The 115,343-nt window shown below is 49.2% G+C and carries 99 protein-coding genes, 3 tRNA genes and 1 pseudogene (2 of these 103 cut by a window edge); 42 read left to right on the top strand and 61 right to left on the bottom strand.

All coding sequences use genetic code 11. From position 1 onward, the window contains the following. Positions 1-441, top strand: the 3' portion of a protein-coding gene (locus BZG23_RS04405; protein ID WP_077606234.1) for a DeoR/GlpR family DNA-binding transcription regulator. The gene continues 363 nt to the left of window position 1, outside the view; 441 of the gene's 804 nt are visible here — the last part of the coding sequence; its start codon lies off the left edge, out of view; its stop codon occupies positions 439-441. A 47-nt stretch (positions 442-488) separates the two neighbouring features. Here BZG23_RS04405 and BZG23_RS04400 read toward each other — a convergent pair whose 3' ends face one another. The 5 genes from BZG23_RS04400 to BZG23_RS04385 all read right to left on the bottom strand — a co-directional run bounded on the left by BZG23_RS04400 (position 489) and on the right by BZG23_RS04385 (position 5,788). Further along, entirely contained in the window at positions 489-1,763 is a 1,275-nt protein-coding gene (locus BZG23_RS04400) for an ABC transporter substrate-binding protein (protein ID WP_231637378.1), read from the bottom strand. Beyond that, entirely contained in the window at positions 1,763-3,211 is a 1,449-nt protein-coding gene (locus tag BZG23_RS04395; protein WP_077606233.1) for an ATP-binding protein, read from the bottom strand. Before BZG23_RS04395 ends, BZG23_RS04400 begins: the two co-directional genes overlap by 1 nt. After that, complete coding sequence (locus BZG23_RS04390) at positions 3,201-3,920, bottom strand: response regulator (RefSeq protein ID WP_046073289.1); 720 nt, start codon at positions 3,918-3,920, stop codon at positions 3,201-3,203. Before BZG23_RS04390 ends, BZG23_RS04395 begins: the two co-directional genes overlap by 11 nt. Positions 3,921-4,202: 282 nt before the next feature. After that, positions 4,203-4,304 carry a MetS family NSS transporter small subunit gene (locus tag BZG23_RS16455; protein ID WP_100297978.1) on the bottom strand — a complete coding sequence of 34 codons (102 nt, stop codon included), beginning with the start codon at positions 4,302-4,304 and terminating at the stop codon, positions 4,203-4,205. Next, the gene (locus BZG23_RS04385; RefSeq protein WP_077606232.1) at positions 4,301-5,788 is read right to left on the bottom strand and encodes a sodium-dependent transporter; all 1,488 of its coding nucleotides are present in this window, start codon (positions 5,786-5,788) and stop codon (positions 4,301-4,303) included. The genes BZG23_RS16455 and BZG23_RS04385 overlap by 4 nt, the downstream gene beginning before the upstream one ends. A gap of 753 nt (positions 5,789-6,541) precedes the next feature. Between BZG23_RS04385 and BZG23_RS04380 the strand changes: the two genes are divergently transcribed. The 5 genes from BZG23_RS04380 (at position 6,542) to emrD (ending at position 11,110) form a co-directional block, all read left to right on the top strand. After that, positions 6,542-7,816 carry a patatin-like phospholipase family protein gene (locus BZG23_RS04380; protein WP_241832522.1) on the top strand — a complete coding sequence of 425 codons (1,275 nt, stop codon included), beginning with the start codon at positions 6,542-6,544 and terminating at the stop codon, positions 7,814-7,816. A gap of 5 nt (positions 7,817-7,821) precedes the next feature. Beyond that, the gene (locus BZG23_RS04375) at positions 7,822-8,379 is read left to right on the top strand and encodes a sugar O-acetyltransferase (RefSeq protein WP_046073287.1); all 558 of its coding nucleotides are present in this window, start codon (positions 7,822-7,824) and stop codon (positions 8,377-8,379) included. 157 nt (positions 8,380-8,536) lie between these two features. Then, entirely contained in the window at positions 8,537-9,142 is a 606-nt protein-coding gene (locus BZG23_RS04370) for a GTP cyclohydrolase II (protein ID WP_046073286.1), read from the top strand. Positions 9,143-9,248: 106 nt separating this feature from the next. After that, entirely contained in the window at positions 9,249-9,710 is a 462-nt protein-coding gene (locus BZG23_RS04365; protein WP_077606231.1) for a methyltransferase family protein, read from the top strand. Positions 9,711-9,901: 191 nt separating this feature from the next. Then, the gene (gene emrD, locus BZG23_RS04360; RefSeq protein ID WP_077606230.1) at positions 9,902-11,110 is read left to right on the top strand and encodes a multidrug efflux MFS transporter EmrD; all 1,209 of its coding nucleotides are present in this window, start codon (positions 9,902-9,904) and stop codon (positions 11,108-11,110) included. 89 nt (positions 11,111-11,199) lie between these two features. Here emrD and BZG23_RS04355 read toward each other — a convergent pair whose 3' ends face one another. Next, entirely contained in the window at positions 11,200-11,535 is a 336-nt protein-coding gene (locus BZG23_RS04355) for a DUF440 family protein (RefSeq protein WP_046073283.1), read from the bottom strand. A gap of 206 nt (positions 11,536-11,741) precedes the next feature. Here BZG23_RS04355 and BZG23_RS04350 point away from each other — a divergent pair, with 206 nt between their 5' ends. The 3 genes from BZG23_RS04350 (at position 11,742) to BZG23_RS04340 (ending at position 15,121) form a co-directional block, all read left to right on the top strand. Continuing rightward, the gene (locus BZG23_RS04350) at positions 11,742-12,578 is read left to right on the top strand and encodes a hypothetical protein (RefSeq protein ID WP_131825336.1); all 837 of its coding nucleotides are present in this window, start codon (positions 11,742-11,744) and stop codon (positions 12,576-12,578) included. Between the two features lie 345 nt (positions 12,579-12,923). Further along, positions 12,924-14,294: a YjiH family protein gene (locus BZG23_RS04345; RefSeq protein ID WP_227486463.1), complete on the top strand. Its 1,371-nt coding sequence runs from the start codon at positions 12,924-12,926 to the stop codon at positions 14,292-14,294. Positions 14,295-14,479: 185 nt separating this feature from the next. Then, positions 14,480-15,121, top strand: a complete 642-nt coding sequence (locus BZG23_RS04340; RefSeq protein WP_077577835.1) for an esterase/lipase family protein — start codon at positions 14,480-14,482, stop codon at positions 15,119-15,121. 18 nt (positions 15,122-15,139) lie between these two features. Here BZG23_RS04340 and BZG23_RS04335 read toward each other — a convergent pair whose 3' ends face one another. Beyond that, positions 15,140-16,417, bottom strand: coding sequence for a DASH family cryptochrome (locus tag BZG23_RS04335; RefSeq protein ID WP_077606229.1), 1,278 nt, complete (start codon positions 16,415-16,417; stop codon positions 15,140-15,142). Positions 16,418-16,574: 157 nt separating this feature from the next. After that, positions 16,575-16,907, bottom strand: a complete 333-nt coding sequence (locus BZG23_RS04330) for a DUF3392 domain-containing protein (protein WP_046073279.1) — start codon at positions 16,905-16,907, stop codon at positions 16,575-16,577. A gap of 100 nt (positions 16,908-17,007) precedes the next feature. Here BZG23_RS04330 and BZG23_RS04325 point away from each other — a divergent pair, with 100 nt between their 5' ends. Further along, positions 17,008-17,949 carry a Gfo/Idh/MocA family protein gene (locus BZG23_RS04325; protein ID WP_077606228.1) on the top strand — a complete coding sequence of 314 codons (942 nt, stop codon included), beginning with the start codon at positions 17,008-17,010 and terminating at the stop codon, positions 17,947-17,949. A gap of 26 nt (positions 17,950-17,975) precedes the next feature. Here BZG23_RS04325 and BZG23_RS04320 read toward each other — a convergent pair whose 3' ends face one another. After that, positions 17,976-19,316 (bottom strand): ABC1 kinase family protein, encoded by a 1,341-nt coding sequence (locus BZG23_RS04320; RefSeq protein ID WP_198532109.1) that lies wholly within the window; start codon positions 19,314-19,316, stop codon positions 17,976-17,978. A 274-nt stretch (positions 19,317-19,590) separates the two neighbouring features. On the opposite strand from BZG23_RS04320, the gene BZG23_RS04315 reads away from it, so the two are divergent. From BZG23_RS04315 to BZG23_RS04295, 6 genes are all read left to right on the top strand, one after another. Further along, a complete protein-coding gene (locus tag BZG23_RS04315) occupies positions 19,591-21,255 on the top strand; it encodes a methyl-accepting chemotaxis protein (protein WP_197075719.1) in 1,665 nt (554 codons plus the stop codon). Positions 21,256-21,410: 155 nt separating this feature from the next. Further along, positions 21,411-23,159 (top strand): formate--tetrahydrofolate ligase, encoded by a 1,749-nt coding sequence (locus BZG23_RS04310; RefSeq protein WP_077606226.1) that lies wholly within the window; start codon positions 21,411-21,413, stop codon positions 23,157-23,159. A 62-nt stretch (positions 23,160-23,221) separates the two neighbouring features. After that, a complete protein-coding gene (locus BZG23_RS04305) occupies positions 23,222-23,950 on the top strand; it encodes a zeta toxin family protein (RefSeq protein ID WP_077606225.1) in 729 nt (242 codons plus the stop codon). Next, positions 23,940-24,104: a hypothetical protein gene (locus BZG23_RS16640; RefSeq protein WP_198532108.1), complete on the top strand. Its 165-nt coding sequence runs from the start codon at positions 23,940-23,942 to the stop codon at positions 24,102-24,104. Before BZG23_RS04305 ends, BZG23_RS16640 begins: the two co-directional genes overlap by 11 nt. Before the next feature lie 142 nt (positions 24,105-24,246). Beyond that, positions 24,247-24,720, top strand: a complete 474-nt coding sequence (locus BZG23_RS04300; protein ID WP_077606224.1) for an NYN domain-containing protein — start codon at positions 24,247-24,249, stop codon at positions 24,718-24,720. A 67-nt stretch (positions 24,721-24,787) separates the two neighbouring features. After that, positions 24,788-25,612, top strand: a complete 825-nt coding sequence (locus tag BZG23_RS04295) for a Cof-type HAD-IIB family hydrolase (RefSeq protein ID WP_077606223.1) — start codon at positions 24,788-24,790, stop codon at positions 25,610-25,612. 169 nt (positions 25,613-25,781) lie between these two features. Here BZG23_RS04295 and BZG23_RS04290 read toward each other — a convergent pair. From BZG23_RS04290 to hutC, 15 genes are all read right to left on the bottom strand, one after another. Continuing rightward, positions 25,782-25,858 (bottom strand) — tRNA-Val (locus BZG23_RS04290). A 13-nt stretch (positions 25,859-25,871) separates the two neighbouring features. Continuing rightward, positions 25,872-25,948: transfer RNA gene (locus BZG23_RS04285), tRNA-Val, on the bottom strand. Positions 25,949-25,971: 23 nt separating this feature from the next. Beyond that, positions 25,972-26,048 (bottom strand) — tRNA-Val (locus BZG23_RS04280). Positions 26,049-26,227: 179 nt separating this feature from the next. Beyond that, positions 26,228-27,232, bottom strand: coding sequence for a DUF3080 domain-containing protein (locus tag BZG23_RS04275; protein WP_077606222.1), 1,005 nt, complete (start codon positions 27,230-27,232; stop codon positions 26,228-26,230). A 121-nt stretch (positions 27,233-27,353) separates the two neighbouring features. After that, the gene (locus tag BZG23_RS16835) at positions 27,354-29,378 is read right to left on the bottom strand and encodes a methyl-accepting chemotaxis protein (RefSeq protein ID WP_077606221.1); all 2,025 of its coding nucleotides are present in this window, start codon (positions 29,376-29,378) and stop codon (positions 27,354-27,356) included. Between the two features lie 196 nt (positions 29,379-29,574). Continuing rightward, positions 29,575-30,945, bottom strand: coding sequence for an MATE family efflux transporter (locus BZG23_RS04265; RefSeq protein WP_077606220.1), 1,371 nt, complete (start codon positions 30,943-30,945; stop codon positions 29,575-29,577). A 162-nt stretch (positions 30,946-31,107) separates the two neighbouring features. Beyond that, positions 31,108-31,311 (bottom strand): CPXCG motif-containing cysteine-rich protein, encoded by a 204-nt coding sequence (locus BZG23_RS04260; RefSeq protein WP_046073270.1) that lies wholly within the window; start codon positions 31,309-31,311, stop codon positions 31,108-31,110. 172 nt (positions 31,312-31,483) lie between these two features. Further along, entirely contained in the window at positions 31,484-32,137 is a 654-nt protein-coding gene (gene hxpB / locus BZG23_RS04255; protein WP_077606219.1) for a hexitol phosphatase HxpB, read from the bottom strand. 35 nt (positions 32,138-32,172) lie between these two features. Then, positions 32,173-33,042 carry a fructosamine kinase family protein gene (locus BZG23_RS04250; protein WP_077606218.1) on the bottom strand — a complete coding sequence of 290 codons (870 nt, stop codon included), beginning with the start codon at positions 33,040-33,042 and terminating at the stop codon, positions 32,173-32,175. A 159-nt stretch (positions 33,043-33,201) separates the two neighbouring features. Beyond that, on the bottom strand, positions 33,202-34,746 hold the full coding sequence (hutH, locus tag BZG23_RS04245; protein ID WP_077606217.1) for a histidine ammonia-lyase: 1,545 nt from the start codon (positions 34,744-34,746) through the stop codon (positions 33,202-33,204). Positions 34,747-34,756: 10 nt separating this feature from the next. Continuing rightward, entirely contained in the window at positions 34,757-36,445 is a 1,689-nt protein-coding gene (hutU, locus tag BZG23_RS04240; RefSeq protein WP_077606216.1) for a urocanate hydratase, read from the bottom strand. A gap of 2 nt (positions 36,446-36,447) precedes the next feature. Continuing rightward, complete coding sequence (gene hutG, locus BZG23_RS04235; RefSeq protein WP_077606215.1) at positions 36,448-37,458, bottom strand: formimidoylglutamase; 1,011 nt, start codon at positions 37,456-37,458, stop codon at positions 36,448-36,450. Next, positions 37,455-38,678 carry an imidazolonepropionase gene (gene hutI / locus BZG23_RS04230; RefSeq protein WP_077606214.1) on the bottom strand — a complete coding sequence of 408 codons (1,224 nt, stop codon included), beginning with the start codon at positions 38,676-38,678 and terminating at the stop codon, positions 37,455-37,457. Before hutI ends, hutG begins: the two co-directional genes overlap by 4 nt. 144 nt (positions 38,679-38,822) lie before the next feature. Next, positions 38,823-39,614: a substrate-binding periplasmic protein gene (locus tag BZG23_RS04225; protein WP_046073263.1), complete on the bottom strand. Its 792-nt coding sequence runs from the start codon at positions 39,612-39,614 to the stop codon at positions 38,823-38,825. Between the two features lie 55 nt (positions 39,615-39,669). Then, positions 39,670-40,374, bottom strand: a complete 705-nt coding sequence (hutC, locus tag BZG23_RS04220) for a histidine utilization repressor (protein WP_046073262.1) — start codon at positions 40,372-40,374, stop codon at positions 39,670-39,672. A gap of 253 nt (positions 40,375-40,627) precedes the next feature. Here hutC and thrS point away from each other — a divergent pair, with 253 nt between their 5' ends. The 6 genes from thrS to BZG23_RS04190 all read left to right on the top strand — a co-directional run bounded on the left by thrS (position 40,628) and on the right by BZG23_RS04190 (position 45,045). Beyond that, positions 40,628-42,556: a threonine--tRNA ligase gene (thrS, locus tag BZG23_RS04215; protein WP_046073261.1), complete on the top strand. Its 1,929-nt coding sequence runs from the start codon at positions 40,628-40,630 to the stop codon at positions 42,554-42,556. A gap of 3 nt (positions 42,557-42,559) precedes the next feature. Beyond that, positions 42,560-43,105, top strand: a complete 546-nt coding sequence (gene infC / locus BZG23_RS04210; protein WP_077459463.1) for a translation initiation factor IF-3 — start codon at positions 42,560-42,562, stop codon at positions 43,103-43,105. 96 nt (positions 43,106-43,201) lie between these two features. Then, positions 43,202-43,396: a 50S ribosomal protein L35 gene (gene rpmI / locus BZG23_RS04205; protein WP_025673304.1), complete on the top strand. Its 195-nt coding sequence runs from the start codon at positions 43,202-43,204 to the stop codon at positions 43,394-43,396. A gap of 36 nt (positions 43,397-43,432) precedes the next feature. Further along, on the top strand, positions 43,433-43,786 hold the full coding sequence (gene rplT / locus BZG23_RS04200; protein ID WP_025673305.1) for a 50S ribosomal protein L20: 354 nt from the start codon (positions 43,433-43,435) through the stop codon (positions 43,784-43,786). A 168-nt stretch (positions 43,787-43,954) separates the two neighbouring features. Beyond that, positions 43,955-44,242 carry a hypothetical protein gene (locus BZG23_RS04195; protein WP_077606213.1) on the top strand — a complete coding sequence of 96 codons (288 nt, stop codon included), beginning with the start codon at positions 43,955-43,957 and terminating at the stop codon, positions 44,240-44,242. Then, positions 44,242-45,045, top strand: coding sequence for a PhzF family phenazine biosynthesis protein (locus tag BZG23_RS04190; protein WP_077606354.1), 804 nt, complete (start codon positions 44,242-44,244; stop codon positions 45,043-45,045). The genes BZG23_RS04195 and BZG23_RS04190 overlap by 1 nt, the downstream gene beginning before the upstream one ends. Before the next feature lie 4 nt (positions 45,046-45,049). On the opposite strand, the gene BZG23_RS04185 is transcribed toward BZG23_RS04190, so the two are convergent. From BZG23_RS04185 to BZG23_RS04175, 3 genes are read right to left on the bottom strand one after another with little or no spacing between them, the layout of a single operon-like run. Beyond that, complete coding sequence (locus tag BZG23_RS04185) at positions 45,050-46,297, bottom strand: ABC transporter substrate-binding protein (RefSeq protein WP_077606212.1); 1,248 nt, start codon at positions 46,295-46,297, stop codon at positions 45,050-45,052. Further along, entirely contained in the window at positions 46,294-47,736 is a 1,443-nt protein-coding gene (locus BZG23_RS04180) for an ATP-binding protein (RefSeq protein WP_077606211.1), read from the bottom strand. The genes BZG23_RS04185 and BZG23_RS04180 overlap by 4 nt, the downstream gene beginning before the upstream one ends. Then, positions 47,736-48,440 (bottom strand): response regulator transcription factor, encoded by a 705-nt coding sequence (locus tag BZG23_RS04175; RefSeq protein ID WP_077479806.1) that lies wholly within the window; start codon positions 48,438-48,440, stop codon positions 47,736-47,738. Before BZG23_RS04175 ends, BZG23_RS04180 begins: the two co-directional genes overlap by 1 nt. A 200-nt stretch (positions 48,441-48,640) precedes the next feature. Between BZG23_RS04175 and ptsG the strand changes: the two genes are divergently transcribed. Then, entirely contained in the window at positions 48,641-50,077 is a 1,437-nt protein-coding gene (ptsG, locus tag BZG23_RS04170) for a glucose-specific PTS transporter subunit IIBC (protein ID WP_077606210.1), read from the top strand. Between the two features lie 54 nt (positions 50,078-50,131). Here the strand turns inward: ptsG and BZG23_RS04165 are convergent, their stop codons facing one another. Together BZG23_RS04165 and BZG23_RS04160 are read right to left on the bottom strand one after the other, a co-directional pair. Further along, entirely contained in the window at positions 50,132-51,520 is a 1,389-nt protein-coding gene (locus BZG23_RS04165) for a peptide MFS transporter (protein WP_046073257.1), read from the bottom strand. Between the two features lie 322 nt (positions 51,521-51,842). Beyond that, positions 51,843-52,871: a lipoate--protein ligase gene (locus tag BZG23_RS04160; protein ID WP_046073256.1), complete on the bottom strand. Its 1,029-nt coding sequence runs from the start codon at positions 52,869-52,871 to the stop codon at positions 51,843-51,845. Positions 52,872-53,310: 439 nt separating this feature from the next. Here BZG23_RS04160 and pheS point away from each other — a divergent pair, with 439 nt between their 5' ends. The 6 genes from pheS to btuD all read left to right on the top strand — a co-directional run bounded on the left by pheS (position 53,311) and on the right by btuD (position 60,445). Continuing rightward, complete coding sequence (pheS, locus tag BZG23_RS04155; protein WP_046073255.1) at positions 53,311-54,294, top strand: phenylalanine--tRNA ligase subunit alpha; 984 nt, start codon at positions 53,311-53,313, stop codon at positions 54,292-54,294. Positions 54,295-54,313: 19 nt separating this feature from the next. Beyond that, a complete protein-coding gene (gene pheT, locus BZG23_RS04150) occupies positions 54,314-56,716 on the top strand; it encodes a phenylalanine--tRNA ligase subunit beta (protein WP_077606209.1) in 2,403 nt (800 codons plus the stop codon). A gap of 405 nt (positions 56,717-57,121) precedes the next feature. Further along, the gene (gene ihfA / locus BZG23_RS04145) at positions 57,122-57,418 is read left to right on the top strand and encodes an integration host factor subunit alpha (protein ID WP_046073253.1); all 297 of its coding nucleotides are present in this window, start codon (positions 57,122-57,124) and stop codon (positions 57,416-57,418) included. 170 nt (positions 57,419-57,588) lie between these two features. Beyond that, positions 57,589-58,629 carry a succinylglutamate desuccinylase gene (locus BZG23_RS04140; protein WP_077606208.1) on the top strand — a complete coding sequence of 347 codons (1,041 nt, stop codon included), beginning with the start codon at positions 57,589-57,591 and terminating at the stop codon, positions 58,627-58,629. A 62-nt stretch (positions 58,630-58,691) separates the two neighbouring features. Then, positions 58,692-59,675, top strand: coding sequence for a vitamin B12 ABC transporter permease BtuC (gene btuC, locus BZG23_RS04135; protein WP_077606207.1), 984 nt, complete (start codon positions 58,692-58,694; stop codon positions 59,673-59,675). Then, on the top strand, positions 59,672-60,445 hold the full coding sequence (gene btuD, locus BZG23_RS04130) for a vitamin B12 ABC transporter ATP-binding protein BtuD (RefSeq protein ID WP_241837177.1): 774 nt from the start codon (positions 59,672-59,674) through the stop codon (positions 60,443-60,445). The genes btuC and btuD overlap by 4 nt, the downstream gene beginning before the upstream one ends. A gap of 16 nt (positions 60,446-60,461) precedes the next feature. Here the strand turns inward: btuD and BZG23_RS04125 are convergent, their stop codons facing one another. Further along, positions 60,462-60,929, bottom strand: coding sequence for a tellurite resistance TerB family protein (locus tag BZG23_RS04125; RefSeq protein ID WP_077577825.1), 468 nt, complete (start codon positions 60,927-60,929; stop codon positions 60,462-60,464). 280 nt (positions 60,930-61,209) lie between these two features. On the opposite strand from BZG23_RS04125, the pseudogene hrpA reads away from it, so the two are divergent. From hrpA to BZG23_RS04110, 3 genes and pseudogenes are all read left to right on the top strand, one after another. After that, a pseudogene (hrpA, locus tag BZG23_RS04120) lies at positions 61,210-64,825 on the top strand (ATP-dependent RNA helicase HrpA). 181 nt (positions 64,826-65,006) lie between these two features. Next, positions 65,007-65,642 carry a murein L,D-transpeptidase catalytic domain family protein gene (locus tag BZG23_RS04115; protein ID WP_241837176.1) on the top strand — a complete coding sequence of 212 codons (636 nt, stop codon included), beginning with the start codon at positions 65,007-65,009 and terminating at the stop codon, positions 65,640-65,642. 172 nt (positions 65,643-65,814) lie between these two features. Further along, complete coding sequence (locus BZG23_RS04110) at positions 65,815-66,672, top strand: DNA ligase (protein WP_077606206.1); 858 nt, start codon at positions 65,815-65,817, stop codon at positions 66,670-66,672. A 70-nt stretch (positions 66,673-66,742) separates the two neighbouring features. On the opposite strand, the gene dld is transcribed toward BZG23_RS04110, so the two are convergent. Both dld and BZG23_RS04100 read right to left on the bottom strand, forming a co-directional pair. Further along, a complete protein-coding gene (gene dld / locus BZG23_RS04105; protein ID WP_077606205.1) occupies positions 66,743-68,536 on the bottom strand; it encodes a D-lactate dehydrogenase in 1,794 nt (597 codons plus the stop codon). 103 nt (positions 68,537-68,639) lie between these two features. Next, positions 68,640-70,331: an L-lactate permease gene (locus BZG23_RS04100; RefSeq protein ID WP_077606204.1), complete on the bottom strand. Its 1,692-nt coding sequence runs from the start codon at positions 70,329-70,331 to the stop codon at positions 68,640-68,642. A gap of 177 nt (positions 70,332-70,508) precedes the next feature. On the opposite strand from BZG23_RS04100, the gene BZG23_RS04095 reads away from it, so the two are divergent. Further along, positions 70,509-71,411, top strand: coding sequence for a LysR family transcriptional regulator (locus tag BZG23_RS04095; protein ID WP_046073247.1), 903 nt, complete (start codon positions 70,509-70,511; stop codon positions 71,409-71,411). 53 nt (positions 71,412-71,464) lie between these two features. Here BZG23_RS04095 and BZG23_RS04090 read toward each other — a convergent pair whose 3' ends face one another. Further along, positions 71,465-72,289, bottom strand: coding sequence for an HDOD domain-containing protein (locus BZG23_RS04090; protein ID WP_077606203.1), 825 nt, complete (start codon positions 72,287-72,289; stop codon positions 71,465-71,467). 67 nt (positions 72,290-72,356) lie between these two features. After that, positions 72,357-73,076, bottom strand: coding sequence for a DUF3581 family protein (locus tag BZG23_RS04085; RefSeq protein ID WP_077606351.1), 720 nt, complete (start codon positions 73,074-73,076; stop codon positions 72,357-72,359). Positions 73,077-73,265: 189 nt separating this feature from the next. Between BZG23_RS04085 and cobB the strand changes: the two genes are divergently transcribed. Further along, positions 73,266-73,982, top strand: a complete 717-nt coding sequence (gene cobB, locus BZG23_RS04080; protein ID WP_077577819.1) for a Sir2 family NAD+-dependent deacetylase — start codon at positions 73,266-73,268, stop codon at positions 73,980-73,982. A gap of 60 nt (positions 73,983-74,042) precedes the next feature. Here the strand turns inward: cobB and potC are convergent, their stop codons facing one another. The 3 genes from potC to potA are packed head-to-tail and all read right to left on the bottom strand — an operon-like array spanning position 74,043 to position 76,766. Beyond that, a complete protein-coding gene (gene potC, locus BZG23_RS04075; RefSeq protein WP_077577818.1) occupies positions 74,043-74,813 on the bottom strand; it encodes a spermidine/putrescine ABC transporter permease PotC in 771 nt (256 codons plus the stop codon). Then, complete coding sequence (gene potB / locus BZG23_RS04070) at positions 74,810-75,664, bottom strand: spermidine/putrescine ABC transporter permease PotB (RefSeq protein ID WP_077577817.1); 855 nt, start codon at positions 75,662-75,664, stop codon at positions 74,810-74,812. The genes potC and potB overlap by 4 nt, the downstream gene beginning before the upstream one ends. After that, positions 75,651-76,766: a spermidine/putrescine ABC transporter ATP-binding protein PotA gene (potA, locus tag BZG23_RS04065; RefSeq protein ID WP_046073242.1), complete on the bottom strand. Its 1,116-nt coding sequence runs from the start codon at positions 76,764-76,766 to the stop codon at positions 75,651-75,653. Before potA ends, potB begins: the two co-directional genes overlap by 14 nt. 271 nt (positions 76,767-77,037) lie before the next feature. Between potA and BZG23_RS04060 the strand changes: the two genes are divergently transcribed. After that, positions 77,038-77,862, top strand: coding sequence for a hypothetical protein (locus BZG23_RS04060; RefSeq protein ID WP_077606202.1), 825 nt, complete (start codon positions 77,038-77,040; stop codon positions 77,860-77,862). 29 nt (positions 77,863-77,891) lie between these two features. After that, positions 77,892-78,542, top strand: coding sequence for a DUF2987 domain-containing protein (locus BZG23_RS04055; RefSeq protein ID WP_077606201.1), 651 nt, complete (start codon positions 77,892-77,894; stop codon positions 78,540-78,542). A gap of 152 nt (positions 78,543-78,694) precedes the next feature. Here the strand turns inward: BZG23_RS04055 and ttcA are convergent, their stop codons facing one another. From ttcA to ccoN, 10 genes are all read right to left on the bottom strand, one after another. Further along, a complete protein-coding gene (gene ttcA, locus BZG23_RS04050) occupies positions 78,695-79,624 on the bottom strand; it encodes a tRNA 2-thiocytidine(32) synthetase TtcA (RefSeq protein WP_077606200.1) in 930 nt (309 codons plus the stop codon). 145 nt (positions 79,625-79,769) lie between these two features. Next, a complete protein-coding gene (gene uspE / locus BZG23_RS04045; protein ID WP_046073238.1) occupies positions 79,770-80,717 on the bottom strand; it encodes a universal stress protein UspE in 948 nt (315 codons plus the stop codon). Positions 80,718-80,862: 145 nt separating this feature from the next. Further along, on the bottom strand, positions 80,863-81,612 hold the full coding sequence (locus BZG23_RS04040) for an FNR family transcription factor (RefSeq protein WP_077606199.1): 750 nt from the start codon (positions 81,610-81,612) through the stop codon (positions 80,863-80,865). 65 nt (positions 81,613-81,677) lie between these two features. Beyond that, on the bottom strand, positions 81,678-82,412 hold the full coding sequence (ccoS, locus tag BZG23_RS04035) for a cbb3-type cytochrome oxidase assembly protein CcoS (RefSeq protein ID WP_077606198.1): 735 nt from the start codon (positions 82,410-82,412) through the stop codon (positions 81,678-81,680). Between the two features lie 4 nt (positions 82,413-82,416). Next, complete coding sequence (locus BZG23_RS04030) at positions 82,417-84,795, bottom strand: heavy metal translocating P-type ATPase (RefSeq protein WP_077606197.1); 2,379 nt, start codon at positions 84,793-84,795, stop codon at positions 82,417-82,419. A gap of 2 nt (positions 84,796-84,797) precedes the next feature. After that, on the bottom strand, positions 84,798-85,283 hold the full coding sequence (locus BZG23_RS04025; protein WP_046073233.1) for a FixH family protein: 486 nt from the start codon (positions 85,281-85,283) through the stop codon (positions 84,798-84,800). A gap of 72 nt (positions 85,284-85,355) precedes the next feature. Next, entirely contained in the window at positions 85,356-86,336 is a 981-nt protein-coding gene (gene ccoP, locus BZG23_RS04020; RefSeq protein WP_046073232.1) for a cytochrome-c oxidase, cbb3-type subunit III, read from the bottom strand. After that, on the bottom strand, positions 86,336-86,518 hold the full coding sequence (locus tag BZG23_RS04015; protein ID WP_046073231.1) for a CcoQ/FixQ family Cbb3-type cytochrome c oxidase assembly chaperone: 183 nt from the start codon (positions 86,516-86,518) through the stop codon (positions 86,336-86,338). Before BZG23_RS04015 ends, ccoP begins: the two co-directional genes overlap by 1 nt. 12 nt (positions 86,519-86,530) lie before the next feature. Further along, a complete protein-coding gene (gene ccoO / locus BZG23_RS04010; RefSeq protein ID WP_046073230.1) occupies positions 86,531-87,142 on the bottom strand; it encodes a cytochrome-c oxidase, cbb3-type subunit II in 612 nt (203 codons plus the stop codon). Between the two features lie 13 nt (positions 87,143-87,155). Further along, on the bottom strand, positions 87,156-88,583 hold the full coding sequence (gene ccoN, locus BZG23_RS04005) for a cytochrome-c oxidase, cbb3-type subunit I (RefSeq protein WP_046073229.1): 1,428 nt from the start codon (positions 88,581-88,583) through the stop codon (positions 87,156-87,158). Between the two features lie 277 nt (positions 88,584-88,860). Here ccoN and BZG23_RS04000 point away from each other — a divergent pair, with 277 nt between their 5' ends. Beyond that, positions 88,861-89,280 carry a hypothetical protein gene (locus BZG23_RS04000; protein ID WP_046073228.1) on the top strand — a complete coding sequence of 140 codons (420 nt, stop codon included), beginning with the start codon at positions 88,861-88,863 and terminating at the stop codon, positions 89,278-89,280. Positions 89,281-89,367: 87 nt separating this feature from the next. On the opposite strand, the gene BZG23_RS03995 is transcribed toward BZG23_RS04000, so the two are convergent. Next, entirely contained in the window at positions 89,368-89,931 is a 564-nt protein-coding gene (locus BZG23_RS03995; RefSeq protein WP_077606196.1) for a hypothetical protein, read from the bottom strand. A 142-nt stretch (positions 89,932-90,073) separates the two neighbouring features. Between BZG23_RS03995 and BZG23_RS03990 the strand changes: the two genes are divergently transcribed. Further along, positions 90,074-91,264, top strand: coding sequence for an FIST signal transduction protein (locus BZG23_RS03990; protein WP_077606195.1), 1,191 nt, complete (start codon positions 90,074-90,076; stop codon positions 91,262-91,264). Positions 91,265-91,266: 2 nt separating this feature from the next. After that, positions 91,267-93,387, top strand: coding sequence for an ATP-binding protein (locus BZG23_RS03985; protein ID WP_077577811.1), 2,121 nt, complete (start codon positions 91,267-91,269; stop codon positions 93,385-93,387). Between the two features lie 271 nt (positions 93,388-93,658). Here the strand turns inward: BZG23_RS03985 and BZG23_RS03980 are convergent, their stop codons facing one another. Then, complete coding sequence (locus tag BZG23_RS03980) at positions 93,659-93,949, bottom strand: DUF3634 family protein (RefSeq protein ID WP_077606194.1); 291 nt, start codon at positions 93,947-93,949, stop codon at positions 93,659-93,661. 31 nt (positions 93,950-93,980) lie between these two features. Continuing rightward, a complete protein-coding gene (matP, locus tag BZG23_RS03975; protein WP_046073223.1) occupies positions 93,981-94,430 on the bottom strand; it encodes a macrodomain Ter protein MatP in 450 nt (149 codons plus the stop codon). 183 nt (positions 94,431-94,613) lie between these two features. On the opposite strand from matP, the gene BZG23_RS03970 reads away from it, so the two are divergent. Both BZG23_RS03970 and fabA read left to right on the top strand, forming a co-directional pair. Then, the gene (locus BZG23_RS03970) at positions 94,614-96,269 is read left to right on the top strand and encodes an AAA family ATPase (protein ID WP_077606193.1); all 1,656 of its coding nucleotides are present in this window, start codon (positions 94,614-94,616) and stop codon (positions 96,267-96,269) included. A 68-nt stretch (positions 96,270-96,337) separates the two neighbouring features. After that, on the top strand, positions 96,338-96,853 hold the full coding sequence (fabA, locus tag BZG23_RS03965) for a bifunctional 3-hydroxydecanoyl-ACP dehydratase/trans-2-decenoyl-ACP isomerase (protein WP_046073221.1): 516 nt from the start codon (positions 96,338-96,340) through the stop codon (positions 96,851-96,853). A 232-nt stretch (positions 96,854-97,085) separates the two neighbouring features. Here fabA and rmf read toward each other — a convergent pair whose 3' ends face one another. From rmf to pepN, 9 genes are all read right to left on the bottom strand, one after another. Further along, entirely contained in the window at positions 97,086-97,256 is a 171-nt protein-coding gene (gene rmf, locus BZG23_RS03960; protein ID WP_077458712.1) for a ribosome modulation factor, read from the bottom strand. Between the two features lie 190 nt (positions 97,257-97,446). Next, a complete protein-coding gene (gene uup, locus BZG23_RS03955) occupies positions 97,447-99,357 on the bottom strand; it encodes an ATP-binding cassette ATPase Uup (protein WP_077577809.1) in 1,911 nt (636 codons plus the stop codon). Continuing rightward, positions 99,344-99,598 (bottom strand): glutaredoxin family protein, encoded by a 255-nt coding sequence (locus BZG23_RS03950; protein ID WP_077606192.1) that lies wholly within the window; start codon positions 99,596-99,598, stop codon positions 99,344-99,346. Before BZG23_RS03950 ends, uup begins: the two co-directional genes overlap by 14 nt. Next, positions 99,595-101,724 carry a bifunctional 23S rRNA (guanine(2069)-N(7))-methyltransferase RlmK/23S rRNA (guanine(2445)-N(2))-methyltransferase RlmL gene (gene rlmKL, locus BZG23_RS03945; RefSeq protein ID WP_077606191.1) on the bottom strand — a complete coding sequence of 710 codons (2,130 nt, stop codon included), beginning with the start codon at positions 101,722-101,724 and terminating at the stop codon, positions 99,595-99,597. The genes BZG23_RS03950 and rlmKL overlap by 4 nt, the downstream gene beginning before the upstream one ends. Before the next feature lie 647 nt (positions 101,725-102,371). Then, the gene (locus BZG23_RS03940; RefSeq protein ID WP_077606190.1) at positions 102,372-102,926 is read right to left on the bottom strand and encodes a cell division protein ZapC; all 555 of its coding nucleotides are present in this window, start codon (positions 102,924-102,926) and stop codon (positions 102,372-102,374) included. 139 nt (positions 102,927-103,065) lie between these two features. Further along, complete coding sequence (gene pyrD, locus BZG23_RS03935; RefSeq protein WP_046073216.1) at positions 103,066-104,079, bottom strand: quinone-dependent dihydroorotate dehydrogenase; 1,014 nt, start codon at positions 104,077-104,079, stop codon at positions 103,066-103,068. A 65-nt stretch (positions 104,080-104,144) separates the two neighbouring features. Then, positions 104,145-108,965 carry an NAD-glutamate dehydrogenase gene (locus BZG23_RS03930; RefSeq protein WP_077606189.1) on the bottom strand — a complete coding sequence of 1,607 codons (4,821 nt, stop codon included), beginning with the start codon at positions 108,963-108,965 and terminating at the stop codon, positions 104,145-104,147. 203 nt (positions 108,966-109,168) lie between these two features. Beyond that, complete coding sequence (locus tag BZG23_RS03925; RefSeq protein WP_046073214.1) at positions 109,169-109,387, bottom strand: DUF2835 domain-containing protein; 219 nt, start codon at positions 109,385-109,387, stop codon at positions 109,169-109,171. Positions 109,388-109,511: 124 nt separating this feature from the next. Continuing rightward, positions 109,512-112,121, bottom strand: a complete 2,610-nt coding sequence (gene pepN, locus BZG23_RS03920) for an aminopeptidase N (RefSeq protein WP_077606188.1) — start codon at positions 112,119-112,121, stop codon at positions 109,512-109,514. Positions 112,122-112,399: 278 nt separating this feature from the next. Between pepN and pncB the strand changes: the two genes are divergently transcribed. Then, a complete protein-coding gene (pncB, locus tag BZG23_RS03915; protein WP_077606187.1) occupies positions 112,400-113,572 on the top strand; it encodes a nicotinate phosphoribosyltransferase in 1,173 nt (390 codons plus the stop codon). A gap of 97 nt (positions 113,573-113,669) precedes the next feature. Here pncB and BZG23_RS03910 read toward each other — a convergent pair whose 3' ends face one another. Both BZG23_RS03910 and prc read right to left on the bottom strand, forming a co-directional pair. Beyond that, positions 113,670-114,320: a hypothetical protein gene (locus tag BZG23_RS03910; protein ID WP_046073211.1), complete on the bottom strand. Its 651-nt coding sequence runs from the start codon at positions 114,318-114,320 to the stop codon at positions 113,670-113,672. A 202-nt stretch (positions 114,321-114,522) separates the two neighbouring features. Beyond that, positions 114,523-115,343, bottom strand: partial view of a carboxy terminal-processing peptidase gene (prc, locus tag BZG23_RS03905; RefSeq protein ID WP_077606186.1) — the 3' portion only. The gene runs 1,189 nt beyond the window's last position; only the last 821 of its 2,010 coding nucleotides appear in the window; its start codon lies off the right edge, out of view; the stop codon is at positions 114,523-114,525.

Here is a 115,343-nt window from a genome sequence, read left to right as displayed (position 1 = left end):
GTAATCACCAATAACGTTCAGATCGCGCATATTCTGGGGGCTAATCCCGACCTCGATATTTGGCTGGCAGGAGGGAAGCTGCGCGCCAATGACCAAGATATGGTTGGACACTCGGTGCTTCAGTTCCTGTCGCGTTTCCAACCGGATATCGCCATTATCGGCTGTGCGGCGGTCAATGAAGAGGGATGGGTGTGTGAGTTTTCCCCCGATGAAGCGGATGTCAGTGACACCATGCTTAGTGCAGCGAGTGCAAGGTGGTTGGTGGCAGATGGGTCAAAGTGGCAGCGCAGTGCGCCGGTGAAAGTGACAACGTTAAGTCAGTTTGATTATGTGTTCACCAACGATGTATTGAGCAACTACTCGACGCTGCCGGCAGATATTGCTTTTATTCCTTGTGACTCGCGCGATCTCGGCCCCACGCAAGCGCCAACTGCCAATTGAGAAGGGCTGGCTAAGTCTGTGTGATGAAAAGGCCTGCATGACGACCGTCAAGCTTGCGCGGATAAAATAGCGCGATACAGTGCCTCGGTGGCTTCACGCGGCGTTTGCTCAGGGTTGTAGAAGAACTCATTAATCACGTCGAACACCGCGCTTTGTACATAACGTGTGGTGGAAAGGCCGTGTGACATGCTGGGGCTTAAGGTGCCATTCTCTTGCGCGTAGGTAAACGCATCACGTGATTGTTGTGCGCACCGGTCTCCCTTAGGGAGGGGCACATCAAATCGAATAGGTAACGAGCCTTTGTAACGGTTAAAGTCACGCTGGAACTGTGGTGTGAGGAGGTACGAGGCCATGTCTGTTTGGCTTTGTCGCTCACTTTGGCTATTGGGCTTGAAAAATACAAAGCTGTCGACATTGTAACTAAAGGCTTTTTTCGTCCCAGGGAAGGCGACACAGGTAAAGGCTTTGCCTTCTTGCTGGTTGGCGGCAAAAAACTCCCCTTTGGCCCAATCACCCATCACTTGCATCCCCGCCTGGTTATCAATGAGTAGACGAGTGGTATCGCTCCAGTTGCGTCCTTGACCCGAGTCATCCACATATTGGCGCATCTTCGCCAGCAGGGTAAAGGCTTTGACCACATCGTCACTAAGGAGTGCTTGGCGATCAAAGTCTAAAAAGGCACGTTGGTAATCTTGTGGCCCCAGTACTGATAGCGCCAGACTGTCGAAAAGCGTCGCGACTTGCCATGGCTCTCCTCCCAACGCGAGTGGGATATAGCCTGCTTGCTGCAATTTATCGGCGGCAGCAAAAAAGCTATCAAAGTCGGTAGGGATGTCGGCATTGGCTGCTTCAAAGGCGCGTAAGTTGACCCACAGCCAATTCACGCGGTGAATATTGATGGGCGCTGCCACATAGTTACCTTGGTACTGCATGACATCACGCAGCGGGGCGGGGATTTTATCTTCCCAGTTTTCCGCTTCAGCAATCTCATTGAGGTTGCGTAAAAAGCCTAAACGGGCCCATTCGGTGATCTCCGGCCCTTTGATTTGTGCCGCAAGGGGCGGGTTACCACTGATGGCACGGATCCTCAAGGTGTTCATCGCGCTTATCCCTGCGCGGCCACCGACCGCGAAGTCTTGCCATTGATGGCCTTGTTGCTCAATGCCTTCTCGCAAGACAGAGGCGGCTTTGGCTTCACCTGCTGATGTCCACCAGTGTAAAACTTCAACATCACTTGCGGACACTGCAAGGCTATAGGTGGCGAGCATGCCACCGATGATCCATTGAGAGAGGTATCTATTTAAGCGTGTTAAACGTGCCATTATTCTTCTACCCGAGGAAAACTGATATCAACTTGCAGGCCGCCTTCACTGCGGTTACTGAGCACCATATCCCCGCCATGCGCGTGGATGATATCGCGCGCAATCCCTAAACCGAGCCCCGAACCGTCGTTATCATCATGTAAGCGTACATAAGGGTCAAACACCGAGTCGAGCTCTTGCTCAGGAATGCCTGGCCCCTCGTCAATCAGGGTAATATCTAACGTGTGTTTTGCGTCCATCACATAAATCGTCACTCTATCGCCGTATTTCACACCATTATCAATTAAATTGGATAAGCAGCGTTTGAAGGCGAGTGGCTTACACGTAAACGGAGGTACTGCGTCGCTTTCAATACTGACTCGAATACGGTTTTGGTTGTGTGGTTCGACAATCATCGCTAAGAAATCAATGACATCAATAGCCGCCATGTTCTCATGGATATCGGTGTCTCTGACCGTTTGTACGGCACCTTTAACCATGATTTCAAGATCATCTAAATCTTTATTGAGCTTCGCGGCTTGCAGGTCGTCATCAATTAATTCGGCCCGTAAACGTAAGCGGGTGATAGGCGTTTTTAAATCATGCGACATGGAGCGGAATAAGGTTTCGCGCTCACGCAGGTGACGTTGTAGGCGACGCTGCATACGGTTAAACGCCCTTGTCACAATGGCGATTTCTGCCGCGCCTTCCTCCTTCAGGGGAGGTTGCTCAATGTCGGTGCTAAACAAGTTCGCTGCTTTGGCCAGACGTTTTAAGGGGCGTGCTTGCTGGCGAATCAAGGTGTAAGTAAAGAACAGTAATAGCGCAGTGATCACCACGATAAAGACCACTTGATCGGCGGTAATCAAGGTATCATCGAGCGTGACATAGGGCGCGGGTAACAATGCAGCGATATAGATCCACTCATCTTTTTTCAGCTCCATTTGTACCACCAAAATGGGGGGATTTAATGGCTCTAAACTTAACGTGTGATGTGCCCAAGATTTGGGCAAGTCTTGCAATAAAATGTCGTTGTTGAGCACGCGTAAGGTTTCAGGGCGCGAAAAGTCAACATCAATGGTATTCAATGACGGGAGCTGCTCGTGGAGAATGCCCGATACGGTACGGGTGGCGACCTTTTTCGCCTGTGTCTCTTCAATAGGCGTGATTTGGATTTTTTCTTTGTTAAAGGAGACAAAAAACCGTGTCCCGCCCATGTTACGTAATTGATTAAGCGCCACATGCCGATAAGCATCGGGCAACGATTGAAAGAAGGTGGTGGTTGAGGCAAACATGTTAGCTAAACTCGCCGACGCCGCCTCTAGCCCCGCAAGCTGGGTTCGTTTTGATTGGGTATACCAAATTGAGGTGGCAATGCCCTGCGCCAATACCACGGATAACAAGGTCAGCAGCAAGGTGCGTGATAGTAAAGAGCGAGGGATCAGCTTTTCTAGCCATTCATGATTCATATTGGATCTCAGCGACAAACATATAACCCGCACCACGCACAGTTTTAATCAAGTTCGCTTTGCCTGTGTCACGTAAGCGCTGGCGTAAGCGGCTGACTTGTACATCGATGCCACGTTCTTGTGCCTGTGCATCGCGGCCGCGCGTCGCTTGGCTAATCGCATTACGATCGAGCAACTGGTGTGGGTGATCGATAAACAGCATCAGCAGGGCATAATCAGACGCCGACAACTCTATCTCCATGCCGGTGACAACCTGGTGCAATTGCTGGGTGGCAGGCTCTAGACGCCACTGGCCAAACCGAATCGCTTTGGGTCGGGACAGCGTGGTCTCCTGCAATTGCTGGGTGCGACGTAATAATGCACGAATACGGGCGATCAACTGGCGCGGACTAAAGGGCTTGGCGATATAATCATCGGCGCCTAGCTCTAGCCCAACAATTTGATCCGTTTCGTCTGATACAGCGGTGAGCATGATGATAGGCACACTCGAATCTTTACGAATACTTTTGCATAGCGTAAAGCCATCATCCCCTGGGAGCATCACGTCGAGTAAAATTAAATCCGGGTATTGGACAGCCAGCTTAGTTTGCATCTCATGACCGTTTTGCGCGGTCATCACTTCGTAACCGGCTTTGGTGAGATAAGCTTGGAGAAGCTCACGGATTTCGACATCGTCGTCGACCACTAAGATGCGTTTGGCTGAAGCCATATCGCCATTGTCCTCGTTGCTAAAGTCAGTTCCTCCATTATCGGTGCTTTATCGTTGAGATGCTACAAACAAAGCCGCACTTTGTGTAATTAATCAGCGACTTGTTGATAACCGTTTTGGTGATGATGTCAGAGCAGACACCCAGGAGGGGGAAAGGTATAAAAAGGCAGATAGTTCATCGCTTGACGACGCGAGATCGTGAAAAAGACAAAGCCCTCCATTAAGAGGGCTTTGGTTGACATCACAGTGTGTTATGAACCGTGACGAGCTATTCGCTATTCGCTATTCGCTATTGCTGTGCATCGCTTTGCGAATACACAAGGCCGCGCCACCCCAAGTGACGGCAAAGCCGATAAGCATCATGATGATTGCGCCTGTTGTCATGCGTCTGTCTCCATATCGCGAGCAGGGGTCGTGGTGCTATTAACGATAATACCAACCACCAGCATGGCAGCGACCAAGCCCCAACCCAGGGTCAGTAATTCGAATTGTGCGTAACCGCCGTAGCCTTCGTTGAAGGTGTAAATCAGGTTTTTCACCAAGATCACCGCCAGCATAATGGGGCTGATAAAGCGGATACAAATTTCCATCCACTGACCCACGCTGAATTCAGAGACACGGTTAACATACTGACGGATGTCTGACAGTTTAACTAGCCAGCCGACCAGCAGCAGCTCAAGCAAACAGCTTGTGAGCAGTGCAACGTTGTTAACAAAGTAATCAACCAAGTCAAGCAGCAATAGACCGCCGTTGGTAGCGAACGCCATTGATACGACAAAGCCCACACCACATACGGCTGTCGCCGCTTTTTGACGAGTCACATTGAGCTTATCCATAATTGACGACGTCACGGCTTCAATGATGGAAATGTGCGAACTCAAGCCAGCAACAACCAATGCGAGGAAGAACAATGGACCAAGAATATAAGGGATAGGGAGCAAATTAATCGCGGCAGGTAGCGTGACGAACGCTAGGCCAACGCCCCCGCTGACGACATCGGTGATCCCCTTGCTTTGTTCCGCCGCCATATAGCCAAGAATCGAGAAGATCAGCACGCCGGCAACAATTGAGAAGCCACAGTTGATCAATACCGTCATCAAAGCATTGTTGTTGACGTCGGACTTTTCTGGCAAGTAGCTAGAATAAGCAAGCATGATGGCGAAGCCTACCGACAGCGTGAAGAAGATCTGCCCATAAGCGGCGGACCACACACTGGCATCGGCCAATTTGCTAAAGTCAGGCGAGAACAGATAGTTCAAACCATCCAGTGCCCCTGGCAACATCACCACACGGCCAATGAGTAACAACACCATGATAAACAGCAAAGGCATCATGATTTTGCTGGCTTTTTCGATGCCGCCTTTTACGCCACGGAAAACCGCCGCATAGGTGATGGCCCAAGCAATGATCATTGGAATCGCGATGTGCCACTGCCAATCACCCAAGCTGGTGGGAGAGTTTTCCCCCAATTTTAGGTAATCGGAGAAGAAGAAGGCGTTGGTGTCTGTGCCCCAATCTTGGCCAAACGAAAAGCCAAAGTATGAAATGGCCCAGCCAATAACGGCGACGTAATAAATCCCGATGGTTGCCGCGATTAAAACTTGAAACCACCCCAGCCATTCAAATTTGGTATTGAGCTTAGAAAACACCACGGGCGATGAGCCGCGCAGTTTTTTCCCTAGCCCAAATTCCATAATCATAAATGGAATACCCGCGGTGAGCATGGCGAAAAGGTATGGAATAAAAAAGGCACCGCCACCGTTCTCATAGGCCATATAAGGGAAGCGCCAAATATTCCCTAGGCCGACTGCTGACCCCACGGCAGCCAGGATAAACCCAGCGCGTGAGCCCCATTGTTCTCTTTYCATATCTACTTACTCCTTTGCGAATCGCCTTTCTTTACGCCCATCCAAATATGCAGTGTTGTGAGGCTGCGTTTTTTGGTCGATATGAAAGAAATAGCACATTCCCGCAATATTGATTTTTAACTTCCTGTTGCCCGAATGTTGAATTTTTTATCTAAAGCGGGCAGTCATTGCACATTAAGCACAGCGTGAGGCTAAATCAATAGCCTTAAAACCAATAAGTTAGCAAAAAAATGGGGGTTAACCTGCTATTGGTAGAGTGAGATAGATATAAATCATGTTTTGTTAACCCTATGTAGTGATAAAAACTATCATAATTATCAATAAGTGGTGATTAATGGTTATTTTTGTTCGCTCGTCAATTGATGAAAAAAACAACGCCAAGACGTGTTGAGCGCGTGCCACAGCGCCAGAAAACATGATCTCATTAGCAGAATTTTAGACAACAAAGACGCACACTAAATGTGGTTTATACTTGTTATAGCAGCGTTATCACCTAGGAGGACATCATGAATACGACACTCACTTATGCACTGGTCACGACAGCCTGCGCACTCGGCCTTATTTTTACGTTTGCCGCCGTGGCGGTAATGGCATAGACAACACTTGGTTCGGTGGCTTCCGGTTTGATGACGATGCCACGGCACGGTAGCGCTAGCACAGTGTCACACGACGCGTTAAACTGTGGGACTTAGCTAATTAAAAATAGTCAATAAAACATAAGCATAACGCTAAATGTGATGGTAAGGGGCGAACGTGGTAGAAACCAATCAAGCCGTGCAGCCCACGGTGTTGACCGACAACGCGCTGACCGCTGGCGCACAGAGCGGGACTCACGCGCGGCCGCAGCGCATAGCCCTTGTGCTTCAAGGGGGCGGACAACGAGGTATTTTTACTGCAGGTGTGCTGGATGCGTTTTTAACCCACCGATTTGACCCCTTTGAGCTTTATTTTGGTACATCGGCGGGGGCGCTCAATATGAGTGCCTATGTCTGCCAACAGTACCAATATGGTTACCGCTTTATTACCCAACTCACCACGCAGGAGCGCTTCTTCCATTTAATGAAGTATGTTCGCCGGCAGCATTACATGGACTTGGATTGGGCGTTAGACACGGCGTTACCCGGTAAAGAAACGGCTCTGGATATGGAAGCGGCGCGGCACCATCTGCAAAACCGTTATGCTTATGCATGCGCGACTGACATAGATACGCTGCAACCAGCCTTCTTCTCACTGACAGAAGACACCTGGCCAGATGCCCTGAAAGCGACCTGTGCGATTCCGCTACTTTATCCGCATCCGGTGAACATCGGTGAGCACCGTTATGTGGACGGTGGGGTAACAGCGGCGATCCCGGCAAAAGAAGCGTTTGCGCGCGGGGCGGATATTATCGTCGTGGTTCGCACTGAGCCAGTGGTTGAACAAGATAAACGTGATGATGAGAACCGGCGCTTTCTTGAAACACTACGCGAACGCTTTGAGGCGAAGAGGCCGCAATTTAAGCTCTCCGATTATTTATCAAACTTTGAGTCCAAATATCGACTTGCACGCTTTGAAACCTTCCAGAAAGAGCTCAGTAAGCAAATCGGTGAACTGTCAGATCGCTATAAGTCCAGCCGCGAGCAATTGGTTAATCGTGTGCGCGACAGTATGAAAGAGAAAGCGATGCAAAATGGTGGTCGTTGGCTTTTTGGTGGCGACACGATTTATCGGCTCCAGTCTTTATCCGGCAAGCCGCTAAACACCGAAATGCTTAAGATGCTGACGACGCATTATCAAAGCTACCAAAGTGAACTGCAGTTTTTGGCGTCACCGCCTGCGCGTGCTCAGATAGTGCAAATTGCGCCGAGCGCTCCGTTGCAAAGTAGTGCCTTACTGAGTAAGCCGGAGGCATTGGAAGCCGATTATCAGCTAGGGGTCTCGCTGGGGAACCAATTCTTACGTGAATACGGTGACTCGCTGGTTTCTATGTCGACTGTAGATAACCCTAGCTTTGAGCCAACGTCAGTAAGAATGCCGCATCAAGGGTAGAGCTGATGACAGAATTTGAAAAAATGCAACGTGGCTTGCCTTATTGTCCCGCGGATGAAGAGCTGACTTTGTTTCGATATGCCGCGCGCCGACTTTGCCAACAGTTTAACCGGCTCGATCCTGAAGATGCGGCCAGTTTAGCGGTGGTAACCACCAAGCTATTCGCCCGTATTGGCGATAACGTTGAAATCGACGCGCCTTTCTTTTGCCATTATGGGATGAATATTCATCTTGGCAACAATGTTAGCGTCGGTCCAAATTGCACCATTTTAGACGGGGCGCATGTCAGTATTGGCGATAACGTGAGTATTGGCCCCAACGTTGGGATCTATACCACGCGTCATCGCGTATTACCGCTAGACATTGCCCGCGGTGAATGTGAGTCCTCTCAGGATGTCATCATCGGTAATAACGTTATCATCGAGGGAAATACCGTGATAAAAGCAGGCACGGCAATCGGTGAAGGGGTAGTGATTGAAGCCGGATCAGTGGTTGATACGGATATCGAACCTTTTTCTATTGTGGCTGGCAATCCGGCTGCGGTGGTACGGCGTTTGCAGTGATGAGGATAGAGACAAGGTGACAGATACCTCCCAATACGATTTTATCGCATCCTCCCKATAAATGTTATAATATAACATTTTTGAATTGGCATACTGATGTGGGTGTAGTAATGTTATCGCCCTCAATCGGGTATCAGCAGTAAGAGATAGACGCAGAATGGTTAAAGTTAGGGCCCGAGTGCCGTTGAAAGTCGGGGTGGGAAGCCAGATCCCAGCAGAGATCCTTTCCTTCCATGGTTTAGAGTCTGAGCAAGAGCACGTCGCGCTAATTTTCCAACAAGCCGATAAGAAAGCCGATCCGCCTTTGGTTCGCATGCATTCCGAGTGTTTAACCGGTGATGTTTTCCATTCCTCTCGATGCGATTGTGGCGAGCAGCTTGAAGAGACCATCCAAAAGATGGGTGAAGATGGCGGTATTATTCTTTATTTGCGCCAAGAAGGGCGCGGGATAGGGCTGTATAACAAGCTGGATGCCTACAAGTTACAAAGCGAAGGGATGACGACATATGAAGCGAACAACCATTTGGGATTTGCGGATGATTTGCGCGATTTTGCCGAAGCGGCGCAGATGCTAAAAGCGTTAGACGCTCACTGTATTCGCTTGATCACCAATAACCCCAAAAAGATTGAAGAGCTGCAAGCGGCAGGGGTTACCCTCAAAGAAGTGATTGGCACCAAAGCCCACCTTAAAGACGGCAACCGTAACTATCTTAAGGCAAAGATTGAGCACGGTAAGCACCGTCTCAATATTGAGCAAGATTAAACATTTGTCGCTAAAAATTGGTTAATTTGCCAGCTAGGCAGTGACAATCACTGTCTATATTCGCTACATTATTGCCATTATATCAGTCATTGCTCAAGGACGAGTCATGCGTGTGCAAACATGGCATTATCTCTTTCCCCCATTGCCTCCCGTGGCGATGCTCATTGCGGTTGCAATTGGCTTATCACTGAGCCATTTCTTTCCTTTTTCGCTGGTGCTGGGTGCCCCGATGTGGGCTGCCTTGCCTCTGGGGTTAGCCGTGGGGTTATTAGCCGCCGCTAAATGGGCGTTTCATCGCCATCACACCACGCTTGATCCGCTGCAAATGCCCTCAGCGCTGGTGACGACTGGGATCTATCGCTATACCCGCAACCCTATGTATCTGGCGTTGGTACTCATTATCGCCGCAGCTGGGCTTTATTTTAATGCGCTATGGTGCTGGGGGATGATTCCCGCTTTTATGGCCTACCTATCCGCCACATTTATTCCTGCTGAAGAAGCCCGTTTATCACGCCAATGGCCAGATGATTTTGACGCTTATGTAGCTCGTGTCCGACGCTGGCTTTAGGATTAGATAAACTAATCTTTAATATAATAAAGAATCGGGATCGTTATTCTCAACTCTGATTGCCACACTCTCTCTTAAAGCCTATCATTCGCCTGTCTATCATTGGGTGGCTAGGTGGGCTAGGCCTTTACCCTCAACCTCGATACCTATTTCTTACTTATTTTCGCATAATTATTTTTAGGAGTGCTGGTATGTCCTCGGCAATGCCTATGGGCAAGCTATTGCTATTGATCGTTCTATTAGCGGCTGTTGGGCAAATGACCCAAACCATGTATGTGCCATCCATCGGTGCAATGGCAGACGACTTCGCTGTATCACCCGCTTGGTTACAAGCGGTGATGGCTTGTTATCTTATTCCTTATGGTTTATCGCAGTTTGTTTATGGCCCTGTCTCCGATCGCATCGGTCGTAAGCCGGTTATTTTGTTTGGGTTGGCATTGTTTTTAGTCGGGACGGCTATCACCTTGTTGGCCACCTCCTTTGCGATATTTTTACTTGGCAGTATGGTTCAAGGCGCGGGCATTGGCTGCGGCGGCGCCATGGCGCGCACCTTAACCCGAGATTGTTTTTCCGGGGCCAAACTGCACCGCGCCAATAGCCTAGTTAGTATGGGACTGATCTTTTCTCCCTTAGTGGCTCCGCTTCTAGGAGGAGGGTTAACCGAGTCCCTACATTGGCGTGCCAGCTACTTCTTTTTATTGTTACTCGGTGTCTTGGTTTATACAGTCATGGCTTGGCGGTTTAGCGAGACTTTGCCTGCCGATTTACGCCAACCTGGTCATTTTGGTGCGCGCTATCGTCATGTTATGCGATCACATCAATTTAAAGGCTATTTGCTGTGCTTGATTACCGTTTTTTCCGGTGTATCTTTATTCGAGGCGGCGGCAGGTGTGATCATGTCAGATGCGTTAGCGTTGTCTCCGAGTGTGATCAGTTTGCTGTTTGTTGTCCCTCTGCCGGCATACTTAGTCGGGTCAGGGTTGTCGAGCCGGCTTTCCGAAAGTATGGGGTATTATCCCACCCTGACATTGGGCAGTGTCTTAGCGTTGTTGGGGGCAGGCATCATAGGATTACCCGGTATGCTCGGTGATGTTTCACTCTATGCGTTAGTGGGTGGCGGCTGTGTCTATTTTGCTGGTGCAGGTATTCTCTTTCCGGCAGCCAGTACAGGAGCGATTAGTCCTTTTCCTTACCATGCTGGCACGGCAGGGGCAATTCTTGGCGGCGCGCAAAATCTATTGGCAGGGCTGGTAACACTCGTCGCCAGTAGTTTCGGTGTGGCTAGCCAATTATCATTAGGGGTAATCATGCTGACATTGGCGACGCTGGCAAGCTTGGGACTGGTCATCAGTTATCGCGCTCACGCCCATGATGACGCGGACTCAGTGACCGTACTGTAATCATTCAACCGGTATTATCCAATGAAGTCAGCGCCAGTTCGCATCCACAACGGCAGCACCTATCGCTGCCGTTATTCTGTGGGGCAGGGCTAGTGGATCTGTGTTGGGCTGCGCTTCCACAATAAATGACAGAATTTATTATCTGGGTCTCGGCTGATGAGCATACGAACAAAGACTTCATCTAGCACCTCAGCGCCAGCTATACCCATTTGCACCTCGGCACACTGAGATAAGTCAACATCCGCTCCCACATGCTCTGGCCAATCATTGTTTACCTCAACCACCACAGCGCCCCCTTCTTCTTCAAAGCGTGACTCATAGAGCATTAAATCGTCGAACTCCAAGTTGTCTGGGGCCGTTTCGGCAAAAATCTCGAACGCGATCTCTAGCACGGTCTCCAAGCTGAGTTGATTCTCTTGCGTCATGGTAAGCTCTCGTTGTCTGTATGTATGCGCATTATACCATGCTGTAAGGGGTATCTCAGCCGCGCCGTATCGGTTGACCTGCACAAAGAGGTATCTAAAGCGTATCCGTGTTTGTCCTCTCAACCGACGGCTCTCATGGTCAAATAGACAACCTCTGGCTAAAATAAAAGCAGACCCACAGTTAGAGCGTTGATTTGTTTATGCAGATGACCAACAATAGCGCGCGTACTCAAACCTGTGTGAAAGTCGTGACTCAGTTGCAATCCAGAAACGCTTATTTACCGGAGCCCGACCGGCGTGCCCCGTTTCAATCTGAATTTATCCCCGTGATGATTAAAGCGGTGAAGCAACTACGTGGCTTGCTCGGCAAGCGGCTTCACAGCGTCTACGTGAGTGGAGATATTGTTTGGCGGCGAGCCGTGGTGAAAGACAGCGTGCTATCGCTGACGGTGGTGTGCCAACACGCCCTGACGCTTGATCAATCGAACGCATTAAACACCTTGCTATGGCGATTAAAAACCAGTCATAGCAAGGTGATCAGTGATTGCCATATCGATATCGTGACCGTGTCACATGTTAGAGATCTCTCACAAGTCTTTCACTGGGGATTCTTTTTTAAACACAGAGCCATTTGCCTCTATGGCCAAGACTTATCGGTTAGTTTTGGTTTGTTTGAAGCCAGCTGGGAGGTGGCGAAGGCGATGAATCCAGATATCTCTGACAAACTCGCGCGTGCCAAACAAAAAATCACCGCCGCTACCACATGGAACACTCAACTCAATACCGCACAAGCGATTGCAGACACCCTGATACGCGGTGCATTTGGTTTGGTACTTCATAAAGAAGCGCAGTGGAGTGAATCACTCAACGAGTGTGCGGATGCTTTTATTAAACACTACCCGGATAAAAAAATGGCGATTGAGCGACTTTTTATCCTGCTAGAGCGCAAACCGGTAAAAAAACGTGCTGTCATGACCCTCCTCAATGACTTTGGCGATTGGTTGATCAAAGAATATGCGCGCATTGACTTTAAAATTGGTTAACTAGCGTTTGGCAACGATGCTGGCGTTGGACGCTTGAACATTAAGCGTATTCTGTGAGCTAACCCGCCTCATTCCCTACAAGTGAGTAACAGAATCTGATCTTGGTCAATAAAACGGTGTAACAAACTTTTCACAAAAGATGGTTTGTTGAACTATAAAACCACCAGTAGGCATGTGTAATCTGCTTTTATGGTGTATTTATTCAGTATTTATGACTAAATAGTTATTTACATCCTGTGTATGATTCGATAATCTGCATGCCAGTTAGTCACAGTGAGTGAATAATTAATCAGCAAAGGCGTTGATGCTCGCGGTGAGATAAATAAAAATTCAGGATTCAGACGTATGCAAAAAACTGACACTCTCTCTACGAAGTCACCTTCGATGAGAAATATTCTGATGTTCGCAATCCCATCATTATTGGGGTTGTTCCTTTTTATGACGCCAGTCAGTTTCGGTGACAGCGTCACCATCCCGATTGCGGTAATGGCGAGCAGTGTCTTGGACTTACTAGGTAACAGTGCAACAGCGGTCGTCACTGCCTTAGTGGTGTTGAGTGCCGTCGTTTCAGTGTTGGTTACGCTGACCAAGCCTGCCGTTATCATGCGAAATGGCTTTCTTAATGGTTTGTTTAATGTCTCTCCGGTGTGGCTTGTCACCCGTGTTTTCGGTGCCGCCTTCATCGTAATGGCGTTTTATGGTTTTGGCTCGCCAGTCATCATGGGTGAAACAACGGGGGCCTTTGTGCTCAATGAGCTATTGCCTACCTTGTTATCCGTGTTTATTTTCGCTGGTCTATTACTGCCGCTACTGACAAGTTTCGGCTTGCTCGAGCTGCTTGGTGCTATTTTCACCAAGGTAATGCGTCCGTTATTCGGTCTGCCGGGGCGCTCTGCGGTCGACTGTGCCGCCTCTTGGTTGGGCGATGGCAGCGTCGGTATCTTGATGACCAGTAAACAATATGAGCAAGGTTTTTATACCCAGCGTGAAGCGGCAGTGGTTGGCACGACGTTCTCTGCGGTTTCAATCAGCTTTAGTTTGGTGGTGATAGCGCAAGTCGACTTGATGCACATGTTTGCTTGGTTCTATCTCACCGTCTGTTTAGCTGGGATTGCGGCGGCGATCATCGTTCCTCGTCTTCCTCCTCTGAGCTGGAAAAAAGATGCGCTTATCGATAACTCTGAGCGTGAAACCAATGATGAAGTCCTACCGGCTGGCCACAATACGCTGAGCTATGGACTGCACTGTGCTCTGACACGTGCCGAGAAAATTCGCTCGGTAAGCAGTGTGCTAAAAGAAGGCGTACAAAACGCCGTCGATATGGTGTTAGGTGTGTTGCCAGTTGTGATGGCAATTGGTACGGCGGCGTTGATGGTCGCTGAGTACACCGATGTGTTTAGCATCCTAGGGGCGCCCTTTGTGCCACTGCTTGAACTATTGCATATCCCTGATGCGGTGAAAGCCTCTGAGACCATGGTGATTGGTTTTGCAGACATGTTTATTCCTGCCATTTTAGCCGCAGAAATCGACAGTGAAATGACCCGTTTTGTGATTGCTACGGTATCGGTGACCCAGTTGATTTATATCTCGGAAGTGGGTGCCTTATTACTGGGAAGCAAAATCCCAGTCAAGCTGTGGGAGCTGTTCGTGATCTTTATTTTACGTACGCTAGTCACTCTGCCTGTTATCGCAGGGATTGCTCACCTGATTTTCTAATTAGGCGCTACGCATAAGCCGCTATGCGCGTCCTCCTTACATCATCAACGCCTCACTTTTTGTGGGGCGTTTTTTTGTTAACGCGTCCTCGTTGTTGTGATGCAAGCCCTCGGTTATATCAACCACCTATGGGCAGAAAGGGACATATATTGGTATGCTGAACGCAGCGGCTAATGGGAGGCGGGATGAAAATAGTCACTCTTCATGGGTTATACATGCACGGTGTTTTTTTGATTCCGCTGTGCGAGCGCTTAGAAAAACATGGGCACCAGGTGCTGAATGTTTCGTATAATACGCTCAATCCGGACCTAGAGGGTATCACCGCCAAAATCGATGCGTTTGTTGGCGACCAGCCAGCGATCTTGATTGGCCATTCGATGGGCGGACTCATTATTCGTCGTTACTTGGAACAGAGCACAAAGCGGTGTGATAGACCGCCTCTCGATGTTCGCGCGGTGATCACTTTGGGCACGCCGCATCAAGGCGCTAAGTTAGCAAGTATTTTTGGCGATCTGGGGTGGGGCGGCTGGTTGTTTCAACGTAGCGAAGACATGCTTATCCCTGACAAGGTCAGGCCTTGGAAGAATCTTCCGCCGTTACATAGCCTTGCCGGCGATTGCCCCTGGGGACCCGCGGCGCTGTTGTTAAAGAACCAAGTCTGCGATGGCACTGTGCTGGTCGAAGAAACCAAAATCGAGGGCATGACCAGTCACGATCTGTACTCGGTGACCCACATTGCATTACTGTTTTCAAGGCGGGTCAGTGAGCGTGTGATTCAGTTAGTCGCTCAATATGAGCCGACGGCTGTGCCAGCCGCCGAGGGCTAAAGTGATGGTTTGATAAGGTCACTTTAGTTCGGATGATTCGTGTGTTCCCACCCAAGTATTAACAAACGTCCCATCGGGGTCATATTGCGCGGCTTGTTTGTCGAGGTTAAACCGGCGGCTGCCGCGCGGATCGGCACCAACGCCTGCTAAGTATTGCCAATTGCCATAATTAGCCGCTACATCAAAATCAATCAGTTGCTGCTCAAAGTATGCTGCGCCATAGCGCCAATCAACACCTAACTCATGGACTAAGCAGCTGGCCACCAATTGACGACTGCGATTCGAGAGCCATCCGGTTTGTTTAAGCTGGCGCATCGCCGCATTGACAATAGGAAAGGACGTCGTGCCTTCACGCCATGCCATAAAGGCTTCGGCATAAAAAGTGGTGAGTGGCCGTTTGTTGGTAATGCCTTTGAACGCAAAAAAGCGGGCACCATAGTGATACAGCATCCATTGGAAATATTCGCGCCACAACAGCTCAAAATATAGCCAATAGGTTGACTCGTTTTTTTCAACATTGCGCTCATATCGATCGAGCTCTGCGGCGACCCAGCGTACGGACAAACTGCCGTTTGCGAGCCAAGCCGATAAGCGTGACGAGAAATCCCAACCATCAAGGCCGTTGCGCGTTTCTTTATAGCGCTGAATACGATGGGTATCCCATAAGTAATGATTCAGTTGCGCACGCCCGGCGATTTCACCGCCTTGATAAGGGGCTATTCGGCGATCAGATAGGGGCGCTGGGTCGGACTTAATCGCTGTGATGGGGGCTGGCAATGACTCAGGTACTGGTAACGGCAAGCGTGGTTTGATCCCGCGCTTTTCCACCGCTTTACGGAATTGAGTAAAGGTCGTCGGGATCTCAGGTAAGTCAAACGGCAGCTGATGCTGGGTAAACAAGGTGTGAGCATCCGAGACAACCACCCGCTGCGGAAAGCGCTCAACCAGCGTATCAACCTGGTGACGCTCACGTGTCCCTGGGTGGTCGGTGACGCCAATAAGGTCAAACTCATGATCCATACACAGATTTGCCACCACCTCTAGCGGCTTGCCGGTGCGAATAATCAATTTTTGCCCCATCGCATCCAGGGCGCGATGCAGTTCGGTTAGGCTTTGCCACAAAAACGCTTCCCGTGGGGCACCGAGGTGCTTACTTTGAAAGTGATCCGCACGATACCAGCTCGGGTCAATCACAAAGACGCAGGTCAGCTGATCGCAGCTCGAGGCTAAATTGGCGAGTGCAGGGTTATCATGTATTCGAAGGTCGTGACGAAACCACATTAATCCGCGTTGCATACCTATCTCCTTTTTCCCTCCAATACGCTCACAGGCTGCGGGCGGATTGCTTGATTGGATCAACTGGGTGACTATTCGCCAACCACGAGCATGAATGCGGGCTCTCACATCCGCCTAAGTGCGCGCTGGGGGTGTGAATGAGTGTTATGGACGAAGACTAGATCTGTCGCTGGCGTTGCGCCCACATTCCAATAAAAACAAAGGTGGCGACCAAACCGGCAAAGAGCCAATGATCTGGCCATCCGCGCATTTGTCGCGCCAGCCACGGAGAGACGGTAATGATAAAAGCGCCGTAACCAAAGGCATTGATCGCCACAAATACCAGAGTGCGAACGATAAAATGATGACCGGTCAATAAACGGCGTAGCGTCCGATTAATATCATTGCCAAATACCACCAACAGTGACGCCACAATGGCCACTGCAATATCACTGAGCCATGGCGTTAACCACGCACCCGCCTGAGAAAACCAAGAGATTAAAATATTCATAACGATTTACACTGTGTAGAATGCGGCTAGAGTACTGATTTCTGCTGGCGACTTCCAGCGCGGACTTAGCCCGCGGGAGCGCACGATGTAAGGAGAAGGCATGAAAATCGCATCGATCGGGTTAGGGGACATTGCGCAAAAAGCCTACTTGCCATTGATGGTCAATTGGCCAGGGCTCGAATGGGTATTGTGCAGTCGTGATGACGCTAAGCTGGCGACGCTCGCCACGCAATACCGAGTGAGTGAGACCGCAAGTGATATCCAACAATGCTTAGCATTAGGGGTGGATGGAGTGATGATCCACAGCGCCACCGACTCGCATGCGGCCTTGATTCGTACCTGCTTGCAAGCAGGTGTGCCGGTGTTTGTCGATAAACCTGTCGCCCCATCAGGCGCGGAGGTTGAAGCCTTATTCAACTTGGCAGAACAACAGCAAACCCCCTTGTTTGCAGGCTTTAACCGGCGTTATTTGCCTTTGCTCAACACCCATCTCAATGGCCAGCGCCCCGAAGACGAACTGGGCACACCCCTTTTATCGCTGCGTTGGGAAAAACATCGTCATGCGCTGCCCGATGCACCGCGTCGTTTTATTTTTGATGATTTCATTCATCCACTCGACAGTATAAACGTTCATGGTGACATCAATATTGATGATTTGGACGTGTTTGCTCAATTTAGCGAAGGCTTGCTAGGCCGCTTAGACGTGCGTTGGCACCGCGACAATAGCTTGTTTGAGGCTAGTATGAACCGCCAGTATGGGGTCACTAAAGAAACCATTGCGGCGGCTTATCGTAACGAGAGCTATTTCTTTGATGGCTTTACCCGTGGTGCGCGCATGCAAGACAACGTCACCACACAGCTTACCTTGCCAGATTGGACGGGTATGCAAGCGAGCAAAGGTTTTGCGGCTATGCTCAGCCATTGGTTTGAGGTGGTCAGCGAAGGGCGGGTTGATGCTGCTCTCACCGCTCGTAATGTGGCGAGCCACTGGGCCGCGGAAGATTTGGTCGCCTATTGTGAAGCGCTGCGCGATAGCCCCTAGTCCCACGCGCAGCACACGGTGGCTGTTTACGCTTCGACCGGATTACCCGTGTGTGAGTGGGTTAAATAAGGCAATAACAACTGGCGGACATTAAAGCTCACGTTTAACTTGGCCGCCAGCAAATACAACCCTGCTATTTTACGATGTAAAAACAGTGCATCCGCCGGCGGTGTGTGCCAATAGCCTTGTTCCATACTCAGCGCCATCCCACGGTTACGTAAACGCGTTGCCAAATCGGCGTCGCCAAAGTTAAATGGCGTATCCGTCGCAATCGGTTCACAAGCCGTGTTCACAAGCTCCAGCACACTGGCTTTTTGCTCTGGCAAGATGTGCTCGGCAAAAAAGCCAATTTGGGTTAGTGCCACCTCAATCCCTGCGTTGTCTTTTTCAATCGCCGCTAAAAATAGCTTGCGATAGCCATCGATAAACGTCGGGGCATACTGACGGGTGGCGCCAAAATCAAGCAACACGACGCGTCCGGTATCGGGCTGATACAAATAGTTGGCAAAGTTAGGATCGGTTTGGACCTCGCCAAACACAAAGACTTCCTCAAACAGCAACTGGAATAAACGACTGATCACGCGGTGACGAATCGTCTCTGAAGCCTTGTTGAGTTGCTCAATCGGCTCTCCTGCCATATAGCTCATGGTGAGAATGCGATCTGAGGTAAGGGCTGAGTGAACCCTTGGCACCACCAAACCGTTGGCATTTTTCAAATGGTCGCCAAACCGAGTCAATGCTTGTGCCTCTTTGCCGTAATCGGCTTCATCATGCAGTTGTTGCTTGGCTTCATCGAGTAAGGCTTGGTAATTCGCTTCTTTGGGGATCAGGCCACTTAAGCGCAGTAGGGTGATCACATTATCCACATCGCTATCAATGCTGTCTTTGATGCGCGGGTATTGCACCTTTACCGCTACTTTTTCACCGGCATCGGTATAGGCCTCGTGCACTTGGCCTATCGACGCTGACGCGATGGGCGAAAAACGAAAATGGGTGAACTCAGCCTGCCAATTGTCGCCCAGCTCTTCATTAAGCACCGCTTTGAGCTGCGCCGGTGGCATGGGAGTGGCATTATTACGCAAACGGGCGAGAAGATCGCTGAGCTCTGGCGGAATCAAATCCCCCGCATCCATAGACAACAATTGACCAACCTTCATCGCCGCTCCACGTAAGTCCGCCAGTTTGTCCGCCACGTGGGCAATATTGGCCGGCGACATCACCAAATCCTTACGACTCGGCCGATTGCCCTGGGCAAACTGTTTGGTACCTTCCCACGCCACATTCGACGCCATACGCCCCGCCAACGAAGCCAGTGCACCAAAGCGAGAAAACTTACCATGCGGCACTTTACGATTTTTCATAGCCACCTCCTGAATACCCACTAAGAATACGCGACGAACAGCGGAATGGTTTGGTGGGACGAGTTGCTCGCGCTCACAAAGACGCGAGTTAACGAGCCAAATCCACACCACGATATGGCAAAGACCTTTCCATTTACATGACATTCCAACCCGGGTCACAGCCTCGGGGGTGAAATCGCGTTTAGATCAAATAAAACAGCAGTTTATATTTTTGACTGTCTAGTTAAGTAGTAGCATTTGCTTACAAAGTTAGTCTGTAGGGTAATTGCCAATGAAGCTGATGTTTAAAACGAAAATACTGCTACTTGCCATCGTGCCACTGATCGCCTCAATGCTGATTATGAGTGCGGTCACGGCCTATAACGAACAGGCGTTAATAGAAGAAAACATTGCCACGTTTCGGGAGAAGTTGGTCAACGAGCGTAAAAAACAACTCAAAGAAGTGACTCAGGTAGCGGAGAACATCGTTAAGCGTCTTAACCCAGGCACCAGTGAGGCTCGCTTGGCTGAGGTGAAAACGGCGCTTACTGATGTGCAGTTTGGCGAGACGGGTTACTTTTTTATTTACAACAAACAGGGGATCAATGTGTTTCACCCTGTTAAACCGGCGCTTGAAGGAAAAAACCTGATTGATTTTACCGATCCTAAAGGCAATAAGGTGATTCAAGGGTTACTCGAGGCGGCACAACGTGGCGATGGCTACTTTAATTTTATGTTTGATAAGCCGGGTACCGATGCGCTGATTGATAAAATCGGCTATGCGGTAATGGTGAATAATGGTCAATGGCTATTAGGTACTGGCGCCTACACCGATGACATTGAGCAAGAGGTTGCTGCCTATCGCACCGACGCAGAGCAAACCCTGGATGCACAAATTTTCCGTTTAACCCTGTTGGGGATAAGCACAGTGATTATCACGGTGTTGCTGGTGAGCTGGTTTGCGCAGCGTATTGGTGAGCCGGTGAAAAACATGCTTGATAAGCTTAATGATATTGCTAGCGGTGAGGGCGATCTCACTCAGCGTTTGCACGTACATGGCTATGATGAAATCGCCCAACTCGGTCATGCCTTTAATCGCTTTGTAGAGAAGCTGCAGCACACCATTCAGCGCGTCGCGCAAGTCACGGCGCAAGTAAACAGCACCGCCTGTGATATGGCTCAGCAAACATCCGCAGTGGCTGAAAAACTACAAACCCATGATAACGAGACCGAGCAAGTGGTCACCGCGGTGACAGAGATGAGCTCTGCTGCGCAAGAAGTGGCACAAAACACGACACAGGTGGCTGATGCCGCCACCTCTGCCACCCAAGATGCGCAAAATGCTCAGGCGCAAGTGCGTGAATCAGAGGCATCGGTCGAGAAGTTGGTAGCGAAAATGAGCGAGTCGAGCGGGCAGGTGGATCAACTTAAAGCTCAGTCGGATAAAATTACCTCGGTACTGTCCGTGATTGGTGAGATTGCTGAGCAAACCAATCTATTGGCGCTGAACGCGGCGATTGAAGCCGCTCGCGCGGGTGAGCAGGGGAGAGGCTTTGCGGTGGTGGCCGATGAAGTGCGCACCTTGGCCAGTCGCACTCAAACCAGTACCCATGAGATCCGTGACATGCTTGATGGTCTACACGTGCATGTGGATAGTGCCGTGAAAACCATTGCCGACAGCGATCAAGAGTGCCAAAGCATGGCAACGATTTCAGCGCAAATTGGCGAGCGAATCACCTCGGTGAGTGCGGCGTTTTCGCAAGTGAACGATATGACCTCGCAAATTGCCAGTGCGGCGTCAGAGCAAACCACGGTCACGGAAGATATTCATCGTAATCTGGTATCGATTCGTGACATTGTCGCTAGCTTATTGAACTCGAGTGAGGCATCGTCACACGCGGCGGAAGAGCTGAGCTCACTGGGTCAAGATCTCGATACCTTGGTGGGGCAATTTAAAGTCGCCTAAGCCAATAGCATGATCACTATTCTCGGCACATGGGATAAAAAGTCATAAAGGACGCTTACCGCAAGCGTCCTTTCGCTTTACAATAGCAATTTTAGCGGTATTATGCTGACGCAAACGTTTGCCTAGAACATATTGTGCGCTATTGAGAGGGTTTCATGCTGCCTGATGTCGAGATCTGTCGTAACACCACACTCGCCCCCATTTCCACCATAGCCAAGCAAGTTGGCCTCCTTGACTCAGAGTTTAAAACGCAAGGTAGCCATAAAGCCAAAATCTCTCTCGATTGCTTAAAGCGTCTTGCGCCCAACCCAACCGGAAAGTTAGTACTGGTCACCGCCATTACTCCCACGCCCTTGGGTGAAGGCAAAACCGTCACCACCATTGGTCTGGCGCAAGGCTTGGCCAAGCTGAATCATTCTGTAACGGCGTGTATTCGTCAGCCTTCGATGGGGCCCGTATTTGGTGTAAAAGGTGGCGCAGCTGGCGGTGGTTATTCGCAAGTGGCTCCGATGGAGGAGCTCAACCTCCATCTGACGGGAGATATTCATGCGGTGACCGCGGCGCATAACTTGGCTGCTGCGGCCATTGATGCGCGAATTTATCACGAGCAACGTCTAGGCTATGACGATTTTGAGGCGCGCAGTGGCTTAAAAGCGTTAAAAATTGACCCAAGTCGCGTGGTGTGGAAGCGGGTGATGGATCATAACGATCGCGCCTTGCGTATGGTGACTGTGGGTAAAAACGAGCCGGGTAAAACCATCAACGGCTACGAGCGTGAGGGCGGGTTTGATATCTCGGCTGCCTCTGAGCTAATGGCTATTCTGGCGTTGGCGAGCGATCTTCGTGATCTGCGTCAGCGCATCGGCCGCATAGTATTGGCTTATAGCCATACCGGTGAGCCGATCACCACCGAAGATTTGCAAGTGGCCGGCGCGATGGCGGTCAGTATGAAAGAAGCGATTGAACCCACCTTGATGCAAACCCTAGAAGGCGTGCCGACACTGATTCACGCCGGCCCGTTTGCCAATATTGCTCATGGCAATTCGTCGATTATCGCCGATAACATTGCCCTTAAACTGGGTGATTATACTGTCACCGAGGGCGGTTTTGGCTCAGACATGGGGTTTGAAAAAGCTTGTAACATCAAAGCGCAAGCATCAGGTAAAGCGCCTGATTGTGCGGTGATTGTGGCGACATTACGTGGCTTAAAAGCTAACTCTGGTCACTACAATTTGCAGCCTGGTCAGCCCATGCCTGACGCACTCTTCGCAGATGATAATGAGGCATTGATAGCAGGGTTTGAAAATCTCAAATGGCATATCAATAACGTGACCCAATATGGTGTGTCGGCGGTGGTGGCGATTAACCGCTTTCCACAAGACAGTGATGCTGAGCTAGCGACACTCAAGGCGATGATTGAAGCGCTGCCCAACAAAGTAAGAGTAGCGATCAGTGAAGGCTTTGCCCAAGGTGGCGAGGGTACGCGTAAACTGGCGGAACAAGTGGTCGCGCAATGTGAAACCAACGCATCATTCTCGCCCTTGTATCATGCCCAGCAAAGCTTGGAAGAAAAACTGATGGCGGTTACGGAAGTTGGTTATGGCGCGGGAAGTGTGACGTTAAGTGAAACCGCGAAACAGCAGCTACAACAATTTAAAGCGCAAGGGTATGACGGTTTGGCGGTCTGTTTGGCGAAAACGCCGCTGTCTATTTCAACCGATGGTGCGATAAAAGGTGCTCCCAAAGGCTTTGATGTACCGATCCGCGAGTTGAAATTATGCGCGGGTGCCGGATTTGTCTATGCTTTATGCGGCAACGTGATGACTATGCCCGGCCTACCGGAAAAACCGGCGTTTATGAATCTCGACCTCGATGGTGAGGGCAATATTGTTGGATTGAGTTGATGACTTAGTGCCCGACTAAAGTGCTAGGATTAGATGACTTTGCTCGTTTAAAGGCGAATTCAATGGATGATCAACAAATTACAGGTAAAGCTATAAAGCAAGCGAAAGCAATGAAAAAAATGATTGCCAGAAAGCTTGTTGATCATTTGCCCGAGGAGGAGGAAGCGGCTTCTGTATTTATGGCAGGGTCGCCAGGCGCAGGTAAAACGGAAACGGCTAGAGCGATGGTTCGTGCTTTTAAGAATGAGCACGACCTGACATTAGTGCACATAGAGAACGACGAGTTAAGAAAGGCATTTGAAGATTATCAAGGTTATAACTCGCCCTTGTTTCAGCGCCCAGCTACAATCTTGGTAGAAGCTATTCATGATCGCGCTTTGAAGCGAAGAGTCAGCTTTATTCTTGATTCAACGCTTTCCAGTTTCGATAAAGCGAAAGATAACATCGAGCGATCTTTGAAAAAAGGCCGCTTTGTTATGATTGTTTTTGTATATCAGGAGCCAGTGCAAGCTTGGCGTTTAGTGAAAGCGAGAGAAAGTGTTGAAGGTCGTCGTGTCCCCAGTGAAGTCTTCATTAATCAGTTCCTAGAATCGCAACGTGTGGTGAGTGAATTAAAGAAACTGTTTAGGGATAAGATTGATATCACTTTTATTGAGAAAAACGTCGATGGTGCCAACAAGAGACCACACTTTAACGTCGGTGACATTGACGCACTATTGCGCAAAAAGTACAATAGAGAGTCGCTTGAACGTATCGTCGGTATCACGAAAGGAGGGAGCCATGCAGAATAAGCGTAATAAGGTAAAATCTACCGCTTTCTCTGACTTCGTGCGTCACTCGTCGTCGAGAGAAAAGCGAAAGTTTTTCGATAAAATAGTGAGAGAAACGATTAAAGAGCAGCAAGACATGCTCACAAAGGCAGAGCAAACAGCTAAGTGTCAGTAATCGTTTATATTTCTCGTGAGAGCCGCTGTTGTCAGTGGCTTTTTTGTTTGTGCTAGATGCGGCCACGCTCGTCATTGTCTTCACGGTCGCGTGATGTGGTATCCTCTTTGGCTTCAACTCTCCCACCGACTGTGAGCCTGACTTGAAAAAAATCGCGGTTTTTGTCGACGTTCAAAATATCTACTACACCACACGCCAAGCTTACGGGCGTCAGTTTAACTATCGCCAGTTGTGGCAAACCCTCAATGATATGGGTGAGGTGGTAACCGCGTATGCCTATGCCATTCGCCGAGATGACGATCAGCAAATCAAATTTCAAGATGCCCTGCGCCACATTGGCTTTACCGTCAAGCTAAAACCCTATATTCAACGCGCTGATGGCAGCACCAAAGGCGATTGGGATGTGGGGATTGCCATTGATGTGATGGAAACAGCCCCCGAGGTTGATACCGTGGTGCTGTTATCTGGAGACGGAGATTTTGATTTGTTGATGAACAAAATCCGCGCGCGCTATCACAACGAAGCGGTGGTGCTTGGCGTGCCATCCTTAACGGCTAATTCCTTGGTGAACAGTGTCGATCGCTTTATTGCGATTGAAGACGATATGTTGTTGTAGGCACGGCGTTTAGTTTGCAGTTCTGGGACAGTTTCTGATTTTATTTTGATGTTGAAGTGAGTAAACGATGTACAAATTAATCGCCCTAGATATGGACGGCACCTTGTTAAACAGCGAGAAAGCAATATCTGCTGAGAATAAACAAGCCATTACCCGCGCGCGTGAGAAAGGCGTGACTGTGGTATTGGCGTCTGGTCGGCCGCTTGAGGGCATGCAGCCTAAGCTAGACGAACTGGGAATCGGCTCGGATAAAGACTTTGTGCTGTATTACAACGGCTCAATGGTAAAAAACCTAGGTACTGATGAAGTTATCTTGCAAAAAGGGCTTGACGGCAAAGCCGCCAAAGCGCTGGCTCAGCATGCCGAGGCACTGGGTGCATTTGTGCATGCATTTAGTACTGAGCACGGTTTGATTACACCAGCACAGAATCCGTATACCGAGATTGAAGGCAAGATCAACGGGCTGGATATTACCGTGATGGATTTCGAGACCCTAAGCGATGATCATCCGATTATCAAAGTGTTGATGGTGGCAGAGCCAAGCAAGTTAAACGAAGTGATCAGTGCGTTACCATCCGCGCTACGCGAGGAATTTACGGTAGTGCAAAGTGCGCCTTTCTTCCTCGAGTTTTTAAACCCTGCTAGTAATAAAGGGGCGGGGGTAGCTGCCATTGCAGCGCATCTAGGCATTCAACCTGATGAAGTGATTTGCATGGGCGATGCTGAAAACGATCACGCAATGTTGGAATACGCAGGCCTTGGCATTGCGATGGCGAATGCGATGGAAGCAACCAAGCAAACCGCAGATTACATTACCGAGAGCAATGATGAGCACGGTGTGTCCAAAGCGATTGAAAAGTTTGTGTTAGCAGCGGATAGCGCCGTAGCCTAAAACGAACAAGCATGAACAAATGGGGTGGGTGTTTATGCCTGCCTCGTTTTATTTCATGATACTGATAGCATCGTTTACTGACGTGGCGTGAGCCTATCTTGCTTTAAAGAACAGATAGCGGCCTTTGCGTAAAACAAAAAAGCCTGCTTTTAAGCAGGCTCTCTGGAAATGGTGCGTCCGGGCAGACTCGAACTGCCGACCCCCGCCATGTCAAGGCGGTACTCTAACCAACTGAGCTACGGACGCGAATTTCAAAATGTGGTGCGTCTGAGTGGACTCGAACCACCGACTTCCACCATGTCAAGGTGACACTCTAACCAACTGAGTTACAGACGCATAATTTAGTGTTTCAAGCAAAGTGGTGCGTCCGAGTGGACTCGAACCACCGACCCCCGCCATGTCAAGGCGATACTCTAACCAGCTGAGCTACGGACGCACAGTGCTTGAAAGCGGGATGAATAGTAGCGAGTTCATCTTTGTCACGCAAGCGCTTAAGCGCATATTTTTGCGCAGAAACGACTGTTTGGCGATTTGATCGTCAATATGGCGGTATTTTCAGTATTCATCTTGCTTATATCGCTAAGCGATTGCACTGACTTACTGATTTTTGGTGCTTTATTGCCCAAGCTTAACCTCACAGCGCTGGAACAATTGCTGCCAGACATCAGCATGATGCTTAATCGCCGCTTTATACGCCTGATATGCTTCTCCCTCCCAGTAGGCTTTTTTATAATCGTTAAATATATCTGGGGTGTTTAAGCTCGCGAGGCGCGAAAGCGCGGGGGCGAGATCACGATAAAGTCCGTCTACCCGAGCAAGGTATGGCTGCACATCACCCACATAAAACTTGTAAAAGACAGTCTGCAGGCGCTTTAAACGTGTAGTATCGAAATTACCGCCGCAACGCACTGTCTGTTGATGATTAGCGATCAGTTCACTGGTTTGGTTAAGCCACGCGGTGTGATAGCTCAAGCTCACAAACAAATCGCCTAAGATGGGTTGTTTCTCGATACTTTCTTGCCAAGTCGTAACAGGCTCTGTGGGCGCTTGGGTTGAGGGTATCAATTGGCTAAACTGCTCAATAGTGTTAACCGCATTACTGTGTGCCGGCAGTTCGATGGGAAGTGTAAAGGCGGGTAAGCTGAGTTGTTTGCGCCAGGCGTCACTATCAATCAGCGTATTCCAGATCACTTTCTCCCGTTGCTGGCGTTTAAGTGTTAGTGCCTGTTTCAACTCAGCTTGAATGCTCGGATCCTTCACTTGCGGCAAACACTGCGCCGCGGTATCGATGAATTTGAGCTCGTAGTCAAGTTGGCGAAAGCGATCCGCGACTTTACCCAAGGATGAATTGCGCTCCGCGATAAGGTTGAATAAGCCACACTGGCGAAGCTCATAGGCATCGAGCACCCCCATTCGCAGTTCATCAAGCGGCTGAACCAGATCGCGTTTACGCGGCAACGCTGGCAGTTCGGGGGAAGTGAAATCGGGGGTGGGTGCATCCAATACATTGCCAAGTCGCTGGTAATAGTCGGCCATCATATCCTTGGCCGGATCATCTGATTGGCAACCTGTTAATGTAATAAAAGTAGCGAGCAATAAGATAGGTTTGAATCCACGCATGGTATTATCTCTTGGCTAAGAGCTTGACATATCGATGTTAACACGTACGCAGGCGATCGGATTAACGATCGCCTAGTTGATCTCTACTTACGCGCGCTAGCATTTTTCTCCGTATCGATCATTATTTTTGGGTTTGAGTGAGGGATAAAATGGTAGAGAGCTCCTCATCAATCGCTGCCATGTCTTGTTGTACTTGTTCAATATTAGTAATACTCGATTGAATACTCCCAGTTGCTTGTTCAGATAGCGCTAGCAACCGTGCCACTTCGTCATTCAAGCCGTCAGCCGAACACTGGACTTTTTCCATCACTTCTAGGGTCAAGCTGATCACATTGCTGATTTGCCCAATGGCACCGTTAACGTTTCTGACTGTTTCTCCGGTGGTACTGAGGCTGTTTTGGGTATTCTGCGATAAGTTACGGACTTCATCAGCGACAACGGCAAAACCTCGTCCTTGTTCACCTGCACGAGCTGCTTCAATAGCGGCGTTCAGTGCCAGCAAATTAGTTTGTTCGGCAATGCTATCAATCACTTTTAAAATTTCTTCGATACGGCTTGCATTCACACTCAGTGCGTCGGTATGGATTTGTAGATCCTGGCTTTGCCCGTGCTGTTGCTTGACCTCGTGAGCAAGCGTTGAAAACTGTTTTTGAACGGCTTGTAAAATATCTGCACTTTCGGTGGCATAGTCTGCCACACCACTGAAGCTGTTTAGTAGTGACTGAAGCAACGATTTGTACCGAGAAAGGCGATCGATACTGTGCGATTGGAGTGCCGAAAGTTTTTGTAAGCTATTAATTTGTTTTTGCGCGTTGTAGCCACGGTAATCGGCATAGTGAATGGCAAATTGATCGGCAAAATTATCAGCAAAAGGTTCGTCGGGAGCGACGCGGTATAGCATGAGTGCGGTCAAGGTCTGGTTTTGGTGTACACCTAATAGTTCACCAAATGTTGAAAAGCCGGCAATGCTGGGAATGTTATCAAAGCAAGTGACCCGTGATAATGACTGTGTATTGTTGACACGGCGCAAGATACAATCGTTAGCGAGCATGGCAAAAGGTCGGCGAGGTTTTTCTTTTAAATGTTGTTGATAGTCACGTGCAGTCACTTCAGCTAAGTCATCCGCTTTCATCAGATAAAGGCTATCACCAAAATCGAGATCGCAAAAGAAATGTAGAATGCCTTGCTCATGATCAATCGCGGCGATTGAACGGATATATATTTGTTCGCCAATCTTTATTCCAAATGTATAACCATCCAAATATGATTCGAGCTGATGAGACTGACAAGAAAAGTAATCACATAACGCTTGTACGGGTGAAGTCAGGGCGGTGCTATTGGGCGCAAACACACCGGTAACAACCCGAGTCGCCGGATCGCCTTTGGCTATGTCTAGATGAAAGTCTGTTGGTTTGAAGTTATGGCTATTCATGATGCCATAGCGAACACCTGGTGCAAACTTGATAAATGCGAGTGCGGCATGGTTGTCGAGTAGTTTCCCGTTGAGGGCTAACCTAGCTGCGCTGAAATCCAGAGTGCCTCCCGCTGAACCGCCGACGAAGTAGCAGGGAAAGCGACGGGTTGCATAAAGTGCCTGCATAAAAAAGTTTTCTGAGCCACTTAATCCATCAAAAAAAGTGAGTGCTACTGTATCTTGCGCGTCGACAGTAAAAGGCACTTTGAGCTGTTGCAACGATCGCGTGATTTTTTCAATGCGTGCCACTGGTGATAATGTCGGCGTACCGCTTTTAATATCTTCGCAATGTAAAGGTACGGTCGCTGCGCTGACAGATTCAATGACATTGTCGCCATAACTTTGTAAAACAATGTTATCCCATTGGCCATCTGTGGTGTGATACAGAGAGGTATGCCCGCCACCAAGTTCGCCCGCTGTCATTATGGTGATCAGGTTTTGGCAAAAGGGCATCGCGGCCTGGAGTTTGTAGGTTGTTGCTTCAAAAGGTAAATGGGGTGAGATAAAAGCCAGCACCAGAGGTGTTTTCCCTTCTGAGAAAGATAAAGCCGACAGCGTGGCTTGATTGACGTCGTGGCTACGAATACACAGTGAATGAACAAAAGGTGGATGGTACGGAGATTGATGTAAGGTTCTACCTGACAACGAGTGAGACTTTAAGAATTTAAACATAAACAACTCTACGACAAAGTGAACGGGTCGTCACATGATTTGTATGGGCTTTTTAACAAACTATACGTGGTTTAGCCGTAGTAACGTAGCTGTGAGTTATGATCTATCGCTCTGTTTTATAAACTTTTAATTCTATTTTTGTGAACCTGTGATGGCTATCACCCTGTCAGCTTAGTCCGACAGGGTGAAGGTGCACTTACCGCTCTGCCATAGCCAGTTGGAACTCAGGAGATTGCTGGCGCATCCAGCGCAAGCGTAGGCCCAACAATACCGCGGCACTGGATAGACCGATAATAATGCCAACCCAAAAACCGTGCGCGCCCATGGCCGGTACCAGCCAGTCTGTCATGCCAAGCACATAGCCGAGCGGCAAGCCCAGCCCCCAGTAGGCGATCAGGGTGCGTTGGAAAATGGCGCGCATGTCTTTGTAGCCACGCAGAGCACCGGCAGCAACCACTTGAATCGCATCGGTGATCTGATAGACAGCTGCTAATAACATCAATGATGATGCCAGCGTGGCGACATCGGGATTATCAGAATACAGGGCGATAATTGGGTCACGTAGCCACACGGTGAGTAAGGCGGTTACCACGGCGGTGCTGACACCCAGCCAAATACCGATTTGGGCGGAATTAGCCGCTCCTTCGGTGGTGCGTTTGCCCAATAGGTGGCCGACACGAATGCTGACCGCTACGCCAAGGCTCATCGGCAACATAAAGATCATGGTGGAGAAGTTGATCGCCACTTGGTGCGCGGCCACGGTGATCGGCCCAAGTGGGGCGATTAAAATAGCAATGGCCGCAAACAGCGTTACCTCGAAGAACAGTGAGGCCGCCACGGGGAAGCCGAGTTTAAACAAGCGGATTTGCTCTTTAATCATCGGCGTGTAGAGCGTTGCAAATAGGTGTAGGCCACTGAGCTTTTTGCTGATCATGACATACACGCCCATCAGTCCCGCCATAAGCCAGTAAACCAGCGCGGTGGCAACGCCACATCCCACGCCGCCAAGTTCTGGCGCCCCTAGCTTACCGTAGACAAACATCCAGTTAAGCGGCACATTGGCGGCTAGGCCGATAAAGCCAATCACCATCGCTGGGACGGTCAACGACATCCCCTCGCACAGGTTGCGAATCGCCTGAAAAAGCAAGAAGGCCGGGACGGCCCAAATCACCGCATGCAAGTAACCAATGGTTTTAAGTGTGAGCGCCGCTTCGACATCCATCAAGTCAATAATAAAGCCGGCTTTATACAAGATGAGCCCAATCGGCACGCTTAATAGCAGTGCCATGTATACACCTTGCTGAAATTGAAAGGGGATCTGATTTTCTTTGCCTGCCCCGTTGAGCTGGGCAATCACCGGGACCATCGCCATTAACAAGCCGATGCCAAATAAAATGGCGGGCATCCATATGCTTGAGGCAACCGCCACGGCAGCCATATCAGTGGCACTGTAGCCACCTGCCATTACGGTATCGACAAACCCCATTGAGGTTTGAGCTATTTGGGCAATAAAAACAGGCACACTGAGCCGAATAATGGCTCTTGCTTCATCATGGTATTGCTGCACGTCGGCCTCAATAATTTGTGATTGAACGGAAGGGGAATGGAATCGCGCACAATTATACGTGCTAGGGGAAGAGAAAGGAAAGCGAAAGCACTATCAATTTCGCACCCACGGCGATGCAAAGTCTTTAGGACAGGCGCGTTGCGGCGGCATCGCGCTTAACGGTTAGAAAATTTGCTCATCATCCGCATCAATAAACAAATGAATGGTTCGATGAGATTCATCAATCTGCATATCGTAATGAATGGCATTGCAACAGTTTGGGCAGTCTTCATAAAACTCCTGGTTGCCACCACTTAGATCCAATGTGATATCAAAGCGATGACCACAGTGCGGGCAATTTACGATCCGGTCAGTCATATCATCCATGGTTACACACCTTTTTTTGATTCTCTGTACTCAAAATCAGTATAGATGAGGATGCTAAGGGGATAAACGTAGGGGATAATATGATCGATAAACTGGGCTATGCGTCGCGACAAATGGCATATCACCTTGATGCCGGTGAATGCCATTTATATTGCTATCATGATGTCGACGGCTAGAGCGATTCGAGATTATCTGCGCTAAATGCACGAAGGCTCGCAAGCTTTTGGTCGGCTATCACAAAGCGAGGATCCTCCCACTCATGGGCTGCAGGCACGACAATGGTTTTCATCGAGGCCGCTTTGGCAGCAAGTAGGCCAGTAAATGAATCTTCAAAAGCTACACAGTGATCGGGCTCCACACCCAAGGCATTGGCGGCGTTAAGATAGACCTCTGGGTGAGGTTTGCCGTGTTTAAGTGCACCGGCTGACTCTACGATGGCAAATTGATCACTGAGTCCTAATGCATCCAAAGTAGGATGGATAAGCGTGAGCGGCGATGACGATGCTAAGCCCACTCTTAGTCCTGCTTGATGGCAAATTGCTAGCGCGTCTTTAACGCCTGGCATCATCGGCTTTTCGTCTTTCACTAACTCAACCACGCGGTCGACGATTCGCGCCTGCACATCCGCATTGGAGGGACCTTGCCAGGGCTGAGTGCGTGCGTAGTATTTGACTATCTCGTCAATTCGAACGCCTGTGGTGTCACGCGTATCTTGTAAACTGATGGAAACACCCAGCTCGCTTAAGACGTCAATTTGTGCACGTTGCCAAAACGGCTCTGAGTCAACCAACAGGCCGTCCATATCAAATATTGCGGCAGATAACATCGCCAACCTCATTCTCAGTTTGTGTGCACCGCATCCTACACCGTGAGTGTGAGTTTTGTCAGCAATTGTTCTGCTTGTGTGAGGTAGGGCCCGCCGAATAAGTTGACATGGTTAAGCACGTGATAAAGGTTGTAAATGTCTTTTCGATTTTGATAACCCTCATCTAACGGCCACTCGGCTTGATAGCCGTTGTAAAAGCTTGATGGAAAACCGCCAAATAGCTCTGTCATCGCAATATCTGCCTCACGGTCGCCCCAATAACATGCAGGGTCAAACACCACCGGACCATTGACCGACAGGCCCATATTGCCAGACCAAAGATCCCCGTGCAGTAACGAAGGTTTGGGCGTGTGGCCGACAAGTTGGGCTTTAACATTCTCGATAATGGTATCGATGTCGCCAAAATGCAGCGAGCGCTCAGCCGCCAATTGCAATTGCCAACCAATACGTTGTTCGGCAAAAAAACGACACCATTTGCGGTGCCAACAGTTTCTCTGCTCCGTGGTGCCGATGAAATTATCGTCATCGAAGCCGTACTCTGCTTGCTCTCCCCAGCGATGATGACGCGCTAAGTGTTGCCCCAACAAATAAGCCTGCGTGTCATCTATCGGTTTGATGGGCAGGTAGTTGAGCACCAAGACAGCACTGTCTTTCACGGGGCCAATAAAATACACCCGAGGAACATGAATATGGCCGCTCATCGCGAGTTGACGCAACCCTTCCGCCTCGGCTTCAAAGGCGGGGAGTAGTGCACGCTCGTTTACCTTGACGAAAAAGCGCTGATCACCGCCATCGCTAATGCAATAGGCTTCATGGATATCGCCACCACTGATAGCGTGTTTTTCGGTGATCTCGAAATCAATCCCGAGTTGTTCGGATAGGTGTACAGACAGGGCATGCCACATAAGCGACTCCGTTACATCGAGGTAAAGAGGGAAGTAACAGCAACTGGTTATATATTAGCCTATGATGTCGCCCAATATCTGTGGATATGACGACAGTTTAGATAAAAAACGGCTCATAAAGAGCCGTTTAACTGTCAAGTTTGGAACGCGTTACCGATGTTAGGAGACGGATGTCAAACTTGGCAAGATACCGTTTGGCATTAAGCGGTTATAGGTCCCGGTTTTGAGTAGTGCGTTGGCCTTTTCAATATCAGGGGCAAAGTAGCGGTCTTTATCATAAAACGGCACCACGCCACGCAATTCTGCTTTGGCTTGCTCCAGTCGTTCCGAGGTTTTATCGGGCGCGCGAAAGTCAATGCCTTGACTGGCCGACAGCAGTTCGACGGCTAGGATGCCGCGTGTATTGCTGCTCATATCATGCAAGCGACGAGCGGCAAAGGTGGCCATGGAGACATGATCCTCTTGGTTTGCTGAGGTGGGTAGGCTGTCAATTGACGCTGGGTGAGCCAGGGTTTTGTTTTCACTTGCCAACGCGGCAGCAGTGACCTGTGCGATCATAAACCCAGAGTTAACGCCACCGTTGTTAACCAAAAACGCCGGGAGTTTGCTGAGGTTGCTATCGATGAGCAGTGCCATGCGGCGTTCCGATAAGCTGCCAATTTCTGCAATCGCCAATGCCAGGTTATCCGCGGCCATGGCAACGGGCTCAGCGTGGAAATTCCCCCCAGATATGATGTCGCCATCTTCTGGGAACACCAAGGGGTTATCCGACACTGCATTGGCTTCAGTCGTAAGCACGTCGGCTGCTTGGCGAATTTGCTGTAAGCAGGCGCCCATCACCTGTGGCTGGCAGCGCAGTGAGTAAGGGTCTTGCACTTTTTCACAGTTTTGGTGGCTGTCACCAATTTCACTGGTTTCACCCAGTAGATGCCGATAAGCGGCAGCGGCATCCATTTGGGTTTGGTGGCCGCGCACTGCGTGAATGCGTGGATCGAAGGGGCGGCGACTGCCGAGTGCCGCTTCCACTGATAATGCACCACAAACCGTGGCGGCGGCATACAAGTCTTCGGCCTCAAATAAGCCTTCGAGGGCAAAGGCCGTTGACGCCTGGGTGCCGTTAAGAAGCGCAAGCCCTTCTTTTGGCCCCAGCGTGATAGGAGACAGCCCCGCGATTTTTAACGCGGCTTCACCGGAGATCACTTCGCCTTTATAACGCGCTTGGCCTTCTCCCAGTAAAACCGTGCTCATATGAGCCAGCGGGGCAAGATCGCCTGAAGCGCCAACGGAGCCTTTTTTAGGAATACAGGGATACACCTCGCGGTTGACCAATTCTGCCAGTGCTTTGACAACCTCAAAGCGGATCCCTGAATAGCCGCGCGCCAAGCTCGCAATTTTGAGCACCATCATCAAGCGCACGGTGGCATCGTCCATAAATTCACCAATGCCCGCCGCGTGAGACAGTACAATCGAGCGCTGGAGCGTTTCGAGATCGTCAAGCTCAATGCGGGTATTGGCTAATAAGCCAAAGCCAGTATTGATTCCATAAACCACCCGTCCTTGTTCAAGGATATCGGTGACGGTGTCGGTACTGATTTTCATGGTGGCTTCAATGCCGTCAGCAAACGCCAGTTGAACGTGCTCTCGGCTAACTTGTCGCAGTTGATCCAGGGTGAGCTCACCAGGTTGTAGCGTTAATGTGTACATCTTGCTCTCCTTAGCGCAGCGGTTGGTTAGGTAAGTCCAACAGCGGCAGATCGAGTTGTTCTTCTTTGGCACAATCAATGGCAATGTCATAGCCGGCATCGGCGTGGCGCATGACGCCGGTCGCGGGATCGTTACGCAGCACGCGTGCCACACGTTGGTGTGCATCGTCGGTACCGTCACACACTATGACAACGCCAGAGTGTTGTGAAAAGCCCATACCAACACCGCCACCATGGTGCAAAGATACCCAGGTGGCCCCTGATGCTGTGTTTAGCATCGCGTTGAGCAATGGCCAATCTGACACCGCATCTGAGCCATCAAGCATGCCTTCGGTTTCACGGTTCGGGCTCGCCACTGAGCCTGAGTCTAAGTGGTCACGGCCAATCACAACGGGCGCTTTGAGTTCGCCATTTTTCACCATTTCGTTAAAGGCAAGGGCCAAGCGGGCACGGTCTTTGACACCCACCCAACAAATACGTGCCGGTAAGCCTTGGAATTGAATGCGCTCTTTGGCCATATCAAGCCAGTTGTGCAGGTGTGGGTCGTCCGGGATCAGCTCTTTGACTTTTTGGTCGGTTTTATAGATATCTTCCGGATCGCCCGACAGGGCCGCCCAGCGGAACGGACCAATTCCTTGGCAGAATAACGGACGAATGTAGGCAGGGACAAATCCTGGGAAATCAAAGGCATTGTTAACCCCCACTTCGAGTGCCATTTGGCGAATGTTATTGCCGTAATCCAAGGTCGCCGCGCCACGCGTTTGCAAATCAAGCATCGCTTTTACTTGTACGGCCATTGACGCTTTCGCCGCTTTCACGACCTCTGCTTCGTTTTCTTTGCGCTGAGCAGCGGCTTGTTCCATGGTCCAGCCCTGCGGTAGGTAACCGTTAAGGGGATCGTGGGCTGAGGTTTGGTCGGTGACCACATCAGGGGTGATATTGCGCTTCACCAGCTCTGGGAAAATATCAGCCGCATTGGCCAGTAACCCAATGGAAACGGGCTTACCAGCTTGATTGGCTTGCTCAATCATCTCCAGGGCTTCGTCAAGCGAGGTGGCTTTACGATCGACATAGCCGGTGCGCAAGCGATAATCGATGCGGCTTTCATCACACTCAACCGCAATCATTGAAAAGCCAGCCATGGTGGCTGCTAGCGGCTGTGCGCCACCCATGCCACCCAGACCACCGGTCAAGATCCAACGTCCCTTGGCTTCACCATCGAAATGCTTCTTAGCGACGGCAACAAAGGTTTCGTAAGTGCCTTGAACAATGCCCTGTGAGCCGATATAAATCCAGCTCCCCGCGGTCATTTGGCCATACATCATTAACCCTTGCTTATCGAGCTCATTGAAATGTTCCCAGTTTGCCCAGTGCGGCACCAAGTTTGAGTTGGCAATAAGCACACGGGGCGCATCTTTGTGGGTCGGGAATACCCCGACAGGCTTACCGGATTGCACCAACAAGGTTTGGTCGTCATCAAGACGTTTAAGCACCTCGACAATTTTATCGAAACATTGCCAATTACGGGCGGCCCGACCGATACCTCCGTAAACAACTAAGCCATTAGGGTGTTCGGCCACGTCTGGATGTAGGTTATTCATTAGCATGCGAAGGGGGGCTTCGGTTAGCCAGCTTTTTGTATTTAGCTCTGGCCCGGTTGGGGCTTTAACCGTGCGTGAATCAAAACGTGGATCCGTCATGGTTACTCTCCTTGTTGGTGAATATGGTGCGATGCCGCGTGTAGCATGGTCCAAGCCATGCGAGCCGCTAATCGACTGGTTTGCTGGTCGCGATCGTAGTGAGGATTAACTTCAGTGATGTCGCACACGGGAACACGAACGCGCTGCCGGTCGGCTTCACTAAAAATGGATTGAATCAGTGGTTCAATGACTTGCACTGGGACGCCGATTGCCGCTGGTGCGCTCACACCTGGCGCGGCACTGGCGGGAAAAACATCCATATCGAGCGTGAGGTATAAGTAATCACATCCTTGGATGAATTCGCTTAATTTCGCTTTGAGTGCCGGTAGCGCAGCCACCTGCATGTCGATATCTTCTTCTACCCAGCACCCAAGTTGTGCGGCTTTATCAAAGAGTGCCTGGGTGTTGCTGGTTCGGCTTACGCCTAGGCAGGCATAGTGAAATGGCCAGCCTTTTTGCTGACAAAGCTGGGCGATCTGCGCAAAGGGTGTCCCTGAGCTACCGGCTTCGCTGATCCCTTGTGGCGTGCGCAAGTCAAAGTGCGCATCAAAATTAATGATACCGATTGTTGGTGCGTGTGTTGGTGACGTGTGGCGAGAAACATAACTGGATAAGCCTTGAAAGCTTGCCCACGCCGTTTCGTGCCCGCCCCCCAGCACCAAGACATTATGCTGTGATAGTGTTTGGTGAATGTGTTGACTTAGCCCTTGCTGTGCAAGGACGAGGTCGGTGTCATCACAGACAATGTTGCCGCCATCATAGAGGGCAGGGGCGTTGTGCCAAGCTAAATTCGCCAATGCCTGCCGGATTGTATTCGGTGCCAGAGCTGCCCCCTGACGACCTTTGTTACGAGCGACACCTTCATCACAAGCAAAGCCGTAGATCACCACGCCGCCTTGTTCACACGATGGCGTGTACGAGGTAACCGTTTGGTGCAAGCGCAGTCCGCGCTCGCCGTCCTCTGGGTCAACGCGCCCTTGCCACACACTCATGTCTGCAGGTAGATGTTTCATCCTCGTACCCCTTGATTGTCGTACCATGTTCCGCCAACGATGCGCCCGGCAAGTGGTGCGGTGCCCACCATATAGCTAAGCTCAGCCGGTGAGTCGCAGTGCCAAACAGCAAAGTCCGCGTCAAAGCCAGGTGCTATTTGGCCTTTTTGGGTCAACCCCATCGCTTGCGCGGCATGGCGGGTTACGCCGTAAAGGTTCTCTTTGGGCGTCAAGCTAAAAAAGGTGGAGGCCATATTCATCATCAGGGTTAAAGACGCAAACGGTGATGTGCCCGGATTAAAATCGGTGGCGATCGCCATTGGCACATGATGATCACGAAGTGCTTGAATAGGTGGTTTCTGGGTTTCACGCAAAAAGTAAAACGCGCCAGGCAGCAAGGTCGCAACCGTGCTGAACGCGGCCAAAAGCTGAGCATCAGCTTCTGACAAGTATTCAATATGATCAACGGACAAGGCGCCTGCCTTTGCGGCTGCCACACTGCCGCCAAGGTCACTGAGCTGCTCGGTATGGGCTTTAATGTTTAAGCCATAGGCATTGGCCGCGGCATATACCTTTTCTGCTTGGTCGACGCTAAAAGCTATTTTTTCACAAAAGACGTCTACGGCGTCAGCCAGTTGCTGTTCTGCCGCGGCGGGGATCACCGAGTGACAAACATAATCAATATAATGGTCGGCATCGTTTTGATACTCAGGCGGTAATGCATGCGCCGCTAACAAAGTCGTTGAGATATTGATAGGCAAGTGCTGTTCAATGGCTCTTGCTACACGCAACATTTTGAGCTCGTCTTCGAGGGTAAGCCCATAGCCTGATTTGATTTCGATTGTTGTGACACCGTCACGCATTAACGCCTCTGCCCGAGGGAGAGCAAGCGCCAGTAATGTCTCTTCGCTGGCCGCACGGGTAGCATTCACGGTCGATAAAATCCCCCCACCTTGTTTTGCAATGGTTTGATAGGGCACACCGTTGAGGCGCTGCTCGAATTCACCGGCGCGGTTACCTGCAAACACGAGGTGGGTATGACTGTCGATCAGTCCCGGGGTGACGAGACACCCTTTTAACGACTGCGTAGGCCAATCGAGCTGCTTGGCTTGCTGTCCTACCGCAACAATTTTGCTGTTCTCGACGGCAATCGCTGTATTGGGTTGGCATTGGTAGCCAGTACTCTCACGAATATCGCTCGCCATACTGACCACATTTGCGTCGGTAAATACCTTCTTCATGGCGAATCCCTTGCTGCTTCATAAATGTCTATACAAATGTATAGACAAATAAGGGCGCGAGCACAAGAGGGGTTGTAAAGGTTTTGTGATCGGCTCGATCGTTTTGGCGAGATTAGAGAGATTAATGGCGCGGAAAGCGAACCGTTAGTCGTAAGCGCCGTTTTCAAAATCCGTGATCAGTTCATCGTAGCGTCCGGATTGATGCAAGCGCTCTAGCCCTTGATTGAACGCGGAGATGTACTCATCCGTCTGTTCGATTTCTCGACTGATCAGTACATGCAATGAGGTGACACGAAAAGGGCGTGAATGACGAACGATGTTACCACGCGCTTGTTCGTCGAAATGCTTTCTGAGTATTCGCTCGGCAATGAGGCGGTTACTGATGACAATATCGACCCGGCCTCCAATGAGGGCACGAAAGTTTTGTAGTTCGGTGGTCGTGGCTTGATAGTTAATTTGCAATCCGCGTTTTTGCATTTGCTGCAGCATGTATTCGTCAAGGTAACCACGGTTAACACCAAGCTTTATACCTTCCAGATCCGCTTCTTCTTGCCAGTCAAATGCATAGTGCTTTCGGTGATAAAGGTAAACATGCTCAGGAAAGATGGGCGCCGAGTAGGCAAAGTATTTCTCACGTTCCTCTGTGTAGCCCCAAGCCACAGAGCCATCCCAGTAGCCACTTTTTGCCATCACATAGGCGCGTTTCCACGGGAAAAAACCATAGTGAACGCGATAACCACTTAGCGCCGCCGCTTCTTCAACAATATGACTGATAAGGCCTCTGTGTTTGATTTTCACTGACATTAGCGGGGCGAATTCACCGCTAGTAAGGCGGATGATTTTGTCTGTGGCGCCAGCGGTGGGAGTGATCAGCGTCAAAACGATCACGATGAATAGACAATGGCGGCTGAATAGCGTTAACACACGCGCAAACATCTCTTTACCCCGATACACGACCTTTCAACAAGCATAGCCTACCGACGCAGGTCGGCTATCTGTCTGTACGTGATGTTAGCTTATAACGTGAACCAGGATGGTAGAGTAATGCGGCGCTGACCAGCGTTTGCTGACTCCAGGTGCGGCGGTGGAGTAAAAGGCAGGGCTCATCAGACTTCATCGCCAATGCCTCTTTGACTGCTGCTGATGGATTAATCGCTTCGACACTATGCTCAATGGTGTTAACTGGGCACACTGAAGACAAGTACTCATTGGGGGTGGTCTGGTTGAAGTCTTGTTCCAGATAGGCAGGCGCAAGCGCCGGGTTCACCCAGCGCTGCTCGAGCTGGAGCGGTATCTCATCACCGTAGTGGACAATTTCGCTGTAGTAGACGTCGGTGCCTAACATCACACCCAAGCGCATTGCCACATCAACGGGCGCAGAGAGGCGTTTCAATGCATGGATGACGCTGTGATAGTGCTGACCGCGTGCAGTGACTTCATCGGCAATATTGCGAATGTCCATCAACGGTGATTCCGCTTTGGGTTCAGTAACAAACGTGCCTAGCCGCGGCGTGCGTTCGAGTAGCCCATCCGTCACCAAGTCACGAACCGCCTTATTGACCGTCATCCGGCTAACGTTGAATAGATCGCACAGCTCGTATTCGGTGGGGATACGCGTACCAACCGGCCAAACCCGTGTCTCAATTTTTTCTTCAATGTAGGCTTTGATTTGTTGATAACGAGGCGCGTTGGCCATACGGTTTCCTTGTCAAAATTGTGTATACAAATCAGGATTGATGAAGTCTCGCGTAAAATCAAGTGAATGATAGAAAACTTGATTGTTTATCACGCTGATTCTCGCGCAGAAATTATTGTTGGGATGACTTGCATCACAAATGCGGGATCTTCATAATCGTCATTCTACTCGCACTGTGCGGTTACTTACTAATCGCCAAAATACACTTCATGTGCCACTTGGTGTGTGGCACCACTGAGAAGGATTGTTATCAATGCCTCTAATTACTCTCCCTGACGGCAGTCAGCGTGCTTTTGACCATCCGGTTTCTACTTACGATGTCGCCAACGATATTGGTCCAGGCCTTGCTAAAGCTTGCATTGCCGGCCGTGTAAATGGTGAACGTGTTGACGCGTGTGATCTTATCGAGCAAGACGCCCAACTGGAAATCATCACTGCGAAAGACGAAGACGGGTTAGAAATCATTCGCCACTCATGTGCGCATCTTTTAGGTCATGCGATTAAGCAGCTTTTCCCTGACACTAAGATGGCAATTGGCCCAACCATCGACAACGGTTTCTATTACGACATAGACATGGATCGCTCGCTCACCCAGGATGACCTGGACGCCATTGAAAAGCGTATGAAAGAGTTGGCGAAAACTAAATATCAAGTCGTGAAGAAAAACGTGAGCTGGCAAGAGGCGCGCGACACGTTTGAAGCGCGTGGTGAGTCATACAAGATAGAAATCTTGGATGAGAATGTATCACGTGACGACCGTCCGGGCTTGTACCACCACGAAGAATACATTGATATGTGTCGTGGCCCACACGTGCCAAACATGAGCTTTTGTCAGAACTTCAAAGTCCTGAATGTGGCTGGCGCGTACTGGCGTGGGAATAGTGACAACAAAATGCTACAGCGTATCTACGGCACAGCATTTGCGGATAAAAAACAACTTAAAGCACACTTGGTGCGCTTGGAAGAGGCTGCCAAACGTGACCATCGTAAACTGGGTAAGCAACTTGACCTGTATCATATGCAGCAAGAAGCGCCGGGTATGGTCTTCTGGCATCACAACGGCTGGACGATTTTCCGTGAGCTAGAGCAGTTTATTCGTGACAAACTGGCTGAGTATGATTACCAGGAAGTCAAAGGGCCGCTCATTATGGATCGCGTGCTTTGGGAGCGCTCAGGCCATTGGGACAAGTATGCGGATTACATGTTCACGACGAATTCTGAGAACCGTGAATACGCACTCAAGCCAATGAACTGCCCCGGTCATGTCCAGATCTTTAACCAAGGCCTTAAGTCGTACCGTGACCTGCCGTTACGTATGGCTGAGTTCGGCAGTTGTCACCGTAACGAACCATCAGGCGCATTGCATGGTCTGATGCGTGTTCGTGGCTTTACCCAAGATGACGCGCACATTTTCTGTACCCCAGAACAGGTGCAGCAAGAAGTCAGTGCGTGTATCGAGATGGTCTATGAGACCTATCAGACCTTTGGCTTTAACAACATTGAAGTCAAGCTGTCGACACGCCCTGAAACACGTGTTGGCTCCGATGAAATGTGGGACAAAGCCGAGCAAGCCTTGAATGAAGCGTTAACGGCAATGGACATTCCGTTTGAAATTCAAGAAGGTGAGGGCGCATTCTACGGACCTAAGATTGAATTTACCTTGCATGATTGTCTCGATCGTGCATGGCAATGTGGTACAGTGCAGCTTGACTTTGCGTTGCCCGAGCGCCTAAGCGCGACCTATGTAGGGGAAGATAATGAGCGGCACACACCGGTCATGATCCACCGTGCTATCTTGGGCTCACTAGAACGTTTCATCGGCATTCTTATCGAAGAATACGCGGGACACTTCCCCGCGTGGTTATCACCACAACAAGCCGTTGTGATGAATATCACGGATAAACAAGCAGATTACGCGCAAGAGATTGCGAAAAAACTGCAAAAAGCTGGATTTAGAGCCTCTGCGGACTTGAGAAACGAGAAGATTGGCTTTAAAATCCGCGAACACACTTTGAAGCGTGTTCCGTATATGTTGGTTTGTGGTGACCAGGAAATGGAAGCTGGCGAAGTCGCAATACGAACCCGTAAAGGTAAAGATTTGGGTAAAATGAAGATTGATGACTTCTTAGCGCAGTTGCAGCAAGAAGTGCAAGATCGAACACTCAATATTGTGGAGGAATAAGGTATTAAAGGCGCAAGAAAAGCCCCGGCAAAGAAGAACGCTCATCGTCTAAACAACGAAATTCGTGGTGTTAAGGAAGTACGTCTGACTGACGCCGACGGTGAACAAGTGGGTATTGTCCCATTTGATGAAGCACTCGCCAAAGCAGAAGAGGCGACTCTTGACTTGGTAGAGATCAGTCCGAACGCTGAGCCGCCGGTTTGTCGTATCATGGATTACGGCAAATTCCTTTACGAGAAGAGTAAAGCTGCGAAAGAGCAGAAGAAAAAACAAAAGACTATTCAGGTTAAGGAAGTCAAATTCCGTCCTGGCACAGATGTAGGCGACTACCAGGTAAAACTACGCAACCTGGTTCGCTTCATTGAAGAGGGCAATAAGGTCAAGGTCACTATCCGATTCCGCGGTCGCGAAATGGCGCACCAAAGCATCGGTGTTGACGTGCTGAACCGCTTGAAAGAAGACACTGCTGAAATTGCTTCAGTAGAAAGCTTCCCTTCACGCATCGAAGGCCGTCAGATGATCATGGTTCTGGCCCCAAAGAAGAAGTAATTCTGGCTTCCAAGTAACATGCGGCTGCGCCCGTTGGGTGCAGCCGCTTTGTTCGCCAAATTGCTATGTTATTAATACAATGCGGAGTTATTCATCATGTCTAAGATGAAATCCAACAAAGGTGCTGCTAAGCGTTTCAAAAAAACAGCTGGTGGCTTCAAGTACAAGCGTGCAACCAAGCGTCATATCCTGACTAAACGTACTACTAAGAACAAGCGTCAGCTTCGTCCAAATGCGGTTCTTCCTGCGTGCGAAAACGCGCAAGTAGCTCGCATGCTGCCATACGCATAAGTTTTTAGTTTTATTATTTAGTTTAGGAGAGAGACAATGGCTCGCGTAAAACGTGGTGTACAAGCTCGTGCACGTCACAAGAGTGTAATGAAGCAAGCGAAAGGTTACTATGGTGCGCGTTCACGCGTATACCGCGTAGCTTTTCAGGCGGTAACGAAAGCTGGTCAATATGCTTACCGTGACCGTCGCAACAAGAAACGCCAATTCCGTCAACTGTGGATCGCACGTATCAACGCTGCGGCTCGCCAAAACGGTATGTCATACAGCCGTCTGATTAACGGTCTTAAAAAGGCATCTATCGAAATCGATCGTAAGATCCTTGCCGATATCGCGGTATATGACAAAGCAGCATTCTCTGTGCTGGTAGAAAAAGCGAAAGCTTCACTGTAATTTTTACAGTAAAGAATTGCTGAGAAAGGAGAGCTTCGGCTCTCCTTTTTTATTATTTACCCCTGCCTAAGTAATTTAACTCTGAGCATGCAAAAGTATTCACTGCTAACGCCTACCCATTACTCGTATCATGATATAGTGTCTGAAAATACCATTAGGGGCATAACGATGAACCAATACGTCTTCTTTTGTCAGCCTAACCACTGTGACCAGTTTACTTACTTGGTCAAGGAAGCCCCCAGCTACCTTGTTGAAAAAGGCACATTGTTAGAGCAGGGAATGATCATTGAAGGGGATGTGATTGTTGCTGATTGTGCGGAGACCGCGATTGAAAAATTTCGCCAGATTAATCTCAATGCGATTGAAGATTACATTCAGCACGATCCTACCGTTGGCTTTACGACCTTTATTATGGAAATGTATTATTCGCTGCGTCGTCGTCTTGGAGCTAAATGATGATTGTCGATATCTATCAAGTTGATGCCTTTAGCGCGTCATTGTTTCAGGGAAATCCGGCAGGGGTGTGTATTTCGGAGTCCATGTTGGATGAAGCAACCATGTTGGCCATTGCCGAGGAAATGGCGCTCTCTGAAACCGCATTTCTTGCCTTAGATACCATGTCCTTACGCTGGTTTACACCGAAAGTTGAAGTCGCACTCTGCGGTCATGGCACACTCGCCACAGCTCATATTTTAGCTGAGCGTGGTGACGTCAAAATAGGTGACAATGTCACTTTTTATACGCAGTCTGGGCCTCTTGATGTGACAATTCAACGCGAGGATATAGCCATGGCCTTTCCTGTTCCTGAGCTGACAGAAATAACGCCAAATCCATCGCGGCTAGAAGGTTTAGGTTTACGTGGCTCTGATATCCGCACGAGTTATTCTTTTGGCGAAAAAGAGCTATTGGTGGTTGATTCTGAAGACGATGTAAAAGCGCTGTCTCCTGATTTTGCCGCGTTAAATACGCACCCTGGACGTGGCGTGGTGGTGACTGCGGCAAGCTCTGATAATACGGTCGATATTGTCTCTCGCTACTTCGCCCCTTGGGTGGGGGTGAATGAAGATCCTGTGACGGGTTCGGCGCATTGCGCGTTGGCAGTGTATTGGTCACAAGCGTTGAGTAAAAAGCAGCTTATCGGTTATCAAGCATCCGCACGCGGTGGGTATATCAAGATGACGCTTAGCGAAGACCATGTGTTGCTACAAGGCCAAGCAGTAACCGTATTTAGCGGAAGGCTAGATTTAAGTCAGAAGTAGTCATTTATTTTCCTCGCGGTATATTTTCAAGGCGCAGAATAAATTCCTCTGGCCCAATACTTTCATCATTAAAATACCGATAGATTTCACTGGTCGTTGCTTTTTGAACGATAGGGCTTACAGCCATTGAATCAACCGTACTAGGGAGCAAGCGGCCGTTTTGTTCTGCTTGCTCCATATCATGATGAGCTTGGCGAGAGCACGGGTTGAACTGGTTTAGGTCGATATCTTTACGAGCAGGCAGTGCTCCTTTTGCTTGATTAAAAGCAGTAAGAAATGTTTTGGATGATAAGACGCGAGCGAGCGTATTGGCCGTTTTTCTACTACTGCGTGCGCTATTAAAGAGCGCGAAACTGTCCATATTGTAAATAAACCCCGTGTGCTTGGCGGGGGCTTGATAGCAGCCGATTGCTTCTGGAGCTGTTACATGTTTGGCCAATAGCTCTCCCAGTACCCAATCGCCAGAAAACTGAAATGCGTGTTTTCCTTCAATCAGCAACTGAGTCGCTTCATCCCAGCGTATGTGAGACATCGTTGGCTGGATGAGGCGGCTAATCTCTCGAAATAAACTTAAAATCTCAAATGTGGTTTCGCTCCGCAGTGTACGTTCATCCATATCCATAAATGCACGGCGATAATAATCCGCACCACCGTAGCCAAAAGCAAGGTTTTCAAACAGTAAGGCGATTTGCCATTGATCATTGCCGATAGCAAGAGGAGCGACATTGTGGCGCTTTAAGGTTCTAAATGTATCGATTAGTGCTTCCCAGTTGTCAGGTGGCGATAGGTTGTATTGACGAAGCACGTCATGATTCACCCACATCCAATTCAATCGATGAATAGTCACTGGCGTTGCCACAAATGTCCCTTCAAATTGATTGACCGCTCGCGCAATAGGATAGAGCTGCGAGCGCCAATGCTCTTGATTGGCTAACTGTTCTAGGTCGTAAAGAAAACCCAGCGCTGCCCATGACTGGATTGCAGGCCCTTCGAGCTGAGCTATGGTTGGCGGCGTGCCCGCAATTGCGCGAGCTTGCAAAATAGACATTGCCGTATCCCCGCCGCCACCTTGAATTGCCTGCTGTTCGACGTGAACGTTAGCCTCCTCAAGCGCCTGTTTAGCGATGTTGGCAGCGCGGACTTCACCTGCTGATGTCCACCAATGCAGAAATTCAACAGGTGGTGGCGTGGACTGCTCCGCGTCAATGGGGAAAGTGATTGCGAGTAATAGGGTGAAAAAGAGTCTTTTCATAGTTCACATGCCAACTGAATGGTGATAATGAGTCCTTGTGTCGAGTGATTTTCTACATAAAGGTCGCCGCCATGGCTGCGAGCAATACTGCGTGAAATGGTTAGACCGAGCCCTGAACCAGGGTGTGTCGTTGCATCAACGCGAAAATACGGCTCAAAGACTTTTTCTTGCCACTTTTTATCTAATCCTGGACCAAAGTCGCGAACCTGAATAACGATCTTTTCATTGTCTTCATGAAGACAAACCTCAGCGGTATCACCATATTTAGTCGCGTTGTCGATAACGTTATAAAGGCATCGTTTAATCGCAAGGGGCTTCCCTAGGAATCGGCTTTCAACCGGTAGAGAAAGATGAACCTTATGTTTACTTCGGTTGTAGTACGCCGCGCATTGTTCAAGCGTGTCGACCAAATCAATCCATTCAACGTCCTCATGGATGTCAGTTTCACGAATACACTGCAAAGCACCTTTTAACAGCACATCAAATTCAGTCAACACGGTCTCAAATTTTTGCCGCTCTGCATCATCTTCTAACATTTCCGTGCGTAATTTCAGGCATGCTAATGGCGTCTTTAAATCGTGTGATATGGCCCCGAATAGCATTTCACGGTCGCGGATATAGGCGCGTATACGTCGCTGCATTTTATTAAACGCTCGCACAGCAGCACGTGTTTCTTTACTACCTTCTTCTTTTACTTCTTCGACATATAGCTGTCCGCTCATTAGCGTAGCGGCTTTAGCCAGTCGTCGAATTGGACGAATTTCTAATCGCAACAACCAGACCGTACAAAAGACAAGGAGTAACGAAGATATCCCCAAAAAGACCAGCTGTTTTTGGTCAATAAACTGTGGAGATAAGGTAGAGAAGGGGACAGGTAGTGTCGCCGCGAGATAAAACCATTCGCTTTGTGACATTTGAATCTGTACCACAACAATAGGTAAATCCAGATCGCCTAAGGCTAAACTGTAGTCGGCCCAGATAGCAGGCAATGCCTCAAGCTTAATACCTGAGTTAAACACTTTGAGATCTTGGCGTCGGCTTAAGGCAACATCAATGTCTTGCGCGTGACGCACTGATTTAGACAATCGCGTTGATGCCTGCTCTAAAATCATGGCGGTACGCGCAGTTTGTGTGGGTAAGCCAACATCTAATTTGCGTTGGTTGATGGAAATAAAGAATCGTGTACCGCCCATCTCTCTAATTTGGTTCAAGATGAGATAGCGATAACTGACGGGAAGCGCCTCAAAATAATTGTAAGTATCGGCAACGTTACTGGTTAGGCTTTGTACCGTTTTCTGTAGACTCTCTTGCTCCTTTTGCGCACTGGTTTGGTACCAAATTAACCCTGCGATCAATTGGGCGATAACAATCACGATCAATAAGGTCGCGCCAATACGAAAGCGAATGGAGGTGAACAACGATAGCGCAAGCGTACGCATCAATGCACCTCTGTCGCGATGACATCAGTGGCGAGCATGTAACCTTTATTTCTTACCGTTAGAATCAGCGAACGCTCGTCGTCGTGAAGGTGTTTACGTAATCGGCTGATTTGTACATCAATCCCGCGTTCAAATGGCTCTGCATCTCGCCCCCAAATGCAGCGGGCAATATCATCTCGACTCAAAAGCTGATTGGGTTTTTCTAGCATTAAGCTGATCAGGTTAAAATCGGCGCCAGACAATTGTTTGCACTCACCGTGAGGGCTAACTAATTGACGCTTCAGCAGGTCACACGTCCATCCGGCGAAAGTGACTTTATGGCCGACACCGGATGATTGGGTCATACGTGTGCGCCTCAATAAGGCTTTAATGCGTGCCAGTAGCTCACGTGGACTAAAGGTTTTTGTCATGTAATCATCGGCGCCCACTTCAAGCCCTGCAACACGATCAGCTTCATCTGTCACGGCTGTGAGCATGATGATGGGGACGTTAGAGTGTTTGCGAATTTGGCTACATAGCGTTAGCCCATCATCGCCCGGCAGCATAATATCGAGAATGATGAGGTCCGGTGCGTGCGTTTGATAGTGCGCCCACATTTGCTCACCGTCACTGGCAGTAAGAACATGAAACTCAGCACGCCCTAGGTAATCGGTGAGTGCATCTCTAAGCGATTGATTGTCATCCACAACGAGGATGGTTTTCATCTTGCACGTTCCTGTGTTTTTCACCAATGCCTTGTGTATACCTCAATTAAAACGAGATCACTATTGGTGCAAGCCGATATTGCCACACCGGTAGGCGTTGGTATGTAACAGCCTGCTTACAAACTCATAGGCTTTTGTAACCTTGAGGGAGACGCTTTTCTTTATCGTGTGTATGTCTCTACATAAAAAAGGAACATCACATGTTTAGTCACGCGTTTGGATTACTACAACGGATAGGGCGCTCTTTGATGCTGCCTGTAGCCGTGTTACCCGTTGCCGGTCTATTACTCGGTATCGGTTCTGCTAACTTCGCATGGATACCGGATAGTGTCTCTGAAATCATGGCCATGTCAGGCGATGCCGTATTCAGCAATCTGGCACTTATCTTTGCGATTGGTGTCGCTCTGGGTTTATCAGACAACGATGGCGCGGCTGCGCTGGCGGCGACGGTTGGCTTTGCCATTATGACCGCGACTTTAGGGGTAATGGCTAACATCCACGGCATTGAGCCTGCGATGATCATCGGGATCCCTAGCCTTAATACTGGGGTGTTCGGCGGGATTATGATCGGGGCTGTGGCAGCCTATTTATTTAATCGCTTTCATAACATCCAACTTCCTGAGTACTTAGGCTTCTTTGCCGGAAAACGCTTCGTCCCTATCGTTACGGGTATTGCTGCAATATTTCTTGGTATTGCGCTCAGCTATATCTGGCCTCCCATTGGCGGCGCAATCAAGAGTTTTTCGCACTGGGCGGCTTATCAAAGCCCAACCACCGCTTTTGGTATTTACGGGTTTGTTGAGCGTTCTTTGATTCCTTTTGGCTTGCACCACATTTGGAACGTACCTTTCTTCTTTGAAGTGGGGGAGTATGTCGATCCTGAAAGCGGCAAAGTGATCAACGGTGAAATTCAGCGCTACCTTGCCGGTGATCCTACTGCCGGCAATCTAGCCGGAGGCTATTTGTACTCAATGTGGGCATTACCAGCGGTGGGGCTAGCTATCTATCACTCAGCTCGTCCAGATAAACGCGCACTGGTTGGTGGGATTATGGCTTCGGCAGCGTTAACATCTTGGCTGACGGGTATTACCGAACCGATGGAGTTTTCTTTCCTATTTGTCGCGCCGGTGTTGTATGCCATGCATTGTGTCTTAACGGGGATCGGTTTTGCACTCGTCACAACGTTAGATATCCACCATAGCGTCACCTTCGCACATGGCGCAATTGATTTCCTTATCTATTACCCACTGTCGACCAATGCTTGGCTTTTCGCACTGATTGGCCCACTCTGGGCGTTAATGTATTACAGCTTATTTAGATTAACGATCAGTAAGCTTAATTTGCTGACACCAGGTCGCGAAACAGCTGAAACCGAGGTGAGTCAACTTTCGGAAATCGGTTCAGAGCTGGCACATCAATTGGTCAGTGCGCTTGGAGGAAAGGAAAACATTAAAAATGTGGATGCTTGTATCACTCGACTGCGAGTCAGCCTGAATGATATCCAGCATGCCGATATCGCCGCAATTAAGCAGCTCGGCGCCAAAGAGGTACTGGTTGTTGGTGACAACCTTCAGGCTATATTTGGTACGCAATCAGACACTATTAAATCTGAAATACAAGCGGTGCTTGTTAGTTAAGAGACCACAAAAAAGAGGCCAAACGGCCTCTTTTTCAGTAGTGAAGTGGGTGTATTACGCCACTTGTACTTGTTGTTGTTCGATTTCTTCACTTGGTGTGGCGCCGGACTCAGCGCCATGCATCCAACGAATCAGCGTGCCGGATAGCGCGAGTAAGATCACACCGGAAATCGCAGCGGTTGCCGCGATACCGCCGAAGATGGCCATAGCGCCATAATCACCCACATGCGAGCCTATGATACCCGCCACATAGTTGGCAATCGCGTTAAAGCCAAACCATGCACCCATCATCAATGAAGCCAAGCGTAGCGGCGCGAGCTTAGTGACCAAGGATAAACCGATAGGCGAGAGACAAAGTTCGCCTAACGTGTGGAAGAAGAACGCGCCCACCAGCCAAAACATTGACGTTTTCACTGTGGTATCGCCACCTTGCTCTAACACCGCGCCAATCATGCACACAAACCCCAGTGCCAACATAAATAGCGCCATGGCGAACTTCACGGGCGAACTGGGCTCTTTAGGGCCTAGGCGTACCCACAGTGAGGCTGCGATGGGTGCACAGACAATGATGAAGAAAGGATTAAGTGATTGGAACCAAGCCGCCGGTATCTCAAACCCACCAACCATACGGTCCGTATACTCTTGGGTATAAATATTCATCAAGCCACCGGCTTGTTCAAAGCCAGCCCAGAAAATAATGACAAACAAACCCATTAATAAGATGACTTTAAGGCGATCGATTTCTTGCTTCGTCAATGGAGCGTTGGTCTTGGAGTGATTGGCGTCTCGCGCTTGCTGTGCGGCTGGGACTCGACCTATTTCACCTAACCAAGAGTTGGCCATGGTTAGCTGGATCAGCAGGCTGATCACCATACCTACACCGGCGGCAAAGAAGCCATATTGCCAGCCGTAAGCGCTGGTCACAGAGCCCGAGACGAAGCCTGCTAACAATGAGCCAATGTTGATGCCCATATAAAAGATGGTAAACGCACCATCACGACGATGATCGCCTTCATCATAAAGGTCACCAACCATCGTCGAAATGTTGGGTTTTAGCAGGCCACAACCGGTGATGAGCAACGCGAGACCGGCGTATAACGTATGAACAATGTCCAAACCGTATTGTTGAGCAGGAAAAGCTAAGGTGAATTGTCCAATCGCCATCAGTGCACCACCAACGACGACAGCGCGACGTTGGCCAATAAAGTTATCGGCAATCCACCCACCAATCAGCGGCGTGATATAGACGAGGCCAGTGTAGTAGCCATAAAGTTCGAGTGCGTCTTTGGTTGACCAGCCTAAACCACCGTTGATGGTTTGATCGGTCAAATAAAGGACGAGGATGGCACGCATTGCGTAGTAGGAAAAGCGCTCCCAAAGCTCAGTGCCAAAAAGTAAGAACAGTCCCCGAGGGTGACCAAGTATTGTTTTTTGGTTTTCCATAACTATCTAATTATTCGTTGAATGATTGTTGGGTCTGCATGGGGCTAGCCGGGTGCAGGGTGTTGGCGTTAACGCCTTGGTAAAATGGCCTCCTGTATTTTGTAACAAAATATGTAAAACTAGCGTAATGGTTTTTTACCAAAATTAAAAACTATTATTCAAGCCAAATTATCGTGGATAATAACAGTCTGTCTATTACATGTGGGATATATGACCAGAACATGCCTGTCACTTATAGTGACGTGACAGGCGTTTGCGTCTTTGCGTGGGATCAAAGGAGAGGGGATTATGTGATAGGGGTCACTCTAGCCGTGTTCAGCGATCAGGCGATGGCTTGACGTAACCACAGGGCAATATCTTCGTACATCACTTGATGACTTTGGTCTGCGTCGGCCCAGCTCATCACAAAGTGGTAAAGTTTTTCAGGGTGGTAGGCTTGTCCGACCAATTGATTAGCCAGGGTTTCTAGCGGGCCTGGCGTTAAACTATCAGTGAATAACTGGCAATCGATGATTTCTCCATGTTTCACATCCAAGTGCAGCTCAACGCCTCCCCATTCAAAACGCTCATCAAAGGTATGCATGAACTGCGGGCTGTTACCGAAATTCCACGCCCAACTGCACTGTTTTTCATAAATCGCGTCAAACCCCTCGACATCGGGCTTGGCGTCGGGAGAAATATACTCAATCTCAGTGGTATGGCCATAATGGCGGAAAAAGGCGGTTTTAATCGCGTCACATACGCGTTGGTGATCAACGTCTGGGACAAAGTCAGCGATATTGGCCACGCGGGCACGTACAGATGAAATCCCCTTGGCTTGTAGCTTTTTAGGATCAGGGTTGAGGTAGTCACCCAGTCGCGACAAGTTGGCATTAATCAAGAGCGTACCATGGTGAAAGCCGCGATCTTTGGCCTCTTTGTAGGCTGAGCCCGATACTTTTCTTGGGCCGTCGGGTGTATCCATGGTGAGGTCATTTCGGCCACTGGCTGAGGCACTGATCCCGAGCGTTTTCAGGGCATCGAGTACAATTTGCGTTGATACTGACTTATCATAACCTGGTTTACCCGCCATAAAGGTAAAATTGGTGTTGCCCAAATCGTGAAACACCGCGCCACCGCCGCTTTGTCTCCTCGCCAATACCACGGCATCTTGTTCCATTTTTCGCGTATTACACTCGCGCCATGGGTTCTGTCCGCGTCCAATGACCACCGTATTGTCATTACGCCAGAGGAACAGGACGTTCTGCTGCGAGGACATGGTTCGAAATATGGTGTCCTCCACGGCGAGGTTGAACCAAGGGTGGGTCGACGTCGAAACAAACACACGTAAGGGACGACTGGTGTCTTGCATACTGGCTCCAAGTGTTAGGAAAACAAGTTATTAGGGATACGCGGTCGGAGGCCAAGTAGAGAGTGGCCACACAAGCTTGTTTGGCAATATAGGCGCTAGAATACCAAACAATGCTTAGCGAGTTACTCGATCAGTGCCCATATGTTCGATTTTTACTGGATTGAAGCGCTGAATGACCAATCTACCACCAAAATGACGCCCCTTGTGACCGGATGGCAAGGAAAAATCGCGTAAATGCTGTTTAGCGTTTGGCATTAGTCGTGGCATTAATTAGTATGTAAGGTCAATTTATTACCTGTTCTCTCAGTCAATTGGCATTGAGGCGTGTTATTGAGGCGACTCTGTCAGTTTGCTTAGACAATGGGTGAAACCATGATGTCAGCAGGTATTGTCACGCACCTACCTGATTTGGACTGCCCAACGGGTCGACGAGGAAACAATGCAACAATTAGAAGAAATTCTTGCGAATGCAACCAGTGCGGTGGCCGATGCCGCCTCTGTGGCTGCATTGGATGAAGTCCGGGTTAAATTCCTAGGAAAGAAAGGCGAGCTAACTGCACAATTACAGGCGTTGGGCAAACTGCCACCGGAAGAGCGCCGCGAAGCGGGTCAAAAGATTAACCAAGCGAAGCAAACCGTACAACAAGCGATTGCTGAGCGTAAAAATGCGCTTGAGCGCGCCGAGTTGGAAGCGAAGCTTGCCGCAGAAACCATTGATGTAAGCTTGCCGGGCCGTCGTATTGAAAACGGTGGTATTCACCCCGTGACGCGTACCATTGAACGTATTGAGCAATTTTTCGGTGAATTGGGCTTCTCTGTCGCCTCTGGGCCAGAGGTTGAAGACGGTTTTCATAACTTTGATGCGCTGAATATCGCCCCAGATCATCCTGCACGTACCGATCACGATACTTTCTTCTTTAACCCTGATTTGATGTTGCGTACGCATACCTCTGGCGTACAAATTCGTACCATGGAAGCGGGTAAACCCCCATTCCGTATTATTGCCCCCGGTCGCGTTTATCGTAATGACTACGACCAAACGCATACCCCGATGTTCCACCAAGTGGAAGGGCTATTGGTCGATAAAGACATCACCTTCGCTGATCTCAAAGGGATCCTCAATGACTTCTTACGTAACTTTTTCGAGGAAGATCTGGAAGTGCGTTTCCGCCCCTCTTACTTCCCGTTCACAGAGCCCTCTGCTGAAGTTGATGTACGCCGCAAAGGCGGAAAATGGCTCGAGATCTTAGGCTGCGGCATGGTTCACCCGAATGTACTACGTGCGGTGAATATCGATCCAGAGGAATATCAAGGCTTTGCCTTTGGTATTGGCGTAGAGCGCCTAACCATGCTGCGTTATGGAGTGAATGATCTCCGTGCGTTCTTTGAGAACGATTTGCGCTTTTTGAAACAATTTAAGTAATCAGTGGGGCAAGGTAATAATGAAATTCAGTGAATCTTGGTTGAGAGAGTGGGTAAACCCAGCAAACGACACCGACGCGCTTGCCCATCAGATCACCATGGCCGGCCTCGAAGTCGATGAAATTGCACCCGTTGCTGGCGACTTTAGCGGTGTGGTTGTGGGCGAAGTGGTTGAGTGTGGCCAGCATCCAGATGCAGACAAGCTGCGTGTCACCAAAATCAATGTCGGCGAAGATGAATTGCTTGATATCGTTTGTGGTGCACCAAACTGTCGTCAAGGCCTAAAAGTCGCGGTCGCAATGGTTGGTGCGGTATTGCCAGGTGACTTCAAAATCAAAAAAGCGAAGCTGCGTGGTCAACCGTCTTTCGGCATGCTGTGCTCATTTACTGAGCTAGGGATTGATGTCGAATCTGACGGCATTATCGAGCTACCTGCCGATGCACCGATTGGTGCTGATATTCGTGACTACCTCGCGCTAAACGATGTAACCATCGATGTCGACTTAACCCCGAACCGTGCTGATTGCTTGAGCCTGCGTGGTTTGGCGCGTGAAGTCGGCGTATTGAACCGCGCTGATGTCACCGAGCCGACCATCACTCCGGTCGCTGCCAGCATTGAAGATAAGGTATCCGTACGTATTGATGCGCCACAAGCATGTCCACGTTATTTAGGGCGTGTGGTAAAAAATGTGGATCTTAATGCCCAGACCCCGTTGTGGATGCAAGAGAAATTGCGCCGCAGTGGCATTCGCGCTATCGACCCTGTGGTGGATGTCACTAACTATGTAATGCTTGAGCAAGGTCAGCCGATGCATGCCTTTGATCTTAGCAAGCTTGAGGGTGGCATTGTGGTGCGTATGGCAAAAGAGGGCGAAACGCTCACATTGCTCGATGGCAACGAAGCAACACTCAATGCGCAAACCTTGGTCATTGCCGATGAGAACAAAGCCTTGGCGATGGCCGGAATTTTTGGCGGGCAAGACTCTGGCGTCACCACAGACACGCAAGATATCTTACTCGAATCGGCGTTTTTTGCCCCTGATGTGATCCGCGGCCGTGCACGTAGCTATGGGCTACATACAGATTCCTCTCACCGTTTTGAGCGTGGCGTCGACCCAGCTTTACAAGCAGCGGCGATGGAGCGGGCGACTGAACTGCTATTAGCGATTTGTGGTGGTGAAGCGGGAGAGATTGTTACCGCTGAGTCGGCAGAAACACTGCCAACTCGTGACACTGTCACCCTCCGTCGTGAGAAGTTAGATGGCCTATTGGGTCATTCTATCGATAACAGTGATGTACAAGCCATTTTGTCTCGCCTTGGCTGTGCGGTAACGGAAACCGAGAAAGGGTGGCAAGCCACGGCACCTAGCTGGCGTTTTGATATTGCCATTGAGCAGGATTTGATTGAGGAAGTCGGGCGTATTTACGGCTACGACAACATTCCAACCCGTGCGCCTAAAGCGGCACTGACGATGCGCGAATACAAAGAAGCAGCGATGCCACTGAAACGTGTCCGCGATTTGTTGGTTGACCGTGGCTTCCACGAGGCGATTACCTACAGCTTTGTTGAACCGAAACAGCAAGCGCTGATTGTTCCCGATGTTGAGCCGCTGATCCTGCCAAGCCCAATCTCTGCGGACATGTCAGCCATGCGCCTGAGCTTGCTTCCTGGGCTTTTAAACACGGTGGCCTATAACCAAAAACGTCAGCAACCTCGTGTGCGCTTGTTTGAATTTGGCTTACGCTTTACCCCGGAAGGTGACACCGGTGGTGCCGTTCGTCAATCGAGCATTCGCCAAGAAAGCATGCTTGCGGGGGTGATTGCAGGTCCTGGCAGTGAAGAGCATTGGGATCTGGCGAGCGCGACCGTTGACTTTTTTGATTTGAAAGGCGACCTAGAAGCGGTACTGGAACTCACAGGCAAGTTGAAAGACTTCCGTTTCGTGTCAGCCTCTCATCCTGCCATGCACCCAGGTCAAACCGCCGCGATAGCGTTTGACGGCAAAGTGGTGGGTCACATTGGTACCCTGCACCCTGAACTTGAGCGTGAGTTTGGCTTAAATGGCCGAACGGTGGTGTTTGAGCTAGAGTGGCAGGCCATTGACGAACGCTTTATTCCCGAAGCGGCAGGACTGTCTAAATTCCCTGCTAACCGCCGGGATATCGCGGTGATTGCTGATCAATCGCTTGCTTCTGGCGATGTGGTGCACGCATGTTTGCAAAGCGGCAACCCCTTGCTTAAGGACGCACAGCTTTTCGACCTTTACACCGGCAAAGGTGTGGAAGAGGGCAAGAAGAGCTTGGCGATCGCACTGACCTTGCAATCTGATGCGCGCACGCTTGAGGAAGCCGATATCAGTGAAGCCGTGTCTGGTGTTGTCAGCTATTTATCAGAGAAATTAGGCGTTACCTTGCGTGACTAACCTAAAGTCATCCCAAAAAGCAGCGGAAACGCTGCTTTTTTTATGCCTAAATGGCCTAACATCTATCCATTTGAAAAACTAAATAAATTCACTATATTTGAGGAGAAAGTGTTCAGATATTGATAAAAAAGCCTAATATTAAGCAGCTTAGCCGTCTATTGACTATGCTGGTTGAGAAAACCCTTGTAACATCTTGGTTTGAAAGGTCAATTTTTTGGACATTGTTCTTGCTTTTTTAATGTAAAAAAGTTGGCGCAAATCAGCCAGTTGGCATACACTTGTTTTGAGCTGGCCTTCAAATATCCCTAAAATACAAGGGCTAAAGGCGTATGGGCCAAGTGTAGAATGGTGGTGTCGATACTGCGGTATTGCATATGTGTTCAACAATTCTTGAGGGAAAAACCTATGGCGCTCACTAAGGCCGATTTGGCTGAGAACCTGTTTGAAAATATCGGGATTAGCAAACGGGACGCCAAGGAGACAGTCGAAGCGTTTTTCGAAGAGGTTCGGAAGGCGCTCGAAAGTGGCGAACAGGTCAAGTTATCAGGGTTTGGTAACTTCGACTTGCGAGACAAGAATGAACGTCCCGGTCGAAATCCTAAAACAGGGGAAGATATTCCGATCACGGCGCGCCGCGTAGTGACATTTAGACCGGGCCAAAAACTCAAAGCGCGAGTTGAAAACGCAGACGTTGAAGAATAACGCTGTGTGACCCCGACAGTGGTGACGACACCACACTAGAAAGCCGTGTGCCGATGCGCCACGGCTTTTTAATTTGTCTATACATGATCACATTGTGAGGGGAAAATCCTGGGTTTATTGGTTATCTCGCTGTAACGTTTTGTTGTCTAGTTGTAATAAAAGGAAGCATTATGCTGACAGCACGCCCAGGTGCCTTTATTGATGCCGCATTGACTGCACCTCATGCTTTTACCCCAGACTCATGGCGAGTAGGCTCGCTTACCTTCAATCACAGTGCCCCCGGTATTATTTCGATACAGCCCGATGTTGCCAAGGTTTCGCGTTGCGTCGTATTGTCTTCAGGTATTCACGGTGACGAAACCGCGCCCATTGAGCTCATTGACAGTCTTCTTGCCGATATAATGTCAGAGACATTTACCCCCAATGTGCCGCTATTACTGATTATTGGCCATGCCGAAGCGATTAAAGCGCACACTCGTTTTATTGAAGATAACCTCAACCGCTTATTCGGAGGCTGGAATGAGGAAAAAAACGAAGAGCACTACCTAGCCAATCAGTTGCAACAAGCGGTAAGCGATTTCTTTTCTGCTCAACCGGACAGTATGACTCGTTGGCATCTTGACTTACACAGTGCCATTCGCGAGTCCTATCATTATATGTTTGGCGTGATCCCAACGACACCATCCCAAAAGGATGTACGTCCATTGGCGGCATTACTCAATGACGCCAAAATGGATGCCACTATTCTGTCTCAATCACCATCACCGACTTTTAGTTGGTATAGTGCCAACCACCATGATGCACTGGCTGCAACCTTAGAAATGGGCCGTGTCGCGCCTTTGTTTGAAAATGATTTGCGTGAATACGAGCCGCTTGAACGCACCTTACGAGGCTTACTCAAAGCCGACACATTACCGACTGAATTGGCGCCGATGCGCTTTTATCGTGTGACGCGAACCTTGACCAAGTACACGGAGCAATTTGCCCTCACGTTCCCTTCATCAGCTAAAAACTTCACACCGTTCGAGAAGGGGGTATTATTGGCCACCGACAAGGGACAAGAAATCTATGCCGAGCATGAGGGGGAAGTGGTGATCTTTCCCAATGCCAATGTCCACGTCGGTCATCGGGCTGGATTACTCGCCACGCCCTTTGAGCCTAATGTCAATCAGCCACTCTTTGTGCACGCACCACAAAAAGCCTCGGCGTAGCGCTTTTCAAGCTGGCAATCAGTCGGTAAAGTGCGTCACAGTATTGGTTTAATGGATGACGCATGCGAGTGTCAGAACTCACCGCCCGCCAACAGAGCCGTTGGCGGCGCGCGTTACTTACTTTCTCGGCTTTACTGCTGTTGCTGTGTGGGCTTGCGCTGAGTGTGGGCGATATATGGATCAATCCGTTCGCGCCTGACTCAATATTAGAGCAGCAGTTACTCTTACAGCTTCGTCTCCCTCGTGTGCTGGTCAGTGTGATGATAGGGGCCTCACTGGCAATGGCCGGGGCAAGCCTACAAGTGCTATTGGGTAACCCACTCGCGGAGCCCGGTGTCTTAGGCATTTCCGGTGGCGCAAGCATTGCTGTGGTCTTACTGTTATTACTCGCACCCGCTTGGGCGTCGAGTGGCAGTATGGCGGTCACTGCCATGCTGGGCGCGAGCTTGTTTACCTTTATATTAGTGATATTAGCCCGTCGCGCTCTAGCGACGGCACGCATTTTATTGGTCGGTGTTGCTCTGAGCATTTTGGCGGGGGCAGGCGTTACCTTGGCCTTTTATTTCAGTACTGACTTTAATTTGCGCCAGTTAATGGTCTGGTTAATGGGATCACTGTCCGGCATGCGATTGGAGCATGTGGGTATACTGACAATGACCTTACCTTGCATTGCGGTATTGTGGCGATACGGACATAAGCTTGACCAGCTTATGCTAGGAGAGTCTCAGGCGCAGCAGTTAGGGCTAGATACACATCAACTACGTTGGCAATTGATTGCCTTAATTAGCGTTTTGGTCGGGGTATCTGTGGCTGTTGCGGGTGTTATTGGCTTTATTGGCCTCATTGTTCCTCATTACTTACGCCTGTGGCTTGGTAGCCGGAACCGTACCTTGTTGCCCATGTCTGCGTTGGCAGGGGCGCTATTATTGGTCAGCGCCGACACCGTTGGTCGACTTATCCTTCCCTCAGCGGAACTTCCGGTGGGGGTGGTCACCAGTGTGCTTGGTGCCCCATTATTTATTTGGATGTTGGTGAGGGCGGGATGATCGTTCACGCTAAAGATTTGAGCTTATCGCCACGTTTACTACCGATGTCCTTATCGGTTGATGCCGGGCAAGTGGTACACCTTATCGGTCCCAACGGAAGTGGCAAAAGCACCTTACTGGAACTCTTGTCGGGCTTGGAAGTGCCGCAATCGGGGAGTGTTTGGCTGCAAGGCCAACCCGTATCAGGACAAACCCGATACGATTTGGCGCAAGTGCGGGGATACCTAATGCAACAACAGCGCCCTGCGTTTGTCATGGGGGTATTTGAATACCTCAATCTCGTGCTCGATAGTGTGCAATTGGCAACCGGTGAGATTCGAGACAAGACGGTCGCGGACGTGGTGTCTCGTTTGGCCATCAGCGACAAGCTCCACCGAAGAATAGACAGCTTATCGGGCGGAGAGTGGCAACGGGTGCGATTGGCGGGCGTCATGTTGCAAGTTTCAAAGGCGTTAAATCCACATGCGCGTTTGCTTTTGCTTGACGAGCCGTCAACCGGACTTGATGTCGCGCAACAGGAAGTGATTTACCAAGAAATGACCGCCTTGGCGCGAGAGCAGGAAATCGCAGTTATCATGGCGAATCACGACTTAAACCGCACCCTAGAGCACGCGGATACGGTTGTGGTGCTTAAACAAGGTCGTGTTGTGTCACTAGGCCCACCGAAAGCGGTATTGACGGATCAGCTGCTCTCAGATGTTTTTGCCACGCCACTGGAACAGGTATCAACCGCCAATGGCCCAGTGATCATGCGCGCGTCCTCGGCATGAGTTTGAACGTTTTGACCTAACTTTCGCTGTCGTCGTTCTCAATCACGTTAAGCTTGGCGCGAATAAACTCGGCATGATCGACATAAAGCAGCTCGGCGGTTTTACGGATCACCGCTTCCTCGAGCGGATCAATGTTCTCATCGGCATACGCGACTGACCACATCGCCTCGATTAACGCTATCCGGGCTTGTGGGTCAAGGTCGCGTAATTTATCCGTATATTCATACAACGAGGTCGCATGCTCGCTGTGTTGTCTCGCCTCCTCAAGTAATTGCTCGGCTTGTGTCACGTCGAGTGATAGCAACTGGCAAATACGGTTGCGTTTGGTTGTTCTCTCTCGCTCATCAATATCGTGATCGGCCATCGCCACTTCACTTAATAGCCCCGCCATCGCTTGGTGAAGGGATAGCCCGGATTGCTTACCGTGTTGGCCGGTTTCAGCGGCGAGGGCGGATTCGAGTTTTTTAAAAAGCTGTTTTAGCATGGCTGCTCTCCCAAACTGCGGGGTTTGTTGGCCGTCATTATGCGTTTATACGCGACGAACGGCCAATGCGTTTACTTTACGCTGCCACGTTGGTGGTGAGCGCGTGGCTGGCGCGACTTTGATTCTTTTTACTTTGTGATAGGATGCGACACCAATCAACCTTATTTATCGGCTGTGACACTGATAAACGCCTTAAAAGATTAAGCAGTAAGCAGGAATCGCCTTGAGTTCACGTCATCACAACACGCCAGAGACACTGTTTGCAGCACTAAACGATTGTATGCTGCAAGACCGTTTTCGTTTTAAAAAGCGCATCCATGGCGCGCAAAAAATCAAAAAAGACGACGCCAAACAGGCGGTGTACGATCAAATCGCCGCGGAAATGGCGCAGAGTATGCAGCGCCTGCTCGCCCGTCGAGCCAATACGCCAACCGTTCGCTATCCGGAAGAATTGCCAGTCAGTCAGAAGAAAGATGACATTGCCGAGGCGATCGCGAACAATCAAGTCGTAATCATTGCGGGGGAAACGGGCTCAGGTAAAACCACTCAGCTGCCCAAAATTTGTATGGAACTTGGGCTAGGTGTCGCCGGTACCATAGGTCACACTCAGCCACGTCGCTTGGCTGCGCGCTCGGTCGCCTCACGGATTGCTGAAGAGCTTGACGTCGAGTTAGGCAGCAGCGTGGGCTATAAAGTGCGCTTTAACGACAAAGTCTCAGAGTCGACGCAAGTCAAACTGATGACGGACGGGATCTTGCTAGCCGAAATTCAGCACGATCGGTATCTGAATCAGTACGACTGCATCATTATCGATGAAGCTCACGAGCGCAGCCTAAACATCGATTTTATTCTCGGCTATTTGCGCGAGTTATTGCCCAAGCGCCCTGATCTCAAAGTCATCATTACCTCGGCAACCATCGATCCTGAGCGCTTTTCCAAGCACTTTAATAACGCGCCTATGATAGAGGTGTCTGGCCGTACTTATCCGGTGGAAGTGCGCTACCGCCCATTGGTGGAAGAGGACGATAGCGATCGTGACCAGCTGGAAGCGATCAGCGATGCGGTCGATGAGCTGTGTCAGGAAGGGCCGGGTGATATCCTGATTTTTATGAACGGTGAGCGTGAAATTCGCGACACCGCCGATCATCTTCAGCGTCGTCAACTGCGCGATACCGAGATTTTGCCCTTGTACGCAAGGCTTTCTGCTGGCGAGCAAAATCGTGTATTCCAATCTCACTCGGGGCGCCGGATTGTATTGGCCACCAACGTCGCCGAGACCTCGCTAACCGTGCCGGGCATTAAGTATGTGATTGATCCCGGCACGGCACGGATTTCTCGCTATAGCTACCGGACTAAGGTGCAGCGACTGCCGATTGAGCCGATTTCACAGGCCAGTGCTAACCAGCGTAAAGGGCGCTGTGGCCGTGTGTCGGAAGGCATTTGTGTGCGTTTATATAGCGAAGAGGACTTTTTAGGCCGTCCTGAATTTACCGATCCAGAAATTCTGCGGACAAATCTGGCCTCAGTGATCCTGCAAATGACGGCAATAGGGCTCGGTGATATTCAAGCCTTCCCGTTCGTTCAGCCGCCTGATAGCCGTCATATTAAAGATGGTGTCCGTTTGCTCGAAGAGCTGGGGGCGATTAAGCCCGGCCAAGCCACCGATAAACGTAAGCTGACCGCGATTGGTAAAACCTTGGCCAAACTGCCGATTGACCCGCGTTTGGCACGCATGGTGATTGAGGCGCCCAAGCATAGTGCCTTAAATGAGGTGATGGTGATTGCCGCGGCCTTGGCTATTCAAGACCCACGTGAGCGTCCGGCTGATAAGCAGCAACAAGCGGATGAAAAGCATCGTCGTTTTGCCGATAAAGAATCGGACTTTTTAGCCTATGTAAACCTTTGGGATTACGTTAAAGACCAGCAAAAAGCGCTGTCGAATAACCAGTTCCGTAAACAGTGCAAAAAAGACTATCTCAATTACCTGCGCGTGCGAGAGTGGCAAGACGTTCACTATCAGATCACCCAAGTGATGAAAGAGCAAAATGCGCAATTCAACCAAGAGCCCGCCAGTTCTCAGGCCATTCACATGGCACTGCTGGCCGGGCTATTAAGCCACATAGGCCTAAAAGACCAAGAAAAGAATGAATACCAAGGCGCGCGGAATGCACGATTCCATATTTTCCCAGGCTCTGGGCTTTTCAAAAAGCAGCCTAAATGGGTGATGGTTGCCGAGCTGGTTGAAACCTCGAAACTCTGGGGGCGAATTGTCGCGCGAATCCAACCCGAATGGGTAGAGCCACTGGCGCAGCATTTGATTAAGCGCAGCTACAGTGAACCACATTGGTCACGCAAGCAAGCGGCTGTGATGGCCAGTGAGAAGGTCACGCTATACGGGATCCCAATTGTGGCCAGCCGTAAAGTCAATTATGGCGCCATCGATCCGGTGCTTAGTCGTGAGCTGTTTATTCGTTCGGCATTGGTTGAGGGGGATTGGCAAACCAAGCATGCCTTTTTCCGCCAAAATCAAAAGCTGCTGGCGGAAGTGGAAGAGCTTGAGCTCAAATCTCGCCGGCGCGATATTTTGGCAGACGACGATACCTTGTTCGACTTTTACGATCAGCGCCTCGATCATAGTGTGGTCAGCGGGCGTCACTTTGATACCTGGTGGAAAAAGGCACGTCAAGACAATCCCGACCTGCTTAACTTTGAAAAAGCCATGCTACTGCAAGGCGACGCCAGCCATGTCACGGAGCTGGATTACCCCAATTTTTGGCATCAAGGCAACTTGAAACTCAAGTTGAGCTACCAATTTGAACCCGGCCAAGACCATGATGGGGTGACGGTGCATATCCCACTGCCGATCCTCAATCAGGTGTCAGAAGAAGGTTTTGACTGGCACGTTCCCGGGCTACGTCAGGAGCTGATTGTTGCCCTGATTAAATCGCTACCTAAGCCGTTACGTCGTAACTTTGTTCCGGCACCAAACTATGCTGAGGCAATCTTACAGCGCGCGACGCCGATGGAGGCACCTTTGCTCGATAGCATGGAGAAAGCCTTGAAGCAGATGTCCGGTGTCACCATTGAGCGTGACAGCTGGAACTTCAGTCAACTTCCCGAGCATTTGCGTATCCAGTTCCGTGTCGTGTGTTGCCATTCGTCTGTTCGAAACCGAAGATCAACAACATAAAGCCATGCAAGCGGGGCAGCGTCGGCTTATCTTGCTCAATGTGCCATCACCGATTAAATATCTGCATGCACACTTGCCCAACAAGTCCAAATTGGGACTCTATTTCAATCCGTATGGTCGCGTGTTGGATTTGATTGATGATTGCATCGCTTGCGGGATCGATAAGCTTATCGAGCAACACGGTGGCTTAACCTGGGAGGCACAGGCATTCGAAGCCCTTAAAGAGACGGTGCGTGCTGAGCTAGGCGATACCGTGGTGGAGATAGCGCAACAGGTCGAGCAAATATTGACGCACGCGTTCAATATCAACAAAAAGCTCAAAGGCAAAGTGGATCTTTCCATGGCGTTTGCGATGTCGGATATCAAAGCCCAACTAGAAGGGCTTATCTACAAAGGCTTTGCCACCGAATCAGGTTGGCAGCGGCTGCCTGATATTCTTCGCTACATGAAAGCGATCGAGCGACGATTGGAAAAGCTGCCTGTGGATCCAACCCGCGATCGCAACCACATGCTCAAAATTGAATCTGTGATGAATGAGTACAAGGCGTTGCTGAACAAGCTGCCTAAAGGAAAGCCTGTGCCTGATGAGGTGAAAGCGATTCGTTGGATGATTGAAGAGCTACGTGTGAGCTACTTTGCGCAACAACTCGGCACGCCTTACCCTGTTTCGGATAAGCGGATTAAAAACGCCATTGCGGCGGTTTAAATGCGGCAAGCTTATGCCGCTACGGATTAGATGAAGACGGGTAAAACGTCGATGTGAGATAATTTATATAAATATCAATAAATAATCAAAACCGTGTCACATGGCACGGTTTTTGTTTTTGTCAATACGAACGACAGACAGCTCGGTGGTGCGTGTTGCCGTGGCAAGAAAGGAGCAAAAAGTGAAACAAGCAGATGTGGCCCCTTGGTATCGGGTGGTTTTGTATGTATTGGCGCTAAGCATGCCAACCTCGGTTTGGGCCAGTTTTAAAGATGAGGTCAGTGGATTATATCAATCACTCAATCTCGCTGGGGAGGTGTCGTACCAAGCCTTTTCTGATGCGTATCGCCATTTTAAGCACAACCCAAGTAGCAAGCCGGTGATGACACTGATTGATTACGGAAAACCGTCGTCAGAAAAGCGGTTTTGGGTGATCAATGTGAAAAAACGCCAAATGCTATTTCGCTCTTATGTCTCTCATGGCAAAAATAGCGGCGCTTTATATGCAAAGCAGTTTTCTAACAGAATCAACTCGCTAAAAACATCATTGGGGGTCTATCGCGCGGCTGAAACCTACCATGGCAAACATGGCTATTCATTACGCCTCGATGGTTTGTCAAAGGGGCTAAATGACAATGCACGTGAAAGAGCGATTGTTATTCACGGTGCCGATTATGCCCATCCGAACGTGATCAAACAAAGTGGCCAACTCGGTCGAAGTTGGGGCTGCCCAGCGTTACCTAGCTATTTATCGGCCCGGGTGATTGATGCGATAAAAAACGGCACTTTTATCTATGCGTTTGCCAGCCAAGCTTGATGATCAAAGATGTCATAGCGGACGGGCTTTCACGAGTCATTTCACGGTGGACGATGTAACACCTGCGCATTGTTCACCGTGAACACGCGTTCTCTACCAAGAAAAAATAAAGGCATGTTGATACGCCTTCTATCGCGCTAGCGTATGCTCCTTACCACTAAGGAGGAATGCCATGGCACGCCTAAATCCTTTTACTCTATGCTTACTCTCCGCCTTTACCCTGTTTCCTTCCAGTGATGCTGATGCTGCACCGTCGGCGCCAGCGTTGATGCATGGTATTGACGGACAGATTGCCGAACAAGACTATCGTGGTTATTGGGCCAGTGAAAAACTGGATGGGATCCGCGCCTATTGGACGGGCACGCAATTCTTAACCCGACAAGGGAATCCCATTCACGCACCGGATGCATTGATTCGAACGCTGCCAACGACGCCTTTAGATGGTGAGTTATGGGCAGGAAGGGGAGAGTTTCAAGCCGTATTACGCACTGTGCTTGATGATACGCCGGATGAAGATGCGTGGCAGCGTATTCGCTTTTATGCGTTTGATATGCCCGATCATCCAGGCCAATTCTCAACCCGCTATACAGCGTTAAAACAGATCGTATCTAAGACAGCATCGCCGCACTTAGCGTATGTCCCACAGAAGCCTGTGACGAGCAATGAAGCACTTAAGGAGAGGTTGGCTACCATCGATGAAGCAGGCGGTGAGGGCTTGATGCTGCATCACCCTGATAGTGTGTATGTGGGTCAGCGGGTAGAAAGCGTCGTTAAGTTGAAAACCTACCAAGAAAAAGACGTGACTGTGGTAGGGATGAACCCTGGCAAAGGGCGGTTACAAGGTTTGATGGGCTCTCTGGTGGTACGCCTGGCTGACGGCACCGAGTTTAGCGTGGGATCTGGCTTTAGTGATGCGCAGCGGGCTGATCCGCCACAGGTTGGTAGTACTATCTTGGTGCGCCATAACGGTGTCACCCAAAAAGGCATTCCACGTTTTGCGCGTTTTATTCGCGAGAAGCCGTCCCTGTAATGAAACCTCCGCCAACGGAGAGTGATACTCACCGTTGGCGGTGTTGCCGCTCCTCGTTAACGATTAGCGCTCACGAATGCGCCTGAGTGACGGAAGAGGAGGAAGCACCTGTCTGTTGGCGCAATTGATGGTCCAAGCACTGGCAATCAGCGCTGTATTTTTGTTTCCCCGTTTTACCGATCCCTGGGTTAAAACTATTGGTAGGATCTAACTGGTGATAAAAGTTAGCTAAGTCCGGCTCCGCCGCATAGAGGTGACCTACGTTATGCTCGGCAGGATACTTAGCGCCTCGTTCATTGAGCAGCGCCAGCATTTTCGCCTTAATCGCACTCACATCCGCACCTTTTCTCACCACATAGTCTTGATGGAAGACGTGGCAGAAAAAGTGCCCGTAATAAAGCTTGGCGACCATCTCTTGTTCTATCTCGATGGGCAGGTGCTCTTCCCACTCGGTCTCGTTGCGCTTAAGCGCGATATCTAACGCGAGAATGTCTTCCACATCACGGCTGTGCATGGTGTGGTAGCGAATCGCCGCACCGGCTGCCGCAAAGCGGTGAAGCATGGCTTTTTTCGCTTCATCCTCACTACAGGCAAAGTAATCACTGTCTGCGTGTTCGGTGAAAAAGCGGCTCAGAAACGCCGAGGCTTCTTCTATCCCTTCATCTGAGGCTTTGAATATTAGATGGTGTTCAAACTTATCGCGAAATGCGAGCATTCGTTTGGGCAAGTGCTGTGGAAAAAGCTGACTGGCGTATTGCATCACTTTATCGGGTAATGCTTTAGGCAGTAGGGGAACACTGTCTAGCCAGGCGGTTATTTTTGCTTTCAAGGCAAACATTTTCGGGATTGCATCTGTTCCCAGTCGACCAATCGCTAAAAACACATCTTTTCCGTAACGCTCGGCGATATCAAAGGCGTCACGATGCATATACTCAGCCACCTCTGGCAGGTGAGAGAGTTCGCTCAGAACACGGCGGCGCAGGGTATTAAGCACATCTGGGTTGTTGGTGCCAATGTAAAAAACTTGCTCGCGCTCAGGGATCGGGTAAGTATCAAGACGCACGGCAAATACGGCAAGTTTCCCCGCACAGCCGCTCACTTCATGTAAGCGGTGTTTGTCGGCGTTATAGCGCGCGGGGCTGTCAGCATCGACATCACGCAAGATCTGCTCGTAGTCATCAGCAGACGCCTTGCGCTCGTCATAGGTAATATCATCGGCGGTGTAATCACCATGCTCAACGCGCGAGAGAATAGCTTCTGGGTCATCACCTAGGGCAATGCCCAAATGATTAACCAGTGTCAGTTCACCATGTTGATTCAACTGTGCGAACAAAGAATACTCGGTATAAGCTGGGCCGCGTTTGACCAATGCACCACCGGAATTATTGGCCACACCACCGACAATCGATGCGCCAATGCACGACGAACCGATGACCGAATGCGGCGCGCGCTTAAGAGGCCTGAGCGTCTGCTCTAACTGGTGCAATGTTGTTCCGGGAAAACTCAGTACCTGCTTGCCGTTATCGAGAAGCTGTAATCCGTCTAGGCGTGTAGTGTTGATAATTACCACATCACGGTCGTAGTCGCTGCCTTTGGGGGTTGAGCCTTCGGTTAAGCCCGTATTCGCGGCTTGCATGATCATCACCACATCCGCGTCGACACATGCTTGGAGCACTCGCCATTGCATCACCAAAGAGGTGGGAAAAATAACCGCCAGCGCAGGGCCGCCTCCCGAGCGAAAGCCAGTACGATAATGCTGGGTCTGGCTTGTCTCAGTGAGTACGTTGTTTTCGCCCACGATGTCGGTCAAGGTCGAAATAAATGCTTGTTGCTGTGATGACGACAAACGTGATGGGGTATTCATAAGCGTTCCTTTCCTTTACGTTACGACAAAGGCTGGGGTCAGCCTAGCTGGCCCGCTTGTGGAGAGAAAGGCCGAGAGGTAGCTCGGCCAATAACATGTAAGATTACGCCCCGGAGAGGACATCGGCAAATTGCAATACATTGATTAACACCAAGCCAATAACCGCCGCGGCAATCAGATAATAAATGGTGGGTAAGACGGTTTTCCGCAGGGTCACGCCCTCACGGCCGAGTAAGCCGACCGTCGCGGATGCTGCGACCACATTATGGATGGCGATCATGTTGCCAGCTGCGGCACCAACGGCTTGCAGGGCAATTACCACCACGGTCGATGCGCCTAACGTTTGTGCCACTTCAAACTGAAACTGGCTAAACATCATATTGGACACCGTATTGGAGCCAGCAATAAAAGCGCCCAACGCCCCAATGGTGGCGCTTAACGCTGGGAAGCCATTCCCCACTAAATCGGCCGCAAAGCGTGCGGTCATGACTGGCATACTCACCAAATCAGCACCATTAACGCCTGAGTTAATAAAAATCCGTACCATGGGAATGGTAAACACCAAGACAAATCCTGCGCCAATCAGTGTTTTACTCGATTCACGCGCAGCCGTTACCAGCGGTGACAATTGACGCGTTTGCAGCAACACGGCTAATAAAGCCACGAACGCAAGGATACCGCCCGGTAGATAAAGTGGCTGAATGGCGGCGTTGACCCCTGTTTCACCAAACAAAGAGGAGAAACCGAGGCTGACATCGGTCAGTGCCGTCTTGACCGTCGGGCTAACGCGGCTGATCACCAAGAAAACCGCCAACAAAATATAAGGGGTCCAGGCCATGGCCATGCTCATCGGCTTTTCTTGAACCTTAAGATCCATCTTCAGCGAGCCCAGCCAATGGGTTGGCCACGTCGACTCGTCATCAAAGTCCCACTGGTTTTTCGGCACTAAAAAGCCTTTACGTGCCGCGGTGGTCACAAGCACAATCCCTGCTAGACCTCCGAGTAATGAAGGGAATTCGGGTCCTAACAACCAGCCGGTGAGGGCATAAGGAACGGTGAATGCTAACCCGGCGAAAATCGCAAACGGCGCCACCTCTAAGCCTTCTTTCCAGCTCTTGTTCTTGCCGAAAAATCGGGTCAACATCATTGCCATTAGCAAAGGCATCAGTGTGCCAATTACCGCGTGAATAAACGACACTTGCGTGGTAATAGACTGCAGGTAGGTTGCCCAATCACTGCCATTGGCGGTGAGTGTTTGCCCAATTGCATGGCTGTCTAACCCTTTGTTTACGCCCACGATAATAGGTGTGCCCACTGCGCCGAAGGAGACAGGCGTAGATTGAATCATCATCCCCACCACAACCGCGGCGAGAGCAGGGAAGCCGATGGCGACCAATAACGGCGCCGCAATGGCAGCGGGAGTGCCGAAGCCTGATGCCCCTTCAATGAACGAGCCAAAGCACCATGCAATGATGATGGCCTGAATACGCCTATCATCGGAGATGGTGGTAAAGCCGTTGCGAATTACGGTAATCGCGCCAGTGTGCTTTAAGGTGTTGAGCAAAAGGATGGCACCAAACACGATCCAAAGTACGGCTGCTGTAATGATTAAACCTTGTGCGATGGAGGCCGATACGCGTGCCGCACTCATCTGCCACTGGAAGAGTGCGATTAAGACTGTCATGATAAAGGCAACGGGCATCGCCTTCTTGGCTGGCCAATTTAAGCCGACCAGTAAGATAGCCGCGACCACGATGGGTGAGAACGCGACGAGGGCGTATAGGGTATCTGTCATAAGGGTTCCTTATTAGGTGTCTCTTCCGTTGAATCACGTTGAATAAACAAGTCACCAATGTGTTGTTATTTTGCTGACAGCTCGGTGACTCGATGTTAACCGTATGTGACATTACGCGTTTGCATTTTTCTGATATATGGAAATAATGAAAATAATTACTTCCATAATTGACATAATATGCCGAAAACAGATGATCTTGTCCTCTTTGCTCAAGTCGCCGAATTAGGCTCTTTTAGCAAGGTAGCGGAAATAAATTCCCTGACAAATTCCGTAGTTAGCAAGCGGATTAAAAAGCTCGAAGAGGGGTTGGGAGTGCAGCTTTTGTATCGCACCACGCGTAAGCTGACACTGACTGATGCCGGACGTACCTTGTATCAAGGTGCAAAAAATGTGAAGCAGGCCGCTGATGAAGCCTTTGATGCGGTCGCAGGGTTTGGGGAGGCGATAACGGGCCAAATAAAAATTTCAGTGCCGACCATTTCTGGGGAACTGTTGTTGGCCGAAGCGGTGGCGGCGTTTTGTGGGCAATACCCTGGTCTCAACATCGATATGTCGTTGGACAATCGCTTTGTTGATTTAATTGATGAGGGGTTTGATCTGGTTATCCGCACCGGCTACCTCGAGGACTCTAGCTTAATTGCTCGCCATATTATCGACTCACAATGGGTGGTATGTGCGGCGCCCAGCTATATTGCGCGTCATGGGCGGCCGCAACATCCTATCGAGTTAAAACAGCATAATTGTCTGCAATATGCCTACCAAACCACGGGAGCCAGTGACTGGGAGTTTAAAGGCGAGCATAAAAACCAAGTGATTAAAGTGGCCGGCAACTTTTCGACCGATAACCCTATCGCCCTACGACAAGGTGCGCTAAGTGGCCATGGCATCGCGTATGTACCGCGTTGTTTGGTGTATGACGATTTGATGCAGGGCGTATTGGTTGATCTTTTTCCTGACCAAGTGGGCAAAAAACTCGGGATTTATGCGGTATACCCATTCACTCGCCAGCCGCCTAAAAAAGTACGTTTGCTGATAGAGCACATCCGCAATAAATACCTTGCGATTCAACACTGCTTTTAGAAAGCACCACGTGGTTAATATACTGCGCCCACGTGGTGATAGAGACGCCATTGTTATTTAAGCATTCTGGCCATTTCACGCCCTGAGCCAATGACATCGTCGATATTAGCGACCACGGTTTTAGGCAAACCGAGAATGTTGTACTCGAGCTGCTGGTCGAGCCAATCAAGCTTAGAGTCGGTGGTAACAAACTCGCCCCAAGCGGCGTCAATTTTGTTGGCTAAGCGAAGTATGCCCGCCAATGGCGAAAACTGCTCATCGTGTACGGGCGAAAACTGATAACGAATTGCATCGCTTAAGCGCTGGGGAAAGTTCCAAGTTTGTGCGAGCTCTCCACCTAACTCGGCGCTGGTGATCCCCAAAATAAGCTGCTGGGCTTCTTGCTTGGGCTTACCCGCCTCCATGTGCAGATTGATACGGTCCAGCTTGTCGTAAGCGGTGGTCATGATCAGCAGCTCACCGAGATTATGGAGCATGCCGGCGGTAAATGCTTCGTTACCGTCCATTCTTAATGCGTTTGCTAAGGCTTTACTCAAGGTTGCAATTTCGAAAGTGTGTTGCCAAAACGCATCCATATCCACTTCGTCATCGACGTCAAAGGCACTCATCAGTGCACTAGACACCACCAGAGTTCTCACAGGTCCTAGACCTAGCCGGATAACGGCCTCGTTGACAGAGCCCACGTTTCGGGCGCGGCCAAAATAGGCTGAATTAGACAAGCGAAGCACTCGCGCGGAAATGATCTGGTCGTAGGCGATTTTTTCAGCGATTTGATTAAGCTCAGCGTCATGGCTGTTGACCAACTCAATCAACTCTTGCACGACTTTGGGGATTTTCGGGAGACGATCGATAAGCTCGACCAAGCTATTGGATTCCATAACAACTTCCTTCAGCGTTGGCTCTGATGTAACTATAGATCAGAGCCAAAGGCTTCAGGGAAGAAAATTACTCCGTGGCGGGCGCAGCGCAGTAGGCCTGTTTTCTGGCATTAAAACGCTCTACTAGGTTTTGAATGGCCTCTTCGCAGTAGGGGCGCAAACCACTGGCAACCATCGTTTTACATCCGTGTCCCACACGCCGCCCATCGACAATAAAATCAAAAGCAAGATCGACTTTTCCGCGTTTGCCGCTCACTTGCATCACCGAATCCGATAAAGCGACATCGGCAGAGTTGATTGAGAGATCATCAAACGCCAAGCTCATTTTCTCGTACATGACGAGTGGACGTTCAGTGTTGATCATCATTTGTTGCTCCCGCATTAGCGGCACCATGATATGCGGGAAGTTCTTACCGGAAAACTGCACGTAGTGCTCGGCGATCTCTGTTGCTAATGCTTTATCGTGACGTGTCTGTCCATGGCGTGTCATGGTGAGATAAAGCTTTTGATTATCGTCGACGACGGTAACGCCATCGTCTGTTTCGATAATCGACAAGGGCGTGTTGGCACTGATCATGCCATTGAACTGAATCTCGATTTGCTCGCTGATCCCTGTTTTGGCCAATAAGATAGAAAGCAGCAAATCCCCGGGCACACAGAACCGTGAAGCGTCTGTGTCATGAATCGGGTTAAAGTCGCCGGCGATACGTTTAGCAAAGTCACTTGCTTGCTGGCGAGTAAAAATCAGTTTGCCATCTTGCTCAGTGTAATAATGTTCTAATTTCATAATGGATAACAGATGCGAGAAATAAGCCGACATTGTAACCCAAGCGAAGCGCGGCATTGGTCTAGCCAGTCGTTGCATTATCTTTTTGTGATTAGAGTCAACGACTAAGGTCTAAACCCTTACTACTTCAATGGTAAGCGTGAGAGTGTTATAAAATAGATAAACAGGTCACTTGCATAGGAACGGCGTATGGCATTCCCTTATCGACACATCGTAGTTTTGACAGGCGCGGGAATATCTGCAGAGTCAGGGATTAGAACCTTTCGAGATCAAGATGGCCTTTGGGAAGAGCATCATATTGAAGACGTTGCAACGCCTGAGGGCTTTGAGAGAAACCCGACCCTTGTTCAACAGTTTTATAATGATCGTCGGCGGCAGTTACAAGGAGAGATCATCCCCAATCCGGCCCATGAGGCACTGGCACGCCTAGAGCAGGAAACCGAGGCCAGTGTGCTCGTTGTGACCCAAAACATTGATAATCTCCACGAGCGCGCCGGCACGCACAATATCATTCATATGCATGGTGAGCTGTTAAAGGCGCGTTGTAGCCACTCGCAGCAAACCATCGATTGGACGGGTGATATCCAGGTGTCCGATCACTGCCATTGTTGCCAGATGCCCGCACCGTTGAGGCCACACGTGGTGTGGTTCGGAGAGATGCCTCTGGGAATGGGGAAAATTCATGATGCACTCAATCAAGCGGATCTGTTTGTTTCTATTGGCACCTCTGGGGCGGTGTATCCAGCGGCGGGGTTTGTGCACGAAGCGGCGATGCATGGTGCGCACACTATTGAAATAAACTTGGAGCCCAGCGCTGTGGAAAGTGAATTTAATGAGCGGCGTTACGGGAAGGCGAGCACGCTCGTGCCGAAGCTGGTGGAGGAAATTCTGGCACTGGAGCAGTAACGCAAGAGGATACAGATAGAAAAAAGGGCTGCTGATGGAATAGCAGCCCTAGCGCAAGGGTTACTTTAACCTGTCTTTCGCGAGCCATTGCGAGCACATGACCAACACTAACGACACCAATAACATGATAGTGGCAAGTGCATTCACTTCGGGTGATACGCCCACTTTAACCATCGAATAAATCTTTAAGGGCAAAATTTCATAGCTTGGCCCGGTCACAAATGAGCTAACGATAACGTCGTCCAGCGAAAGGGTAAAACTCAGTAGCCAACCTGCACCGACCGCAGGAGCCGCCAGTGGCAAAATAATCTTGGTGAGGATCACCCATTCGCTCGCGCCTAAATCACGCGCGGCTTCAAGCATTTTAACGTCAAAGCCATTTAAGCGACTGTATACCGTGACGACCACGAATGGTAGGCAGAAAGTAATATGAGAGAGCAGTAGGGTTAAAAATCCCAGTTGCGCGCCCATCAACACAAATAGCGCCAATAACGAAATAGCCATCACAATGTCCGGGGACATCATCACCACAAAAAGCATGCCATTTACAAACTGTTTACCGCGAAAGCGGTAGCGAAAGAGGGCAACGGCAGTCAAGCTACCAATCATGGCGGCAGCACTAGCAGAAAAGACCGCAATGGTTAATGAGTTACCCGCCGCTTGCATCAGGCTATGATTATTGACCAGCTGCCCATACCACTCCCAAGTAAAGCCTTTCCAACTCATGCCAAATTTGCTGGCATTGAACGAGTTAACGATCAACACCAGAATTGGGATGTAAAGGAAGGCGTAAACCAAGGAGAGAAAACTATTCCTTAGCCACCGGATCATGATAAGGCCTCCTTGCGATTCATCCACTTACCCACACGCCAATATGCAAACAGCAACAGGCCCATTAACACCGTCAGAGAGATACTGGCGGCTGAGCCAAATGGCCAATCACGAACGTTCAAAATCTGGCTCTTAATCACATTGCCGATCAGTAGGTTTTTCGCTCCCCCCAGCAAATCCGAGACGTAGAACATGCCTAGAGCGGGAAGAATGACCAGCAAACTGCCAGCAATAATACCGGGTGTGGTCAATGGCAGGATCACACGCACAAAACACTGGAATTTGTTGGCGCCTAAATCACGCGCCGCTTCAAGGTAGCTGCGATCGAGTTTCTCGATGCTCGAGTACAAAGGCAGGATCATAAATGGCAGCAAAATATAGACAAGGCCAACCATCACCGCATACTCGGTGTACATGATGCGAACGGGGCGTTCTATCAAGCCAAGCCACATCATGCTTTCATTGAGTAGCCCACGGGTACCAAGAAATATTTTTAGCCCGTACGTACGGATCAAGGAATTGGTCCAAAACGGAACAATCACTAAAAACAGCATCAAAGGACGTGTATTTTTAGGCATTTTGGCAATGATAAACGCAAATGGATAGCCAATGAGTAGGCAGATCAGGGTTGCCAAGGCCGCCATGTAGAAAGAGTGCCAGACTACTTTCGCATAAAGAGGATCGAGCAGTTTCGCATAATTGCTCAGCGTGAAGGTCATCTCGACAAGATCGGCGTCATCGCGCGTTAAAAAACTGGTCGCGATAATCATTAGGTTGGGTAAAAAAACAAAGATCAGCAACCAACCTACGACCAAACCCACGATGGCGGTTTGCAGATTAAGCTTTTTCATCGGCCAGCACCACCTCCCAGCTTTCTACCCACGTCAGAGCCACTTTCTGATCGATGGAGTGATCGACGTCTGGGTCATCTTCATTGAAGAACTCACTCACCATCACGGTTTGCCCTGATGGCAACTCGAGGACCGAGTCGAGGGTCATGCCTTTGTAATTTCGCTCGCGGACGTAGCCCACAATACCATTGGGCTTGGCATTACCATGAATTTCTTCCAAGCGGATGTCTTCAGGACGAAGCAATACCTTGATAGCGTCACCCGGATGCACATCGAGCTTGCAATAGACCTCACACTCACGTGATTCGACTCGGGCCCAAATACGTTTGTCATCGATGCGTTTAATCACATTGGCATCAAAGACATTGATTTCACCAATAAAGCGTGCCACGAACAAATTCTTAGGCTCTTCATATATCTCACGCGGTGAGCCGTCTTGCTCGATTTCGCCATCACGCATAACGATAATACGATCTGACATCGACAGGGCTTCTTCTTGGTCGTGGGTAACGAAGATAAACGTAATCCCCAGTTTGCGTTGCAGCTGTTTCAGCTCCATCTGCATTTGTTTACGCAGTTTGTAATCGAGTGCAGAGAGGGATTCATCCAGCAAGAGCACGCTCGGTTTATTCACCACGGCGCGTGCAATCGCGATACGTTGCTGCTGTCCGCCAGACAATTGATGAGGTTTACGAGAGGCATAATGGTCAAGCTGTACCATTCGCAGCGCTTCCATCACCCGAGGTTCAATATGGTGATGATTCACGCCCTGCATGCGCAGGCCAAATGCGACGTTTTCAAACACTGTCATATGTGGGAAAAGCGCATAGCTTTGAAAGACAGTGTTTACATTGCGTTTTTCTGCTGGGAGGGTCGTGACATCTTTGCCATCAATAACGACAGCACCACTGTCGGCATCTTCCAGCCCCGCAATCAAACGCAGTACGGTTGTTTTGCCACAGCCTGAAGGGCCAAGGATCGTTAGGAATTCTCCGTTATTGACCGTTAGGTTGAAACGGGAGATGATTTCTTTGCCGTCGAAACTTTTGGTTAGTGACGCGAGCTCGACAACCGGTTTGTGAGATACATTTGCGTGCTTCAATGGTTCGTTCTCTCTCTACCTGGCAAATTGTCTTGTACATTCGTACCCATAAAACAGACGGCGCATAATAGACGCGTGTCAGTCGAAGTTAAAGCAGTTTTTCGCTCGTTTTGGCACTTTGGTGTCTGTTGTTCGATAAGGTGTCCAGCCTAAACCAGACCATTGTCAACGCAAAGCTGATCTGGTTATTTTTCCTTATTTGTCAGAATGATTTTTGGCTATGGGTTACAGTCAGATATACTGGGTGCATTAGTCATGATAGATAACGATTATGAGTCAACAAGAATACAACAATGCTTTACATATCGGTGGGTCGGTAGAAACAGCGCTAAACGGTCGCTACCGGCTCGATCCTTTTGAGATAATCAAAGAAGCCTTCTCTCAGACCTTCAAGCACTTTTGGTCGTTTTTGCCCGCCACCTTGTGCTTATTCGCGACTCAAATAGGTATCTTAATGCTGATGCTGACGTTGTTGTTGGGGGCGCCGTCGCATTTATTTGAGGCATTGGTCGGTCAACGTGAGCTCACCACAGATATGATTTCATCCGTGTGGTTAGCGAATTTTACTTCCGAGGTTCTGATTGCGCCATTATATGCGGGGGCGAGCTTAATGGGCTTGAGTCACGCTATAGGCTTTCGCTCTAAACCACGCCATCTACTAAAAGGGCTCGTGTTTGCTTTACCCGTGACGGTCGTGATCTGCCTGTCGGCGACATTGCAAAGTGTGGCGAGCATGATTTTTCCATTACTGAGCCTTTATGTTGCGATGGYKTTTTCCATGKCGCCGTTATTGATTTGTGAAAAACGCCTCACGCCGGTTAAAGCTCTCACCGTATCCTTCCGGGCGGTAAACAAGAAATTGTTCCAAATGGCAACCATTTATGCCGTTGTCGGCGTGCTATTTCTCATTTCTTTTGCCACCGCTGGCTTTGCCTTGGTTTGGGCGTTACCCTTTCTCTTCAATGTTAAAGGTGTGATTTACCGAGAAATGTTTGGCGTTGGTGTGGAGGTGACAGTGTCACAAAATGAGAATGAAGAAAGAGCGTCGAATAGTACGACTCCGTCGTCATCTGACCAAGACACCTTTGACGCTTGATTCGCTTTGAGCCTGCAACTGGAGTTCTGATGAAAAAACTAGCCAGTGTACTGGTTTTGCTGGGAATGGTGAGTGTCCCGGCCAGTGCCGATACATACCGTTTTAGCTATAGCAAGCTATTTACTCAGCTTAAACATAACGTGGAAGAAGGGCATCCCGATATTGGTGTGGCGTACTTTATGGTCTCGGCCGAGTCGGGAGAGGTTTGCCCGATTTCTCGCGCATGGATGAGCAAGGAAGAGCATTATGAAGCCTTTGATATTCCAGCCTCTCAAGCGCTGCCGCTTCCTCTCGATAACCAGCTCCGCAAAGTGAACCCGGATGTCTTTGTTGAAACGCCCGCCGATCGTAACTGCGATATTTCGTTCCAGGTATTGGTTGAGCAGCCAGTAGGAAAGAAATTAACCAGCCAGCAGATTCAGGGCTGGTTGCCTCAGATGGATACGATGATGGAAAATTTAGGCGGGATGTTTGCTTCTTGGTTTATGCCGAAGACACAGGGAGTCGTCTTGCATTTTGCGCCCTCGGTGACTGGTGCGGTGACTAGCAGTGAGGGAACAAAATACCCAATCGATGCTCACCAAGCCATTATAGATGTCAATCATCTTGGCGAAAGCGCCACGTTAACGCTGCCAGACGCTCCCATCAAGGTGTCGCCTTGGTTGCCGAAAAACGGATAAACGGGAAAAGACTTCAAGTCTACACTGAGCTTCAAAGACATAATGCGCACGATGTAGAAGGCAGAAACGACAAAAAACGCCCACTGTTTAAAGTGGGCGTTTTTATTAGCAGGCCATTTAGGGCCAACGACAATTCTGTCATGCTTCAAACATTATGTGCCGACATTGACCACGTCGAGTGATAAGTTGGGGTCAACCTCGACAGGGCTTTCTGAAACGGGCGCCGGATCGGTAAAGTTTTCCTTATCGAATGCGGTATCACCATCCCCCTCAAACGTCATACCCGCTGCGACGGATTTAAAATCAAACAGCTCGGTATCGGCCATATGCGAGGGGACGATATTTTGCATTGCTCGGAACATCGTCTCAATGCGGCCTGGGTAGCGCTTGTCCCAATCTCGGAGCATATCTTTGATCACTTGGCGTTGTAGGTTGGGCTGTGAGCCACAAAGGTTACACGGAATGATCGGGAAGGCTTTTTGCTCTGAATAACGCTCAATGTCTTTTTCTCGGCAATAGGCCAGTGGACGGATCACCACATGTTCGCCGTTATCAGAGACGAGCTTCGGTGGCATGCCTTTCATCTTGCCGCCATAGAACATGTTCAAGAACAAGGTCTCTAGTATGTCATCTCGGTGATGGCCCAATGCAATTTTGGTGGCCCCCAGCTCTTTCGCTGTGCGATATAAGATCCCGCGGCGAAGTCGCGAGCATAGTGAACAGGTTGTCTTGCCCTCTGGCACTTTCTCTTTGACGATGGAGTAAGTGTCTTCTTCAACAATTTTGTACTCGACGCCCAAGCCCTCTAAATACTCTGGCAAAATGTGCTCAGGAAACCCAGGTTGCTTTTGATCTAAGTTGACCGCAATGAGTTGGAATGAAACTGGCGCGCTCTTTTGCAGGCTTTGCAACATATCAAGCAAGGTATAGCTATCTTTTCCGCCTGATAAGCAAACCATGATGCGATCGCCATCTTCGATCATATTAAAGTCGGCAATCGCTTGTCCGGTGTTGCGACGAATGCGCTTTTGCAGTTTATTAAATCCGTATTTTTGTGCTTTGCTCAGCTCTTCGGTGCTCATAAGTACTATCGCGTTGTCAGGCAAGGTAAACGCATTACACTGCCAGTGTGCATGAATGGCGGGTATGATACGGATTTTGACCACAAATGCCAGTCACCCGCAGGCAGTGAATGCCACTGCCTGCTGTATGATGGAATGAGAAAGGTTAATCGTTAGCGCGAGGGTCGAGTGGGCTAATGTAACCATCAGGTTTGATGGCAAGTAAGTCACAGTCGAGTTGATCAATCATATGCTCTGCGGTATTCCCAATGAACACCGCGGATAAGCCAGTGCGCCCTGTGGTCCCGAGAATGACAAGCTCTGCATCCAGCTCCCGGGCAATGTTAGGGATAACATCTTCCGGCAATCCTTCTTGGACATGCGTGCGTGTTTCTTCGATGTGATGGCGCTGACGCAAGGCTTTCATTGCGGTGAGATGATGACCTCGTACCGCATCGGTATACGATGTTGGATCAAAGTCAGGCAGCTCGATAGTAATATTCACCGGCGTAGCAGGGTAGGCGTTAGCCAGGTGCAACTCAGCCCCTAGCATGGCACTCATGATATTCCCTTCATCGACCAATTTGTCGTTGAGCTCAGCGTGAGTTTCGGTTTCAGATGCCACATGAACAGAGGCGACTATCTTGCCTTTATCTGGCCAACCATGATCTTTAACTAATAACACTGAACTTGGGCATTTGCGTAACAAGTGCCAATCGGTGGGAGTAAAGATGACAGAGCCTAGTGTGTCGTGCTGGTGTGTCGCTTTAACCACCAAATCGTGGTGGTGGCTCAGCACGCGTTCGACAATCGCTTCGTAAGGGCGGTTATGCCATACCACGACTTTTTCGATCTCACATTCTTGAGCTTGGTGCGTTTGAATAACCTCATTCATCCATTCTTCACGCTGGTGCATCACACCTTGGCGCATTGCTTGCCGCTCATCTGATGAGAGCATAGATGTCATTTCGTATGAAAAGTCATAAATGGCAAGAAAGAGGGTGAGCTTAACCTTTGCATCACTTCGCTGGCTAAGCGTGACCGCACGTGAAAGTGCAGGTTGTTGTTCTTGGGAAGGATCAATGACGACGAGCAGGTTCGTGTACCTAGACATATCTGCCTCCTTTGCACAGATGCATCGGTTAATTTCACTTTAACCTACTTAGTCCGTTCACGCGAAAGAAATTGTTCACCATTGAGCAAAAAAGAGAAATGGCGCATAAAGCGCCATTTATTAACAACTTATTTACTTTTATTCGCTAAACAAAGCACTCTTCATCCGCAAGACGTGCAAGCTCTTCTAAGTTTAGAACCGTAATGTATTTACCTTTGACGGCCAATATTTCTGACTTTTGGAAGCGGCCCAATAAGCGACTGATAGTTTCAACGGTGAGACCTAGGTAGTTACCAATATCACCTCGTGTCATGGTAAGGCGGAACTCTCGCGGAGAGAATCCACGCTGAGCAAAGCGCTTTGAGAGGCTATAAAGGAAAGCGGCCAGACGTTCTTCAGCTGTTTTCTTCGATAACAGCAAAATCATATCCTGATCACCTTTTATCTCATTGCTCATTAGTCGCATGATTTGTTGGCGAAGCTTGGGCATTTTCCCAGAGAGGTCATCAAGTGTGTCGTAGGGGATCTCACAAATCATTGACGTTTCTAGCGCTTGAGCAAAGCTGGGGTGCTCACTATCGTTAATAGCGTCAAAGCCTACCAAATCGCCGGCGAGATGGAAGGCAGTTATCTGCTCATCACCTTGTTCTGTGATTGTGTAGGTCTTAACCGTACCTGAACGAATCGCATACAGCGCTCGTAGATTATCACCGGCTTTGAACAGTTCTTGGCCTTTCTGAATAGGTTTTTTTCGCTCAATGATGCTATCCAGTTGATCCAACTCTTGCTCATTTAACGTAAAGGGAATACACAGTTGGCTAATACTGCAATCTTGACAATGAATTGCGCAGCCGCCTGACTGAACCCGCCGAGTGATGATCTTATTCGACACCATACACCTGCCTAAAATTGATAAACGTCAATATACATATTACACCATGATTGTGTGCCAGGTCGACCTTATATCAGGAGTTTGAGGGCGGAGTAAGCCGTATAAAAACCATAAAGCGCCAACATTGTGGCACATATCAAACGCAGTGCGTGGTTGTTAAGAATGGGCTTTATCCGCTCGGCAAGGGCACCAACGGTTAACATCGCCGGTAGCGTCCCTAATCCAAACCCAAGCATCACAAGGCCGCCCCCGGATGCGCTGCCAGCAACGGCGGCCCAACTCAGCGCGGAGTAAACGAGCCCACAGGGGAGCCAGCCCCACACAAGGCCAAAAGGATAGGCATATAATGGCGAACGCAGTGGCATTAGCTTGGACGTTAGCGGAGAAATAAATCGCCAGAGTTTGCTACCCAGCCGTTCAATATAGCTAAGGCCATTCCATACTTGAGCCATATAGGCTGCCAATAGCAACATCATAATGGCCGCAAACAGCCGCAATACCGCAAGATGCTGTGTTAAATCAGACAAAGCAAGCAATGAAGCCACGGTACCACCGATCATTGCGCCGGCAAGGGTATACGAGCTGATACGCCCCAAGTCATCTTGCGTCGACGCGTGAGGTTCGGTTGGTTGGCTTGATTGTGAGCCGGCGTCTTTCTCCGGTTCTTCTTCATCAAAAAGGATCGAAGAGCCTTGTCGTTCTAGATCCTCGAATTGATCGGATTTGACGGCCCAGATAAACACGACGGCCGCCACGCAAACCAGCATAATGGCGATGGGGATCAAAATATACAAACTAGCCATAACGCTAATCCTCTTTTTTGTTAAGTAGGCGCAGCGAGTTAGACACGACAATGATTGAGCTTGCTGACATACCTACCACCGCTATGTAAGGGGCGACATAGCCCATAACCGCCAAAGGCAGAATGGTGATGTTGTAGCCTAAAGCCCAAATTAAGTTTTCGCGGATAATACGGCGAGTTTGCTGGGCAAGCTGCCTGGCGGTCAGTAGTTTTTCCAAATCGTCACTCAGCAACACCATATCGGCGGACGATTTAGCGATATCAGTGCCTCCTCCCATCGCAACCGACAAGTGGGCACCGGCTAAAACGGGGGCATCATTGACGCCATCACCCACCATTAAGGTCACGGTATCATCATCAAGGCTTTGAAGGTACGCCAATTTTCCTTGAGGAGATACCCCTGAAATCACAGAATCAATGCCGAGCTGGTTAGCGACCTGTTCAACATTTCGCGATTGATCACCGGTTAGCATGGTGGTTTGGATCCCAGCTTGTTTAAATGCGGCTATCAAGCGTGCGCTACTGGGACGAATCGGATCGGTCAGTGAAAATGCGGCCACCACTTGCCCCTCGCAACTGAGCACGACGGGATAGGAATCATAGTGCGTTTTAGGCGAGGATAGAGCAAACGCCGCCTTGCCAATACGCCAATGCTGGCCATGGATCTCGCCGCTTACCCCTTGACCAATATGGTTGTCCGCCGCTTTGACTGTCAGAGACTCAGTCGCTTTTGATTGGAACGCGTTGGCGATAGGATGATTAGCAAACCCTTCTAAGCTGGCCGCAATATTCAAGGCCGATTGTTCGCTAATGTCAGCAGCAAACACGTGGACTGAATCAATTTTCACCTCACCCTCGGTCAGTGTACCTGTTTTATCAACCACCAATCGATTCACCTTGGTTAAGGTTTCTAAGACGTGACCTCGGCGTAACATGATGCCGAGCTGGCCAAAGGTCGATGTTGAGCAAGTCAGGGCCGTGGGGGTGGCGAGTGATAATGCGCAAGGGCAGGTCGCAACAAGCACGGATAGCATGATCCAAAAGGCATCGTCAGGTTGAACAAAATGCCAATAGAGCCAAGTCGATGCGGAAATAATTAAGATGGCGGCGACAAAGTAACGCGCGATATGGTCTGCCAACACTGCCACCTTGGGTTTTGCCATTTGAGCTTCATCTTGCAAACGCACAATATGAGCCACGAGAGATTCTTTGTGATTACTCGTTACACAAATATCGACATTCCCTTCCACATTCATGGTGCCGGCATAAACGGCATCACCCACTCGCTTAGTCTGAGGTAGTGACTCGCCTGTCAACATGGCTTCATCGACAGAGGTTGTGCCAGACAATATTTGTCCATCGGCAGGGAAGGGCTCACCGGGCAATACGCGAATGTTATCGTCTATTTTAAGACTGTTAGCTGGCACGGCTTCACCGTTAAGACGGCGCGCCATTTTGGGAACCAGTTTTAACAAGTTGGCGCTGGCTGCTGCTGCCGTGCGGCGTGCGCGCATTTCCAGAAAACGCCCGAGCAATAAGAAGAAGGTAAACATTGCCACCGATTCAAAAAAGACTTCGCCTTTTCCAGTGACAGTCGCGTACAGGCTTGAAAAGTAGGCAAATAACAGGGCAATAGAAACGGGGACATCCATTCCCAGTGTGCGTGCCTTAAGGTTGCGCCACGCATTGATATAAAAAGGTAACGCGGAATACAGCAAGACAGGCGTCGCGAAGATTAAACTTATCCACCGGAAGTAATTGCGAAAGGTTTCGTCCATATCGCCAAACACTTCGAAGTACATCGCCACGGCTAACATCATGACCTGCATGGTGGCCAAGCCAGCAATCCCCAATCGGTATAAGTACTGCTTCATGTTGCGGTGGTATTGTTGCTCTTGTCTGTCAGCCTCAAAAGGTGCCGCTTTATAACCTAGGTGATGAATGTGTGTGAGTATTGTACTCAGGGAAGTTTCACTCTCATCCCAACGCACCTGAGCGCGGTTAGTAGTGGTGTTGACCTGAATATGTGTGACGCCTGTTGTGCGTTGTAACTGCTTTTCAATCAGCCACGCACACGCAGCGCAGGAGACACCGTCAAGTGACAACGTCACCTCTTTTTGGTCTGCCACATCACGGACAAACTCTTGTTGTACATCTTGATTATCGTATAGCGTCAGTGATTTGAGCTCTTCGGGGACGAGGTCGGCCTTATCGGCGTTCTCTGTACGATACTGATAATAAGAACTCAAACCACTGTCTACGATCGTGGTTGCCACGGCTTGGCAGCCAGGGCAACACATAAGGCGGGGTTTATCGAAAATCACTACTTGGTAGGTGTCTCCTGTTAGTACAGGATCACCACAGTGATAACAAGGCGTGGTCATGGTTACTGCTTACCGGTTAACGTCAGGGGAGTTGAGACAGGGAAATTGATACGACCGTGCACTTTCCATTGTTTATCGAATGAAGTGATTTCGATAAACCAGGGTCCGGATATTGGCTCAGCAAGATCGATATGATAAATCCCCGCTTGGTTTGGGTTTACCATGACGTTCACATCTTTTCGCTCGAGCGTACGGTGCTGAATATGCACCTTGAGCGCAGGAAATGACGCGAGATCGCCCTTATCTAGTGCTATCGCGATTGCCTGGTTGTTTGACGACAATTGCGCTGAAACACCCAGCTGGGCCGCGACTTTCAGTTTGGATAGATCAACATTGATCGCCTTGCCTTTCTTGTAATAGTCCTCTGCCACCAGAGACACAGAATTCATCGAAAAGACGGTCACAGTTAACAAACTCGCGACGACAACAGAAGCGGGAAGGGCAATCAGGAACCAAGGCCAAAACTGCTTGTACCAGGGTGTTACCATCAGAAGCTCCTCGGTTTGAGCATTTACATTTAAGAAGCCCCTGCAAGCAGGGGCTGTATCACACCTAAGTGCTTATTCTACCTCAGGATTACTCAAGCGCCATACATAGGCAGAGAGTATCTGGATTTTTTCTTCGCCAAGGTGAGCTTCCCACGCGGGCATCACGCCTTGACGGCCACCACGAATGGTTTGCTCAACGGCGCGGCGAGAGCCACCATATAGCCAGATATTGTCAGTTAAATCCGGCGCACCAAAGGCAGGGTTACCTTTGCCGTCCGTGCCGTGACATGCGGCACATACAACAAAGCGAGATTTACCCTTAGCAGCCATCTGCGGATCGACTTTACGACCTGACAAGCTCAGTGCATAAGCGGCGACTTCTTTAACGCCTTCTTCACCCATAGTATCTAACCAAGCCGGCATATTGCCTTTTCGGCCATGGAGAAGGGTGGCTTTAATGGTTTCAGGCTCACCACCATACAACCACGCATCGTCCGTAAGGTTCGGGAAACCAGCCTGACCGCGCGCATCCGACCCATGGCAGGCCGCGCAGTTTTGGCTAAACAAACGTTGACCCACTTTCAAGGCTTCTTCATTACGCGCGATTTGGGTAATCGGACGCAATGATTTGCCATCTTCTTGGTACGCCAGTTTGCGGAATGCTTCACCAAACACCTTATCAGCTGCCTCGAGCTCCATCGCATATTGGTTAATATGCTGCGCTTCTTGCGCTTTTGCCATTAACTCACGCGACTCCTCGACACTGCTTACGTCTTGGTACGAACTTTTCCAACCTAATACGCCAGCAAAGTTACCCAGCCCCGGATAAAGGATGAGGTACCCCAAACCAAACACCAAGGTCGCCCAAAACATGTACGACCACCACTTAGGCAGTGGGTTGTTGAGTTCACGAATACCATCATACTCGTGACCCATGTCATCGCCTTCTGCGACGCCCATTTTATCTTTGGTTGTCCAAATGATAAGAGCAGCACAGCCAGCAATCGTGCCGAGTACGATGACTGTTACGAAGATACTCCAAAACGTACTCATTAGCGATTATCTCCTGTCTTGTTATTGGACTTATCCTGATTGTTCTCCTCATCGTCGAAAATCAGGTTAGCCGCTTCATCAAAGTGCTTTTTGCGACGTTTGCTATAAGCCCAAACAACGATCCCAATGAAGCTCACAAATAGGACAACTGTCCAGATACTATGAAAGGTGCCGATATCCATAGGCCCTCCTTATTACTTCATTGCGTGACCTAGTGACTGAAGATAAGCAATCAACGCTTCTATCTCCGTTTTACCTTCAACCGCCGCCTTGGCATTCTCGATGTCCTCATCGGTGTATGGCACACCAAATTGGTCACGGAATACTTTCAGCTTCGCGGCCGTGGTTTCCCCATCCAGCTTGTTCTCTGCTAACCAAGGGAAACCAGGCATGTTCGATTCAGGTACTACGTCACGTGGATTAATTAAGTGAACGCGGTGCCATTCGTCAGAGTAACGATCCCCAACTCGGGCGAGGTCAGGACCGGTACGTTTAGAACCCCATAAGAAAGGATGCTCCCAAACACTTTCCCCTGCGACGGCATAGTGGCCGTAACGCTCAGTTTCAGCACGGAATGGACGAACCATTTGACTGTGACACACGTTGCATCCTTCACGGATGTAGATGTCACGTCCTTCCATTTCTAACGCTGTATACGGACGAAGGTTATCTACCGGTTCAGTGGTTTGCTTTTGGTAAATCAATGGCGTTATCTCCACCAATGCACCAAAGCTGATTGCAACGATGATCAAAATCGCTAGCAAACCTGTGTTTTTTTCTACTATCTCGTGGCGATTTGAACTCATTTAATCGTCCTCCTTACACCGCAGGCTCAAGCGACTTCAAGCTAGCTTCAGGCGCACGAATCGTTTTATATGCGTTGTAAGCCATCAAGAACATGCCTGATAGGAAAATCGCACCGCCGATAAAGCGGACGAAGTAGAACGGATAGGAGGCTTCCAATGACTCCACAAAGCTGTATGTCAACGTACCGTCAGTGTTGACGGCGCGCCACATCAGACCCTGCATCACACCAGAAATCCACATAGCAACGATGTAAAGCACGGTACCAATCGTGGCAAGCCAGAAGTGTACGTTCACCAAAGACACTGAGTACATACGCTCTTGACCAAACAGTTTAGGAATCAAGTGGTAGATAGAGCCGATAGAGACCATTGCGACCCAACCGAGTGCACCAGAATGAACGTGACCAATTGTCCAATCGGTATAATGCGACAAGGCGTTAACTGTTTTGATCGACATCATTGGGCCTTCAAACGTAGACATGCCATAGAATGACAAAGACACGATAAGGAAGCGCAAGATGGGATCATAGCGAAGTTTATGCCACGCACCTGACAACGTCATAATACCGTTAATCATCCCGCCCCACGAAGGTGCAAACAAGATTAACGACATCACCATCCCCAGTGACTGTGTCCAATCGGGCAGAGCCGTGTAATGAAGGTGGTGAGGACCCGCCCAGATATAGAGCGAAATCAATGCCCAGAAGTGGACGATGGAGAGTCGATACGAGTAAACAGGGCGACCCGCTTGTTTGGGAACGAAGTAGTACATCATACCCAAAAAGCCTGCTGTCAGCAGGAAGCCAACCGCGTTGTGTCCGTACCACCACTGCACCATCGCATCAACTGCGCCAGCATAGATGGAGTAAGACTTCATCGGTGAAACAGGGATTGCCATGCTGTTGACGATGTGCAACACCGCGATGGTCAGAATAAAGGCACCGAAGAACCAGTTGGCCACATAAATATGTGACGTTTTACGCTTGATAAGCGTGCCAAAGAACACGATAGCGTATGCGACCCATACCACCGCGATGGCGATATCAATTGGCCACTCTAGTTCAGCGTACTCTTTAGAGGTGGTGTATCCCATTGGCAGCGAGATGGCTGCAGAAAGGATGATGGCTTGCCAACCCCAGAAGGTGAACTCTGCTAACTTCCCTCCGAACAACCGTGTTTGACAAGTTCGCTGCGCAACATAATAAGAGGTTGCAAACAACGCACTGGTACCGAAAGCGAAAATCACTGCGTTGGTATGCAGTGGACGCAGACGGCTATACGTCAAATACGGAATATCAAAGTTCAGTGCAGGCCACACTAATTGAGCGGCAATAAGTACACCTACAGCCATGCCCACGATACCCCACAAAATCGTTGTTAGGGTAAATAAGCGGACAACGCGGTAGTTGTAGTCTTGTTCAAGCTGCTTAACTTGGCTCATATTGCATGCTTCCACTTTTAGTTAACTACACTCACGTTTGATACGGACGAAGCCTCCGCTTCGCCTGTTAACATACCATTTTTAAGAAAACGCCCCGTTGCGTATGGTTTTTAACCACTTTGCACACTCCGTTGCTATTTCTTTGTAAAAATGGCATTTTCGACCAGAATCATACTGTAGATACTGGTTAAAAAACAGGGTCTAACCCACACACTTAGTGCGGCTTACCTACCTTTCTTATAAAACTTTGACCTCTGTAACACGGAGAAAGCGACTCATGGCAGCAGAAAAACTCACTCGAGGACGACTCGCGCAAATCATCGTTATGCTTACACTTTTGGTGGTTGCTTTCTTCTGGAGGACGCTGGTCTATACACCTGGATTGACCATTATAGACTGTGAAGGGGAACGTGGATTTTGTGGCACGTCACAATCTCAGCAGCTCATAGAGTTCGCCTGGAGTAAAGAACAAGATAATGTAATTTTTTCAGTGGTTTCAGACAAAAAGCCACATTCGGCTTATTGGGGAGAAGAAGGAAGTAAGCAGATCGAAATTAGCGATCAGCTAGACCGAAATGGGGAGAAGATCACGCTAACGTGGCAGTGGAAAACCCAAGATTTACCTCGCAATCCGATGAGGTTTAACCTTGTCTTTGATCGATATCAATTTAAATTTAATTACCCCAAAAGCGAGTGATAAACTGCGGTTTAAATCTTATTTATTCTATTTTGCGGTCATTATAAAAGGAAACGCTTATTTATGAGTGTTTCTTTTTGTCACTTGTCATATCTTCATATTAAACTCTTGATTATTAATGCCATTTGACTCATCACTTAAAAGAAAACATACCAATGGAGATAAAACTTCGCTCTTTTTACGCGACGGTAATGTTTCCACATCAGTGTTAATATTGTGATCCGACCAGAAACTTATACTGTTAATCCGTTGCAGGCGATTTGTAGCCAGCTTGTCATTTAGTAGGGGGGCGTTGCTCAGATGGCTGTTCGTATGAATAACGACACAACGAGCCCCCATCTGACAAAATGCATCCAGCCCACCAACCCCTAGTGATTGTATATAGGCATGCCCCTGCTCAGACACGACAACAGCACCGACAAAAGGGGAGAGTTGCGCGGTGCACTGATCAAGCGTGGCTTGGAGGGTACCGGGCGTGAATACAGGTGCTTCTTTAAACCTGACTCTGGGATCATGAGCGACGATATCGAGCGCTGCCGTTTGATTGTGATCAATAATAATTGGCGTATAGCCTTTCGCGGCCAATTGGTAGGCGATAGTGGCACCCAAGGCACAGGCTCCACCGAATAACGCAACGGGTCGACAATCCATGTTGAGCACTCTAGCGATATAAATGGGAAATAGGATACGTGATTTTAACCACTATTTCAGCCGACTAGCGCAATGATTTGATTGCCTGATGCAGGTATCATTAAAATCGTGATAAATCGCGAGCACAATAACGAACATTAAGATGAAAATAGCCACGGCATGCACACAAAGTCCAGACGCAGTAGACGCCGCGCAAACACTGGCGCGCACTTTATTGGGCCGTCTAAAGGCACCTAAGCTTTTAATGCTCTACTGCACGGAACAATACGATGTTGATGCACTTCAGCGAGCAATGGTTGCGCTTTTCCCTGGCGTGCCATTGATAGGGTGCACGACCTGCTGCGGTGTCATGACGCAAGCCGGTTATATCGAAGGGCCGACAGCCGCCGTCTGGGCTTGCAGTGATGAAAAGGGGAGTTACGGCACATCCCTCGTGCCACACCAAGCCCATCGTCCTATACGCGATTCAGCGCGCATTGCGCTTAATCAAGCGATAGAAGAGAGCGGCCGTTGTGGCGAGCTCCCCAAACTCATCGCTTTACACAGTACACCGGGTGATGAGGAAACGACGTTAGCCGCCATTCGAGAAGAGTTGGGCGTATCGGTCCCAGTGATAGGTGGCTCCGCTGCGGCCGACACCGTCGGCGGACGATGGGCCATTTTCGATAATGAGCAAACCGCGCAATCTGGCATCGCAATCAGTGTTTTTTATCCAACCGCACGGGTGAGTTATTCATTCCACTCTGGTTATGCGGCCACCACCAAGAAGGCCGTCGTCACAGAGGTACGTGGTCGCACCTTAGTGAGCTTGGACCATAAACCCGCATCGGCGGTATATAAAGACTGGTACGAAGAAGAAACCGGGCAAACGCTAGATTTAGGCGACTCGCTGTTCGCACGATCAACCTTGTATCCGCTCGGGACACAAACGGGCAAGATACACGGCTTACCTTATTACACCTTGTCACACCCCATGTTTGTTAACCAAGAAGGGCACATGGAACTCTTCTCGCAAATAGCCGTAGGGCAAACCGCGCACTTTATGACAGGCACCAGTGAAGGGTTGATTGCCCGTGCAAGTCGAGTCGTGGAATCGGCAAACGATCATGCGCTGCGAACGCCTCAACCTCTCGGTGGACTGGCGATTTATTGTGCGGGGTGTATGCTTCATGTCAAAGATCGCCTTGACCAAGTCGCCGACAATATCAACACGGCCTTATACACTGCGCCGTTTGTCTGCCCGTTTACCTTTGGTGAACAAGGCTTGTTTAAAGGTGGGGAACTGTCCCATGGTAATTTAATGATCTCGGCTGTGTTATTTCATAAGGATTAATCATGACGTCGAAACGCGTATCGGCCTCTGAACGTTCAGACTCTGAATCTTTACAAGAAACCTTATTTGAACTCAGTCGTGTTGAAGCAAGAGAAAAGCGTTTAAGGGAAGAAAACGACGCGATTTTGTCGGCAATCTCAGCCATGACGGAAGCGACGTCAAAAACCGATATTTTTGCTTCCTTACTTGATGTGATCCGCCGGTATGTCAGCTTTGATAGCGCCGTGGCGCTAAGCCGCAACCGAGAAACAGAAGATGCGTTTCGCTGTCTCGTATCGACTGAACGCTTACTGGAAACAGTCACTTGGCAAACAGGCGATGTGTTCCGCCGCTGTGTAAGTGGTGAAACGGTTGCTATCTATAAACCTGGCATGGTGAAAGAGATGCATTGCTTAACGCATCAATACGCCAGTTATTTACAAGGTACTGCGCTGATTAGCGGGTTAACGGTAAATGACAGCGAAGTCATGCTTATTTTGCTGTCACACCGCCGCGATGCATTTAATAACGAAGCCCAGCAAGTCATCGACCGATTTCGCCCCTTGATTGAACGCACCATTATGGACATCGACTACCGTCACCGTCTACATGCATTAGTGGGGAGTCGCACTCAGGAACTTAATGCTAGCCGGCAACGCTTTCAAGACTTTGCCCAAACAGCCAGTGACTGGTTTTGGGAGCTCGACAACCAATTTCAACTGACTTACCTGTCATCACCCAATACTGATACCGACATCGATGCTGAAGCCCTGCTGGCAAAGCTCAAATCAGACGCCGAATTAAAAACGAAATTAGAAGAGTACATATACACAGAAGAAGCCTTTAGCGATATTGAATGGCATATAGAATCTCGTCACCATGACTACTGGGTAAGCCTCTCAGGCCGTCCTTGCTATAATAAGCGCGGTGAGCTCGCCGGTTATCGAGGGACGGCTAAAGATATCACTGCGACCAAGCGTCGTGTTGTCGAATTGCAACAGGCTCGTCAGCAAGCTGAGTTAGCCAATAATGCCAAATCGCAGTTTCTTGCCGTTATGAGCCACGAAATCCGCACGCCGCTCAATGCTGTTTTAGGATTGATCGATGCATTGCAACACTCTTCATTAACGCAAGAACAAAAGCAGTGGGTAGGGCAAATGGATAAATCTGCTCAGCTATTGCTAACATTGATCAGCGATGTWCTCGATCTATCTAAAATTGAGTCCAACCGTTTTTCGCTATCTCCCTCATTGATGAAGCCCAGCGATAGCGTATCGAATGTCTATCAACAATTGATTGAGCGGGCCGATAAAAAGCGCATTAACCTCTCTGTTAGTGTCTCTTCTTCTGTGCCCAACACCTTGTTTATGGATGAGAACCGCTTTACGCAGATACTCCTTAACTTGGTGGCCAATGCCTTAAAATTCACGGAACGCGGCGGGGTGACAGTGTCACTTGATGCTCATGATGATGTACTCGAGTTATGGGTGAAAGATTCAGGAATCGGCATCGACGAAAAACAGATTGGTCGAATCTTTGAGCCTTTTACTCAAGCGGATGGCAGCATTACTCGCCGCTTTGGCGGTACTGGCCTTGGATTATCCATTTGTAAAAAGCTGGTAGAGATGATGGGAGGCAGTATTCACGTGGAAAGTGAGCCTTACCAGGGAACTGACTTCTGCGTTCGTTTGCCGATTGTCGAAACACCTCAAGATGCACAAAAACACCAAGCACAACCAAACGTCTCGGCCGACGCCGTGCAGGCTATGTCGATATTGGTCGCCGAAGATAGCCGTGCTAATCAAATGGTGGTTAGGTTAATGCTGGAAAAACAGGGTCATACCGTCGTATTAGCATCCAATGGTGAAGAAGCACTGGCACAGGTTAAACAAACAGAATTTGATCTTGTGCTGATGGATATGTCGATGCCTGTCATGGACGGCATCGCTGCCACCAAAGCGCTGCGTGCTTCAGGGTTTAAACGACCGATCATTGCGCTGACTGCCAATGCAATGGATGAGGATAAACAGCGCTGTGTCCGTGCCGGCATGGATGACTTTGTTACCAAGCCGATTAGGGCGGCAAGCCTTAACGCCGTACTGCATGCTCATCAGCCATTAGATCTTTCCACTAATTACCGCTGACTTGAATCGACTTAGGCCAAGCGACTCTTGGGGTAATGACGATTAAAGGAAGTAGTAATTAGCTATTTTATGGTAAATAGCTAATTACGTTTAATGACAAAAAAGGAAGAGTGCTGAACGAGCAGAAGCAGTATCCAACGTCAGACCTTAAACCTTAATTTAACATAATCTATATAATGCGCACTGATGGGTATGCGTCAATATAGGAGCGATATGGCGTTTCTCGCTTATCATATCGCTCCTTGTCCAGCATGGCTTGTAATCTGATGTGCTATTTGAATGACTGATGTGGGAATACGTTTTTGATGCGTTGTTGAGTGCGGTTATCAATGCTACGCGACATCACCACCTTCGCGGGTTTAAAGCGGTTGCTATACACTTTCACTGTGCCCGTGAACGGATGACGCTTCGCAATGTCTTGGCAGTCWTGTAAGAAACCTTTCGGCACTTTTCCTTTGTGACGCACTAGCTGGCCATCTTTAAACGCAATCACGATCAGTGGCCGGTCAATCAACATAAATGCGAGAAAAATGGCAAAAGAGATAAGTAAAAAATAGCCCATACTGCGATGCTCGCTTATCGGTCAAACGGTTCTACATACCCAGCAAGTTACTCAGATCTTGCTTTAAGGTGTCTACCTGCTTATTGGCACTCTCTGAGCGATTAGCCTCAGAAAGTAAATATTCAATGGTATCTGACAAGGTCGCGTCAAGCTCGTGTGCTTTTTGCGAGAGCTTCTCCCACACACGATAATCCAAATCGATCGATTTTTTCCGCGTTTGCTCTTGCTCGGCGTTAAAGTGACGCTTGCGCTTGGCACGAATCGCTTGTTTTAGCTTTTTCTCCAATGAAGGTGACATGTGCTTTTCAATCCATTGATGTACACGCGTTGGTTCATGCTCCAGCGCTAACAAGGCGTCAACGGCCGTCTGAGCCTCATCACTATCAATGTATTTTGTGACAGCGTCACCGTCTTTCCACTTTTTCACTAGGTAGGCCCATTTCCAGCCTGCCTCAAGGTTCTCGAGTTGTTGATATTTCATATGCCAAGCTTCAGTCACGCCAAGTGGTGACAGCGTAACACTAACTCGCTGTCTGTTCAATTATCGCACACCTCAAAGATACCGCGTACGCCAGTGGACGATCCAATGGCCGCACTATCCTATTACCACAGTGTGTTATCCTTTATACTCTGTCCATTCTAATCTTAGTCAGTAATCATAGACATGCATGAAGTTGATTGGCGTGATGCCAAACCACATTATTCTCAGTTTTCTCTCGACATTGCACAATTCGCGCATTTAGAGGCGGCCTCACTGTTATCACTGCAATCGCGCTTAAAAAAGGCACTGACTTGGTTAATGTCACCTTCGTGTCCAACGGCTTGTCTTACCGTGATGTCAGCTGACTTGCCTCAATATCTTAATGCCTATCAAGCAGAATTAGTTGCACAGTACCCAGAGATGCCGGTTGTGATCGGTGACGCATTTACCGAATCAACACTGTTTGGCTTTGCTTATGATGCGAATAAAAATGTGACAGCGTCACAAAGGAAGTACGGTTTACTGCATCAAGCTCACGATGGCGTATTGATTTTAAAAGTGGCGGATGTACTGCAGCAGCCACGCGTCTGGGTGCGCCTCAAGCAGTTTTTATCATCAGGCAAACTCGCCTGGCAAACCGCCCGTGCCGATCAAGTAACGGATTTGCCCGATGAGGCACTGAACGTACGTTTGGTGTTAGTCGGCGACAGACAGTGGCTGGCCGACTTTGAAACCAATGAGCCTGATCTCTACGAAGGTCTGTCAGCTTATGCCGAATATGAGCAAGATATTGCGCTCGACTCGGCCACCATTGTGCCCTACTTTGCTTGGCTTAAAGGCTTGGTCACCGCTCAAACGCATTTACCCATGACAGAATCAGGCTTAGTGCGTTTATTACAAGCAGGGGCACGAGAAAGCGAAGATCAATGGCGGATGCCCTTGTGTCCGGTTTGGTATCAGCAACTACTGGCTGAGTCTGTCATAACGGCGTCGGATGCGCTCGACAAAGCCGCCATTGATGCCGCTATCTCTCAGCGTTACCAACGTGCTGCCTATCTCCCCGAGCGTGCGATTGAAGATATCCACAAAGGACAGGTTTTTATTGATACCCGTGGCGAGCATATCGGCCAAATCAACGGTTTAACTGTGATCGAAGTGCCTGGCCATCCGATGAGTTACGGTGAGCCAGCGAGAATTTCTTGTGTTGTTCACTCCGGTGATGGCGATATTGCTGATGTGGAGCGCAAAGCCGAGCTTGCAGGTAACATTCACGCCAAAGGCATGATGATTATGCAAGCCTTTGTGAGCGTGGCGCTAAATCTTGATGACCCTTTACCCTATTCGGCTTCCATTGTATTCGAACAATCGTATAGTGAAGTGGATGGTGACAGTGCATCCTTGGCCGAGTTGTGTGCCTTTGTGAGCGCGCTATCTCAACAACCGATTAATCAAGCCATTGCCATCACTGGTGCAGTTGACCAATTTGGTCGCGTACAAGCGGTAGGCGGGATTAATGAAAAAATTGAAGGTTATTATCAAGTTTGCGCGCATCGAGGATTAACGGGTCAACAAGGTGTCGTGTTACCTAAAACGAATCTCTCATCCTTGTGTCTACGGAACGACGTTGTTGAAGCGATTAAAGCCGGTCAATTTCATATTTGGGCGGTGGATGATGTCGAACAAGCCTTGCCGCTTGTGACAGGTCTCCCATTCTCCGGAGACGATGAGGAGACATTGCTAAGAAAAATATCTAATCGAATAAATCATTTTCATACTGATGAAAAACAAAGCTGCAACAGTTTGTTTAAACGCTTAAAAAACTGGTTTGGCCAGTACTGATCCGAGTTGTTTGGCGTACACGTGTACGCTAACCTGCTCGCAATTGAATAAGGAGCAGTTTAGATATAATGAAACGCCAAAATTCCTATAACCGCGACGATTTACTCGCATCTAGCCAAGGTGAGCTCTTTGGCCCGGGACGTCCACAGCTTCCGGCACCAAACATGCTGATGATGGACCGTATCACCAACATTACCGATCAAGGTGGTGACTTTGATAAAGGCGTGATTGTCGCTGAGTTGGATATCAACCCAGATTTATGGTTTTTCGACTGCCATTTCCCAGGTGATCCAGTGATGCCAGGTTGCCTTGGCTTAGATGCTATGTGGCAGCTAGTTGGCTTTTTCCTCGGCTGGGTTGGCGGCGAAGGCAAAGGCCGTGCCCTGGGTGTTGGTGAAGTGAAGTTTACCGGACAAGTATTGCCAACGGCTAAGCGTGTTCGTTATGAAATTCACATGAAACGCGTGATTAACCGTAAACTCGTTATGGGTGTCGGTGATGGCCGCGTCTACGTTGATGATAAAGAGATTTACGTCGCTAAAGATCTGAAAGTGGGTCTTTTCCAAGACACATCCGCATTCTAATCCTCTCTGTCGAGCCGGTGAGATGACCATCGCCGGCTTCTATTACCCCTCCCTTCCTACTTATCAAGTACTTCTCCGCTTTTGGATAACTAAGAAGGAAATTTTTAGTGATTGGATAAATTGATTGCTGTATTTATGTTTGTTTAGTGGCAAATATATAAAGTTATAGTGCATTAAGATGTGTTTAAAAAGGCCTTACCAAAACGATAAGGCCGTGAAATATAAAAAGAGGTTACTTCATCATTTCCGATTTACTGGTTCTGCCTTCGCGCCATCCGCCAAGCCAGCTACTTCTCGCATCCGTTTGTTGGTAAGGACATAGTTCAGACGATCGACCGTTTATCCCAGCTTGAAAGCCCTTTGACTGTGCGCGTTCCAAACGATCTCGCTTCTGTCTTTTCATAGGGTCGCCCTCTTTATTCCATTTTGTTCAATGCTGCTTGCCATTTGCAAGGATACTTCCGTCTATGACGTTTTTATGAAGCATCCTCTACAGCTTCGATCATGATTATTTTTTAAGCAAGCACTATCGAGCAACGACTAAACAAAATGTGAGTCATATCCCTCTATATGTGACAACGTCACTAACACAATTATTGCATAGCCTCTAATTCTTCCCAGCGTTCAAAGGCTTGCTCTAAAGCTTGTTCAGCCTCAGCTAATCGGGTCAGTTTAGGTTGAGTAATGTCCTGACTTTTCGAGAAAAAATCAGGATCGTTCATTTCTGATTGTAACGCTTCAATCTCTTCTTCTAACGCCTCAAGCCGCGCCGGCAGGGCTTCTAGCTCACGTTGCAGTTTATAAGATAGCTTGCGTGGCTTACTCTTAGGTTTTGCCGTCTTTTGTTCCGTATCACCCTCACCACTCATTGAATGGTTACGGCTATTGGGTGTGATGGCTTTGAGATACTGCTCACGCTGTTGTTGGGCATCGTGATACCCCCCAACAAATTTATTAATGGTGCCGTCGCCTTCAAATATCCAGCTGTGCGTCACTGTGTTGTCGACAAACTGACGGTCGTGGCTGACCAATAACAGGGTTCCCTGGAACTGTGAAAGTAAGTCTTCCAGCAACTCGAGCGTTTCGATATCAAGATCGTTGGTCGGCTCGTCAAGTACCAGTAAGTTGGCAGGCTTGAGGAAAAGCTTGGCCAGCAATAGGCGGTTTTTCTCTCCTCCTGATAGCGCTTTCACCGGGGTTTGCGCACGGCGTGGATGAAACAAGAAGTCTTGTAGATAACCCATGACATGACGTTTTCGGCCACCTACTTCAACTTCTGTTTTGCCCCCTGCCAGGTTGTCGATCACCGTTTTTTCTGGGTCCAATTTCTCACGATATTGGTCAAAATAGGCCACGTCGAGCTTGGTCCCCACGTGCAAGTGCCCGCTGTCTGGGGTGAGTTTTTCAAGCATAAGCTTCAACAGTGTACTCTTACCGCATCCGTTGGGGCCAATTAGTGCAATGCGATCGCCGCGCATCACCGTAAAGCTAAATGGCTTAATCAGTGGCTGATCTTGATAGGTAAAGGCAACGTTTTCGGCTTCAAACACAATTTTCCCCGAGCGGTTGGCGTCATCGAGCTGCAGATTTGCGTTACCCTGTAACTCAACACGACTCGCACGCTCTTGCCGTAGCGCTTTCAATGCGCGTACACGTCCTTCATTGCGGGTGCGACGCGCTTTGATACCTTGACGAATCCAAGCCTCTTCTTGGGCAAGTTTTTTATCAAACTCGGCATTTTGCTCGGCTTCTACACGCAGAGCTTCTTCTTTACCGTCCAGATAGGTTTGATAATCACCTGGCCATGAGGTCAACTTGCCGCGGTCAAGATCCACGATACGCGTGGCCATTGCCCCGATAAACGAACGGTCATGCGAGATAAAGACGATCGCGCCTTTAAAGTCTTTCAAGAACTGCTCCAACCACAGAATCGTCGAAACATCCAGATGGTTAGTTGGCTCATCAAGAAGCAACACATCCGGCTCGCAGACAAGTGCGCGCGCTAAGGCGGCTTTGCGTTGCCAGCCACCCGATAGGGCTTTAAGCGCGGTGTTACCTTCCAGTCCTAATGCCCCTAATACCACCATTATTTGATTGTCAAAGCGCCAAGCGTCAGCATGGTCCAGTGCTTCTTGCACTTTGGCCAACTCGGCTATGTTGCGATCGCTAGGATCTGCTTCGATCTTCGCGATCAGTTGGTGATACTGCTTTAGCTTGTCCCCTGCCTCAGCGAGACCTTCGGCCACATAGTCAAACACAGTGCCTTGACTATCTCGTGGTGGATCTTGCTCAAGCCGAGAGACTTTAAGTTCAGATTGGCTTTGAATACTGCCATCATCGAGCTGTACCTGACCATCAAGGACTTTCATCAGCGTCGACTTGCCCGCACCATTGCGTCCAACAAGACACACGCGCTCACCTGGCTGAAGAATAAAGTCTGTTTTGTCCAGTAATGGGTTGTCGCCATACGCCAACTGGGCGGAGGTTATTTTAATCAATGCCATGTTGCGTTAACCAAGCTTGTAATTGTGTGTGATCAAACGGCCATCCTAATTCAGCCCTCACCTTTCCAGACTGATCGCGGATTGCAATCACAGGGATTGTGACGCCGTAACGCTCAAAGAGCGCATCGTCAAAGGCAATGTCTTGACTGTTGAGTGGCGTTTGATAACCGAGAGATTGATAGAGTGCCCACGCTTGTTCACAAAGGTGGCACCCTTCCGTGCTAAACAATACGAGTGTCATGCTGATACTGCCTGATGACGGATTATCCAGCAATTATGGATATGTGGGTTGCGGGCAAAATCTTCAGGAATCGAACGCTTGCTAATATTCTCCGCACGTAAGCCGGCCGCGGCTAACCCCTCACTATCCATCTTAAAGTGCCGTTTGTTGTTGGAAAAAATAATTTCCCCATCGGGACGCAAACGGTCCTTCAGTGCTAAAAGCACATCAAGGTGATCACGTTGAACATCGAAAGTGCTCTGCATTCTTTTCGAGTTGGAGAATGTCGGCGGATCGATAAAGATCAAATCAAATTGCTGGTTAGACTGGCGAATCCATTGTAGACAGTCTGCCTGCTCAAAACGGTGCTGACGTCCGACAATGCCATTGAGCGCCATATTGCGTTCAGCCCACGCTATATAGGTTTTTGACATGTCGACAGTCGTTGTAGACCGTGCACCACCTGCCGCAGCATGAACGGACGCGCTGCCCGTGTAGGCAAAGAGGTTAAGGAAATCTTTCCCTTGTGCTTTCTCACCAATTAGACGACGGGTATAGCGATGGTCGAGAAATAATCCTGTATCCAGGTAATCATAGAGATTAACTTCAAGCGCCACGCCATATTCATCGACCGTCATCGTTCTAGATGCGCCGGCGAGTTTTTGATATTGATTATTGCCCTTTTGCTTTTCGCGCGTTTTTAGCACCACTTTATTGGCATCCACACCGGTCACCGCGATGGCTGCGCGCACCATATCCAGCAAGCGACGACGTGCTTTTTCTGGCTCAATGGTTTTCGGTGCCGCATATTCTTGGATGACCAAAAAGTCGCGATACCGATCAATCGCGGCTTTATAGTCTGGTAAGTCAGCATCATAGAGTCGATAACACTCTAGCGCTTGTTTCTTTGCCCATTTATCCAGTTTGGTCATGTTCTTGCGCAAGCGATTAGCAAAATCTGGGGCGACGTCCGCCTTTGCCGCCTCACTCTCCGATTTTTCACCACGCGCGGTGATCGCATAGGTTTTCATCACACAATCTAACGCACCGTTGCGTAGATTAAATTTGTCATCCGCACGCATCCGCAAGCAACTAAGCAACTCTTCCGAACCTGAATACAAAGAAACCGTGTTCCCCGCAAATGCCTCTTTAAGGTGATCACCGAGCTGCGTGTAGAGGGCTATCAAACTAGGCGTGGTTCCCAAGCGCTCCCCATACGGCGGATTAGAAAGAATATGTCCCCCTGAGAATCCCTCAGGCGGCGTCACTTGGGTGGCATCAACCGTTTCAAAGTCAATCAATTCACCAACGCCAGCACGTCGTGCATTCGCACGTGCTGTCTCAATGATACGGGCATCGTTATCAGTGCCATAAAAACGTGTCTGGCACTGACTTACACCTCGTTTCGCCTTGACACTCGCTTCAGCTTTGATCGCTTTAAAGGCTTCATCATCAAAGCCCAACAATGATTCAAAGCCCCAACGCTTGCGCTTTAATCCAGGCGCAATTTTCGCTGCCATCATCGCCGCTTCTATCAGCAAGGTACCCGAGCCACACATGATGTCCATCAAAGGCTGATCGGGCTTCCAGCCACTCCGTGCCACCAAAGCCGCGGCATGGGTTTCTCGTAATGGTGCCGCGCCAGCCTGGGTGCGATAGCCACGCTGATGCAAGCCACTCCCCACCATATCAATCCCAAGCAGGCCTTGATCTTTCGATAACCGCATATGGATACGTAAATCAGGCTGCTCGCGGTCGACGCTTGGACGGGGCAAATTCGACTTTTCAAATTTGTCTACAATCGCATCTTTGACTTTCAACGCCCCGTACTGGCTGTTACGTATCTCGCGATTGGTACCATTAAAGTCCACCGCAATCCGCTGACTGGCGTGAAAATAATCTGGCCAGTTAATGGCCGTTGCACCGAGGTAGAGATCCATATCATCGCGCACCGCAAACTCGCCCAGCACCAAGACGAACCGTGACGCAATCCGACTCCATAAACAGCATTGATACAGTGTTGAATCGTCGGCTTTAAATTTAACCCCTGCATGGACTTGTTTGAGGCTAGATACGCCAAGTTGTTCAAGCTCTTGAGCTAGCATGTGCTCGAGACCTCGAGCGGTTATTGCGAGATAGTGTTTCATTCAGTCTCTACACCCTTTGGGCGTCGTTGTCATCATGGCGGCGATTATACATCAATCTTACGCCTATCGTTGACCCAAGCGGCGACAATCTCATTGAGTGATGAATAAATCGCCGAATTGTTGTTTCCAATAAGAAACAGATATCTAGGCATCTTTGTTTCCAATGGGAATCAATCACCCCAACTTGATGCGCATACCTGTTTCCCTCAGGAAACCACCTTGCTTTGTCACTCATCTCACCTCGCCAAATCCGTTTTGAGCTGAACGCGTGTAAGCATTCACTGTGACTATTACGCACATTATGTCTGATACTATTAAAACGAAAATGGCTTATCTTTCCCTTTGGGAATGAATCGCAAATTGCGTAAGCTGGACTAGACCAGGATGGATTTATTCAAGCATTTTAACGGCTAAAATAGGAAGAAAGGCGTCATTCATTGGCCTTATAAGGGTGAAAACATCCCCAAATCAATGAAAAAATGCGCAGGCATGTGCACACTTTTCGCTCATAAAATGAACTGATATCACATTTTTTATGCACATCTGTTTGGTATAAGAAACGTCAAGATACAGCTATAGCGCTGTAATCTGTACAAGAAACAAGAAAAGTGAGGGAAGAAAGGAGGCGTGGGCTGAGTGAAAACCACTCAGCCCACTAACGCAAAGCGACCTTTTTGGCTATTTGTTTGAAGTATTGGTTGCGATAGCCGGTCGTTCATTACTTTAATCGCACCACAAAACGCCATTGTTTTATTCGCGCTCAGTTCAAAATCAGCCTCACGTGCGAGCATGCAGAGCGAGGCAGAACCGGCGTTCTCTATGATAATAAACGGCGCCCTATCCCCTGTTTGGCTGGTGAGCTCGACTATTTGCCCCCACTCAGGGGTGGCGATAGTGTCTTGTTGTGGCTCGAAAAACCAGCTTTTAGGTAAGACAGGTTTGTGGAAGCGATAGGCTGCCACTGCGTTCAAAGCGAGTTCGGCCTGACGAGGGCCGGWAAGAGAGAGGTTTGACAGGGGATCGGTCAAACGTTGAAAGAGTGATGCATCCTCAACAGAAAATGGGGATGATGAGAACGCATCGGGGATGAGATGTTTGGCGTTGACCGCCACGCGAAAAACCATGTCGTCGCCTAAATCCAGCATTAGTGAATTCGACGTATTATCGAAATACCATCTCCATGCATTATTAGGTTTTAACATACTTCAGCTCCCGCGATGACTCACTAACTGGGTGTCTGGCGATACCAAAACTGCCATTGCCTGAAGTGTAATGGGCTGAAGCGAAAAAAAAAGGGGAAGAAAACGCCCCCTTTTATACCTTAAGACTTTATTTCCTAACTTAAATATGACGCACGATTTGTTTTATGAGCCCAGGGCCTTGGTAAATCAACCCAGAGTAGACTTGCACCAAATCCGCCCCTGCCTCCAACTTTTCACGCGCCGCCGTGACTGAATCAATTCCCCCTACACCGATGATGGGCATCGCCCCATCGAGCGCACGATGTAGTTGACGAATAACCTCGGTGCTTTTTAGTTGAACAGGACGGCCACTTAGCCCACCCGCTTCACGATAATGAGGCATACCATCTACCAATGAGCGCTCAAGCGTGGTGTTGGTCGCAATCACACCATCGATCTGGTGACGAATCAGTGCTTGCGCCACTTGTTGAATTTCTTCTTCACTCAAATCTGGGGCAATCTTAACCGTCAGAGGCACGTATTTATCGTGAGTGTCTGCCAACTGTGCCTGTTCGGCTTTCAGTGTGCTCAGGAGTTCGTCGAACATCTCGCCATATTGCAACGTCCGTAATCCTGGCGTATTGGGCGACGAGATATTAACGGCGATATAGTCGGCATATGGGTACACTTTTCGCATACAGACGACATAGTCATCGGTGCCCTGCTCGATGGGTGTATCTTTGTTCTTGCCAATATTAATACCCAACACACCGTCGAAGTTTTTCGCACGCTTGACGTTTTCTACCAACGCATCAACCCCCAGGTTATTGAACCCCATACGGTTGATGATCCCCTCGGCGGCTTTAATACGAAAAAGTCGAGGTTTGTCGTTTCCCGGTTGTGGCCGGGGTGTCACTGTCCCCACTTCCACAAAACCAAAACCCATCGCACCAAAGGCTTCTATGCACTCGCCGTTTTTGTCCAATCCTGCCGCTAGACCAACGGGATTATTAAAGTTGAGTCCCATTACGGTAACTGGACGAGGAGGAAGCTGTTGGGAATAGAGAAAACGAAGCGGGGTGTGATGGAATCGAGAAAGGGTGTTGATGGTTAGATCATGTGCTTTTTCTGGATCTAACTGAAAGATAGCCGGTCTGGCGAGGCGGTAAAGCATTATCCCTCCTAATAAAAAAGCCCCGTATAAACGGGGCTAGATTATTGCGTTATTGGCGCTTTAATTCAATTTAAATTTAACAGCGACAATTCGCGTAACGCGACGGAGAACTTGGCAAACTCATGCACTGAGCCCACTTTGAACTCATCAACAATGCTCTGCCAACGCCCGAGAATGACTACGTGCTCATCCATCCACTGGGCTAATCCCGTCTCAGCATCTTGATCGGTTGCCATTTCGGACACGATACGGGCGGTGAGTAATCGTTGCTGCCAATCCAGATCTTCGCGGAAAGACGCACGCGCCAACGCTTGCCAGTGGTTATCCACCGGTTGGTTGTTGATTTGTTTCAAGAACCAGTGCAGTGACAAGCTATCCCCTAGCACATAGTACAAGCGTGCCACCAGCTCGAACGGTTTATTCAGCTGCTCTGACACCTGTGCTAAGTCCAATCCAGAGAACACGCTGGTTAGACGACAGACTCTATTCGCCAGTGCATCCGGCACCCCAGCTTGTCGTAGCGTCTCCGCTTGTTGATCATGCTCTTTGATTTCACTCTCAACCAGATAGTCATCCAAGTGCTCGACCAAGTTTTGCAGCGCCGGACGATAAAAGGCCACTTGTGCCTCGATACTTTCCCCTTTGCGTTTGTTACGTAGCATCCATCGGGTTGCTCGGCGTAGCATCCGGCGACAACGGAACAAGATATCGTATTGCACCTTGGCGCTGACCTGATTATCTAGCGCTCGCACATCGTCAAACAGTTGTTCAAAACCAAACACGTCACGGGCAATCGCATACGATTTGGCAATGTCACTGACACTTGCTCCCGTTTCATCTTGCATACGCGTAATGAAATTGAAGCCCATGTCGTTCGACATCTGGTTCGCCAAGGCGGTAGCGATGATCTCGCCTCTCAATGGATGGGATTCCATTTCTTTGCGATAGTGACGCTGTAACTCTTTCGGGAAATAACTGGGGAGTAGCTGGCCAAAGTGTGCATCTTGCGTCACTTCATCAACCACCAGTTGCTCTTTGAGCACCATCTTCCCGTACGCCACCAGCACAGCAATTTCTGGGCGAGTTAGGCCCGTGCCACGTAAGTTACGCTCAGACAAGGTCTCATCATCCGGCAAATATTCAAGTGCACGATCCAGCTTGCCCTCTTTTTCAAGATAATGAATAAAGCGGATCTGCTCTTTTAATAACGCCGCTTGCTGATTGTGGGTTACGGAAATTGACTCGCTCTGACTGTACGCATCTTCAAGCACGATATCAGACACTTCATCTTCCATCCGCTCCAAAAGCTCGTTGCGTTTTTTCATGGTCAAGTCACCGGCAGCGACCAGCCCATTGAGCAAGATCTTGATATTAACTTCGTTATCTGAGCAATCTACCCCGCCGACATTGTCAATGAAGTCGGTATTGACGCGGCCACCTTTGAGCGCATACTCAATACGCCCCAGTTGTGTCATCCCTAAGTTACCGCCTTCACCGATAATGCGCGCACCGACTTCATTGCCGTTAACACGTAACCCATCATTGGCGCGATCGCCAACAGAGGTATGGGTTTCATCGGACGATTTAACATAGGTGCCAATCCCACCATTCCATAGCAGATCGACTTTGGCTTTTAAGATCTGTTTGATCAGATCGTTCGGCGCCATGGATTGCTTGCGTGTACCAAGCAGTTTTTGTATTTCTGGCGTTAAGTTAATCGACTTCGCTCGACGAGAGAATATCCCCCCGCCTTTGGAAATCAACTCGCTGTCATAATCTTCCCAGCTTGAGCGCGGCAGGTTGAAAAGGCGTTGACGCTCTTTCCAGCTTTTCGCGGCATCAGGTTCAGGGTCAATGAAGATATGCATGTGGTTAAAGGCTGCCACTAAGCGAATATGTTTAGAGAGCAACATGCCATTACCAAACACGTCGCCTCCCATATCGCCAATCCCCACACAGGTAAAGTCTGTGGTTTGACAATTGATATCCACTTCGCGGAAATGACGCTTCACCGATTCCCAAGCACCCGCTGCGGTGATCCCCATTTTTTTGTGGTCATAACCGTTGGAGCCACCAGACGCGAAAGCATCGCCCAGCCAGAAGTTATATTGCGCTGAGACACTGTTAGCAAGGTCGGAGAAGGTCGCGGTACCTTTATCTGCAGCCACCACGAGATAGGCATCATCTTCGTCATGACGCACAACGTGTTGCGGCGGTGTCAGGGTGCCTTCCACGATATTATCGGTAATATCGAGCAACCCTTGGATGAAGATCCGATAGCAGCGCTTCCCTTCTGCAAAAATTGCATCTCGGCCCGAGAGCTGGTGCTGTCGCTTGCATACAAACCCACCTTTGGCTCCGACGGGCACAATCACCGTGTTTTTCACTTGCTGCGCTTTAACCAGCCCCAGCACTTCGGTGCGGAAGTCTTCTTGCCGATCGGACCACCGCAAGCCACCACGTGCGACTTTGCCGCCGCGTAAATGCACCCCTTCTACATCCGGTGAATACACGAAGATCTCGAATGCCGGAACAGGTTTAGGCATATCCGGGATCTCAGAGGCCTCGAGTTTTAACGACAAGTAAGGCTTGTCTTGGCCATTGTCCGGATCTTTTTGGAAAAAGTTCGTTCGCGTGGTCGCCAACATGATTTCCATATAGCGGCGAATAATACGGTCATCATCAAGACTCTCGACATTATCGAGGGCTTCTTCGATATCATTGATGATGATGTCTTGTGCCCGCTTCGTTTGTTTACCAACCGGGTCAAAACGCGTATTGAATAGTTTTACCAAGAAACTGGCAAGTTGAGAGTGTGACGCTAGCGTCTCTTCAATATAGGCCTGGCTAAATGGAAAGCCAATTTGACGCATATAACGCGCATACGCACGTAAAATCGTCACTTCACGCCCCGACAAACTGGCATTAAGCACCAGGCGGTTGAAGCCATCGTTATCCAGACGGCCATGCCAGATATCCGCAAAGGCATGCTGAAAACGATCCCGGGCATTACCAAGATCAAACGCCGATCCAGCACTGTGCAACATCGAAAAGTCGAGGATCCAGTATACATCCCCTTGACTGGTTTCTACTTCATAAGGTGATTCACCAATCACGCGTAAGCCAAGGTTTTCTAGCATTGGCATCACATCAGACAAGTGAATAGGTTCGCCTTTTTGGAAGAGTTTCAGGCTGATCGCGTTCGATTGATGGCTTACCTCTTGGGGGCGATAAAGCAGCATATCGAGCTTGTTATCATCACTGAGTCCCTCAAGGCGCTCAATATCCGCCACCGCTGATCCAGGCAGCATGGCCTCTTTGTACGAACGTGGAAACGCCCGCAGGTAACGCTTGGCGATCGGTGTGCCTCGGTTTTCACCAAAGTTTGCGATCACAGCCTCTTGCAGACGATCGTCCCAAGACGAAGCCGCTTCTGTTAGATTGTGTTCGATCTTCTTCACATCAATATCGAAATTGTTGTTTTCTACTCGGACGATATAGTGCGTCCGCGCCAAGGGGCTTTCCGAGAAGAAAGTGGTAAATTCTACCGTCTGATCAGAGCCAAAGTACTGCTGAAGAATACGTTGGGTTTGACGACGGAACTCGGTGTTATAGCGCTCACGGGTGATATACACCATGCACGAGAAAAACCGCCCGAATGGATCGCGACGAACAAACACGCGCAGCATGTCACGATCTTGCATTTGCACCACGCCCATCCCAACGTCGCGCATTTCTTCTTCGGTCGCCTGAAAAAGCTCATCACGGGGATAGTTTTCCAAAATATTCGCCAGTGCTTTCCACGAGTGTGATTCACGATAAAAGCCACTGTTATCAAGAATGCGACGCACTTTGTTACGCAAGACGGGAATACTGGCGGTGGATTGGTTATACGCTGAAGATGCATAAAGACCGGTGAAACGGTGCTCACCAATCACATTGCCATCTTGATCAAATTTTTTGATCCCGATGTAATCCACATAAGCCGGACGATGGACACGAGATTTAGCATTGCTTTTCGTCAACACCAGTAATTCTTTTTTCAGCGCCTCGGCGCGCGCTGACTCTGGCATGTCTGATAGGCTGAGGACAGCGGGCGATTTATGCTTTTTGGCTAAGCCGAGTGCATTGCAATCTGCGCTAGCACGAAGCTCGTAATCCCCTTCCACCGCGACTAAGTCAAAACACTTATACCCCATAAAGGTAAAGTTGTTGTCGGTAATCCAGCTCAAAAACTCGATCGCTTCTTGGCGACGTTCATCATCAATGGGTAACGGTGTATCTTTCAGCTCCGATACCAGCGCAAGCATTTGCTCACGCATCGGCTTCCAGTCGTTTACCACCATCACCACATCCATCAAGGTTTCAGACAATTCCGCCTCTAATGCCGCCATCTCTGACTCATCGGACATTTTGTCGATTTCGATGTGGAACGTACTTTGGAACTGCCCGTTGTCACCGCCAATCCCAATCACGTTACCCTGATCATTTTTTTGTGATTTTATCGGGGTATTAAGCATTAGGTGGGTCGTGATCCCCAAACGGTTGAGGGCCATGCGCACCGAGTCGACCAGGAAGGGGGCATCTGGTGCTAAGATCTCGACAATGGTGTGGGTGGACTGCCAGCCATTACCACTGAGGCTCGGGTTAAAGACTTTTACAAACACTTTGTCTTGTTCGAAGGTGTTTAGATGGTGCCACAAACTCATCACAGCACCATAGAGATCTGACTCATTGCGTTCCTGCAAGTCATCATCAGAGATTTGACCCAATATCCTTTTGGCTAATGCATCGACAAGTGGTTGTTGAGTATCATCCAGTTTATCGGCAATCAGCTGATAAACCTTCTCAAGTAACACAGGTACTATAGGGTCACGCGAGGTCATTCTGGAGCTCCGTTGTCCTTTTTAGAACATTATCGTTGTGAGTATTCAGAGGTAAACATTGCGTTAACAAACGCACTGTCTAGTGTAAGGCTTGGCAGGTAAAAACGTTATAGGTAAACGGCTGGATTTACGCGAATTTCGCCAGAATGTGACTGGTGTGGCTATTTAAACAGAAGAATTGGCGAGGCATCACTCGCGCACCACTAAGCAACCCGCATTAACGACTGGAACTTATGGTTGGCGTCGGTCACCAGTTTAAAACGCCCGCGTATACCGAGTTGCGATAGGAAAGGACGAAAACGCGAAGCCGGGATCTGAAGACGCAGACCCTGATCGGTCGTCACCACCACATTGGCCGCGGCACCACTGTAGTAGTGTTGATACTCTGAGTAAGCAATGTAAACGTTAAAATAATACTCCATCTCTTCCGCTCAACCTATCACCGTGACACCGCAAACCAATCAACCACCGAAAACAAAAAGCCGCCCAAGGTGGACGGCTTTTCACACTTGTTAACGCTTGGCTGATTTTATCCCAAATCGTTTCTTACTGCTCAAGTGTTTTTTCTACTTTTTCATAGAGATCCGCAGCTAAGTTATCCATATCTGCCAACTCTTGCAGTACCTGTCGCATTTGCTGCTGGCGATGGTGATCGTAATAGGCCAGTTTGAGCATAGGATCAATCAATCGTGATGCCACCTGTGGATTCGACTGATTCAAGGTCACCAAGATCTCTTTTAAAAAGCGGTAGCCGCTACCATCTTGGGCATGAAAACGCGCCGGATTACGATTACAAAATGCCCCGACCAAACTGCGTACACGGTTGGGGTTTTTGAGCGTAAAGGCAGGGTGCGCCATCTGTGCTTTCACCTGCTCTAAGGCAGTCTCGGAAGGGTTCGCACCTTGGAGCATGAACCATTTGTCCATCACCAGTCCATCATGCTGCCATTTATCACTGAAATCTTTCATCAGTGGTTCACGACACGGTAATTGCGCATTGTTAGCGGCATTCAATGCTGCCATGGTGTCAGTCATATTGTTCGCGGCTTGGTAATGACGCTCTACATGCGTGTTGCCGTTTTCCGTGTGCGCGAGATAGCTCAAACAGGCATTACGTAAAGCGCGTTCACCGATCGCTTTGTGGGTGATCTGATATTCAGGTTGCGCATACTGACGGTATACCGCGTCAAACTCATCAACCATATGATCGGCAAATTGTTGCTTGAACGCCGCCATGACTTGATGAATCGCATCAACGTCGACAATATCAAACCAGCCAGCCACTTCCGTCTCGGTCGGTAAGTTGATCACTTCCGCAATCAATGCCGGATCCGTGTTGTCGCTGAGCAATACGCCACGAAATGCATCAATCACTGACAAGGGCACATCAATAGGCTGTTCGTTTTGTACCCGTGCGACGTTCTCCTTAATATGCTTGGCCAGTAGACTCTGACCCGCATCCCACCGCGCGAAATCATTGCGCGCATGTTGCAGTAAGAATGCCAACTCATCGTCTTGATAGTCATGTTCAAGCTTCACTGGCGCGGAGAACTCCCTGAGCAGGGAAAGCACAGGTTGCTCATCCACCCCATCGAAAATAAAGGTCTGCTCAGCATCTGTCACCGCCAGGACGTTTGAGACCGACTCACCGTGACGTTGTAACTCAATCACACTGCCGTCGCGACGATAGAGTGCAATATCCAGTGGAATATATAGCGGCAACTTCTCTTGCTGATCCGCTGTTGGCGGCGTGTGCTGCGTGACATGTAACGCCAACTGTTTGCTATCGGGGTCATAGGTCGATGATACATTCAACACCGGCGTCCCAGATTGGCTGTACCAACGGCGGAACTGAGTCAGATCGACCCCAGACGCATCTTCCATTGCTTGAACAAAATCATCACAAGTGGCTGCTGTACCGTCATGACGTTCAAAGTAGAGTTTGACCCCTTTTTGAAACCCGGTTTCACCCAAAATAGTATGCATCATACGAATAACTTCACTGCCCTTTTCATACACCGTCAGGGTGTAAAAGTTATTCATTTCGATCACTTTTTCTGGCCGGATCGGATGAGACATAGGGCTGGCATCTTCAGCAAACTGGGGGCCACGCATAATACGCGCATTGCTGATACGGTTGACAGAGCGCGAGCCTAAGTCGGAGGAGAACTCTTGATCACGAAAAACAGTTAACCCTTCTTTCAGGCTAAGTTGGAACCAATCACGGCATGTCACTCGGTTCCCCGTCCAGTTATGGAAGTACTCATGACCAATGACCGCTTCGATGCCGAGATAATCGGTGTCGGTGGCGGTTTCGGCGTTTGCCAATACATACTTGGAGTTAAAGATGTTTAAGCCTTTATTCTCCATGGCACCCATGTTGAAGAAGTCAACGGCGACGATCATGTAAATATCTAGATCATATTCAAGATCAAACCGCTCTTCAWCCCATTTCATTGCGTTCTTCAATGAAGTCATCGCATGATCGGCACGATCTAAATTCCCTTTATCAACAAAGATTTCCAGTGCCACATCACGCCCAGAGCGGGTCACAAACGTATCACGTAACACATCAAAATCGCCGCCGACCAGTGCAAATAGGTAACTGGGTTTCGCGTACGGGTCATGCCATTCTACCCAGTGGCGGCCACCTTCCAAATCACCCGACGCAATCTTATTGCCGTTACTGAGTAAGTATGGGTATGTAGATTTATCCGCAATCACCTTGGTGGTAAAGCGAGCTAACACATCGGGACGGTCGAGATAATAAGTGATCCGGCGAAATCCTTCCGCCTCACACTGAGTACAATAAGCCCCGCCCGAAATATATAACCCCTCGAGAGCGGTATTGTTTTCAGGATCGAGCTGAGTTTGGATGGTTAAAGTAAATGCGGCTGGAACGTCTCGGACAATCAATTTGCCCGCCTCTTCACTATAGGCTGTCCAGGGGTCGCCGTTGATATCTAGGCGCACTAACGTGAGCGCGTCCCCGTCTAACACCAGATCGGTGGCGTGATCATTCAGGCGTTTCACCTGGCTAACCGCCGTGACTAGGGTGTTGTTCGGATCAAGATCAAATTCAAGGTTGATATCCGTAATGGTAAAGTCCGGCGCACGGTAATCATCACGGTATTTGGCGGTGGGTTGTTGAGACATGTCGTTTCCTTTTTATCGAGTGTACCTCAGCCAACGAACTGTATTCATTCGCCCAAGGGCGATTTTGCATGCCATACCATACCGCGGCTCGGCATTAATGACTATAGATTTAACAGTTTGTTATCAAATGTTTGCGTTTACATCCAATAAGCGCAGTATAATGTCAACGCAGCCTGCCAATCCCGACTGAAATATAATGTGACGACGGTTAAATTTTCTAAAAATTGCGGTACTATGACGCTCATTTCGTTTTGTAACCCGTAAGGCGTTCACCACGCATGCACAATCCGATCATTACATCACTCTTGGATACTGATGCTTATAAAATCAATATGCAGCAGGCCGTATTTCATCATTATCCTGATGTCCATGTTACCGCTGACTTTTACTGCCGCAGTGATGAAAACCTCTCCTACCTACGTGAACAGGTGGTGGAGCATGTCAATCATCTCGCGACGTTGCGGTTTCATGCAGACGAGCTCAGCTATCTGGACTCGCTAGGTCTATATCAAGCAGACTTTCTCGCCTTTTTGTCAGGTTTTCAATTCGATCCTGACCAAGTCACTGTCGGTGTCGAAGACGGTCAATTAGCAATTCATATCGCCGGCCCTTGGCAAGAGGTGATTCTATGGGAAGTGCCACTACTGGCGATTATTTGTGAGCTGAGAAACCGCGCTTGTTACGCTCAACTAAGTGTCGATGACGCGATTGCACGTCTTGACGATAAGTTAGCCCATCTCCCTAAAGAGGGATTTGCCCATGGGTTCCAGCTCGTTGACTTTGGCACGCGGCGTCGTTTTTCTCGTGAGGTCCATCAGGCGATAGTGACACGTCTGCACGCGGTCTATCCGCCTTTAAAAGGCACTTCTAACGTATGGCTAGCCAAACAGTTAGGGCTTGTGCCTGTCGGCACCCAAGCGCATGAGTGGTTTCAAGCCCATCAGCAGCTTGCAGGTCAGCTTGCTGACTCCCAGCAGCTTGCGTTACAAATGTGGTTGCAAGAGTATCCCGATAGCCTAGGGATAGCGCTAACCGACTGTATCAACATGGATGCCTTTTTACAGGACTTTGATCGTTCGCTCTGTCACGCCTTTAGCGGATTGCGTCATGACAGTGGTGACCCGATTGCATGGGGTGAGAAGGCGATCGCGCATTATCGGTATCATGGTATTGACCCCAAAGATAAGACACTTGTCTTTTCCGATAGCCTCACGCTGGCGAAAGCCGTGCACATCTATCAATACTTTGCCGACAAAGCCACGACCTCATTCGGTATTGGCACGCAGCTAACCTGTGATCTCCCTAATGTGAAAACCCTCAATGTGGTGATCAAATTAACCAGCTGCCAAGGGAAACCTGTTGCCAAAATTTCTGATGAGCCTAACAAAGCCATTTGTAAAGATGAAGCGCACCTCTCTGCACTAAAAGCCGCGTTCAAGTTGTCAGACTAAACGCTTCCCCAATAGAAAAGGGCCAGTTTATTTATCACCGGTCCTTTTCATCAATGTTTTATTGATGAGTTTTTATGATAACACGCTCTGTCATTGCTCACCGTTGCCGTTGTAACACCGCCTCCATACCAAACACCTCATTGGTCAAGCGCAAGGTATCTGAGGCAAGTTGGTACTGGGATGAATGGCGTCCTTCTTCATAAATAAGCATCAGGTTGTCACCTTCCACCAAGTAAACGCCTCGGTGAGTAATTGAACGGCCGTTGTTGCCGCGAACTTGCATCGCAAAAAGAAAATCTGGGCGAAGTTTCAGCGAGACACCATCCACCTCTTCACTCACATCTTCCCCTTCTATGCTGTTTGAACGCCACACCCCGGAGAGATCGTCAGGTAGCAGTTTAGTAAACACGGCTCCCTGAAGCTGCAATTGATTATGATTTAACTGGTAGGCATGCACTTGATCCGCCCCCTGCCCATCGTACAACCGCAATGCTTGATGATTCACCGCATAACTGCCTGCAGCCGTCTCGAGCTGCCCATCACGACGTAGCATATCAATACGGAACTCATAATGAGAGTTAAACGAAAGATTAATCGCTTTATACGGATGGCTCGCCTCTGACTCTTCCTCAGCACTAAACCAATACCATTGACCAAGCAGTAACGGGACATCAAATCGTGCTAAATCGTCACCGCGCACTGGCAAGGCCATCACTAAGGCCAGAAAAACACCCAATAAGCAACGCATACCTTCCCCCTCATTGGCAGTGATGCCTTAACGATAAGGTTAGACTGACTTATCAGTTTTATGCAGTTTTTTGAGCAAGATCTCGTTTCATGTAGGTTGAATCCGCCTAGTCGTCACCATAACGTCATAAAAAAAGCCTAGGCGAATTGCCTAGGCTTGGGGGTGCGCTAACGTGCTAAAAGACCGTATGCCGACCTGACATTTAACGGTTGGCTGAAAGAAGGTTAGCCAAATCTTTTGTGATGCTCGCGGCTTCATCTAAGTATGCATCTGGCTCTTCATAGTCTTTAGGCACATCATCGAGCGTTTTGAAGGGCGGTTCACCCAACGCCTTCTGACGTACATTTAATCTCGCCAAGCGTTCTTGATCTTCTCGCTCCATTTCCTTGCGCCGTGCGTCTTCATTCAAGGAGATTGTGTTTTTATCTTTCTCTTCTTGATAGCGCGCAATGTCTTGGCGGATGAAATCAAACTCTCGATCATCTTTGATCCGCGCTTTGTGCTTTTCACTTATCGTATTAAGCACCGAATCAGGCAAGGATCTAGGCTGATAATCCGCTTTCTCAATTCGATCCCATGGCAAGGCATTTTCTTCCACACTCTCACCTGTTTCATCCGGTGAAACGGGAGAAGGGAAGACAATATCTGGCACCACACCCTTATTTTGGGTACTGCCACCGCTAATCCGATAAAACTTTTGGATCGTGTACTGCACATAACCTAACGGCTTATCAAATAAATCGTAGATATGATTCAAAGAGCGGTGCTGCTGTACGGTCCCTTTACCAAAAGATTGTTCGCCAATCACCACCGCACGCTCATAATCTTGCATGGCGGCCGCGAAAATCTCCGAAGCGGAGGCACTGTAGCGATTAATCAACACCGTCATCGGGCCATCATAGAAACGTTTACCGTCCGTATCACTGTTGACTTTCACTCGCCCATAGCTGTCTCTGACTTGTACAATGGGGCCTTGGTCAATAAACAACCCACTGAGCGCGGTCGCTTCACTCAGTGCCCCCC

This window comes from Salinivibrio sp. ML290 (assembly GCF_001995695.1).
In the GTDB taxonomy this organism is placed as follows: domain Bacteria; phylum Pseudomonadota; class Gammaproteobacteria; order Enterobacterales; family Vibrionaceae; genus Salinivibrio; species Salinivibrio siamensis.
Note: the sequence above shows the minus strand (reverse complement) of the source record. Positions and strands in the feature narration are given on the sequence as shown.

Excerpts from the sequence above, each read along its gene's own strand:
- ttcA (WP_077606200.1), bottom strand. The coding sequence starts at position 79,624 with ATGAGCACCGAAGAGCTGAGCAAAGCACAAAAATACGGATTTAATAAA.
- fabA (WP_046073221.1), top strand. The coding sequence starts at position 96,338 with ATGAAACGCCAAAATTCCTATAACCGCGACGATTTACTCGCATCTAGC.
- BZG23_RS04335 (WP_077606229.1), bottom strand. The coding sequence starts at position 16,417 with ATGCAACGCGGATTAATGTGGTTTCGTCACGACCTTCGAATACATGAT.
- ccoP (WP_046073232.1), bottom strand. The coding sequence starts at position 86,336 with ATGAGTACGTTTTGGAGTATCTTCGTAACAGTCATCGTACTCGGCACG.
- potB (WP_077577817.1), bottom strand. The coding sequence starts at position 75,664 with ATGAAAAAGCTTAATCTGCAAACCGCCATCGTGGGTTTGGTCGTAGGT.
- BZG23_RS04350 (WP_131825336.1), top strand. The coding sequence starts at position 11,742 with ATGACCAACAATAGCGCGCGTACTCAAACCTGTGTGAAAGTCGTGACT.
- rpmI (WP_025673304.1), top strand. The coding sequence starts at position 43,202 with ATGTCTAAGATGAAATCCAACAAAGGTGCTGCTAAGCGTTTCAAAAAA.
- BZG23_RS04030 (WP_077606197.1), bottom strand. The coding sequence starts at position 84,795 with ATGACCACGCCTTGTTATCACTGTGGTGATCCTGTACTAACAGGAGAC.
- BZG23_RS04250 (WP_077606218.1), bottom strand. The coding sequence starts at position 33,042 with ATGTGGCATGCCCTGTCTGTACACCTATCCGAACAACTCGGGATTGAT.
- pheS (WP_046073255.1), top strand. The coding sequence starts at position 53,311 with ATGCAACAATTAGAAGAAATTCTTGCGAATGCAACCAGTGCGGTGGCC.
- BZG23_RS04310 (WP_077606226.1), top strand. The coding sequence starts at position 21,411 with ATGCTGCCTGATGTCGAGATCTGTCGTAACACCACACTCGCCCCCATT.
- BZG23_RS04140 (WP_077606208.1), top strand. The coding sequence starts at position 57,589 with ATGCTGACAGCACGCCCAGGTGCCTTTATTGATGCCGCATTGACTGCA.
- BZG23_RS04025 (WP_046073233.1), bottom strand. The coding sequence starts at position 85,283 with ATGGTAACACCCTGGTACAAGCAGTTTTGGCCTTGGTTCCTGATTGCC.
- BZG23_RS04160 (WP_046073256.1), bottom strand. The coding sequence starts at position 52,871 with ATGCAAGACACCAGTCGTCCCTTACGTGTGTTTGTTTCGACGTCGACC.
- BZG23_RS16640 (WP_198532108.1), top strand. The coding sequence starts at position 23,940 with ATGCAGAATAAGCGTAATAAGGTAAAATCTACCGCTTTCTCTGACTTC.
- BZG23_RS04055 (WP_077606201.1), top strand. The coding sequence starts at position 77,892 with ATGAAAAAACTAGCCAGTGTACTGGTTTTGCTGGGAATGGTGAGTGTC.
- BZG23_RS04110 (WP_077606206.1), top strand. The coding sequence starts at position 65,815 with ATGGCACGCCTAAATCCTTTTACTCTATGCTTACTCTCCGCCTTTACC.
- BZG23_RS04195 (WP_077606213.1), top strand. The coding sequence starts at position 43,955 with ATGAACCAATACGTCTTCTTTTGTCAGCCTAACCACTGTGACCAGTTT.
- BZG23_RS04090 (WP_077606203.1), bottom strand. The coding sequence starts at position 72,289 with ATGGAATCCAATAGCTTGGTCGAGCTTATCGATCGTCTCCCGAAAATC.
- hutU (WP_077606216.1), bottom strand. The coding sequence starts at position 36,445 with ATGACGGATCCACGTTTTGATTCACGCACGGTTAAAGCCCCAACCGGG.
- potC (WP_077577818.1), bottom strand. The coding sequence starts at position 74,813 with ATGATCCGGTGGCTAAGGAATAGTTTTCTCTCCTTGGTTTACGCCTTC.
- BZG23_RS04345 (WP_227486463.1), top strand. The coding sequence starts at position 12,924 with ATGCAAAAAACTGACACTCTCTCTACGAAGTCACCTTCGATGAGAAAT.
- thrS (WP_046073261.1), top strand. The coding sequence starts at position 40,628 with ATGCCTCTAATTACTCTCCCTGACGGCAGTCAGCGTGCTTTTGACCAT.
- BZG23_RS04190 (WP_077606354.1), top strand. The coding sequence starts at position 44,242 with ATGATTGTCGATATCTATCAAGTTGATGCCTTTAGCGCGTCATTGTTT.
- BZG23_RS04100 (WP_077606204.1), bottom strand. The coding sequence starts at position 70,331 with ATGACAGATACCCTATACGCCCTCGTCGCGTTCTCACCCATCGTGGTC.
- BZG23_RS04370 (WP_046073286.1), top strand. The coding sequence starts at position 8,537 with ATGGTTAAAGTTAGGGCCCGAGTGCCGTTGAAAGTCGGGGTGGGAAGC.
- pheT (WP_077606209.1), top strand. The coding sequence starts at position 54,314 with ATGAAATTCAGTGAATCTTGGTTGAGAGAGTGGGTAAACCCAGCAAAC.
- uspE (WP_046073238.1), bottom strand. The coding sequence starts at position 80,717 with ATGTCTAGGTACACGAACCTGCTCGTCGTCATTGATCCTTCCCAAGAA.
- BZG23_RS03930 (WP_077606189.1), bottom strand. The coding sequence starts at position 108,965 with ATGACCTCGCGTGACCCTATAGTACCTGTGTTACTTGAGAAGGTTTAT.
- BZG23_RS04355 (WP_046073283.1), bottom strand. The coding sequence starts at position 11,535 with ATGACGCAAGAGAATCAACTCAGCTTGGAGACCGTGCTAGAGATCGCG.
- uup (WP_077577809.1), bottom strand. The coding sequence starts at position 99,357 with ATGGCATTGATTAAAATAACCTCCGCCCAGTTGGCGTATGGCGACAAC.
- BZG23_RS03910 (WP_046073211.1), bottom strand. The coding sequence starts at position 114,320 with ATGCGTTGCTTATTGGGTGTTTTTCTGGCCTTAGTGATGGCCTTGCCA.
- ccoS (WP_077606198.1), bottom strand. The coding sequence starts at position 82,412 with ATGGCTAGTTTGTATATTTTGATCCCCATCGCCATTATGCTGGTTTGC.
- BZG23_RS16835 (WP_077606221.1), bottom strand. The coding sequence starts at position 29,378 with ATGTTTAAATTCTTAAAGTCTCACTCGTTGTCAGGTAGAACCTTACAT.
- BZG23_RS03990 (WP_077606195.1), top strand. The coding sequence starts at position 90,074 with ATGAAAATAGCCACGGCATGCACACAAAGTCCAGACGCAGTAGACGCC.
- BZG23_RS04340 (WP_077577835.1), top strand. The coding sequence starts at position 14,480 with ATGAAAATAGTCACTCTTCATGGGTTATACATGCACGGTGTTTTTTTG.
- BZG23_RS04305 (WP_077606225.1), top strand. The coding sequence starts at position 23,222 with ATGGATGATCAACAAATTACAGGTAAAGCTATAAAGCAAGCGAAAGCA.
- BZG23_RS03970 (WP_077606193.1), top strand. The coding sequence starts at position 94,614 with ATGCATGAAGTTGATTGGCGTGATGCCAAACCACATTATTCTCAGTTT.
- matP (WP_046073223.1), bottom strand. The coding sequence starts at position 94,430 with ATGAAATATCAACAACTCGAGAACCTTGAGGCAGGCTGGAAATGGGCC.
- BZG23_RS04165 (WP_046073257.1), bottom strand. The coding sequence starts at position 51,520 with ATGGAAAACCAAAAAACAATACTTGGTCACCCTCGGGGACTGTTCTTA.
- BZG23_RS04185 (WP_077606212.1), bottom strand. The coding sequence starts at position 46,297 with ATGAAAAGACTCTTTTTCACCCTATTACTCGCAATCACTTTCCCCATT.
- hxpB (WP_077606219.1), bottom strand. The coding sequence starts at position 32,137 with ATGTTATCTGCCGCAATATTTGATATGGACGGCCTGTTGGTTGACTCA.
- hutI (WP_077606214.1), bottom strand. The coding sequence starts at position 38,678 with ATGAAGAAGGTATTTACCGACGCAAATGTGGTCAGTATGGCGAGCGAT.
- BZG23_RS04180 (WP_077606211.1), bottom strand. The coding sequence starts at position 47,736 with ATGCGTACGCTTGCGCTATCGTTGTTCACCTCCATTCGCTTTCGTATT.
- pyrD (WP_046073216.1), bottom strand. The coding sequence starts at position 104,079 with ATGCTTTACCGCCTCGCCAGACCGGCTATCTTTCAGTTAGATCCAGAA.
- BZG23_RS04085 (WP_077606351.1), bottom strand. The coding sequence starts at position 73,076 with ATGAAATTAGAACATTATTACACTGAGCAAGATGGCAAACTGATTTTT.
- rplT (WP_025673305.1), top strand. The coding sequence starts at position 43,433 with ATGGCTCGCGTAAAACGTGGTGTACAAGCTCGTGCACGTCACAAGAGT.
- BZG23_RS04040 (WP_077606199.1), bottom strand. The coding sequence starts at position 81,612 with ATGGTGTCGAATAAGATCATCACTCGGCGGGTTCAGTCAGGCGGCTGC.
- pncB (WP_077606187.1), top strand. The coding sequence starts at position 112,400 with ATGCACAATCCGATCATTACATCACTCTTGGATACTGATGCTTATAAA.
- BZG23_RS04000 (WP_046073228.1), top strand. The coding sequence starts at position 88,861 with ATGGCAGCAGAAAAACTCACTCGAGGACGACTCGCGCAAATCATCGTT.
- ptsG (WP_077606210.1), top strand. The coding sequence starts at position 48,641 with ATGTTTAGTCACGCGTTTGGATTACTACAACGGATAGGGCGCTCTTTG.
- cobB (WP_077577819.1), top strand. The coding sequence starts at position 73,266 with ATGGCATTCCCTTATCGACACATCGTAGTTTTGACAGGCGCGGGAATA.
- BZG23_RS04330 (WP_046073279.1), bottom strand. The coding sequence starts at position 16,907 with ATGAATATTTTAATCTCTTGGTTTTCTCAGGCGGGTGCGTGGTTAACG.
- BZG23_RS04260 (WP_046073270.1), bottom strand. The coding sequence starts at position 31,311 with ATGGATGATATGACTGACCGGATCGTAAATTGCCCGCACTGTGGTCAT.
- BZG23_RS04175 (WP_077479806.1), bottom strand. The coding sequence starts at position 48,440 with ATGAAAACCATCCTCGTTGTGGATGACAATCAATCGCTTAGAGATGCA.
- emrD (WP_077606230.1), top strand. The coding sequence starts at position 9,902 with ATGTCCTCGGCAATGCCTATGGGCAAGCTATTGCTATTGATCGTTCTA.
- hutC (WP_046073262.1), bottom strand. The coding sequence starts at position 40,374 with ATGGCCAACGCGCCTCGTTATCAACAAATCAAAGCCTACATTGAAGAA.
- BZG23_RS04015 (WP_046073231.1), bottom strand. The coding sequence starts at position 86,518 with ATGGATATCGGCACCTTTCATAGTATCTGGACAGTTGTCCTATTTGTG.
- BZG23_RS04375 (WP_046073287.1), top strand. The coding sequence starts at position 7,822 with ATGACAGAATTTGAAAAAATGCAACGTGGCTTGCCTTATTGTCCCGCG.
- hutH (WP_077606217.1), bottom strand. The coding sequence starts at position 34,746 with ATGTACACATTAACGCTACAACCTGGTGAGCTCACCCTGGATCAACTG.
- BZG23_RS04365 (WP_077606231.1), top strand. The coding sequence starts at position 9,249 with ATGCGTGTGCAAACATGGCATTATCTCTTTCCCCCATTGCCTCCCGTG.
- BZG23_RS04315 (WP_197075719.1), top strand. The coding sequence starts at position 19,591 with ATGTTTAAAACGAAAATACTGCTACTTGCCATCGTGCCACTGATCGCC.
- hutG (WP_077606215.1), bottom strand. The coding sequence starts at position 37,458 with ATGAAACATCTACCTGCAGACATGAGTGTGTGGCAAGGGCGCGTTGAC.
- ccoO (WP_046073230.1), bottom strand. The coding sequence starts at position 87,142 with ATGAGTTCAAATCGCCACGAGATAGTAGAAAAAAACACAGGTTTGCTA.
- btuC (WP_077606207.1), top strand. The coding sequence starts at position 58,692 with ATGCGAGTGTCAGAACTCACCGCCCGCCAACAGAGCCGTTGGCGGCGC.
- rmf (WP_077458712.1), bottom strand. The coding sequence starts at position 97,256 with ATGAAAAGACAGAAGCGAGATCGTTTGGAACGCGCACAGTCAAAGGGC.
- BZG23_RS04325 (WP_077606228.1), top strand. The coding sequence starts at position 17,008 with ATGAAAATCGCATCGATCGGGTTAGGGGACATTGCGCAAAAAGCCTAC.
- BZG23_RS04295 (WP_077606223.1), top strand. The coding sequence starts at position 24,788 with ATGTACAAATTAATCGCCCTAGATATGGACGGCACCTTGTTAAACAGC.
- BZG23_RS16455 (WP_100297978.1), bottom strand. The coding sequence starts at position 4,304 with ATGACAACAGGCGCAATCATCATGATGCTTATCGGCTTTGCCGTCACT.
- ihfA (WP_046073253.1), top strand. The coding sequence starts at position 57,122 with ATGGCGCTCACTAAGGCCGATTTGGCTGAGAACCTGTTTGAAAATATC.
- BZG23_RS04390 (WP_046073289.1), bottom strand. The coding sequence starts at position 3,920 with ATGGCTTCAGCCAAACGCATCTTAGTGGTCGACGACGATGTCGAAATC.
- BZG23_RS04095 (WP_046073247.1), top strand. The coding sequence starts at position 70,509 with ATGCCGAAAACAGATGATCTTGTCCTCTTTGCTCAAGTCGCCGAATTA.
- BZG23_RS04125 (WP_077577825.1), bottom strand. The coding sequence starts at position 60,929 with ATGCTAAAACAGCTTTTTAAAAAACTCGAATCCGCCCTCGCCGCTGAA.
- ccoN (WP_046073229.1), bottom strand. The coding sequence starts at position 88,583 with ATGAGCCAAGTTAAGCAGCTTGAACAAGACTACAACTACCGCGTTGTC.
- BZG23_RS04275 (WP_077606222.1), bottom strand. The coding sequence starts at position 27,232 with ATGCGTGGATTCAAACCTATCTTATTGCTCGCTACTTTTATTACATTA.
- BZG23_RS04400 (WP_231637378.1), bottom strand. The coding sequence starts at position 1,763 with ATGGCACGTTTAACACGCTTAAATAGATACCTCTCTCAATGGATCATC.
- btuD (WP_241837177.1), top strand. The coding sequence starts at position 59,672 with ATGATCGTTCACGCTAAAGATTTGAGCTTATCGCCACGTTTACTACCG.
- BZG23_RS04225 (WP_046073263.1), bottom strand. The coding sequence starts at position 39,614 with ATGTTTGCGCGTGTGTTAACGCTATTCAGCCGCCATTGTCTATTCATC.
- BZG23_RS03925 (WP_046073214.1), bottom strand. The coding sequence starts at position 109,387 with ATGGAGTATTATTTTAACGTTTACATTGCTTACTCAGAGTATCAACAC.
- BZG23_RS04395 (WP_077606233.1), bottom strand. The coding sequence starts at position 3,211 with ATGAATCATGAATGGCTAGAAAAGCTGATCCCTCGCTCTTTACTATCA.
- BZG23_RS03995 (WP_077606196.1), bottom strand. The coding sequence starts at position 89,931 with ATGGATTGTCGACCCGTTGCGTTATTCGGTGGAGCCTGTGCCTTGGGT.
- rlmKL (WP_077606191.1), bottom strand. The coding sequence starts at position 101,724 with ATGAAACACTATCTCGCAATAACCGCTCGAGGTCTCGAGCACATGCTA.
- BZG23_RS03950 (WP_077606192.1), bottom strand. The coding sequence starts at position 99,598 with ATGACACTCGTATTGTTTAGCACGGAAGGGTGCCACCTTTGTGAACAA.
- dld (WP_077606205.1), bottom strand. The coding sequence starts at position 68,536 with ATGAATACCCCATCACGTTTGTCGTCATCACAGCAACAAGCATTTATT.